This is a genomic window from Kitasatospora sp. NPDC088134, from assembly GCF_044741705.1.
Classification (GTDB): Bacteria; Actinomycetota; Actinomycetes; order Streptomycetales; family Streptomycetaceae; genus Kitasatospora.
Window position 1 is genome coordinate 565,517 of record NZ_JBIUTD010000001.1, and the last position, 83,770, is coordinate 649,286.

58 protein-coding genes and 1 pseudogene (1 of these 59 only partly in view) are annotated in these 83,770 nt (G+C 75.1%); 33 read left to right on the top strand and 26 right to left on the bottom strand.

The window, feature by feature from the left end:
• Positions 1 to 328, bottom strand: the 5' end (the start) of a protein-coding gene (locus tag ACIOHG_RS02390) for an alpha/beta fold hydrolase (RefSeq protein ID WP_400944382.1). 560 nt of this gene lie to the left of the window's left edge; 328 of the gene's 888 nt are visible here — the first part of the coding sequence; it begins with the start codon at positions 326 to 328; the stop codon falls past the left edge of the window.
• Positions 329 to 396: 68 nt separating this feature from the next.
• Between ACIOHG_RS02390 and ACIOHG_RS02395 the strand changes: the two genes are divergently transcribed.
• A complete protein-coding gene (locus tag ACIOHG_RS02395; protein ID WP_400944384.1) occupies positions 397 to 1,032 on the top strand; it encodes a TetR/AcrR family transcriptional regulator in 636 nt (211 codons plus the stop codon).
• A gap of 119 nt (positions 1,033 to 1,151) precedes the next feature.
• The gene (locus ACIOHG_RS02400) at positions 1,152 to 1,646 is read left to right on the top strand and encodes an NUDIX hydrolase (protein WP_400944386.1); all 495 of its coding nucleotides are present in this window, start codon (positions 1,152 to 1,154) and stop codon (positions 1,644 to 1,646) included.
• 486 nt (positions 1,647 to 2,132) lie between these two features.
• On the opposite strand, the gene ACIOHG_RS02405 is transcribed toward ACIOHG_RS02400, so the two are convergent.
• Positions 2,133 to 3,485, bottom strand: coding sequence for a hypothetical protein (locus tag ACIOHG_RS02405; RefSeq protein WP_400944388.1), 1,353 nt, complete (start codon positions 3,483 to 3,485; stop codon positions 2,133 to 2,135).
• 552 nt (positions 3,486 to 4,037) lie between these two features.
• Here ACIOHG_RS02405 and ACIOHG_RS02410 point away from each other — a divergent pair.
• The 11 genes from ACIOHG_RS02410 (at position 4,038) to ACIOHG_RS02460 (ending at position 16,975) form a co-directional block, all read left to right on the top strand.
• On the top strand, positions 4,038 to 5,639 hold the full coding sequence (locus tag ACIOHG_RS02410; protein WP_400944390.1) for an amino acid adenylation domain-containing protein: 1,602 nt from the start codon (positions 4,038 to 4,040) through the stop codon (positions 5,637 to 5,639).
• A gap of 337 nt (positions 5,640 to 5,976) precedes the next feature.
• A complete protein-coding gene (locus ACIOHG_RS02415) occupies positions 5,977 to 6,300 on the top strand; it encodes an acyl carrier protein (RefSeq protein WP_400944392.1) in 324 nt (107 codons plus the stop codon).
• Complete coding sequence (locus ACIOHG_RS02420) at positions 6,297 to 7,700, top strand: flavin monoamine oxidase family protein (protein WP_400944394.1); 1,404 nt, start codon at positions 6,297 to 6,299, stop codon at positions 7,698 to 7,700. Before ACIOHG_RS02415 ends, ACIOHG_RS02420 begins: the two co-directional genes overlap by 4 nt.
• Before the next feature lie 169 nt (positions 7,701 to 7,869).
• Positions 7,870 to 9,570: a class I adenylate-forming enzyme family protein gene (locus ACIOHG_RS02425; RefSeq protein WP_400944396.1), complete on the top strand. Its 1,701-nt coding sequence runs from the start codon at positions 7,870 to 7,872 to the stop codon at positions 9,568 to 9,570.
• Positions 9,570 to 10,997 carry a KamA family radical SAM protein gene (locus ACIOHG_RS02430; RefSeq protein WP_400944398.1) on the top strand — a complete coding sequence of 476 codons (1,428 nt, stop codon included), beginning with the start codon at positions 9,570 to 9,572 and terminating at the stop codon, positions 10,995 to 10,997. The genes ACIOHG_RS02425 and ACIOHG_RS02430 overlap by 1 nt, the downstream gene beginning before the upstream one ends.
• Positions 10,994 to 11,998: a RimK family alpha-L-glutamate ligase gene (locus tag ACIOHG_RS02435; protein ID WP_400944400.1), complete on the top strand. Its 1,005-nt coding sequence runs from the start codon at positions 10,994 to 10,996 to the stop codon at positions 11,996 to 11,998. Before ACIOHG_RS02430 ends, ACIOHG_RS02435 begins: the two co-directional genes overlap by 4 nt.
• The gene (locus ACIOHG_RS02440) at positions 11,995 to 13,206 is read left to right on the top strand and encodes a phenylacetate--CoA ligase family protein (protein WP_400944401.1); all 1,212 of its coding nucleotides are present in this window, start codon (positions 11,995 to 11,997) and stop codon (positions 13,204 to 13,206) included. Before ACIOHG_RS02435 ends, ACIOHG_RS02440 begins: the two co-directional genes overlap by 4 nt.
• The gene (locus ACIOHG_RS02445; protein ID WP_400944403.1) at positions 13,203 to 14,513 is read left to right on the top strand and encodes an MFS transporter; all 1,311 of its coding nucleotides are present in this window, start codon (positions 13,203 to 13,205) and stop codon (positions 14,511 to 14,513) included. Before ACIOHG_RS02440 ends, ACIOHG_RS02445 begins: the two co-directional genes overlap by 4 nt.
• The gene (locus ACIOHG_RS02450; protein WP_400944405.1) at positions 14,510 to 15,367 is read left to right on the top strand and encodes an SDR family NAD(P)-dependent oxidoreductase; all 858 of its coding nucleotides are present in this window, start codon (positions 14,510 to 14,512) and stop codon (positions 15,365 to 15,367) included. The genes ACIOHG_RS02445 and ACIOHG_RS02450 overlap by 4 nt, the downstream gene beginning before the upstream one ends.
• Before the next feature lie 21 nt (positions 15,368 to 15,388).
• On the top strand, positions 15,389 to 16,645 hold the full coding sequence (locus ACIOHG_RS02455) for a phenylacetate--CoA ligase family protein (RefSeq protein WP_400944407.1): 1,257 nt from the start codon (positions 15,389 to 15,391) through the stop codon (positions 16,643 to 16,645).
• Positions 16,646 to 16,690: 45 nt separating this feature from the next.
• Positions 16,691 to 16,975, top strand: coding sequence for a hypothetical protein (locus ACIOHG_RS02460; RefSeq protein WP_400944409.1), 285 nt, complete (start codon positions 16,691 to 16,693; stop codon positions 16,973 to 16,975).
• A gap of 94 nt (positions 16,976 to 17,069) precedes the next feature.
• On the opposite strand, the gene ACIOHG_RS02465 is transcribed toward ACIOHG_RS02460, so the two are convergent.
• From ACIOHG_RS02465 to ACIOHG_RS02510, 10 genes are all read right to left on the bottom strand, one after another.
• Positions 17,070 to 21,098 carry a molybdopterin-dependent oxidoreductase gene (locus ACIOHG_RS02465; protein WP_400944411.1) on the bottom strand — a complete coding sequence of 1,343 codons (4,029 nt, stop codon included), beginning with the start codon at positions 21,096 to 21,098 and terminating at the stop codon, positions 17,070 to 17,072.
• Between the two features lie 191 nt (positions 21,099 to 21,289).
• Positions 21,290 to 21,700 carry a hydroxyphenylacetyl-CoA thioesterase PaaI gene (paaI, locus tag ACIOHG_RS02470; RefSeq protein ID WP_400944413.1) on the bottom strand — a complete coding sequence of 137 codons (411 nt, stop codon included), beginning with the start codon at positions 21,698 to 21,700 and terminating at the stop codon, positions 21,290 to 21,292.
• 98 nt (positions 21,701 to 21,798) lie between these two features.
• Positions 21,799 to 24,633 (bottom strand): BTAD domain-containing putative transcriptional regulator, encoded by a 2,835-nt coding sequence (locus ACIOHG_RS02475; RefSeq protein WP_400944415.1) that lies wholly within the window; start codon positions 24,631 to 24,633, stop codon positions 21,799 to 21,801.
• Positions 24,634 to 24,790: 157 nt separating this feature from the next.
• Positions 24,791 to 38,653, bottom strand: a complete 13,863-nt coding sequence (locus tag ACIOHG_RS02480; RefSeq protein WP_400944417.1) for a toxin glutamine deamidase domain-containing protein — start codon at positions 38,651 to 38,653, stop codon at positions 24,791 to 24,793.
• 4 nt (positions 38,654 to 38,657) lie between these two features.
• On the bottom strand, positions 38,658 to 39,674 hold the full coding sequence (locus ACIOHG_RS02485) for a hypothetical protein (RefSeq protein WP_400944419.1): 1,017 nt from the start codon (positions 39,672 to 39,674) through the stop codon (positions 38,658 to 38,660).
• Positions 39,675 to 39,715: 41 nt separating this feature from the next.
• On the bottom strand, positions 39,716 to 42,013 hold the full coding sequence (locus ACIOHG_RS02490; protein ID WP_400944421.1) for a hypothetical protein: 2,298 nt from the start codon (positions 42,011 to 42,013) through the stop codon (positions 39,716 to 39,718).
• Positions 42,014 to 42,134: 121 nt separating this feature from the next.
• Positions 42,135 to 42,752, bottom strand: coding sequence for a WXG100 family type VII secretion target (locus ACIOHG_RS02495; protein WP_400944423.1), 618 nt, complete (start codon positions 42,750 to 42,752; stop codon positions 42,135 to 42,137).
• A 402-nt stretch (positions 42,753 to 43,154) separates the two neighbouring features.
• Positions 43,155 to 45,299, bottom strand: a complete 2,145-nt coding sequence (locus ACIOHG_RS02500; protein WP_400944425.1) for a hypothetical protein — start codon at positions 45,297 to 45,299, stop codon at positions 43,155 to 43,157.
• A gap of 171 nt (positions 45,300 to 45,470) precedes the next feature.
• The gene (locus ACIOHG_RS02505) at positions 45,471 to 46,055 is read right to left on the bottom strand and encodes a GNAT family N-acetyltransferase (protein WP_400944427.1); all 585 of its coding nucleotides are present in this window, start codon (positions 46,053 to 46,055) and stop codon (positions 45,471 to 45,473) included.
• A gap of 297 nt (positions 46,056 to 46,352) precedes the next feature.
• Positions 46,353 to 47,246, bottom strand: coding sequence for a LysR family transcriptional regulator (locus ACIOHG_RS02510; RefSeq protein WP_400944429.1), 894 nt, complete (start codon positions 47,244 to 47,246; stop codon positions 46,353 to 46,355).
• A 163-nt stretch (positions 47,247 to 47,409) separates the two neighbouring features.
• On the opposite strand from ACIOHG_RS02510, the gene ACIOHG_RS02515 reads away from it, so the two are divergent.
• Entirely contained in the window at positions 47,410 to 48,420 is a 1,011-nt protein-coding gene (locus ACIOHG_RS02515) for an NADP-dependent oxidoreductase (RefSeq protein WP_400944431.1), read from the top strand.
• A gap of 35 nt (positions 48,421 to 48,455) precedes the next feature.
• On the opposite strand, the gene ACIOHG_RS02520 is transcribed toward ACIOHG_RS02515, so the two are convergent.
• The 3 genes from ACIOHG_RS02520 to ACIOHG_RS02530 are packed head-to-tail and all read right to left on the bottom strand — an operon-like array spanning position 48,456 to position 51,865.
• Positions 48,456 to 50,723 (bottom strand): DEAD/DEAH box helicase, encoded by a 2,268-nt coding sequence (locus ACIOHG_RS02520; protein WP_400944433.1) that lies wholly within the window; start codon positions 50,721 to 50,723, stop codon positions 48,456 to 48,458.
• Between the two features lie 50 nt (positions 50,724 to 50,773).
• Positions 50,774 to 51,064 carry a hypothetical protein gene (locus ACIOHG_RS02525; RefSeq protein ID WP_400944435.1) on the bottom strand — a complete coding sequence of 97 codons (291 nt, stop codon included), beginning with the start codon at positions 51,062 to 51,064 and terminating at the stop codon, positions 50,774 to 50,776.
• A 48-nt stretch (positions 51,065 to 51,112) separates the two neighbouring features.
• On the bottom strand, positions 51,113 to 51,865 hold the full coding sequence (locus ACIOHG_RS02530; RefSeq protein WP_400944437.1) for an MBL fold metallo-hydrolase: 753 nt from the start codon (positions 51,863 to 51,865) through the stop codon (positions 51,113 to 51,115).
• Positions 51,866 to 52,015: 150 nt separating this feature from the next.
• Here ACIOHG_RS02530 and ACIOHG_RS02535 point away from each other — a divergent pair, with 150 nt between their 5' ends.
• On the top strand, positions 52,016 to 52,621 hold the full coding sequence (locus ACIOHG_RS02535) for an ABATE domain-containing protein (RefSeq protein ID WP_400944439.1): 606 nt from the start codon (positions 52,016 to 52,018) through the stop codon (positions 52,619 to 52,621).
• Between the two features lie 100 nt (positions 52,622 to 52,721).
• Here the strand turns inward: ACIOHG_RS02535 and ACIOHG_RS02540 are convergent, their stop codons facing one another.
• Positions 52,722 to 54,158 carry a glyceraldehyde-3-phosphate dehydrogenase gene (locus ACIOHG_RS02540; RefSeq protein ID WP_400944441.1) on the bottom strand — a complete coding sequence of 479 codons (1,437 nt, stop codon included), beginning with the start codon at positions 54,156 to 54,158 and terminating at the stop codon, positions 52,722 to 52,724.
• A 360-nt stretch (positions 54,159 to 54,518) separates the two neighbouring features.
• Here ACIOHG_RS02540 and ACIOHG_RS02545 point away from each other — a divergent pair, with 360 nt between their 5' ends.
• The 4 genes from ACIOHG_RS02545 to ACIOHG_RS02560 all read left to right on the top strand — a co-directional run bounded on the left by ACIOHG_RS02545 (position 54,519) and on the right by ACIOHG_RS02560 (position 57,794).
• Positions 54,519 to 55,046: an EF-hand domain-containing protein gene (locus tag ACIOHG_RS02545; RefSeq protein ID WP_400944443.1), complete on the top strand. Its 528-nt coding sequence runs from the start codon at positions 54,519 to 54,521 to the stop codon at positions 55,044 to 55,046.
• A 68-nt stretch (positions 55,047 to 55,114) separates the two neighbouring features.
• Positions 55,115 to 56,224, top strand: a complete 1,110-nt coding sequence (locus ACIOHG_RS02550) for an isocitrate/isopropylmalate family dehydrogenase (protein ID WP_400944445.1) — start codon at positions 55,115 to 55,117, stop codon at positions 56,222 to 56,224.
• A complete protein-coding gene (locus ACIOHG_RS02555) occupies positions 56,221 to 56,826 on the top strand; it encodes a cysteine hydrolase family protein (RefSeq protein WP_400944447.1) in 606 nt (201 codons plus the stop codon). The genes ACIOHG_RS02550 and ACIOHG_RS02555 overlap by 4 nt, the downstream gene beginning before the upstream one ends.
• Positions 56,823 to 57,794: an SAM-dependent methyltransferase gene (locus tag ACIOHG_RS02560; protein ID WP_400944449.1), complete on the top strand. Its 972-nt coding sequence runs from the start codon at positions 56,823 to 56,825 to the stop codon at positions 57,792 to 57,794. The genes ACIOHG_RS02555 and ACIOHG_RS02560 overlap by 4 nt, the downstream gene beginning before the upstream one ends.
• 255 nt (positions 57,795 to 58,049) lie before the next feature.
• Here ACIOHG_RS02560 and ACIOHG_RS02565 read toward each other — a convergent pair whose 3' ends face one another.
• Positions 58,050 to 59,072 (bottom strand): hypothetical protein, encoded by a 1,023-nt coding sequence (locus ACIOHG_RS02565; protein WP_400944451.1) that lies wholly within the window; start codon positions 59,070 to 59,072, stop codon positions 58,050 to 58,052.
• Between the two features lie 60 nt (positions 59,073 to 59,132).
• On the opposite strand from ACIOHG_RS02565, the gene ACIOHG_RS02570 reads away from it, so the two are divergent.
• From ACIOHG_RS02570 to ACIOHG_RS02580, 3 genes are all read left to right on the top strand, one after another.
• Entirely contained in the window at positions 59,133 to 59,738 is a 606-nt protein-coding gene (locus ACIOHG_RS02570; RefSeq protein ID WP_400944453.1) for a TetR/AcrR family transcriptional regulator, read from the top strand.
• A gap of 206 nt (positions 59,739 to 59,944) precedes the next feature.
• Complete coding sequence (locus ACIOHG_RS02575; protein ID WP_400944455.1) at positions 59,945 to 60,874, top strand: LysR family transcriptional regulator; 930 nt, start codon at positions 59,945 to 59,947, stop codon at positions 60,872 to 60,874.
• Between the two features lie 191 nt (positions 60,875 to 61,065).
• Complete coding sequence (locus ACIOHG_RS02580) at positions 61,066 to 63,684, top strand: collagenase (RefSeq protein WP_400944457.1); 2,619 nt, start codon at positions 61,066 to 61,068, stop codon at positions 63,682 to 63,684.
• A gap of 76 nt (positions 63,685 to 63,760) precedes the next feature.
• On the opposite strand, the gene ACIOHG_RS02585 is transcribed toward ACIOHG_RS02580, so the two are convergent.
• From ACIOHG_RS02585 to ACIOHG_RS02595, 3 genes are read right to left on the bottom strand one after another with little or no spacing between them, the layout of a single operon-like run.
• Positions 63,761 to 64,981 carry a hypothetical protein gene (locus ACIOHG_RS02585; protein WP_400944459.1) on the bottom strand — a complete coding sequence of 407 codons (1,221 nt, stop codon included), beginning with the start codon at positions 64,979 to 64,981 and terminating at the stop codon, positions 63,761 to 63,763.
• A 59-nt stretch (positions 64,982 to 65,040) separates the two neighbouring features.
• A complete protein-coding gene (locus ACIOHG_RS02590) occupies positions 65,041 to 66,258 on the bottom strand; it encodes a hypothetical protein (protein WP_400944461.1) in 1,218 nt (405 codons plus the stop codon).
• The gene (locus tag ACIOHG_RS02595; protein ID WP_400944463.1) at positions 66,248 to 66,844 is read right to left on the bottom strand and encodes a GrpB family protein; all 597 of its coding nucleotides are present in this window, start codon (positions 66,842 to 66,844) and stop codon (positions 66,248 to 66,250) included. Before ACIOHG_RS02595 ends, ACIOHG_RS02590 begins: the two co-directional genes overlap by 11 nt.
• An 86-nt stretch (positions 66,845 to 66,930) precedes the next feature.
• Between ACIOHG_RS02595 and ACIOHG_RS02600 the strand changes: the two genes are divergently transcribed.
• From ACIOHG_RS02600 to ACIOHG_RS02615, 4 genes are all read left to right on the top strand, one after another.
• On the top strand, positions 66,931 to 67,593 hold the full coding sequence (locus ACIOHG_RS02600) for a S1 RNA-binding domain-containing protein (protein WP_400944465.1): 663 nt from the start codon (positions 66,931 to 66,933) through the stop codon (positions 67,591 to 67,593).
• A 73-nt stretch (positions 67,594 to 67,666) separates the two neighbouring features.
• Positions 67,667 to 68,830 carry a hypothetical protein gene (locus ACIOHG_RS02605; RefSeq protein ID WP_400944467.1) on the top strand — a complete coding sequence of 388 codons (1,164 nt, stop codon included), beginning with the start codon at positions 67,667 to 67,669 and terminating at the stop codon, positions 68,828 to 68,830.
• A gap of 658 nt (positions 68,831 to 69,488) precedes the next feature.
• The gene (locus ACIOHG_RS02610; protein WP_400944469.1) at positions 69,489 to 70,019 is read left to right on the top strand and encodes an SsgA family sporulation/cell division regulator; all 531 of its coding nucleotides are present in this window, start codon (positions 69,489 to 69,491) and stop codon (positions 70,017 to 70,019) included.
• A 194-nt stretch (positions 70,020 to 70,213) separates the two neighbouring features.
• On the top strand, positions 70,214 to 71,536 hold the full coding sequence (locus ACIOHG_RS02615; protein WP_400944471.1) for a hypothetical protein: 1,323 nt from the start codon (positions 70,214 to 70,216) through the stop codon (positions 71,534 to 71,536).
• Positions 71,537 to 71,776: 240 nt separating this feature from the next.
• Here ACIOHG_RS02615 and ACIOHG_RS02620 read toward each other — a convergent pair whose 3' ends face one another.
• The 3 genes from ACIOHG_RS02620 to ACIOHG_RS02630 all read right to left on the bottom strand — a co-directional run bounded on the left by ACIOHG_RS02620 (position 71,777) and on the right by ACIOHG_RS02630 (position 74,989).
• The gene (locus ACIOHG_RS02620) at positions 71,777 to 72,259 is read right to left on the bottom strand and encodes an acyl-CoA thioesterase (RefSeq protein WP_400704040.1); all 483 of its coding nucleotides are present in this window, start codon (positions 72,257 to 72,259) and stop codon (positions 71,777 to 71,779) included.
• Positions 72,260 to 72,262: 3 nt separating this feature from the next.
• Complete coding sequence (locus tag ACIOHG_RS02625) at positions 72,263 to 72,520, bottom strand: hypothetical protein (RefSeq protein WP_400944473.1); 258 nt, start codon at positions 72,518 to 72,520, stop codon at positions 72,263 to 72,265.
• 180 nt (positions 72,521 to 72,700) lie between these two features.
• Positions 72,701 to 74,989, bottom strand: coding sequence for a hypothetical protein (locus tag ACIOHG_RS02630; protein ID WP_400944475.1), 2,289 nt, complete (start codon positions 74,987 to 74,989; stop codon positions 72,701 to 72,703).
• Between the two features lie 378 nt (positions 74,990 to 75,367).
• Between ACIOHG_RS02630 and ACIOHG_RS02635 the strand changes: the two genes are divergently transcribed.
• Together ACIOHG_RS02635 and ACIOHG_RS02640 are read left to right on the top strand one after the other, a co-directional pair.
• Positions 75,368 to 76,372, top strand: coding sequence for a phosphatidylserine/phosphatidylglycerophosphate/cardiolipin synthase family protein (locus ACIOHG_RS02635; RefSeq protein ID WP_400944477.1), 1,005 nt, complete (start codon positions 75,368 to 75,370; stop codon positions 76,370 to 76,372).
• A 125-nt stretch (positions 76,373 to 76,497) separates the two neighbouring features.
• Positions 76,498 to 77,031: an AAA family ATPase gene (locus tag ACIOHG_RS02640; protein WP_400944479.1), complete on the top strand. Its 534-nt coding sequence runs from the start codon at positions 76,498 to 76,500 to the stop codon at positions 77,029 to 77,031.
• A 21-nt stretch (positions 77,032 to 77,052) separates the two neighbouring features.
• Here ACIOHG_RS02640 and ACIOHG_RS02645 read toward each other — a convergent pair whose 3' ends face one another.
• Positions 77,053 to 77,979: an aminoglycoside phosphotransferase family protein gene (locus ACIOHG_RS02645; protein ID WP_400944481.1), complete on the bottom strand. Its 927-nt coding sequence runs from the start codon at positions 77,977 to 77,979 to the stop codon at positions 77,053 to 77,055.
• Positions 77,980 to 78,295: 316 nt separating this feature from the next.
• On the opposite strand from ACIOHG_RS02645, the gene ACIOHG_RS02650 reads away from it, so the two are divergent.
• From ACIOHG_RS02650 to ACIOHG_RS02665, 4 genes are all read left to right on the top strand, one after another.
• A complete protein-coding gene (locus ACIOHG_RS02650) occupies positions 78,296 to 79,015 on the top strand; it encodes a hypothetical protein (RefSeq protein WP_400944483.1) in 720 nt (239 codons plus the stop codon).
• Positions 79,016 to 79,304: 289 nt separating this feature from the next.
• Positions 79,305 to 80,534: an aromatic acid exporter family protein gene (locus ACIOHG_RS02655; RefSeq protein WP_400944485.1), complete on the top strand. Its 1,230-nt coding sequence runs from the start codon at positions 79,305 to 79,307 to the stop codon at positions 80,532 to 80,534.
• A gap of 169 nt (positions 80,535 to 80,703) precedes the next feature.
• The gene (locus tag ACIOHG_RS02660) at positions 80,704 to 81,354 is read left to right on the top strand and encodes a hypothetical protein (protein WP_400944487.1); all 651 of its coding nucleotides are present in this window, start codon (positions 80,704 to 80,706) and stop codon (positions 81,352 to 81,354) included.
• On the top strand, positions 81,351 to 82,025 hold the full coding sequence (locus tag ACIOHG_RS02665; RefSeq protein ID WP_400944489.1) for a class F sortase: 675 nt from the start codon (positions 81,351 to 81,353) through the stop codon (positions 82,023 to 82,025). The genes ACIOHG_RS02660 and ACIOHG_RS02665 overlap by 4 nt, the downstream gene beginning before the upstream one ends.
• Here the strand turns inward: ACIOHG_RS02665 and ACIOHG_RS02670 are convergent.
• Entirely contained in the window at positions 81,983 to 82,732 is a 750-nt protein-coding gene (locus ACIOHG_RS02670; RefSeq protein ID WP_400944491.1) for a hypothetical protein, read from the bottom strand. The genes ACIOHG_RS02665 and ACIOHG_RS02670 overlap by 43 nt on opposite strands.
• Here ACIOHG_RS02670 and ACIOHG_RS02675 point away from each other — a divergent pair.
• Positions 82,722 to 83,246 carry a hypothetical protein gene (locus ACIOHG_RS02675; RefSeq protein WP_400944493.1) on the top strand — a complete coding sequence of 175 codons (525 nt, stop codon included), beginning with the start codon at positions 82,722 to 82,724 and terminating at the stop codon, positions 83,244 to 83,246. The two genes, ACIOHG_RS02670 and ACIOHG_RS02675, sit on opposite strands and share 11 nt — an antisense overlap.
• Here ACIOHG_RS02675 and ACIOHG_RS02680 read toward each other — a convergent pair.
• A pseudogene (locus ACIOHG_RS02680) lies at positions 83,228 to 83,577 on the bottom strand (ester cyclase). The gene ACIOHG_RS02675 and the pseudogene ACIOHG_RS02680 sit on opposite strands and share 19 nt — an antisense overlap.
• Positions 83,578 to 83,770 lie beyond the last annotated feature (193 nt).

The window sequence follows — 83,770 nt, forward strand, 5'->3', positions numbered from 1 at the left end:
CGGCGGCGTCCGCGCCGTCGGCGATCGGGGCGCTCTGCTCGCTCGCGCCGGGCTCGCCGACCGGGTCGATCGCGAACACCGGGTGGTGCTCGGCGAGTTCGGCCAGTTGGTGGTGCCACATCAGGGCGTTGCCGCCGGAGGCGGCGAGCAGTACGACCGGCCGTCCGGCCCCGGCGCTCGGCTCGGGGCCGGTGCGGTACACCCGGGTGCGGCCGTAGGCGGTGGGCAGGTCGTGGGCGGTGCGCGGGCCGGGCCAGAGGGCGGCCAGGGCGCGGTCGTAGGCGGCGCGGAAACGGTCGGCGGCCCGGGCGTTCCTGAACTCGCTCATTCGCATGGTACATATGTATCACGGCATGATACGGGTGTACCAGGGAAGTTCGCGGGAAGGCCGGACGCATGAGCAGCAAGGTCGAGCACAAGGCCGAACACGAGGAGCGGCGGCGGCAGATCGCCGAGGCGCTGCTGCGGATCGCCGACACCCAGGGCCTGCAGTCCGCCAGCATGCGGGCCGTCGCCGCCGAGGCCGGGGTCTCGCTGCGCCTGGTCCAGTACTACTTCGAGACCAAGGAGGGCCTGCTGCTGGACGCGCTGGCCCGGCTCGGCGAACAGCTCCGGGCCCGGATGGCCGCCTGGATCACCGCGGCCGGCTCCCCGCCCACCCCGCGCGGCCTGGTCACCGCCGTCCTCTCCAGCATCCTGCCGACCGACGCCGAGAGCCGCCGGATCACCCGCACCTACACCGCCTACTACGTCCTGGTGCTGAACGACCCCGAGATCCTCGCCAAGCACGGCACCGGCCAGGCCGAACTGCTGGAGAACTTCCTCGCCGAACAGCTGCGCGCCGCACAGCGGGACGGTCTGATCGCCGCGTCCCGCGACCCCGCGACCACCGCCGCCGGCCTCACCGCCCTGGTCAACGGCCTCGGCCAGAGCGTCCTGGGCGGCCAGCGCGACGGGGCCGCCGCGCTGGCCGTCCTCACCGCCCACCTGGACGAACTCTTCGGCGGACCCCTTTCCGGCAACGGGAGTTGACGGACCGTCCGATCACGGGCGGACGGCCGACGACACCGTGGCCGACGAGCGGCGGACCGGGGCGGAGGGCGTCGGCGTTCCCCTCCCCCGCCACCCGGATCACCCCGTACAGTCGGGGGATGACGCCCGAGAAGAGGCCGACCGCCCGCATCCTGCTGCTCGACGACCAGGACCGCCTGCTCCTGCTCTGCGCCCGCGACCCGCGCACGGGCCGCGAGGGCTCCTGGTGGTTCACCGTCGGCGGCGGCATCGACGAGGGCGAGGACGCCCTGACCGCCGCCGTCCGGGAGTTGTGCGAGGAGACCGGCCTCGACCTGCCCGCCACCCGCCTCGGTCCGGTGGTCTGGACCCGGCGGGCGGTGTTCACCTTCAACGGCCGCCCGTTCGACCAGAGCGAGGAGTACTGGCTGGTCCGGCTGACCGCCGCCGAGACTGCCGCCGTCCGGGTCGACCCCGAGGAAGCCTCCCACGGCCACCGCTGGTGGAGCATCGCCGAGTTGGCCACCACCGAGGAGACCGTCCACCCCCAACGCCTCGCCGAACTCCTCCCCGCCCTCCTCGCCGACGGCCCCGGCCCGACCCCCCTCCACCTCGGCGACCACCACCTCGGCTGACGCCGGGCACCCTCCCGCAGCGCCTTGCACCCCACCTGGCAAGGACGGACGGCCCCGGAGGCGGCCACACCGAGCTCCGCCGCGCCGCCCTCCCGGTCGGATCGGATCCGGCCGGGGTGGAGGACAGTGACGGCGACCGTCCGGTCCCGGACCTCGTACCGGAGGCGGAGGAAGCCGGTCCGAGTCCGGTGGATCCCGCTGGCGCCGATGGTGAGGGCGCCCGCCGGACAGGGGTTCTCGGCGAGCAGGTGCACCGCCCGGGAGGGCCCCGTGGCCGACGGCGCGCTTCCGCTCCAGGGCCAACGCGTCGGGCTCCCCGGCGGAGGCTTCGGCCCAGGAAGCCTCTCCGAGCGCTTGCCGACAGGCGTCGTCGTGCGGAACGCCCCCCGAGAGGGCGACACTGCGCCTCCGTTCGGCGCCGGCCCGTGCCGTGCCAGGGCCTCCGGCTCGGCGCGGGCCCGGCGGCCGAGGGCGACCGGCGTCCGGTCACCCGCCCTGCCCGGCCCTCAAGCCCCCGGAGCCTTCCTGCTGCACAGGTCGCGCGGCGGTGCCCGGTCGGAGAGGTTCCTCCGGATTGCCGACCGGGGTGAGGAGCCGGTGGGTGCCGGGGATGCGGGTGCGGAGGGTGTCGGCGAGGGCGCAGAGGAGGGTGGTGGTGGCGGTGAGGGCGACCAGGGCGCGGAGGAGGCCGGTCTCCGGGTAGGGGTCGGGGGTCAGGTGGAGGGCGTAGCGGGCGGCGAGCAGGCCGACGGTGCCGGCGAGAGCCAACTGGGGGGCGGCGGCGCGGATTCGACGGTCGGCGAGGGCGGCGGCGGTGACCAGGAGGGCGCCGGCCGCCGCGATCTGCGGGTGGGCGAAGCCGAGGCCGTAGCGGACGGCCAGGGCGGGCACCAGGAAGAGGACCAGGATGCGCCGCAGCAGGACGGCGAGGGCGGTGGTGGCGGGGCCCGGGGCGGTCCGGGTGGTGGGGCGGCGGGCGGTGGCGGCGAGCAGGAGCAGGGCGAGGGCCGCCTCGGGCCAACGGGTGGGCAGGTGGGCCGGGTTGTAGAGCAGGGCGGTGTCGTAGACCACCATCACCAGGGTGCCCACGGCCCACAGGGCGGCGGCGAAGCGGAGCAGTCCGAGCGTTCCGGGCCCCGGGTCGGGCTCGGTGGCGGCGGGGCCGGCCGGGGCGCGGCGGGCGGTGGCCAGCAGCAGTGGGGTGGTGCAGGCGGCGGAGAGGGCGCGGATCGTCAGGTCCTGGAGGGTCCAGGGGTTGTGGAAGCGCCATTCGACGGTGCCGAAGACCAGCGTCCAGGAGACGGCCGCGCTCCACAGCAGCGGGGCGGAGCCGATCGCGGTGCGGTAGCGGGCCGGGTCGAGGCGGCGCAGCACCGTCGCGTAGGCGAGCAGGACGAACGGGAGCTCCAGGAAGGCCTGGACGCGCAGCACGGTGGGGGCGAACAGCCGGGGCGCGGGCAGGTGGTCGGCGAGGGCGCGGACGACCGGGTTGCCGGTGGGCTGGTCGAACCAGCCGGGCGGGAGGTAGCGGGTGACGAATCCGGTGTCCCCGCCGTGCACGCGCAGCAGGTAGGCGGCGCAGAGCAGTTGGTTGAGGTAGAGCAGCGCGGTCACGGCGAGGAGCAGGACCTCCGGCGATCGGACCAGCCCCGCGGAGCCCCGACCGCCACGCCTACCGCGCCCGCCGCTGCCCCGGTCGCCGTGCTGGCCGCCGCTCCGGCCACCGCCCCCGTCGGCCGCCGGTTCGGCGGGGGCGCGCAGCAGGTGCGAGGCGATCAGCAGGGCGGTGGCGGCCGAGCCGAGGACGGTGCTGTCGATCAGGAGCGCGGTGATCGTCATTCGGCGAATGTTAGGGGCTCCGGAGCCGCTGTTCGCACACCCGTACGGTGACGCTCAGCGACCGTCCGGGGGCGGACGGGGCCGCGGGGGCGGTCCGGCGCGCCCGAACCCGGGGGGCGTGGGCGGCCGGAAGCGGGGCGGGCAACGGGAAATCGCTTTCCGTTCCCGGAAATCGCGCTCCGGCCGGTGTTTACCGCTCGACCGTTCGGCCACCTACCGCACTTGCTCGACTTGGCGGTTATCCGGTCCCGCAATCCTTCCGGCAAACGAATCGCCCACCCGGGAGCGGGCGTTGATTCGCTGACTGACCGTCACTTGCCGGGCGCCGCAAACCTTAAGGGCTGCACCCCAGCACGACCGGAGGTACCGGCCCGCGACCCGGCACCTTGATCACGGAACGTGATCAAGGTGGAGTGGTTCGCCGTTCACAGTTCAGTTACAGATCCTCTGGAAAGTCGCCCCAACAACCATTGTGGGCCCGCATCCCGACAGGTAGAGTCCGGGTTCGCCGAAGCACGGACGGGCACCTCTGGGCATTTTCTTGGAGCGGGCATGTCAAAGAACGGCGGCGTCAACGGATCGGTCACCGATCTGTTGGACGCGTTCGCGGAAACCGTTCTCCGGTGGCCCGAACGAACCGCGTTGGAGTCACCCGAGCACACTCTCAGCTACCAGCAACTCGCAAGTCACGTACGATGGTTGGCCCACGCACTGGGCGACCGACCGGGTCCGGTGGCGGTCCCGGCGGCCCACTCGCCGGACACCGTCGTCGCCCTGCTGGGCGTCCTCGCGGCGGGTGGCGCGCACGTGCCGCTCGACCCGGGCTTCCCGCTCGACCGGCGACGGCGGATGGCCGACACGGCCGGCTGCCGGACCCTGGTCGGCCGCCGGTCGGCCGGCCATGCCGAGCAGGCCGACCTGCTCGGCCTGCGGTTCGTCGAACTGCCGGACTCCCCCGAGGGGGCGAACGGAACCGACGGACCGGATGAACCCAACGGGCCTACGGAGCAAGGGAGTTGGCTGGACGGGCCGGCGGTCTCGCCGGACGATCCCGCCTACGTCCTGTTCACCTCGGGGTCCACGGGGCAGCCCAAGCCGGTGCTGACGCCGCGTCGGGCGATCTCCGCCTCGGTGGCCTCGCTGCGCGGCCTGTTCGGGGTCGGGCCGGCCGACCGGGTGCTGCAGTTCGCCTCGCTGAACTGGGACACCTGCTTCGAGGAGATCCTGCCGACCCTGACGGCGGGCGCCCGGCTGGTGTTCGACCCGGAGGCGCACTCGGCCTCGTTCCCCCGGCTGCTGCGGATGGTGGAGCGGCGCGGCATCACCGTGCTGGACCTGCCGACCGCGTTCTGGCACGAGCTGGTGCTACACCTGGCCGAGGAGGCCGCCGAGGGCGGGAGCGCCGCGCTGCCGACGGCCCTGCGGCTGGTGGTGATCGGCGGCGAGGCCGCCGCGCCGGCCCGGCTCGCGGACTGGAGCGGGCTGCCGGACGCCGCCCGGGTCCGGCTGCTGAACACCTACGGCTGCACCGAGACCACCCTGATCACCCACGCGGTGGACCTGCTCGGTCCCGACACCCCGGAGCCGGGCCGCCGCTGGGACCCGGCGGAGCGCGCGCCGATCGGCCGCGCCCTGCCACACGTCGAGGAACTGCTCTCCCCCGAGGGCGAGTTGCTGATCGGCGGCCCCGCGCTGGCGACCGGCTACCCGGGGCTGCCGGAGGCCACCGCCGAACGGTTCGCCGTCCGCGACGGGCAGCGCTGGTTCCGCACCGGCGACCGGGCCGCCCGGGGCGCGGACGGGGTGCTGACCCACCAGGGGCGGCTGGACCACGAGGTGAAGATCCGGGGCATCCGGGTCGATCCGGCCGAGGTGGAGGCCGCGATCGACGCCCATCCGCGGGTGGGCGCGGCGGCGGTGGCCGCGACCACGCTGGCCGGGCGGGCCGCCCTGGTCGCCTACGTGGTCCCGCGCACCGGCGGGCCGGACCGGGCGCTGGCCGCCGAAGTCCTGGCGCACCTGCGGGACACCCTGCCCGGCCACCTGGTACCGAGCCGGCTCACCGTCGTCCCGGACCTGGTCCGCACCGTCAGCGGCAAGGTCGACCGGGCCGCCTCGCACCGCCTGCACGGCAGCACCGCCGTCCCGCTCTGACCTCCGCCGTCGCCGAGTCCCGTCCCACGGGCGTGATCTGACGGACCGTCGACTGTCACAGCGGCCGGGCACGATCTGCACCACGCACGACATGCACGCCACACACACACCACGCATCACGCGCACCACGTACGCCAGGCATCACCGCACCACGCGCACCGCACGGCCCCGCGCCCTCCCCTTCCACGGCGCCCGCACCACGCACGACGCACCTCGCACTCGCGTATCTCGCACTCGCGCACCACGCACCGCGTTCACGTCCACGTTCAGCACGCGCACCACGCACCGCTGGCACCGCCGGACCACGCGCACCCCGCACCGGTCGAAGGAGACCCTGATGAGCCTCGACACGCCCACCGCCGTGCCCTCGCCCGCCGCCGACCCGGCGCTGCTCGACTCGCTGACGGCCGTGTTCCGTCGCGTGCTGGAGCTGGACGAGGTCGCCGCGGACGCCAACTTCTTCCTACTGGGCGGGGATTCGCTGATCGCCACCCGGGTGCTCAGCGCGGTGGCCCGCACCCACGGGGTCGAACTGACCTTCGACGACTTCCTGGCCGACCCGACCCCGGGCGGCCTGGCCGCCCGGATCGCCGCCACCACGGCCGACGCCGCCGCCGAAGCCACCGCCGAAGCCACCGCGACCGTCCCGGCCGCCCGGTGAGCGCCGCCGCCCTCGCCCCGACCCCGCAGGAGCCCGAGCGGCCGCAGGACGGGGCGCGCCGCGCACCGCGCACCGCCGTGGTGGTCGGCGCGGGCCCGGCCGGGCTGACCGCGGCCGTCGAACTCGCCGACCGGGGCGTCCGGGTGACGGTGCTGGAGGCCCGGGATCGGGTCGGCGGCCGGACCAGGGGGATCGAGGTCGCGCCGGGCCGCTGGATCGACGCCGGCGCGGCGTACCTGGGCGACCGGCACACCGAGCTGCACGCGCTGCTCGCGGCCTGCGACCTGAAGACGGCGCCGACCACGATGCTCGGCGCCAGCCGGTTCGCGCTGGCGGCGGACGGTTCGCAGGCCACCGCCGACGGCCGGTTCCCGCCGCTGAACGCGGTGGCCCTGGGCGATCTGTTCGAGCTGCTGGACGAACTGGCGTGCTCGGTACGGCCGGAGGCGCCGTGGCTGACGCCGAACGCCGAGGAGCTGGACGCCGCCACGGCCGCGGAGTGGGCGGAGCGGAACCTGTCGCACCCGGACGCCCGGCTGTTCTTCCCGCTGTTCCTGGGCGAGATGATGGCGGCCGACCCGGCGAAGGTGTCGGTCCTGCACATGGCCTTCTACCTGCGCTCCGGCGGCGGCCTGCGGTTCCTGAACGCCTTCGAGGGCGGCGCGCAGCAGGACCGGGTGGCGGGCGGCGCGCACCGGCTGTGCGAGCGGCTGGCCCGCCGGCTGCTGGACGGCGGCGGGGTGCTGCGCACCGGGGAGCCGGTGCTGGCGGTGGAGCAGACCGGTTCGGAGGCCACCGTCCGGACGTCGGGCGGGAGTTACCGGGCGGACGCGGTGGTGGTGGCGGTGCCGCCGCTGCTGGCGGACGCGATCGAGTTCCGGCCGGGGCTGCCAGTGCCGCGGGCCGCGTCGCGGACCGAGCGGGGCTGCGCGGTGAAGCTGAACCTGGTGTTCCCGGAGCCGGTGTGGCGCGAACACGGCCTGTCGGGCTGGTCGGTGAACGCGGCGGGCCCGCTGCTGTCGACGGTGGACGACACCCCGCCGGAGGGGTCGCCGGGCGTGCTGACCGGGTTCGTGACGGGCGCGGAGGCGCACCGCTTCGCTGCCCTGCCGCCCGCCGAGCAGCGTGCGGCGGCGGTCGCGCAGGCCCGGCGGCTGTTCCCGATGCTGCCGGAGCCGATCGGCTTCCACCTCACCGACTGGGTCAACGAGCCGTGGAGCAGGGGCTGTTACGCGGCGCTGTTCGGCCCGGGCGACTGGTCGGCGCTGGGTCCGACGCTGACCGCCCCGCACGGACAGGTGCACTTCGCGGGTACCGAGACCAGTACCGAGTTCTTCGGTCTGCTGGAGGGCGCGATCCGTTCCGGCCGCCGGGCAGCGGCCGCGCTGCTGGCTCCCTGATTCACCGAAACGCACTGCGGCGCAAGGCATTTCACGGCCATTCCGATGCCGCGTCCTATTCGGTACCACGCTATTCGATTCCCCGCCCGCCCGTCGGGCACCCGTTCCCCTTCCGTCGGACGCCCCACGAGGGTTCCTCCGGCGACGAGTCCTGCTTGGGAGACCTGCCATGAGCGACCAGACATCCATCGCCCCGCTGTCCGTCCGGGAGGGGTTCATGACCGACCCGACGCTCGGCGCGGGCAACTTCCTCGACCGGGCGGCCGAGGCGAACCCGAACCGGGCGGTGCCGTACGCGTTCACGCACCGCACCGACCACCGCGGGCAGGTGGTGCTGCACGGGCACAGCCTGCTCGACCTGATCGCGCTGCGCGACCGGTACGCGACCTGGTACCACGCGATGGGGGTGCGGCCGGGCGAGCCGGTGGGCGTGGTGGTCGCCGAGGGCCTGGAGCCGCTGCTGCACTTCTTCGCGCTGACGGCGCTGGGCGCGGTCCCGGCGCTGATCAACGACGCGATGCGGCACGACGTGATGGTGCGCTACCTGAACCACGTGGGCGCGGTCGGGGTGGTCGCGGACGACACCACCCGGCTCGCGTCGGCGTACCGGCAGGACCCGCAGCGCCGGCCGCGGTTCCTGGCGCTGACCGCCGAGGTGCAGGCCTTCGACGCGGACCCGTCGGCGCTGCCGGAGGGCTACCCGTACCGGCACGGGCCGGACGACGTGGTGGCGCTGATCCACTCCTCGGGGACGACCGGGACGCCGAAGTCGACCACGCTGGCCCACCGGCAGTTCTGGGAGGGCAAGCAGCCGCGGATGCTGCGCTTCCCCGCCGAGCCGTACGACCGGCTGATGTCGCTGATGCCGCACACCCACGCGGGCGGGCTGAGCTACTTCCTGACGGCGACGCTGCTGGGCCTGCCGACGGTGGTGATGGCGGACTGGCGCCGGGTCACGGTGGAGCCGGTGATGGAGGCGTTCCAACCGACCATGGTGGCCTCGTTCCCGCGCACCTTCGTGGAGTTGGCGACCGGCGAGCTGCCGGTGCGGGGCGCGGCGAAGGTGCACTCCTGGTTCAACACCGGCGACAGCGCGCACTACGGGCACATCCGGCGCCTGGTCCAACTGGGCGAGCGCCCGGCCGGGTTGATCAAGCCGTGGCTGCTGCCGCAGGAGCAGGAGGCCGAAGCGGCGCTGCCCGGTTCGCAGTTCGTCGACGGCCTGGGCTCCTCCGAGATGGGCATGGCGCTGTTCGGCCAGGTCACCTCGCCGGAGACGGAGCGCAACGACCGCTGCGTGGGCCGGCCGTCCGAGGTGGTGGAGAAGGCGACCGTGCTGGACGAGGACGGGGTGGAGGTCCCGGACGGCACGGTCGGCATGCTGGCGGTGATCGCGCCCTCGATCACCCACGGGTACTGGAACAACGAGCGGTTGACCGCGTCCTTCCGGCTGTCCGGCTACTGGCTGACCGGCGACCTCGCCCACCGGGACGCCGAGGGCCGGTTCTACCACCTGGACCGGACCGTCGACGTGATCGACACCCTGGACGGGCCGGTGTACAGCCTGCCGCTGGAGGAGGTGCTGCTGGCCGACTGCGGCGACGCGGTGCAGGACTGCTCGGTGGTCGGCGTGCCGCACCCGGACGGCGGGCAGCGGCCGGTCGCGGTGGTGCGGCTGCAGGAGGGCGCGGACGCGGAGGGGCTGCTGGAGGCCGCCAACGCCGAGCTGGCGAAGGCCGGGCTGGCGCAGCTGGCGGCGCTCACCGTGGCCCGCGAGCCCGGCGAGTTCCCGCTCGGCCCGACCGGCAAGGTGCTCAAGCGCGAGCTGCGCACCCGGCACGCCGGTCTGCTCGGCGCGGCGGGCTCCTGATGGACGACGGGAGACAGCCGTACCGGTACGTGCGGCGGCCGCTGGTCGAGCCGGACTGGCGGCGGCTGCCGGGCTGGCGGGAGGTGACGGCCGCGCAGTGGCGCGACGCGCAGTGGCAGCGGGCGCACTGCGTGCAGGGCGAGCGGCAGCTGCGGCGGGTGTTCGGCGAGCTGCTGACCGACCGGTTCTACCGTGAACTGGCGGCCGATCAGGCCGAGTTCGCCACCATGTCGGTGCTGGTGCCGCCGCACATGCTGAACACCATGGCGCCGGACGCGGCGCTGGAGCCGGAGGCGTTCACCGAGGCGTTCCTGGCGGACCCGGTGCGCCGGTACATGCTGCCGGTGCGCACCGACCGGCACCCGAAGTGGCCGAGCCATCCGCTGGCGGCCCGGGACTCGCTGCACGAGGCCGACATGTGGGTGGTGGAGGGGCTGACCCACCGCTACCCGACGAAGGTGCTGGCCGAGCTGGTCGCCACCTGCCCGCAGTACTGCGGGCACTGCACCCGGATGGACCTGGTGGGCCGCTCGACCCCGCAGGTGACCAAGGCCCGGCTGGTGCTGCGTCCGGCGGACCGCGAGGAGCAGATGCTCGACTACCTCAAGCGCACCCCGTCGGTGCGGGACGTGGTGGTGTCGGGCGGCGACCTGGCGAACGTGCCGTGGCCGCGCCTGGAGGCGTTCCTGCTGCGGCTGCTGGAGCTGGGCTCGGTGCGCGACATCCGGCTGGCCAGCAAGTCGGTGGTGGGCCTGCCGCAGCACTGGTTGCAGCCGAAGGTGCTGGCCGGGGTGGAGCGGGTGGCCCGGCTGGCGGCCCGCCGCGCGGTCAACCTGGCGGTGCACACCCACGCCAACCACGCGGCCTCGGTGACGCCGCTGGTCGCCGAGGCGGCCCGGGCGCTGCTGGACGCGGGCGTCCGGGACGTCCGCAACCAGGGCGTGCTGATGCGCGGGGTGAATGCCACCCCGCAGGCGCTGCTCGACCTGTGCTTCGCCCTGCAGGGCGAGGCGAACATCCTGCCGTACTACTTCTACCTGTGCGACGTGATCCCGAACGCCGAGCACTGGCGGCTGCCGCTGGCGGACGCCCAGCGCCTGCAGGAGGCGATCCTCGGCTACCTGCCGGGCTACGCCACGCCCCGGATGGTCGCGGACGTGCCGCACGTCGGCAAGCGGTGGGTGCACCAGGCGGTCGGCTACGACCGGGTGCGCGGCATCTCGTACTGGACCAAGAACTACCGCACCGCACTCGAACTGCGCTCCGCCGAACCGGGCGGCGCGGACGGCCAGTTGACGAACCGTCACCCGTACGTGGACCCGGTGGACACGCTGCCGGCCGAGGGCCGCCGGTGGTGGGCCGAACAGGCCGCCCGGGGCGGGGAGTTCGACCTGACCGAGCTGTGGGACAAGGAGGGGAGCGCATGAGCGAGGCAGTTCCGGACGGGCCGCTGCGCCGGATGTGCTGGATCTTCCCGGACCGGGAGTCCACCCGGTCCGGGGCGATGTGGCGGCACTACTTCTGGGACCTGTACGCGGAGACCGCCGCCGAACTGGGCCTGGAGTGGACCCGGCACGCGCCGGAGGCGGTCACCGTGGACGCGGTGGACCCGGCCCGGCCGCGGGTGTACGTGGACGACGAGCCGGTGACGCCCGAGGACACCCTGTTCATCACCGCGCTGTACTCGCTGCCGTACCAGTCGATGGACGTGTTCAACCAGTTGGCGCTGACCACGGTGCTGGAGCAGGCCGGCTTCTACCTGCCGTTCCCGGCGCAGGTGTCGCTGCTCGGCAACGACAAGCTCGCCACCGTGCTGTTCCTGGCGGACTCCCCGGTCCGGCCGATCCCCTCGGTGCGGATCGGCTCCGGCCGGGACGTCTCCAAGCACCAGTACGAGGTGGCGCTCGGCGAGTTGGGCTTCCCGGCGATCGTGAAGCCGTCCGGCTGGTGCGGCGGCGGCGGGATCAACCTGGCCCGCTCGCTGGAGGACGTCCGCGGCCTGGCCAGCCTGGCCCAGGGCGGCGACACCACGCTGATCGCCCAGCCGTACCTGGGCGACGGCACCGTCGACTACCGGGTCTACGTGATCGACGGCAAGCCGTACGCGGTGCTGCGCCGCACCCCGGAGGCCGGGTCGCCGGTCGCCAACGCGAGCCGCGGCGGCTCGATGGACTTCTGCGAGATCCCGGCCGAACTCGCCGACGCCACCGCCTACTTCGCCGAGAAGCTGCCGATCCCGTTCTTCTGCGTGGACTTCCTGCACGACGGCGAGCGGTTCTGGTTCTCCGAGCTGGAGCCGGACGGCGTGATCGCCCCGGACTTCGACGATCCGGACCGGTCCGTCCAGCGGGACGTCACCCGGGCCCGGTTCACCGCCTACCGCGAGGCCCACGCGACCTTCCTCAAGAACGGAGGTGCGGCGCGATGACCTTCTCGCTGACCGACGCCGAAGCCGCCGGCGGCCTGGCCGTCCCCCGCCGGACGCTCGAACTACTGCGCACCGTACCCGGGTTGGGCGAGCGGTACGCGGACGCGGCGGCGCCCGGCACGCTGGTGGAGCTGGCCGCGCTGCCGCCGCTGGCCAAGGACGACCTGAACACGGCGCTGGCCCACCTGGAGCCCGCCGCCGAGCAGGGCGCCACCTGGCTGTTCCAGAGCGGCGGTTCGACCGGCGCGCCGAAGGTCGGCTACGCGCCGACCGGCTTCTACATGGCCAAGGTGTTCGAGCACTGGCAGCCGCTGGACCGGGACGACGTGTTCGTCAACGCCTGGGGCGCGGGCCGGATGTGGGGCGCGCACTTCCTCGCCGCGGGCCTGGCCGACCTGTCCGGCTGCCGGGTGATCGCGCTCGGCTCGGTGACCGCCGAGGAGTACCCGGAGTGGCTGGGCTTCCTGGCCGCCCGGCAGGTCACCGCGATCGGCGGCACCCCGAGCGTGCTGCGGCTGTGGTTCGCGCACGCCCGCGCCGCCGGGATCGAACTCCCGTCGCTGCGCAAGGTGCTGTGGCTGGGCGAGGCCTGGCAGCCGCAGCTGGAGGAGGACCTGGCGGCGGTCGCGCCGAAGGCCCGCCGGCACGGCATGTTCGGCTCCACCGAGACCTGGGTGGTGGGCTCCAACACCCCGGACTGCCCGGCCGACACCTTCCACCCGTTCCCGCACCAGCTGGTGCACGTCGGGGAGGGCGGCCTGCTCGACTTCACCTCGCTCGACCCGGCGATGCTCAACCCGGTGCTGCGCTACCGCACCGGCGACGCGGGCGAGTTGGGCCCCTGCCCGTGCGGGCGCCCCGGCCCCGCGATGCGGGTGCTGGGCCGCCGCGACAACGTGGTGCAGGTCCGCGGCCTGGGCCTGCACGTGGACGAGCTGCTGGAGCGGGTCGAGCGCGAACCCGGCGTCACCCGCGCCCAGGTGCTGATCACCGAACGGGGCGGCCGGGCCCGGCGGGTGGAGGTGCTGGTGCTCGGCGCCCTGTCCGACCCGGAGGCGCTGCGCCGCGAGCTGCTCTCCTCGACCTTCACCCTGAGCACCGGTTTCGTGCACGACCCGGAGAACGTCGTGGTGCGGGTGGTGGACGCGCTGGTCAGCAACGAACGCACCGGCAAGACCGCCGGTTTCGTGGTCCGGGAGGAAGCGTGAAGGCCCGACTGCCCCGCTCGCTCGGCCGGGGCTTCCACGTGTTCTGGTTCGGCCAGTCGGTCTCCACGGTCGGCGACCGGGTCACCGTGTTCGTCGTCCCGACCCTGATGATCTTCGTGCTGCACGCCTCGGCGCTGCAGGTCGGCATCGTCTCGATGGCCCAGTACCTGGGCATCCCGCTGCTCGGGCCGGTCGCCGGCGTGCTGGTCGACCGCTGGGACAAGCGGCGCACCATGCTGGTGTGCGACCTGGTCCGGCTGGCGGCGGTCGCGGCGATCCCGCTCGCGTACTGGCTGGACGTGCTCTCCACGCCGCTGCTGTTCTGCTGCGTGGCCGCGGTCTCCGGCGCGACGATCTTCTTCAACGTGGGCTACCTGGTCGCCGTCCCCGCCGTGGTCGAGGAGGAGCACCTGGTGCGCGCCTACTCGCGGTTGGAGGGCAGCGGCTCGGTCTCCGAGGTCGCCGGGCCGTCGATCGCCGCCGCGCTGTACAGCGCGCTCGGGGTGGCCGCGCTGCTGGTCGACGCGGCCAGCTACGCGGTGTCCGCGGTCTGCTTCGGCTGGATGCGCCCGTGGGGCGAGCGGACCGTCACCGAGGGCTCGGTGTGGCAGCGCCTCACCCTGGGCTTCCGGCTGAACTGGCAGGACCCGGTGCTGCGCCGGATCGTGCTGGCCGCCGTCACGCTGAACTCCGGCGGCCCGGTCTTCGTCACCGTGCTGCCGGTGCTCGCCTACCGGGGCCTGGGCGTCACCGTCGGCGTGTTCGGCGCCGCGATGTCCGCGGGCGCCGTCGGCGCGCTGCTCGGCGCGCTGGTCGCCCCGCGGATCTCCGCGCGCCTCGGCATCGGCCGCACCCTGGCCTGGGCGCTGCTGCTGCACTGCCTGGTCGGCCTGGGCGTGCTGGCCGCGCCCGCGCTGCCCGCCGGTCCGGTGATCGCCGCGACCATGGGCGCGTACGGCTTCTTCATGTCCTGCATCAACGTGTGCTCGGCGCCCGCCCGGCAGTCCCGGATGTCCGCCAGGCACCAGGGCGTGATGCACGCCGCGTTCCGCACCGTCACCTGGGGCGTCATCCCGCTGGCCGCGCTGGTCGGCGGCGTGGCGGTGTCGCTGCTCACCGGCCCGCTCGGCATCCTGGACGCGGCCCGCTGGACCATGGCCGGCGGCACCCTGCTCGCCGCCTGCTCGTTCTTCCCCGCGCTGGCCGTGCAGTCCCGGATGGACGCGGACCCGCCGAAGGCCGCCGACACCGCCACCGCGGACGCTCCCGGAACCGTCGGCGCCGAGCCCGCGGAGGCGACCCCGTGACGGACCTTCCTGTGCCGGAGCGTCGGCCCGTGCTGCTGATCACCGGCTGCTCCTCCGGCATCGGGCTGGCCACCGCGGCGGCCGCCGACGCGGCGGGCTGGTCGGTGCTCGCCACCGTCCGGGACCCGGGGCGCGCCGACGCGCTGCGGGCGGCCGCGCCCGGGGCGCTGGTGCGGCGCCTGGACGTCACCGACGAGGCGTCGATCGCCGCGTGCTTCGCCGACCTGGAGCGGCTGGACGCGGTGGTCAACAACGCCGGGGTGTCGAACTGCGACCCGACGCTGGAGATGTCCGACGCGGCCGCGCTGCGCGCCAACCTGGAGGTCAACTTCTTCGGCACGGTCGCCGTCAGCCGGGCCGCGATGCCGCTGCTGCGCGCCTCCGGGGGCCGGCTGCTGACCATCGGCAGCGTGCACGGCGTCGTCGGCCAGCCCTTCAACGAGGCGTACAGCGCGGCCAAGTTCGCGGTCGAGGGCTTCATGGAGGCGCTCGCCCCGGTCGCCGCCGCGCACGGCGTCCGGGTCTCGGTGCTGGTGCCCGGCTACGTGCCGGACACCGAGTTCGGGGTGTTCCCGGACGTCGACCGCCACACCCTGCAGGCCGCTTCGGGCCCGTACGCGGACACCTTCGCCGCCTACGTGGCCCGGCTGGGCCGGGGCTGGGAGAGCGCCGGGCAGCCCGCCGCCGAGGTCGCCGCCGCCGTGCTGCAGGCGCTCGCGCTGGAGCAGCCGCCGTTCCGCATCCCCGCCAACGCGTGGGCGGCCGCCTACCTCGACGCCAAACTCGCCGACCGCGACGGCAGTTCGGTCCAGCGGCTGGCCCGCGACTGGATCGGCCTGACCCCCGCCACCTGACCTTCTCTAGGAGCAACCCCCTTGCCTGCCAAGCCCCTTCAGGCCCTGGTCGACCTGGCCCGGACCAACTCGCCGTTCTACGCCGAGCTGTACCGCGACGTCCCCGCCACCGTCACCTCGCTCACCCAGCTGCCGGTGATCGAGCAGGCCGCGTTCTGGGCCGCCAACACCTGGCCCGACAACCGGCTGATGACCGGGCCGCTCACCGACGCCGCCGTCTACAAAACCGGCGGCACCACCGGCGCGCCCAAGTTCTCGCCCTGGACCCGCAGCGAGCACTTCGACTCGGTCAGCGCGTTCGGCGCCGGCCTGGTCGACGCCGGGCTGAAGCCCGGCCACAAGGTGGCCAACCTGTTCTGCGCGGGCGAGCTGTACAGCGGCTTCCTCTTCATCGAGAACGCCCTGCACCACGCGCCGGTGGAGAACGTCCGGCTGCCCGTGGCGGCCGCGCCGGACGAGTACGTCGCCGACCTGATCCACTCCTTCGGCGTGGACGTGCTGGCGGGCGAGCCGATGAAGCTGTCCTCCGTCGCCGAGACGCTGCTCAAGCAGGACCGGCCCGCCCCGCAGGTCGAACTGGTCCTGTTCGGCGGCGACATCCTCTTCAACGACCTGCGCCCGCTGCTGCGTTCGGCCTTCCCGAACGCCGTCCTCTCCTCGATCGGCTATGCCTCGGTGGACGCCGGCCTGGTCGCCGGACCGGTCCGGGTCGGGGACGACCTGCGGGTGCACCGGGCGTTCCCGAACCGCACCGTGGTGGAGCTGCTGGACGAGGCCACCGGCGAGCCGATCACCGAACCCGGCGTCCCCGGGCGGGTGTTCGTCACCAACCTGTTCCGCACCCTGGTCCCGATCCTGCGCTACCCCGCGGGCGACCGCGCCGAGTGGACCGACGCCGCCTGCACCACCTTCCGGCTGCTCGGCCGCTCCACCGAGGGCGCCCGGGTCGGCACCGTCGCCATGCCCACCGAGGACGTCCGCGCCGTCCTGCTCGCCCACGACCCCGAGCAGCACATCGCCGGCATGCAACTCGTCCAGCGCCGCTGGGACGGCCGCGACGGCCTGATCATCCGCCTCGGCCACACCGCCCCGCCGCCCGCCGACCTCACCGAGACCCTGCGGCGGGCCGTCCTCGACGCCCGCCCGCTCTACGTCTCCGAGGAGGCCGCCGGCGCCATCCACCCCCTCCGGATCGAGTGGGTCCCCCGCGCCGAGCTCGCCACCAACCCCCGCACCGGCAAGCTCCAGCAGGTCATCGACGAACGCCCGAAGGACTGATCCCGGCCCGGGCGCACATCGGAAGTCCACGGGAGGAGGAAGTCCATGGCAGTTGGCAGGGCCGCCCGCCGGGCGGAGCGCACGGAACGGGTCGGCGCCGCGATGGGGGCCGAACAGTCCTCCGCGGCACTCGACCTGATCGACCTGATGGAGTACGCCTGGCACGACTGCTACCAGGAGATCACCCCGGGCGAACAGGTCGTCGACGACATCCTGACCTGCGCCGAGGGCGACCTCGGACGGATGATCCACTTCGCCCTGCTGGCGGTGGTCGACTCCCGCGACCTCCATCTGGCGGCCCGCCTGGTCGAGGACAGGCGAAAGGGCTGACCGCAGTTCGGGTCTCCGGGACGAACGCCCCGGGCACGGCCGAGGGCCCCGTCGGAGCGTGCTCCGGCGGGGCCCTTCGGGTATCCGGCGGGGGTCAGTAGACGTCGCGGACGTAGCGCCGGTCGGCGGCGAGTTGTTTGACGTAGGCGGCGGCGTCGGCGGGGTCGAGGCCGCCGTGGGTGGTGGCGAGGTCGTGGAGGGTCCGGTCGACATCCTTGGCCATCCGGGCGGCGTCGCCGCAGACGTAGAAGTGGGCGCCGTCCTGGAGCCAGGACCAGAGGCGGTGGCCGTGTTCGCGGATCCGGTCCTGGACGTAGACCTTGGCGCGCCGGTCGCGGGAGAAGGCGGTGTCGAGGCGGGCCAGGGTGCCGTCGGCGAGGTGGGCGGCGAGTTCCTCGCGGTAGTAGAAGTCGGTGGCCTCGTGCTGTTCGCCGAAGAACAGCCAGTTGGGGGCGCGGTGGCCGCGGGCGCGGCGGTCCGCCAGGAAGCCGAGGAAGGGGGCGACGCCGGTGCCAGGACCGACCATGATCATGGGGGTGGCGGGGTCGGCGGGCGGCCGGAAGTGCGGGGAGCGCCGGAGCCGGACCGGGATCTCGGCGCCGAGTGGGGCGTCCGCGAGGTGGGTGGAACAGACGCCGCCGCGCGGCCGGCCCTTGAGGTTGTCCCAGCGGACCACCGCGACGGTGAGCGCGACCAGGTGCGGGTCGGTGAGCGGGCTGGAGCAGATCGAGTACGGGCGGGGCCGGAGCTTGCCGAACACCTCGGCCCACTCCTGGGGTTCGGCCCGGACGCCGTACTCGGCGGCGACGTCGACGGCGCCGCGGCCCCAGCTCCAGCGGGCCAGTGCGTCGGTGTTGTCGGCGCGCAGCAGGGCGCGCAACTCGCGTCCGTCGCGGGTGCGTTCGGCGGTGAAGCGGAGCAGTTCGGGGCCGACCCGGGTGATGTCGAGGTGCCGGGCGAGGGCTTCGCCGAACGGGACCTCGCCGTGGCCGGGGAGGGTGACGGGGGTGTCGGCGGGGGCGCCGGTCAGGGCGAGCCATTCGGCCACCAGCGCCGGGGAGTTGACGGGGTGGACGGCGAGGGCGTCGCCGACGGCGTAGTCGAGCGGGCGGTCCGTCCCCCGGGTGTCGAAGGTGAGGCGGCGGACCTCCTTGGCGGAGCCGGGCGCGGAGAGCAGGCGGTTGCCGACCAGCCGGGCGGGGGCGGCGGGGGCGGCGGCGCGGCGGGCGACCGCGGCGGGGGCGGGCGGGGGTGCGGCGGGCGCGGGGGCCTGCCGGAGGGCGTCGAGGACGCGGTCGAGCCAGCCGTTGGCGGTGGACTCGTCGTCGGGTTCGCAGTCGGCCCGGTCGGTGAGGCGGTGGGCGCCGAGTTCGGCGAGCCGGGTGTCGAGGCGGCGGCCGTGGCCGCAGAAGTCCCGGTAGTGGGAGTCGCCGAAGGCGAGGACGGCGTAGCGGCGGCCGTCGAGGCGGGCGGGGTGCTCGGCGTTGAGGGCGGCCCAGAAGCCGGCGCCGTTGTCGGGGGCGTCGCCGTCGCCGTAGGTGGAGGTGATGAGCAGCAGGTCGGCGTCGGCGGGGAGGGTGGCGGGGTCGGTGTCGTCCATGGCGTGCAGGGCGGCGGGGTGGCCGCCGGCGGTGAGGCGGGCGGCGGCGGTGGCGGCGAACTCCTCGGCGGTGCCGGTCTGCGAGGCCCACAGCACGATGAGCCGGCGGGTCGTTGTGGTGGGGGCGGGTTCGGCAGTGCGGGAGTAGAGGCCGGCCAGGGCGCCGTTGACCCACTGGGCGTGGGCGGGGTCGAACGGGGCGTCGGCGGGGAGCACCGGCACGCCGGGCCGACCGGTCGGCAGGGCGGCCAGGAAGCCCGCCAGGTACCGGCGTTCGGCTTCGGCGAGGACGGGGGGCGCGGCGGTGTCGAGCCCGAAGACGGCGCCCGGCGCGGCAGGGGTGGCAGTGCGGGTCGGGACCTTGGTCAACGCGACCGCGCAGTACTTGAGTTCGGGCTGGAAGGAGAGCGGGTCGACGGCGTCGGAGGTGACGGCGTTGACGGACAGGTACGCGCCGAACAGGTCGTTCCAGTGGAATGGGGCGAAGCAACTCCCTTGCCGCACCCGGTCGGTGACCTTGGCGGGCAGGACGGCCCGGCCGCGCCGGGAGGACACCTCGACGGCGTCGCCCTCGGCGAGGCCGAGCGCGGCGGCGTCCTCGGGGTGGATCTCGACGAACGGCGACGGGTTCAGCCTGGCGAGCTTGGCGACCTTGGCGGTCTTGGTGAGGGTGTGCCAGTGGTGCGGGAGGCGGCCGGTGTTGAGGACGAACGGGTAGTCGTCGTCGGGGAGTTCGGCCGGGTCGAGGTGCGGGCGGGGGTGGAAGACGGCCCGGCCGCTGGGGGTGGGGAAGCGCGGGGTGCCGTCGGGGAGCAGGTAGCGGATCGGGTTGCGGTCGGGTCCGTCGGGGGCGGCGGGCCACTGGACGGGGGTGTCGCGCAGCCGGGGGTAGGAGGCGCCGCGCAGGTCCCAGCCGGTGGCGGGGTTGTAGGCCTGCTTGAGCTCCTCGAAGACCTGCTCGGCGTCGGTGTACGCGAAGCCCTCCGCGTAGCCCATGGCGCGGGCCATCTCGGCGATGATCCGCCAGTCCGGCAGGGCCTCGCCGGGCGGGTCGACGGCGGGGCGGGCCAGGGTGAGGTTGCGCTCGCTGTTGATCAGGACGCCCTCGGTCTCGGTCCACAGCGCGGCGGGGAGGACGACGTCGGCGTGGGCGTTGGTCTCGGTGTCGGCGAACACGTCCTGGGTGACGACGAGTTCGGCGCGTTCCAGGCCCTCGATGACGGTGCGCCGGTTGCCGACCGAGGCGACCGGGTTGGTGCAGATGATCCAGCAGGCCCTGATCTCGCCGTCGGCCATCTTCCGGAACAGCTCGACGGTGCCCCGGCCGACGCCGTCGGCGCGCAGCGTGCCGGGCGGCAGCCGCCACAGCCGCTCGGCGAACTCCCGGTCGGCGTCGACCAGGACGGAGCGCTGGCCGGGCAGGCCGGGGCCCATGTAGCCCATCTCGCGGCCGCCCATCGCGTTGGGCTGGCCGGTGAGCGAGAACGGGCCGCTGCCGGGGCGGCAGATGGTGCCGGTGGCGAGGTGCAGGTTGACCAGGGCGTTGGTGTTCCAGGTGCCGTGCGTGGACTGGTTCAGGCCCATCGTCCACAGGCTGGTGAACTCCCCCGCCTCGCCGATGAGTTCGGCGGCCCGGCGGATGTCCTGCTCGGCCAGGCCGGTGATTGCGGCGACCTTGGCCGGCGGGTAGTCGGCGAGGAAGTCCGGCATCGCCGCCCAGCCCTCGGTGTGCCGTTCGATGAAGGCCTCATCGAGCTGCCCGTTCGCGTGCAGCAGGTGCAGCAGGCCGTTCAGCAGCGCCAGGTCGGTGCCGGGCCGCAGTTGCAGGAACAGGTCGGCCTTGGCGGCGGTGGCGGTGCGGCGCGGGTCGACCACGATCAGCTTGGCGCCGGCCTCGACCCGGTCCATCATCCGCAGGAACAGGATCGGGTGGCAGTCGGCCGCGTTGGAGCCGATCACCAGGAACACGTCGGCGAGATCGAGGTCCCGGTAGGAGCCGGGCGGGCCGTCCGCGCCCAGCGACAGCTTGTAGCCGGTGCCCGCACTGGCCATGCACAGGCGGGAGTTGGACTCGATCCGGTTGGTCCGCAGGTAGCCCTTGGCGAGCTTGTTGGCCAGGTACTGGGCCTCCAGGCTCAGCTGCCCGGACACGTACAGCGCGACCGCGTCCGGCCCGTGCTCGTCGACGATCGCGCGCAGCCGGCGGCCGGTGGCGGCGATCGCCTCGGCGACCGGCACCGGCACCGGGTCCTGGCCGCGCGCGGGGCGCACCAGGGCGGTCTCCAGCCGGCCGGGGGCGGCCAGCAGGTCGGCGGTGGTGGCGCCCTTGGTGCAGAGCCGACCGCCGTTGGCGGGGTGCGCGGGGTCGCCGGAGGCGCGCCGCACGGTGCGGCGGCCGTCCGGGCCGGTCCCGATGTCCAGGAGCAGGCCGCAGCCCACCCCGCAGTACGAGCAGACCGACCTGACCTGTTCGGTCCCCGGTCGCTGCGGCGTCGCCGCGTCCTGCGCCAGCTGTCCGGCCACGGGGCACCCTTCCGTTCGACCTGCGCCTTGCCTGCCGGTGACTGTAGGAAGGGGTCGTTTCGCGGCCGTCTCGCGGCGGGGCGGTCGGCGGTTACGCCGACCGCACAGCGCGGCGGGGCCGCCCGTGAGGGCCCGCCGCCCCCGCCGCGCCGAGGCCCGGTCGGAGTGCGCCGCGCCGGGCCCGGCCGGGCTCAGCCGGAGTGCGGCACGCCCGCGACCTGCACGCTCTGCCCGCGGAACTCGGCGACCACGGCACCCGCGGCCGTCCGGACGGTGACGTCGTAGACGCCCTGCCGGCCCGCCCTGGTGCGCTCGGTGGCCTCGGCGACCAGCTCGTCGCCGATCTGCGCGGGCGCCAGGAAGGTGATCTGCGCGCCCTGGGCCAGCGCCACCGGCCCGTAGCTGTTGCAGGCGTAGGAGAAGGCGGCGTCGGCGAGCAGGAACACGTACCCGCCGTGGCCGATGCCGTGCGCGTTGGCCATCTCCTCGGTGACCTTCATCCGGGCGACCGCCCGCCCCGACGCCACCTCGTCGAGCGTGATCCCCGCCTGCCGACAGGCCCGGTCGCGTTCGAACAGTGCGTCGATCCTGCTGCTTCCCATGGCTGTTCCCCCCTGAGCTGCCCGTTTCCGAGGCGTCAGCATTAGATCGACGCCGCGCGCCCGCTGTCAATGACGCGGCGGCCGTCGACCGCCGATGTTCACCGGGCTTCCAACTCCTCGGCCCGGCGGCGGTGCGCGACCGCCTCCCCGGCCCACCCGGCGGCGTCCTCGGCCCGGGCCAGCGCGTGCAGCACCTCGGCGGTGGCCTCGTCGTGGCCGACCTGCTCGGCCTCGGCGAGCGCGGCGCGCAGCCGGTCGCGGGCCTCGCCGTGGCGCTCCAGCGCGGACAGCGCCTCGCCGCAGGCGGTGTGCAGCAGCACCCGGCGGGCGTTCGGCCCCTCCTCGGCGCCCAGCTCCAGGCCCTGCAGGGCGTGGTCGACGGCCTGCCGGGGGCGGCCGGTGTCCAGGTGGTGCCGGGCCAGGTGGTACAGCGCCAGCCCCACGGTGTGCGGGTGGCCGGCCGCCGAGGCGATCTCCAGCGCCTGGGCCAGGCCCGCGCCCGCCGCCGGGTGGTCGCCGAGCTCGCTCTGCACGGCCGCCAGGTTGATCAGCGCGATGGCCCGGCCCACCTGGTTGCCGGCCCGGGCGGCCAGCTCGGCGGCCGGGGCCAGGCAGGCCAGCGCCTCCGGCAGCCGCCGGTTGGAGACCAGCACCCAGCCGAGCAGCGCCCGGACCTGGCTCTCGCCGTCCTGCTCGCCACTCTCCAGGGTGGCGTCCAGGGCGAGTTGCAGCTGCGGCACCCAGCCGTCCCGGACCCGGCGCAGGATCAGCGGCCACTGGCTCAGCACCAGCCGCCAGGCCCGCTCCGGCGGGGCCGTCAGGATCACCTCGGCGAGCGTCTCGCGGTGCGCGCCCAGCCAGTCCAGCGCCTGCTCGACGGTGTCGAACTCCGGTACGGCGCGCGGCGGGTGGCTGCCCGGCGGGGGTTCGCAGCAGGGCCGACTGCCCGGTTCGGCGCTCCGCGTGGCGGCCAGGCCCGCGTACAGGTACTGGTCGGCCAGCCGGTCCCGGGCGGTGCGCCGGGTGGCGCGGTCGTTCTCGGCGGCGAGCCCGCGGGCGTACAGCCAGACCAGGTCGTGCATGCCGTAGTGCTCGGCGTCCGTGCCGGTGAGCAGGTGGGTGGCCGCCAGGTGCTCCAACGCCTCGGCGGCGACCGGCAGTTCGAGGTCGGCGAGGGCCGCGGCGGCGTAGGCGTCGAGCAGCGGGCCCGGGTGCAGGCCGAGCGCGGTGAACAGCCGGGCGGCGACCGGCGGCAGCTGCTCGCGGGAGACCCGCAGCGCGCTGGCCACGCTGATCTCCTCGGCCGCGAGGTACGCCAGCCGGCGCTGCTCGTGGCGCAGCCGCTCGGCGGTCGCGGCCAGCGCGCGGCCCGGGTCGGCGGCCGCCTTGGCGGCGGCGATCCGCAGCGCCAGCGGCAGGCCGTCGCAGAGTTCGGCGAGTTCGCGGGCGGCGTCCGGTTCGGCGGCGACCCGGGCCGGGCCCAGCACCCGGGCCAGCAGCGCCGTCGACTGCTCCGGGTCCAGCACGGACAGCGGGACGGGGCGGGCCAGTTCGGCGGCGACCAGGCCGAGCATCCGGCTCCGGCTGGTCACCAGGGCGGCGGCCTCGGCGCCGGCCGGCAGCAGCGGCCGGACCTGCTCCGACTCGCGGGCGTTGTCGATCACCACCAGCAGCCGCCGCCCGTCGGTGACCCGCCGGTACAGGGCGCTGCGGGCGGGACCGGTGGCGGGCAGCTCGTCCCGGTCGACGCCCAGCGCGGCCAGGAACTCGCCCAGCACCTCGCCGACTTCGCGGTCCGGCCGGTCGCTGAACCCGCCCAGGTCGGCGAAGAGCACGCCGTCGGGCCAGCGGGCGGCGTGCCGGTGCGCCCAGTCCAGGGCCAGCGCGGTCTTGCCGACCCCGGCCGGGCCGGTCACCAGGGCGATCGCGCCGTCCGGGCCGGGGCGCAGGGCGTCGTCGAGCGCGGCCAGCTCGGCCGCCCGCCCGTAGAACCCGCGCGGGGCGCGCGGCAGCAGGTCGACGGCGGGCGGCGGCGACACGGCGGGCGCGGCCGGGGCGACGGGTGCGGTCGGGGCGACGGGTGCGGTCGATGCCGCGGGTCCGGTCGGTGCCGCGGGTGCGGTCGGCGAGACGGCGGCGGGGGGCGACTCGGGGGCCGCCGCGGGCGCGGGCTCCGGGGACGGGGCCGGGGCGCCCTCGCCGCGCAGGATGCGCTCGTAGGCGGCGTTCAGCGCCCGGCCGGGGTCGACGCCGAGGCGGTCCGCCAGCGACTCCCGGGTGCGGTGGTACCAGTCCAGCGCCTCGGACTGCCGGCCGGCCCGGAACAGCGCCAGCATCAGCGCCGACACCAGCGACTCCCGCAGCGGGTGCGCGACCGTCTCGGCCCGCAGCAGCTCGGCCGCCCGGGCGGGCTCGCCGAGCCGCGAACGGTGCTCGGCCAGCGCCTCCACGGCCGCCAGCCGGTTCTCCTCCAGGGTCTGCCGCCACGCCTCCAGCGGCACGCTCGACACCGTCCCGGTCAGCGCCGGGCCGCGCCACAGCGCCAGCGCCCGCTCCAGGGCGTCCACCACCGCGACGGACCGCTCGGCCGACCGGGCCGCCGCCACCAGCAGGTCGAACTGCTCGACGTCGAGCATCCCCTCGGGCAGGTGCAGGGTGTACGCGTCCCCGGCCGTGGCCAGCTGCACGCCGGACCGGTCGGCGCCCTGCTCGGCGAACAGCGCGCGCAGCCGCGAGACGTGGCTCTGCACCACGGTGCGGGCGTTGGCGGGCGGCTCGGCCACCCAGAGCGCCTCGGTGAGCTGCGCGACGGGCACGGCCCGGTTCCGGCGCAGCAGCAGCAGCGCGAGCAGGCTGCGCCGCTTCTCGGGGCCGAGCGGCAGCTCGCCGTCGGCCCCGTCGACCGCGACCGCACCGAGCAGACGGAACCTCACCGTGTCTCCCCCACCGTTGTGCCCTGTTCGTTGAGGGAGGCTACCTGATCGTTATCCGGTGCATGCCGACCGCCCCGGGCGGTGCTCACCGCCCGGGGCGGTCGGTGGTCACCACCCGGCGCGGGCGGCCGGGAACCGGGGCGCCGGGGGCGGGGCGTCAGGCCGCTCCTTCCGGGGCGCCGCCGGACCGGCCGGCGACGAAGGCGGCCAGGGCGCTCGCCCGGACGGCCGAGGGGTCGGGCTTCGGGGCCGGGGCCTCCGCCTCCGGGGTCGCCGGGGTCGCCGGGGGTTCCGGGGTCGGGGACGGGGGCTGACGGAGCGTCAACTCCCGTTCGCCGCCCGGGCGGGCGGTGACCCGGTAGTCCCAGTCGTCGGGGCCGGCCAGGCGGACGGTGACCTCCTGGGGGCGGTTGCCGCCGCCCAGGTAGACCTCGCCCTCGATCCGGCGGATCTGCTCGGCCGGGTCGGTGCCGTCGAGGTCGAAGGAGCGGATCACCGGCAGGCCGGGGCCCTCGCCGGCCACCGTGAGGTGCAGTTGGCCGGAGGTGGGGAGGCCGCCCTGGAGCAGCGGGCCGACGGCGTCCGCGGCGGTGGCCATCGCGGCGGTGACCAGTTCGCTCGCGGGCCCCCGGTCGGTCCAGGCCGCCCGGTGCACCTGCCGGGTCTCGTGCGCGGGCCAGCCCTCCTTCGCCCCGGCGGCCAGGTCGTCCAGGGTGACCGGGCCCTGTCCGGCGCGCTGCCCGAGGAAGTCGAGCACCTTGCGGGCGTCCGCGGCGTTCACCGGGGTGCCCCCGGGGGTGTCGAGCAGCTTGCCGAGCAGGGCGTTGGCCTTCTCGGAGCTGCCGCCGGAGAGCTCGACCAGCCGGTGGGTGGCCTCGATCCGGGCCCGGCCGGCCTCCGTCCCGGCGGTGAACTCCCGCTCATAGACGGCCTGTCCGAGCCGGACGGTGCCGCTCAGCTGCTCGCGCTCGGCGGGCGTCCGGGCGGTGTGGTCGTACGGCGTGCTGTCGCCGTCCAGCACCCGGTGCACGTCGTCGAGCAGCCGGGCGCCCTCGCCGAAGCGCAGTTCGCCGGAGCGCCGCTCGCCGCTGAAGGCGAGGTAGTGGTCGCCGGGGACCTTCGAGCCGGTGGTCTCGGCGAGCGGGATGTCGACGGTGAAGGGGACGATGCCCTTCTCCTTGACCGGGGTGCGGTCGTTGTCGAACAGCGTCACCTCGACCTCGGCGGCGCCGTGGTAACGGGCCATCGGGACGGCGAACTTGCCGTTCGAGATGACCTGTCCGGCGTCGGCATGGCCGCCGCCCTCGCGCCAGATCCGCTGCGCGCCGCCGGTGAGCGCCGGGTTGTTGCTGACGTCGCCGGTGATCCGCGCGCCGACCTGGCCCTGCGCGCCCGCGTTGTTCGAGGACAGGTCGGCGTGCGCGGTGCCGGAGCTGCTGGCGTTGGCGGGGCTGAACTCGACGGCCTTGTCGTCGGTCCGGTGCTCCAGCTCGACCACCTTCACCCCGACCTCGACGCCCTTGCCGCCGCCCAGGCCGATCCGCTTGGTCGGCACGGTCGCCGCCACCTCGGCGCCCTGGCTGGCGGTGCCGAACAGCGCGGAGAGGTGGCTGTGCGTGGTGACGGTGCCGACGACCGGCGCCATCTTCGCCCAGTCGGACTTGCCGAAGTACTGCTCGCCGCGCAGCCGGACCAGGTCCTGCACGCCGCCGACGTCGCCGAGGAAGCGCAGCACGTCGGTGTCGCGCAGGCCGCTCTCCCAGACCCGCTCGGGCGGGACGGGGACGCTGACCGGCTCCGGGGACTTCGCCGGGACGGTCCGCGGCGGGGCCGCGTCGCCGGGCTCGGTGCGGACCGGCTCGGTCCGCACCGGCACCGTCTCGCCGGTCTCCACGATGGTCTCGAAGCCGACGGCCGCGGTGCGGCGCTGCGCCACCGAGGCGCCGACCCAGGGCCGCCGCTCGATGGTGAACTGCAGCTCCGCCTCGCCCCGGTAGGCGCTGCCGGGCAGCTTGGCCTTGGTCGCGGCGCCCGCCGAGGTGCTGGTGCTGCGGACGTCGGCGTGGTCGTGCCCGTGGCCGCCGGTGCCGGTCAGCCCGGCCGTCACCGACACGGGCGTGCCCGCGATCGGCGCGGCGCCGGTGACGCCCAGCAGGCCCTGGTGCGAGGTGCCGGTGCCGTCGGCCTGCTGGAAGGTCCGCTGGACGTCGTTGCCGGTGTTGAACTCGGTGGTGCCGGAGTCGCCGAGGTGCTCCATCCGGTCGCGCAGCACCGCGCCGACCCGGACGGTGGTCCGGCCGTGCCGGACCACGATCTCGTCGCCCGCCGTCATGCCCTTCAGCCGGGACTGCAGCCGGTCCGGGGTCAGCTCGGCGTCCAGCTTCTCCCGGATGCCCGACCAGTCGCTGCCGAACGGGTTGCGCTCCAACTTCGGTCCGCCGGAGGGCTGTTCGGACTTCTTCCCGCCCGACTTGGGCTTCCAGCCGGACTCGACCTGGGCGAGCAGCGACTCGCCGAGGGTCTGCCGGGGCCCGTCCGCCGCCCCGCCCTTGCCGGGCAGCGCGTGCACGTCGGTGACGATCGCCGAGGAGTCCAGCCGACGTCCGTCGACGAAGCCCTTGGGCTGCTTCCCGGTGGTCCGCTCGACCGGCCCGGCGGTCGGCTCGGCGTCGCGCATCGGCACCGCGACCCGGGCCACCGCCTCCACCGGCTGCGCGAACGAACCGTCCGCCACGCCCAGCCGCTTGAACTTCACCGACACGTCGTAGGCCGCGTCCACGTCGAAGAACACGGCGGGCTCGACGTGCTTGCCGCGGTTCGAGGTGGAGCCGATCGTCTCCACGTTCTGCCCGTAGCTGCGGTCCATCCGGTGGGTGTAGCCGCCCGAGACGGCCAGCACCGGCGTGCGGGCGTTGAACCGGCCGCCGCCGTCCAGCCGGTCCCGGCGGTCCCGGACGCCGCCCTGGCCGCTGGAGGTGCGGGTGCCGGACTCGAACTCGTACTTGTCGGCCTTCGAGTGGTAAGTCGCCTCCCCCACCCGGGCGGTGACCGTCACCTCGGCCTTCCAGGTCGCGCCCGAGATCGTCTCGGTGACCTTCCCGCCGCGGGTGAGCTGCGACAGCTGGGTCTTCATCGCGATCCGGTCGAAGGCCCCGTCGATCTTCTGCTGCATCTCGTCCGACGGCTTGCCGTACTTCTTCTCGATCGCGTCCGACACCACGGTGCGGACCCGGTCGCCGCCGCCCAGGCTGTGCACCACGTACGAGGCGTTCAGCTCGTGCTGCTCGCGCATCCGGCGCGGCGCCAGGTGCGGGACCGCCGGGCGCTCGGCCTCGGTGCCCTTGCGCCCCTCGGGCACCGACTCCTGCCGGGTCAGCTCGATCCCGTCCCGGCCCTCGCCGGCCGAGCGGTCGGCGCTCTCCCCGGACGGGCGCGGCGACCCGGCCGGCGACTCGACCGGTGACTCGGTCGGCGGCTTGAACGCGACCGTGCCGTCCTCGCTGCGCGGCGCCTGCACCTTGACGGTGTCCCGGGCGTCCAGGCCGACCTCGATCCGGACCGGCGCGGTCGCGTCCGGACGCGCCGGCGCCGCCTCGCCGGGCCGCCCGAAGTGCAGGTCCACGGCCAGCTCCGCGCCGTAGATCACCTGCGGCGCACTGTACTTGCCGTTGGCGTACACCCGGTCGGCCTGTCGGCCCTGGCCGCCCGCCCGCTCGCGCCGCTGCCCGGACCCGGTGGCCAGCAGGTCGCCGCCGGGCGCGCCCTTGGTGACCGCACCGCCCAACTGGCCGTTCCCGGCCACGGTGCGGGACAGCAGCGAGCGGTCCACCGTGAACGCACTGGTCTCGTTCAGGGTGTTCAGCTCGGCCTTGCCGTCCTCCCGACGGTACGTCATCTCCTGCACCCGGGCGGTGGCCCGCACCACCAGGTTCTCGTGCCCCGGCACCTTGATCTCCAGGGCCTCGCCCCGGGTCATCCCGGTCAGCCGCGCCGCCAGGTTCGGCTGGCTGAACCCGCGCAGCACCTGCTCGCGCACCGCGTCCCAGTCGTCCCCGAACTTCGCCCGCCCCTGCTGGTCCACGGCCTCGCGCAGCGCCTTCGTGGACTCCAGGTCGCGCACCACGACGGTCTCGCCGAGGCCGCCGCGGTCGTTGCCGCCGTGCCACACCGACTCCGGGGGGCTGGTGACCTCGTGCGTCTGCGGCTCCTGCGGCGTCTTCCCGGTCTCGGGTTCCGCCTTGGAGCTCTCGGACTCCTGCTTGGCAGTCTCGGGCTCCGCCTTGACGGTCTCGGACCCGGTCTTGGGCGCCGGGGCGGTGGTGTCGGCGCGGTCGACCAGCAGGCGGACGTCCGCCTCGCCCGCCGGGTGGGTGTCGGCCTTGCCGTTGAAGGACATCTCGAAGTGCACCGGGCCGCCGTAGAGCACGCCCGGCACCTTGGACTTGCTGGTCAGCTGGGAGACCCGGCTGTCGCCGCTGATCTCGATCCGGTCCCGGCCGAGCCGTCCCGCGCCACCCGTGTTGATCAGGGCGCTGCCCGGCTTGAGCGCGTTCGCCAGGCCGAACTGGCCCGCGTTGCCCCGGCTCTGCGCCGAGCTGCGGACCTGCTGGACGGAGGTGCCGATGTTGAACTCGGTCTCCTTGGTGGTGCCGCTCTGCTTCAACTCGCCGACCCGGGCCTTGATGTCGAGCGTGCCGAGGCTCTTGCCGCGTCGGTCGGTGAGCGTGACGGAGACCGGCTCGCCGGCCGTCATCGACTTCAGGTCCCGCTGCAGGCGGCCGAAGTCGACCTCGGCGAGGACCTTCTCGCGCAGCGCCGGCCAGTTCGAGCCGAACTCCTGCTTCGCCGCCGCCTCGACGTGGTCGAGCAGCGCCTCCACCGGCCGGTGGTCGTCCGCCGCACCGCGCGGGGCCAGGTCCAGCACGATCTCCTGGCCGCCGACTCGGCCGTCCAACAGCCGCTGCGGGGGCGTCCGTTGCTCGCCCGGCCCGGTCGTCGCCTCCGACCGCTTCGGGACGGCCACGGTCAGGCCGAGGTCCACCTCCTCGGTCCGGGCGCTGCCGGTGCGCACCGGCTCGCCGTCGTGCCGGAGGTCGCCGAAGTCCAGCTCCAGCCGCATCGTCGACTCGAACACGTCGGCGGGCTCGGAGGTCTTCGACCGGGCCACCATGCCGCCCAGGTCGAGGCTGACCTCGCCCTGCCCCCGGTCGTGGAAGTACCCCACCAGTTCGGCCGGTTCGGTGACGCCCGCCGTCTGCCGGGCCTGCACACCGATGTTGTACTGCCACTGCGAGTCCCGGGTGTTGCCGATCGCCACCGTCCGGTCCGCGCCGTTCTCGAACTCGATCTTGTCGGTCCGCAGGTGCTTCGACCCGATGACCTCGCCGCGCATCGTGACGCTGCCGCTCCAGTCCCCGTGCTCGAACGTGGCCTTCCAGGTCTCGCCCCGCGAGAGCGCGCCCAGCATCGGGCGCAGCGTGGCGGGCCCGAAGTGCGCGTCCGCGAAGGCCCGCGCCGCGGCCCGGTCCCCCGGGACGGCGTTCGTCAGCACGTCGATGACCCGCTGCCGGACCGCCACCTCGTTCGCCGTCAGGCCCACCAGCAGGTCCGTCCCCGCGATCGGCCGCGGGCCGGACGCGGGCTTCTGCTCCGGCTTCTGCTCCGGCTCCTGCTTGGCGCCCGCCGCCTCGGACTTGACGCCCTCGGCCTCCGGCGGAGTGGCGGGCTTCTGCCCGGGCGCGGTCTCGGGCTTGGTCTCGGCGGCCTTCGTCTCGTCCTTGCTCTCGGGCTTTGTTTCGGGCTTTGTTTCGGGCTTCGTTTCGGGCTTGGTCTCGGCCTTCGTCTCGTCCTTGGTCTCCGGCGCGGGCTTCTGCTCGGCCTTGGGCGCCGGCTTCTGCTCGGCCTTCACCTCCGGCTGCTGGTGCGTCGGCGCCGGGGCGGTGCCCTCGTGGGTCGCGGGCGGGGGCGGGACGGAGCCGTCGTAGTGGTCGCCCTCGTGGTAGACGGTGACCTGACGGCCGTCCTCCGGGCCGAAGACCGCGCGCGGGATGCCGTCGTGGCCGAGCACCCGCAGGCGCAGACCGAGCGCGTGGGCCGCGGCGGCCGGGAGCATCTCGCCCTCGGTGGTCCGCCAACGCCCTTCCCAGTTGCGGACGGTGTCCATCAGGGCGGCCCGCTCACGGGCGGAGGGCGGCGGGGCGTTGTCGGTCAGGTGCTGGGTGACGATGTTGCGGAGCTGCGCGGGCGGGAGCTGCGCGAACGCACCGCGCGCGTCCGGGGGCAGGTGGCCGAGCAGTTCCTCGGCGCTGAGGTTGCCCCGCAGGATGCGGTTGTTGCGGTAGTTGGCGACCACCTCGGACGGCCACGCCTCCGGCGGCAGATCACGGAAGTGCGACTCGACGGCGGACTGCAACCGCTGGGCCGGCGCGCCCCCGCCGTGCGACCCGGCCAGGCCGGGAGCACTGACATCGAGCGAGTGGAGCAGGCACAGCCCGTCGCCGGTCACCTTGACCAGCGGCCCGGGCGGCGGGAAATCCCTTACGGCCTGCGAGAGATCGGGCTTCGGAACGACCGCCTCCGGCTGCGGCTCCACGTGCGAGGAGGACGTCTTCGACTCCGCGTGGGAAGGCTGCGCCTCCACATGCGAGGAAGACGCCTTCGACTCCGCGTGCGAGGGCTGCGGCTCCACATACGAGGAAGACGCCTTCGACTCGACATGCGAGGGCTGCGCCTCCACATGCGAAGAAGGCGACTTCGACTCGACGTGGGAAGGCTGCGGCTCCACATGCGAAGAGGACGGCTTCGCCTCGACATGCGAGGGCTGCGCCTCCACATGCGAGGAAGACGCCTTCGACTCGACATGGGAAGGCTGCGGCTCCACATGCGAAGAGGACGGCTTCGACTCGACATGCGAGGGCTGCGCCTCCACATGCGAAACAGACGGTTGCGGCTCCACGTGGGAAGGCTGCGCCTCCACGTGCGACGGCTGCGCCTCGACATGCGCGGGGGACGACTCCGGAGCATGGGTCACCGGAGCATGGGTCTCCGGGGCGTGGGTGCCCAGTTCGGGTGGGGCGGAGGAGGCGCGGGGGCGGTTGCCGAAGCCGTCGATGTCCATCGGCTCGGCGGTGTCGTCCTTGGGGGTGTGCCCGGGGCCGGCGGTGAAGGTGGAGTAGTGCTCCATGAACGCCGGGTCGTGCGCGCCGGAGATGTTGTTCTCGTGCGGGTCGGCGACGGAGGCCCAGACGGTCCAGTCGTTGCCGAAGTGTTCGGGCATGGTGCCGTTGGCGGGGCTGACCTTGCGGTCCGTCAGGTCGGCCCAGCGGAGCGTGCCGTCGCGGTCGTGGACCAGGGCGACGGCGTGGCCGTCGCCGTGCGCGCCGGTGCCGAGGACGGTGGCGAAGGTACCGGGGCCGCCGTCCTTCACCTTGTCCATCAACTTCTGTACGGCGTCCGGGCCTTCGCCGAACCGGGCGGGGCCGTCGTGGCGCTTCCAGAGGGTGTTGCCGGGGATCGGTTCGACGTTGCCGTGCACGGTCTGGCCGGAGACCCGGGGGCGGCCGAAGTGGGTGTCGCGGTACGCCTCGACGTTCTCCAGGCAGGCGTTCAGGTCGTCGCCGCGCTGGAAGTTCTCGCCGGGACGGACCGGGGCCTCGTGCGGATTGACCTTCTGGAGCAGCGAGTTGCTCATCGGCGGATGGATCTTGGGCTCGCCGCCGAGGTAGTCGACCAGCTTGCCGGTCAGCTCGTGCTCGGGGCCGATCCGCCGGTAGCCGCGGTCCTGCATCACGGCGTCGCTGTTCTCGTACGCGGGGGTGCGCTGCCGCTTCGCCGCGGGCGCGTCCTCGTCGCGGACCCGCTGCTGCTCGGCCTCGTCCTCCTCGCGGCCGCGCTTGCGCTGGTTGGGCGCGGGGGCGTCCGCGTCCCGCATCACGGTGTCCTCGTCGTCCTCCCGGCCGCGCTTGCGGCCGGTGGGGGCCGGCGGCTCCGCGCGCACAGGAGTGGGCGCGGGGGTGGGCTCGTCGTCCTCGCGGCCGCGCTTGCGGCTGTTGCCGGTCGGCGCGTCCTCCCGCATGACGGTGTCGCCGTCCCGGTCGGTGACGTGTTCGGTCGGCGGAGTGTGCGGCTGCCCGCTCCCGGACGCGTGAGCGGTGGCGGTGCCGAACCCGTGGCCCCCGGTGCCCGGCGTGCCGGTGTGCGGCTGGGCGGGGGCGTTCAGGTCGAGGTCGTCCATCCGGCGGCGGACGTTGCGGATCGGGACGTCGGTGCTGCTGTCGCTGTCGGAGTCGTCCTGTTCGCGGGGCCGCTTCAGCTCGGGGCGTCCGGCGCCGGCCGTCCCGTCGTGCATCTGCACGTCGTGGTCGGCGGTGCGGTCGGTGGTGTGGCCGGTGCCGGGCTGGCTGGCGTCGTCCATCACGGTGTCGGTGTCCCGGGCGGGCGCGGGGGCCTGGACCCGGTCGGGCTGGTAGTGGCCCTCCGCGCCGAGGCGGTTCAGCTGGTCGTCCGTCAGCTTGCTGCCGTCGGCGCGGTTGGCGAAGTCGCCGGAGGAGCTGACCGGCACCCGGTCGGCGTGCGGGGCGGGGAGGCCCAGCTCGTCGACGATGATCCGGGAGCTGGCGCTGAGCTTGTCGTCGGCGCGCAGCTGTTCCAGGTCGCCCTGGGTCTTGGGGGTCATCACGTCGCGCAGCTCGGGCGGCACCAGGCCGTTCGCCTCCAGGCTGCGGACGGCCTGGAGCAGGTCGGCGGTGTGCGGGGAGTACAGCACCTCGGCCGGGAGCTGGTCGTGGGCGACGGCGGTGAGCAGGTCGGGGTCACGGACCAGGTGCGGGTCCAGGAAGTTCTGGATCCACTTGTTGACCATCTCGTCGCCGAAGCGCAGGTTGGAGCCGCTGTTGGAGAGGCCGGCGGTGATCTCCTCGACCAGCGCGGGCACGTCCTCAACCTTGGCGGTCAGCGCCTGGTCGAACTTGGCGGCGGGGTGGTTCACGCCCGCCGCGCCGTCGCGGGCGTACGCGCCGCCGTGCTGCTGGCCGACGAACTCGAGGTCGACGGTGCCCCAGGCGACCCGGGCGGCGGCGGTCTTCTCGGCGGCCTTGGGCTTGGCGATGCCGGCGAGTTCGTCCTTGTTGACGGCTTCGACCCGCTGCTGGATGTCCTGGTAGACGGTCAGGTCGTGGTCGGCGTTGACCACGTTGGCCCGGGCGGTCGCCAGCTTGTCGTGGGCCTTGTCGGCGGCCTCGTTGGCGCTCTTCAGCGCGGCGGCGTCCTTCTTCGCCTCCTCCTTCTTGGCCTTGTCGGCCTTGTCCGCGTCGGAGGCGGCGGCGGAGGCGTCGGCCTTCTGCTGGGCGGCGGCGAGGTCGGCGTCGGCCTGCTGCGCGGCCTGCTCGGCGGCGGTCCGCTTGTCCTTGCTGGCCGTCAGCGCCTTCTCGGCCCGGTCGACGTCCTTGCCGGCCTGGTTCACCGGGCGCTTGGTGCCGTCCTTGACCGGGTCGGCCATCGACTTGATCCGCTGCTCGATCTCGCGCTTGCGCACGTCCGGGCGCTCGTCGCGGAGCTGCTTCTCCATCGCGGCGAGCCGGTCCGGGGTGACCTGCTCGGGGTGCTGCCGCAGGTCGGTGGCGAGGTCGCGGAGCGCCTTCGGGTCGCCGCCGTTCTTGTCGTAGCGGGCGGCCAGGTCGTCGAGCCGGCCGGCCAGCTTCTCCCGGCCGGCCGGGGTGTGGGTGCCCCCGCCGCCCTTGGCGGCGGTGTCCAGCGCGGCGGCGGTGTCGTCCAGCAGGCGCGGGCCGGTGACGCCGTTGACCAGGGCCAGGTCCTCGACCGCCTGCTGCTTGACCTTCTGCTCGACCTTCGCCATCTCGGCGTGCACGTCGGCGAGTTGGGACTGGGTGGGGTGGTCGGGGTGCAGTGCGTCGACCTTCGCGGCGAGCGCGTCCAGCTCCTTGCGGACGGGGACGTCCAGGCCGTTGCGGCCGAGTTCGCGCTCCAGGTTCGCCCGGGCCTCGTCGGCGGTACGGCGGTCGGCGACGCCGCTGGGGTCGAACGCCCCGGGCAGCCGGTCGTTGCCGTAGGTGGTCCGCAGGTCGACGTTGTCCGGGGTCATCGCCAGGTCGCGGCGGGCCAGCGCCGCCTCCTCCGGGCCGCCCGCCTGCAGCCGGTCCTCGGCCTTGCGCCCGAATCCGTCGTAGATCCGGTGCCGGTCGGGGGCCATCACCGAGACGAAGTCGCCGAACGCCTCGGAGGCGGCCCGGTGGCTCTCGCCGTCCATCGCCCGCGCCTTGAACACGGCCGCCGTCACGTACTTGTGCACCATGTAGTCGGCGATGACGTGGTTGCGGTTGATCTTGGCGTCGGCGAGCTTGACCTCGTGGTTGGTCATCCGGACCACGGTCTTCTCGGCGTGCGGCTCCTGGCCCATCACGCCGTGCTCGGAGTAGCCGAACGCCTTGCGGTAGTCGTCCTCGAACTTCTTCCAGGCCTCCTTGCCGACCGGCTCGGGCACGCCCTTGTGCCCGCCGGAGCCCGCGGTCGGGGCGGGGGCCGGCTGCTTGACCGCAGCCTCGGCCCTGGCGAGGTCCTGCTCGCGCTGCTCGCGGTCGGCCTTCAGCTCGTCGCGGCGGGCCTCCAGGTCCCGGATCCGGTCCTTGTGCACGCTGGAGACGTTCTTGCCCGCGTCCGTCTTGTTCTGCTCGGCCTGGTCCAGGAGATCCTGGTTGCGGGCCTCCTCGGCCTTGATCCGCTCGATGGTGCCGGGCAGCACCCGGGTCTCGGCCTCCTGCCGGGCCCGGGTCTGGGCGGCGGTCGGCTTCTCCTGCTGCGCGTGCTCGAAGATCGCCATCCGGTCGCGCTGCTCCTGCAGCCGCTCCCGGGACGCGGTCAACTGCTCGCGCTCGGAGCGGAGTTCGGCCTGCCGCTCCGGGGTGTGCTGGTTGTTGCCCAACTCCCGGTCCACCGCGGCGATCCGGTCGTCGACCCGCTCGATCGCCTTGGGCAGTTCGTCCCCGTTGCGCGAGAGCACGTCGACGTGCTGGCGCTTCTGGTTGCGGTACTGGGCGAGGATCGCGGCGGTGTCGCCGTCCTCCAGTGCGGCCCGGTCGTAGCCCTCCAGGTTCTCCCGGACCTGCTTGAACTCCTGCGAGCCGCCGAGGAAGTGCTCGATGGTGTCGAAGGTCTTCTTGCCGTCGATCTTGTGCTCGTAGCCGCCGCCCGCCTTGGCCGGGGCCGAACTGCCGGAAGCAGCGTGCTGGTTGGCGTGCGAGCTGGACGCGGACGTGGACGGCTGGGGGTTGGTGGTGCCGAAGCCGCGGCGCGGGGCGGTGGTGCCGAAACCGCGCTGCGCCGGGGGCGGAGTGGCGGTACCGGTGTCGCGGCCCGCGCCCGGGCGGATGGTGCCGCCCGCCGGGGCCGCGCCGTCGCCCGGCCGGACCGGGCCGGTCCGCGGCGTGTCCCGCACCTGGTGCGGGACGTTCGGGCCTGCGGACGAACGGCCGCCGCCACCGTGCCCGACCGCGCCGCCACCGCCCACCGGACCGGGCGTGAAGCCGCCCGCCATCGGGTTCTGCACCGGCGCCGCGGACGGCGCCCCGTCCACCAGCCCGTCCGGGACCAGCTGCGGCGGCACCCCCTCCGGCGCGCTGCGCACCGGGGCGGGCCCGGCCGAGAGGCGGGTCCCGCCGTCCAGGTGGGTACCGCCACCGGCGGCGGCCCCGGCCAGCTGCCCGGCACTGCCGAACACCCCCGAGAGGTTCGGCGTCGCTCCCCGGGACGGCTGCGCCGCCGTGTCCGGCGTCGGCGAACTCTCGTGCGCGTTACCGGTGTTGACGGGCTGCGCCGACTGGTGCACCGCCTCGGTGCGCGGCGCGGACGCCGTACCGTCGTGGGCCGGCGGCGCGGACTGGTGGGCCGGGGCGGACGAAGTCTCGTGCCCGGCGGGCGAGTTGTGCGCGGCAGCGGCGGGCTGCTCACCGCGCGGAGCCGGGGGCTGCTCGTGCACCGGGGCAGTGACCGGCTCGGTGCGCGGGACCGGGGACTCGTGCACCTGTGCGGCAGGCTGCTCGGAGCGCGACGCGACCGGGGTGCTGTCATGCGGCTGCAACGGCTCATGACGCGGCGCCGGGCTCTCGTGGACCTGCCCGGCAGGCTGCTCGCTGCGCGGGGCCGGGGGCTGCTCGTGCACCGGGGCAGTGACCGGCTCGGTGCGCGGCGCCGGGCTCTCGTGCACCTGCCCGGCAGGCTGCTCGTGCACCGGGGCAGTGACCGGCTCGGTGCGCGGCGCCGGGCTCTCGTGCACCTGCCCGGCAGGCTGCTCGTGCACCGGGGCCGTGACCGGTTCGGTGCGCGGCGTGGTGGTGTCGTGGGCGAGGGGGGCCTGCTCGTGGCGCCCGGCCTGCTCGTGCACCGGGGCGGCGGGCTGCTCACCGCGCGGGGTGGTGGGCTGTTCGGAGCGCGGCGCGGTCGAGGTCTCGTGCGTGACCGGCGCGGGTTCCTGACGCGGCGCCGGGCTCTCGTGCACCGGCGCGGCGGGCTGTTCGGAACGCGGAGCCGTGGGCTGCTCGGATCGCGGCGTCGACTCGTGCACCGGCGCCGCAGGCTGTTCGGAGCGCGGCGCGGCCGGGCTCTCGTGGGTCGGCGCCGGGACGGGCGGCTGCTCGGTGCGCGGGGCGGCCGAGGTCTCCGTGCGGCCCGCCTCCTGGCGTGGCGGCGCGGACTCGTGGGTCGGCGCGGGCGCGGACGTCTCGTGCGTGGTCGGGGCGCTGTGCCCGCCTCCGCCCCCGGCCCCGGACGACGTGCCCTCGGCGCGCGGCGAACCGCCGCCGAACGGGGTGAGACCGTTCGGCCTCGCGCCGCCGGAGCCGCCCGAACCGGTGGTACCGGCGGTGCCCGGGTCGTGCGAGCTGTCGCCCGTCCCGAGGCCGCGGCTGCTCGAACCCGAGCTGCCGCCCGATCCCGATCCGGAACCCGAGCCGGAACCCGAACTCGCCGAGCCGCTGTCGCCCGAGGGGCCGTGGTAGGAACCGGCGCCGGAGGCCGCGGAGGTGTCCGGCTTGTTGAAGGTGGGCGTGCTGCCGCCGTGTTCGCCGGCGGTGCCGCCGGCCGGGATGTCGAGCTTGGGGGGTTCGGCGGCCTTGGGGGTGTTGAAGTGGCCCTTGGCGGCGGAGGCGCCGGCGTGCAGGCCCGCGCCCGCGCCGCCGGAGAGGCCGGAGCCGAGCAGGGAGCCGCTGTCGACCTTGCCGGTGGTGATCAGCTGGGTGGAGACGTCCGCGCCGACGCCGACGGCCGCACCGGAGGCCATCTTGCCCGCGGTGGTGTTGAGCGCGTTCTCGGCGCCGAGCTTCTTGCCGCCCGCACCGATGCCCTTGCCGAGCAGGTGGGCGGAGGCACCGCCGACCGCACCGCCGAGGACGTTCTGGCCGAGCTCCTTGCCGTCGATGCTCTTGCGGTGGCCCTCGGCCACCTCGATGCCCTGGGCCAGCAGGTTGATCGCGCCCATCTGGACGGCCTGCTTGGCCGCCATCATGAGCGTCTCCTTGAGCAGGGTCTTCAGCAGCTGCGAGACCACGACCCGGCTGGCGGCGATCATCACCGGGACCTCGAGCAGCGAGGCGCCCGCGGTGAACGGGGCCTCGGCCTCGGCGGTCGCCAACTCGAATGCCAGGATGCCGAGTTGCGCGATGATCTGGATCTTCGCGGTCTCGGCGGAGTTGGCGACCTGCTCCAGCATGTCGCCCATGCCGTTGAGCGCGTTCACCGCGCCGGGGAGGTAGCCGGGGTCCTGTTCGGTGCCCTTGCCGACCGAGTACTTCTCCCAGTACTTGCCCAACGCCTCGGCCGCGACGCCCTGTTGACCCTCCAGGGCGCTTTTGATCGCGTTGTCGGCGCCCTGCGCGGCGTCCTTCAGGCCCTCCGCCGTCTTCCGGCAGTGGTCGGCCATGTCGCGCAGCTGGTCCTCGTCCGCCTCGGGCCACCGGGTGCCGGCGAGCAGGAGGAGGACCCACTGGAGCGGCTCCGGGAGTTCGACAGCCATGGGGTCAGTGCCTTCCGCTCTGGGTGATCCGCGGGGTCATCGGGACGTGCACGGGGGTGCTGGACATCGCGGGCGAGGCGGGCATCGCCACCGCGTCCGTCTCGATGCTGCCGAGTTCGGCGACGACCCCGCTGTCGGCGTTCTCGTAGCCGGCGGCCATCGCCTTCAGGCCGTCGGCGATGCCCTTGAGGGCGTCCGGGAGTCCCTTGAGGACGTCCAGGGTGTCCTTGCTGTACTTCAGGTAGCCCTTCTCGCCCTCGGCGAACTTCTTGCCCGACTCGTCGTTGCCCCAGGGGTTCTGGGCCTCCATCGCGGGCAGGAAGGCGCTCAGCGAGCGGTACAGGTTGGCGACCTGCTCGGAGGCGGCGAGCATCGGCGAGACCGCGGCCTGGTACTGCGCGGGGTCGACCTGGAAGCCCTTCCCGGCGTTGCCGGCGGCGTCGTCGGCGCGCCGCTTGGTCGCCGCGGTCCGGGCGGTGGGCTGCGCGGCGTCCCGCCGGGTGGCCTCGGTCCGCTGGAGCGGCCGGGCGAGGTCCCGGGCCTGCGTCGCCTGCAACGGCTCGGCGAGATCCCGGGCCCGCGTCGCCTGCAGAGGCTCGGCGAGATCCCGGGTCCGCATCGCCTGCAACGGCTCGGTGGGGCTGGTCGGTTCGGCCGCCCGGTCGCGTTCGAAGGAGCGCAGCGGCGCGCTCTCCACCGGCGTGGCGCGCTCGAAGGGCTGCAGCGGCGTCGTCTCCACCGGCCGGGCCCGCTCGAAGGGCTGCAGCGGCACGCTCTCCTGGGTCGGCGTCAACCGCTGCATGGGCTGCAGCAGTTCGCCCTCCTGGGTGGGCAGCAGCCGGTGCGCGGCCTCCAGCGGGGCGTCGGCCTCCCTGGCCTGCACCCGCTGCATCGGCTCCAGCGGGACGCTCTCCTGCTGGACGGTGCCGACCCGGAAGTGCGCGGGGGCCAGTGGCTCCTCCGGCAACTCCCGGTCGAACTGGGCGGGTTCGGTGTACCAGGCCTGCTCGTCGTTGCTCATGGTGGTCCTTCGTCAGTACGGCGGTCGACGGGCGGGCGCGGTCACTCGGCGGGCGTGGCGGCCAATCGGGACAGGGCGGCGCGCAGGAACGGGCTGGGCACCTGGTACCCGCCCTCCTCGCGGAGCGGGGCGCGCTGCGGCGCGGCGGCCGCGTCCCCGGCGGCGGCCGAAGCCGCCCCCGAAGCGGTGGCACCGGCCGTGGCACCGGCCGTGGCGTCGGGCGCGTCCGGGTGGCCGCGGCGGGCGGCGGCGCTGCGCGAGCGCTCCAGGTAGGCGTCGTCGGCGCTCTCCGCCGTTGCGGCGGCAGCCTCCTGACGGGTCGTCAGGTCGACGGCGGGGGCGGTCGTCGGGTCCGGCGCGGGGGCGCCGTCGGGGGCCGCGTCACCGGTGGTCGCACCGCCGGTGGTCGCACCGCCGCCGAGCAGGACGCCGGCCAGCTGGCTGAGCGCCTCCTGCTCGCTGGCGGGCCCGGCGGGGGCGGTGGGCGCCGGGGCGGGCTCGGGGAGGGTGAAGGTGCCGTCGGCGCGGGCCTCGTCCAGCCAGCGACGGCGGGCGCGCTGCCAGTGGCGGTCGCGCGGGTCGACCTCGCCGGCCTGGCCGAGGATGCCGGCGTCGCCCAGCAGTTCCTCGTCCTCCTCGCCCTCCTCGCCGAACCGGGTGGGGCTGAGGAAGCGGTTGCCGGCCCGGCCTTCCTTGCCGCCGCGACCGCCGCCGTGGGCGCCGCCCATGCCGGGGCCGTGGCCGCCGGCCGCGCCGGGGGTGCCGGCCGCACCGGACGTGCCGCCGCGGCCGGAGGTGCCGCCGGCGCCGAGGACGCCCGCCCCGGCCCGGCCGACCGCCGAACCGGCCCCGGACATGCCGTTCGCGGAGGCCCCGCCGAGGCCGCCGCCGGCCCGGGAGGCCAGCGAGCTGCCCGCAGCGAGGCCGCTGCCGCCCGCACCGCCGCGCAGCCCGGCGCCGCCCATCGCACCGCCGCGCAGCCCGGCGCCGCCCATCGCGCCGCCGCCGAGGCCCGACCGGCCCGAGCCGCCGGGGCCGCCGAGGCCGAACGGGCTGCTGCCGGTGCCGCCGAACGGGCTGAGGCCGCCGCGCCCGGTGAGGCCGCCGGTACCGGGGCGGCCGGTGCTGCCGCCCGGGCCGCCGAGGTTGCCGATGTTGGCCAGCGGGTTGCCGAGGTTGAACGGGGCGGAGCCGCCGGGGCCGCCGAGGGTGCCGGTGCCGCCCATGCCGGGGCCGGGGCTGAGGTTGAACGGGGTGGAGCCGCCCCCGCCGGGCCCGCCGGTGCCGAGGCCGCCAAGGTCGCCGAGTCCGGCCAGGTTCAGCGGGTTCCCACCGGAGTTGAAGCTCGGCGGGGTGAACGACGGCACGCCGCCGCCCGCGCCGCCACCACCGCCGAAGCTCGGCATGGTGGGGGCGGGCATGCTGAACGGCGCCAGGCCGCTGCCACCGCCCGCGCCGCCGCCGGGAGTTCCGCCGGTCCCGCCGAACGCGCCCGACCCCCCGGGCCCGGTGGGCATGGTGAACGGGGCGGGCGCGGCGCCGCTCCCGCCGGGGCCGCCGTGGGCGCCGCCGAACGCGCTCGAACCGTCCGGCGGGGTGGGCAGGTTGAAGGGGGTCGGGGTGCCGGCGCCGCCGGGGCCGGACATGCCGCCGGGGCCACCGGTGACGGTCCCGTCGGGGGCGAGCATCCCGTTCGGGAGGGTGCGGGTGCGGTCGGTGGCGCCCATCGTGCTGCCCGTCCCGCCGCTGCCGCCCGAACCCCCGGCTCCGCCCGAGCCGTTGAGGGCGCAGGTCTGGCCCATGCCGGTCATGCTGCTGATGTGGTCGGCGCTCTGCCGGAGCATGCCGTCGACGCCGTTGCCGACCTGGCCGATGTACTGGTGGTAGACCTCGGCGGCCTGCTTGATGCCCTCGGACTGCGCGATGTCGTCGTGCTTGCCCGCCGGATTCTGCTCCATGTACTCCTTGGCGTACTGGAGTTCGCGGACCATCTCGTTCTTCGTGCCGGTGACGGCCTGCGAGGCTCCGTGCAGCGAGTTGGCGACGGTGTAGCCGGACTGCAGGGTGGTGGCGACGTGCGAGCCGTCGCCGCCCGCGAACTTCTCCAGGTACTGCTGGAAGCTCTCGGCGGCGGGGCCGGACATGCTGCCCATCGCGCGCTGGGCGGCGTCGGCGATCCCCCGGACGTGGGTGTCGGCGATCTGGTTCCACTTGTCCCAGGCCGCGCCCAGTTCGGCGAGCAGGTCCTCGTCGCCGTCGGGGAAGGCGATGTCCGCGCCGTGCTCGTTGCTCTGGACGGTCTTCAGTACCTCGGCGAGGTCGGCGGGCAGCTCGATCATGGCGGGAGGCTCTCCGGGAGGGCGATCGGGTACGGAGCGAGGGCCGGCGGGCGCCGGTGCGGGCCGCGAACGGCTACGGGAAGGAAGGGTTCGACGGTCCGTCGGATGCTGGGACGGACGGTCAGACCATGCGGGGGCCGGCGCCGCCGTGGTCGAGCCGCTCGATCAGCGGGTTGCCGTGGTTGTAGTCGAGGTCGGGCGCGTCCGGGTCGTGGTAGCCGCCGCCGGGGTTCGTGGTGCCGATCGTCACGACCGGGGCGGGCGGCGGCACCGGCGGGTCGTCCCCGGTGACGACCGGTCCGAGCGGCGCGTCCGGCCGGGTGAGCGGGGTGGCCGGGACGGATTCGACGGTGCCGATCCGCAGGCCGGCCAGGTTCGGGTCGGCGGGCATCGCACCGGTGTCGGTGATCCGGCCGATCTCGGTGGCGCGCGCCTCGTCGTTGGAACGGTGGCTGTCGGCCATGGTCTTGAGGTTCTGACCCATCGCGGTCGCGTTCTGCATCAGGGTGCGGATGCCCGCGAGCACCTGCTCCTGGTGCTGGGCCAGCCCGCCGACCGAGGAGCCCCCGCCCTGCAGGGACTTGCCCAGCAGGTCCGTCCCGTAGACGGAGGCCTGCACCTGCTTGATCTTTGCCTCCAGTTGGTTCGCCGGGCCCTCCAGCTCCTCCAACAGGTCCATGATCAGCTTCGCTGCCGCGTCGACCTCGTCGAGGTCGATCCACACCGAGTCGCCCGCCACCCCGCACGCCCTCCCGCACTCTGCGCCACCCCGGACCGGCCCGCTTCCGCGCAGGGCTGGCCCGACCCGCCCGTTCGCCGCCGCCGCACGGACCAGGTCACTGCCACTCTACGTCGGGGTGACCGCGCACGGCCAAGCCCGGGTGGCCGTCCTGACACCTCGTCACTCTGCGAACGAGCTTCGCAGACATGCGGAAACCGGCAAGGGCCCGCAAGGTATGCAGTTGGTAAATTCACGGTGTGAATTACGGGATGGGTTTCCGGAGGCCCGCCCCGTGCGGCCGTGACCGACCCGGTCGAATGGTGAAGATCCGGTGAATCCCCCACTCGGCCGGGTCGTTCGCGGCCCCGACGTGACCCTGGTCACCCGCGCGCCGATCCCCCGCCGGGGCGGGCCCGGCCGTCAGAGCGTGACGGCCCCCGCCGGGGTGACGATCCGCAGGCCCGCCGCGTCGAGCTCGATGGCGAGCGGGGTGCCGTCCAGCGCGGCCTCGTTGAGCAGGGTGGCGCTGCCCAGGTGCCAGAGCCGCAGCGTGCCGTCCGCGTCGCCCGCAGCGAGCAGCGCCTCGCCGTCGAACTCCCGGCCCACCACGGCCCGGACGGCCGCGCCGCCGCCGGTCAGCTCGGCGGTGCGGCCGCCGCTCTGGACGTCCCAGACCAGCACGGTGCCGTCGGCGGCGCCGGCGATCACCACGGGGCGGCCGCCGATCTCGGCGAAGGCCAGCACCTCGGCGGGGCCCGACAGGCCGGTGCAGACCGGTCCGGCCGCGCCGCTGCCCGCGTGCCACAGCCGCACCGCCAGGTCCTCGCCGGCGGTGGCCAGCACCGGCTGACCGCCGGCCGAGGTGGCGGCGAGCGCGGTGAACGGGCCCTGCCCGGTGCGGAACCGGCGGCTGTCCGCGCCGTCGGCCGCACCCCGGACGGCGATCACGCCGTCCCGTCCGGCGGAGACCAGCAGCGGCTGCTCGCCGGTGGTGAAGGCCAGCCCGGTGACCGCCCCGGCGTGCGGGACGGGCAGCGGGAGCGCGCCGCCGTCCGCGAGCCGGTGGCTGCGCACCGCGCCGGTGGAGGTGCCGCTGACCAGCAGCGGGCCGCCGGGGCCCGCCGAGGTCAGGTCGAGGGTGTGCACGGGGCCGCCCTCGGCGGGCAGATCGAGCAGCTGACGGCCGGTCGGCAGCTCCCAGACCGCGAGCGCGCCGTCACCGAAGCCCGCCGCCAGCACCGGGGTGCCGTCGGACTCCCCGGCGGCCAGCGCGGTGAGCGGGGTGCCGGGGCGCCCGGCGGGGACGCCCTCGGTGCGGGGCCGCCCGGTGGCGGTCTCCCAGGCGGTGATCCGGCCGGTCTCGTCCCCGGTGTACAGCAGGTCGCCGACGGCGGCCAGGCCGGTCAGCCACTCGCCGGCCGGCCAGCCGGTCAGCGGGCGGCCGTCGTAGACGTCCCAGGTGCGCAGGGTGCCGTCGAGCGCGGCGGAGGCCAGCACCGGGCGGTCGTCCAGGGTGGTGAAGGCCAGGCCGGTCACCGTGCCGGTGTGGCCGTCGAGTTCGGCGACGCTCTGGCCGGTGGCGAGGTCCCACAGCCGGACCCGGCGGTCCTGCCCGGCGGAGGCCAGCACGGCCTGGTTGTCGACGGTGAGCACGGCCAGCGCCAGCACCTCGCCGCGGTGGCCGACCAGCAGGTGCATCAGCTCGCCGGTGCCCGCGTCCCAGACCCGGACGGTGCCGTCGGGCGCGGCGGCGGCCAGCAGGTCGAGGCCGCCGCAGCGCGCGGCGCGCAGCGCGGTGGCGCCGTGGCCGCCGGTGGGCAGGGTGCCGAGCACCCGGCCGTCGTCGGCCCGGACGGCCCGCAGGTCGCCGGACTGGCCGGCCGAGAACGCCACCGGGATGTCCCGGCAGACCAGCGCGGCGACGGCCTGCGCGCCCTCGCCGCCGGTGGTGCCGTGCAGCACCTCGCCGCTGGTGGCGTCCCAGACCTGGACGGCGCCGTCGGTGCCGCCGACCGCGAACAGCGAGCGCCCGGCGGCCTCGCCGAGCGCGACGGCGGTGGGCGCCAGCCCGGCATCGGCGCCGGAGCCGCCGAGCGGGGCGGCGTCGTCCAGCGCGGTCAGGCCGAACGCGCCGTCCGGCTCGACCAGCGCGTAGGCGGGCCGGCCGCCGACGGTGCCGACCACGGCCGCGGTGCGGGCGGCGCCGACCGCCGGGTCGGCCAGGGCGAGCGCGGCGGGCAGCGCGGCCGCGGCGGCCGGGTCGCCGAGCGCCAGCTCCAGCAGCGTGCCGAGGGCGGCGGCGGACGGCGGCACGGGCGCCCCGGTGCCGTCGGCCCACTGCCGGTCGGGCTGCCCGGGCTGGCCCTGGACGGTCAGCCGCCGCCCGGTGGCCGGGGTGTCGGCGGGCGCGGGCGCGGGGCCGAGGCCGCCGAGCACCCGGCGGATCAGCGCGGGGTCGATCCGGCCGGTGCGCTCCCGGCCGTCCCGGGTGGCGCGGAACCCGCCGTCGGCGGTGATCAGCAGCTCACCGCGGGCTCCGTCGTCCAGTCGTACGCTTCCTGACATGTCGTCACTCCTGCTTCGGGTGCGGGGAGGGGTGGGAGCCTCGGGGGTTCGGCGGGGTCGCTCGCCGAGGTCCGCGAGGTCTTCGGGCTCTTCGGGGTCTTTCGGGCTCTTCGGGCTCTTCGGGCTCTTCGGGAAGGGCCTGCTCGGGCCTTCGGGTCTTCGGGACGGTCGTCAGCAGAGGTCTTCGGGCACGAGGGTGGCGTACACGGCGTCGTGCAGCCGGTGGGTGCGGGAGCTGCGGAAGGCGCCCGGGCGGTAGCCGGCCCGGCGGAAGCCGATCGCGGCGCCGGTGAGCTGGCTGGGCATGTTGTCGGCGGCGGCGTAGGCGTCGATCCGGCCGAGGCCGAGCCGTTCGAAGCCGAACCGGCAGACCAGGCGGAGCGCGGCCTTGGCGGTGCGCAGCCGGCGGTGCTCGGGCAGCAGCCAGACCGCGACCTCGGCGCTCTCCCCCTCGGGGTCGATGTTCACCAGCTCCGCCCAGCCGATGAGCTCCCCGTCCCCCGGACCCGCTTCCGGGTCGGCCACGGCTTCGACGGCCTTGACGGTTTCGACGGCCTCGACGGTGAAGTAGGCGGCGCGGCCGGTCCGCCAGAGCAGCGGGGGGACTTCGGCCAGCCAGCGTTCGGCGGCGGCGGTGTCCCGGTGCGGGACGACGGCCTGCAGGAACTCCCGCACCAGCGGGTCGTGGGTGCCGCGGTGCACCAGGGCGGCGTCCGAGGGGCGGGGTCTGCGCAGGAGCAGCCCGTCGGCCGTCATCGGTCCGTCATGAACTCCGGCGAGTGCCCTCACCGTTCCCCCTGTCGCCCTTCCGGGCCGCTCGGCAGCCTCCCGGCGTACCCTCCCCCGGGTGTCGACCGCCCGTCAAGTCAACCCCTTGCGTTCGGAGTCCGTGCACGTCAGCGGGACGTTAGTGGAACGTGAGCGCCGCCTCGCACACTGATTGCGGGGTTCGTCACTCCTTGTCCCGCCGCCCACCCTGCCCACTTGATCTCTCCCGGGCCGGGCGCCCCCGCTACGGGCGGCGGGACTCAATCCCCTTTCTTCGGCCTCCCGTCACCGCCCGTCCACCGCGATCGCTCCCTCGGGCAGCGGGACGGCGCGCAGCGTGCGGATCAGCGCGCGGACGGCGGCGGTCCTGGCCAGTTCGGGCGTGGTGACGTAGCCGACCTGCCGCGACGGTCGGTCCGGTCCGAGGTCGCTGACGGCGAGTCCGTCCGGCAGCCGGTCCAGGCTGAGCCGGGGCATGATCGCCATGCCGAGGCCGCGGGCGGCCATCGAGAGCACCACGGTGTCGTCGGAGACGTTGATGGTCGCGGGCGGGATCCAGTCCTGGCGGCGCCACCAGTCGGCGGTGTAGGAGCCGCAGTTCTCGTCCCAGTCGACCAGCGGCAGGCCGCGCGGGTCCGGGTGCCCCTGCTGGTGGGCGAGGGCGTACTCCTCGCGGTACAGCGGGGCGGCGACCAGGCCGGGCGGGACGGGGCCCAGGGTGGCCAGCGCGAGGTCGGCCCGGCCGTCCGCGACCTCCCCGGCGGTGCCCCGCCCGAGGTCCCGGACCACCCGCACCTGCGGCTCCAACTCGGGGTGCTCCGCGGCGAGTCGGGCCAGGACGGCGGGCAGCACCTGGACGGCGGCGCTGCGGAAGGCGACGATCCGCAGCGGCCCGCTCGGCCGCTCCGCGGCCTGCGGCCGGGCCTCGGCGGGCAGCGCGGCCAGCAGCCGCAGGATCCGCCGGGCGTGCCCGGCCACCCGCTCCCCCGCCGCGGTCGGCACCGCCCCGCGCCGGCCCCGCTCGAACAGCACCGCGCCGAGCTTGCGCTCGCAGCCGCGCACCGCGTGCGAGACCGCCGACTGGGTCAGCCCGAGCCGCCCGGCCGCCGCCGTGAACCCGCCGCTGTCCGCGACCGCCACCAGGATCCGCAGCTCCTGCGGGAGGAGTTCGTCCGCCATCGGACCGGCCTAAGCCCTGCCATGAACAGCACTCATGGAACGGGGGCTGCCATCGATGCCGGGGGCTGCCGGGCCGCGGCGCCGCTCCGTAGCGTTTCCCCACGTCAGCCCCCTCTTCCTCCCCGTCGAACCTGTCGAACCTGTCGAAACGGAGTGCTCCGCCATGTCCCGCACCGCCACCCGGTCCGCCCGCGCCGTCCACCAGATCGCCCGGCCGGACGGGCTGCCCACCGCCGAGCTGTTCGCCTTCGTCGAGGACGAGCTGCCGCCGCTGACCGAGGGCGCGGCACTGGTCGAGAACGCCTTCCTGTCCGTGGACCCGTACATGCTCGGGATGATGGCGGGCGACGCGGACGGCTACGCGTTGCACGCCCCGCTGGAGGGGCGGGCGGTGGGGCGGGTGGTGGAGTCGCGCAGTGCGGTGCTGCCGGTCGGGACGCCGGTGATCCACCGCCGGGGGTGGCGCACCCACGCGGTGGTGACGCCGGAGCAGGTGCGGGTGCTGCCGGAGCTGGCGGGGGTGCCGCTGAGCGCGCACCTGAGCGTCCTCGGCGGCACCGGCCTGTCCGCGTACGTCGGCCTGACCCGGATCGCGGCGCTGAAGCCCGGCGAGGACCTGTTCGTCTCGGCGGCGGCCGGCGGCGTCGGCACCGCGGCCGGCCAGCTGGCCCGGCTGCTCGGCGCCCGCCGGGTGGTCGGCTCGGCCGGCAGCCCCGCCAAGACCGCTTTCCTGACCGGGGAGTTGGGCTTCGACGCGGCCTTCGACTACCACGACGGGCCGGTGGCCGGGCTGCTCGCGCAGGCCGCACCGGAGGGCATCGACGTGTACCTGGACAACGTCGGCGGCGAGCACCTGGCGGCGGCGATCGGCGCGATGCGCGACTTCGGCCGGATCGCCTGGTGCGGCGCGATCGCCCAGTACGCGGCCGCGACGCCGCCCGCCGCCCCGCACAACCTGTTCGAGCTGGTCGGCCGCAGCATCCGGCTGGAGGGCTTCCTGGTCCGCCACCACCTGGACGCCCAGCAGGAGTTGTACGGCCTGCTGGCCCCGGAGCTGCGCGCCGGCCGGGTGCTCGCCCCCGAGACGGTGCTGGACGGCTTCGACCGGACGGTGGACGCCTTCCTCGGGGTGCTGGCCGGCGCCAACACCGGCAAGATGCTGGTCCGCCTGTGAGCAGCAACAGTTGACGGCCGGTCAGGAACCGAGGGTCACCCGGCCGCCAGCCGGAGCTGCTCCTCGGCCACGATCCGGGCGGCCAGGGCCCGGTCGGAGCCGTCCACCGCCGCCGGCGTGCTCTCCGCGAGTTCGCTGCGCCGGGCGTAGCCGTCGAACAACTCGGCCTTGCGGCGCAGCAGTTCGACCAGGCCGCGGTCGACGCTGTCGGTGCCGAGCAGCCGGTGCACCCGGACCTTGCGGAGCTGGCCCATCCGCTGGGCGCGGGCCACCGCCTGGTCCTCCAGGGTCGGTTTGAGCTGCGGTTCGCACAGCAGCACCACGTTGGCGGCCTGCAGGTTGAGGCCGGTGCCGCCGGACTGGATCTGGCAGAGCAGCACGGCGTGCCCGGCGGTGGCGGTGAACTCGTCGACCAGCCGCTGCCGTTCCTCGATCTCCAGCCCGCCCTCGACCGTCCCGGTGACGGCCGGGCCGAGCGCCCCGGCGACGGCGGCCAGCACCTCGCGGAAGTACGAGAAGACCACCACCTTGTGCCCGCTCTCGGCGGCCTCGCCGACCAGTTCGCGCAGGCGGCGCAGCTTGGCGGAGTGCGCCGGGTCGACCCAGGCGGCGCGGCGCATCGCCATGAAGTTGCCCTCGGCGACGGCCGCGGCGTAGGCGGCGCGGTCCGGGCCGGAGAGCTCGGTCCACTCGTCCACCCGCACCACGTCCGGGAGTTCGGTCAGCACGTCCTGCTGGTTGCGGCGCAGGTAGCCGGGGGCGACCGCGCGGCGGAACGCGCGCGGGCCCAACGCACCGAGGGCGGTGGGGAGTTCGGCGAGCAGGTCGGGCTGGAGGTGGCCGATCAGGGTGCGGAACTCCTCGACCCGGTTCTCCATCGGGGTGCCGGTGAGGAACAGCGCGTACGGGGTGCGGGCGGCGAAGGCGGCCACCAGGCGGGTGCGCAGCGCGGCCGGGTTCTTGACGAAGTGCGCCTCGTCGACGACCAGGGCGGCGACGGGCTGTTCGGGCAGCGTCCGCAGCGACTCGTAGGTGGCGACCAGCACCCCGCCCTCGGCCTCCCAGCGCTCGCGGGCGGCCTCCCGGCCGGGCCCGTGGTAGCGGTGCGCGGCCAGCGTGGTGCGGGCGGCGGTCTCGCGCTGCCAGTTGACCAGCACGGAGGCGGGGCAGACCACCAGGAAGCGGGCCTCCCCGTTCTCGGCGGGCGGCGCGCCGTCCGGGCCCTCTGCTCCCCCGGCGTCGGCCCCCGCGGCGGTCTGCTCGGCCAGGTGGGCGAGGACGGCGAGGGCCTGGACGGTCTTGCCGAGGCCCATCTCGTCGCCGAGCACGACCCGGCGGCGGGCGAGGGCGAAGCGGGCGCCGAAGGCCTGGTAGCCGCGGAGCGAGACGGTGCAGCGGCGCTCGTCCAGCAGCTGGGCGCGGACCGCCTCGGCGAGCGGGTCGGGGAGGTGGCCCTCGGCGGCGGGGCGGCCGCCGCGGGTGGTGGGGCCGGTGAGGCGGCCCTCCTCGGCGAGCAGGGCGAGTTCGGCGTAGAAGTCGGCGGGGGCGTGCTCGAACGCCACCCAGGTCTCGACCCGGTCGGCGGCGGGCCGCAGCAGGTCGGCGCCGGCCTGGGCGATCCGCAGCGGCAGCCCGTCCGCTGTCGCGGCCTCGACCCGCTCGGCCACCGACTCGACCGCGGCGGCGGCGAGGGCGCGGCGCTCGGCGCCGGCCAGCAGGCCGCGCAGCCGGCTCCGGGCGGGGCGGGCGGCGGCCAGCGGCTCGGCGAGGCGGTCGGCGAACGCGGCGGCCTCGGCGGCCGTCCGGCGGGCGGCGGGCCCGGCCTGCACCAGGCGGTGGACGGCCGCGAGCAGCGCGGTGGCGTCCTCGTCAGGGTGCGCGGGGTCGAGCCGGACGGCGGTGCCCTCCTCGACGGCCGCAGCGATGCCCGCGGCGGCGGCCAGCAGGTGGGTGGCGGCGGGGGCGGTGACACCGGGGACGCGGAGCAGGTCCTGCCGGGTGCGCTCGTGCACGTCGGCGACCGTCCGGTACCCGGCGGCGGTGAGGGCGCCGAGCTGCAGGCGGCCCTCGGTGACGTCCTTGAGCCGCTCGACCGGGATCGCCGCGAGCTCGGCCCGCACCAGGCGCCCGAAGACGGCCCGGTGCGCGACCGCGACCTGCTCGACGGCGGCCCCGTGGTCGGTGAGCAGCGCCCGGGCCGCCCCGACCATCCCCTCGGCCCGGCCGAGCACCTCCCGGACCTGCCGCACGCTGCGCCCCACCGGCCCGCACCTCCCGCCACCGTTCGTCCGTACGGGCCCCATCGTCGCACCCGGCACTGTCGCCCCCGCCGGCCCGGGGCAGGAGGGGCCGTTCAGTCCCGGCCGGCCCCGGGTGCGCCGGGCGCCGGGGGGACGAACCGGCTCAGGCGGTAGGTGGTGGGGTGGACCGAGCCCCCGCAGAAGGCGTCCATCCGCAGCTCGTGCTCGGGGCCGTGGCGGTTCTCCGCCTGCAGCCGCCGCACGAAGTCCGCCCACTCCCGGTAGTCCCGGGTCTCGAACAGCACCTCCCACGTCCCCGCGGCGTGCCACTCGTGCACGGACCGGTACTCCCCGATCGGGCGGCGCGCCTGTTCCTCCGCCCGCCGCTTGCGCTGTCCTGGCATCCGGCCACCGTGGCAGGGCGCCGCACCTCCGGGCAACGGAGTATCCGCTCAGGCGAGTTCGAGGCGGTCGGCGAGGCCGGCGGCGGTGAAGGCGGCGAGCAGGGGTTCGCGGCCCTCGGTGAAGTGGGCCCAGCTGTCGAAGTGGACGGGGACGACCCGGCGGGCGCCGAGCAGGGCGGCGGCCTCGGCGGCGCGGGCGCTGTCCAGGGTGAGCAGGGCGTTGTCGAAGATGCCGGTGCGGGCGGCGCCGGCGAACAGGACGGCGGTGTCGACGGGGCCGAAGCGTTCGGCGATCCGCTCGACCACGGCGAGCGAGGCGTTGTCGCCGCTGACGTAGACCACCGGCAGGCCCTCGCCGGTGAGGACGAAGCCGATCACCTCGCCGACGACCGGCTCGCTCCCGTCCGGCCCGTGCTGCGCGGGCACCGCGGTGACCGTCACCGCGCCGCCGCCGGGGCGGTCCAGTTCGACGCTCTGCCAGGGGGCGAGGCCGCGGGCGGTGCCGCCGAGGCGTTCGGCGCCGCCCCGGGTGGTGAGGGTGAGCGGGACGTCGGCGAGCAGGGCCCGGCCGCTGCGGTCGAGGTTGTCGGGGTGCTCGTCGTGCGAGAGCAGGACGGCGTCGACCGGGCCGAGCGCGGCGGGGTCGACCGTGCCGGGGAGGGTCTTGGTGAGGAACCGGCCGCCGCCGCGCGGGTAGTCGCCGGGGGCGTCGAAGGTGGGGTCGGTGAGCAGGCGCAGGCCGCCGTACTCGATCAGGGCGGTGGGGCCTCCGAAGACCTGCACGGTGGGGACAGCGGACATGGCGCACCTCGCGATTCGACATTCCCTCACGGGAAAACTTCGGCTTCTCCGTGAGAGGAACCTAGCGATCCCTCACGGGCGAGCGCAAGCTTTTCCGTGAGATCCGCGCGCGACTTCTCACGCCCAACCCCGCCCTTTAGCATGAGAGGCATGAGCCAGCGCGACACCGCCCCCGCCCCCGCCGTACCCGCCCCCGCCCCGGGCGCCGACCGGTACCCGGCCCTGGACTTCGCCAACTCGCTGCTCACCCTGCCCACCGGGCCGCACGACCTGCTGGCGGCCCCCGCCCCGGCCACCGCCTGGCTGGTCGAGCACCGGCTCGCGCCGGTCGACGGGCGCCTCCACCAGGTCTGCACCGACCGGCTGCAGGGGCTGCGGACGGAGGTCCGCGCACTGCTGGCCGCCCGCGTCGACGGCACCCCGCCCCCCGCCGAGGCGCTGGCCGCCGTCAACGCGGCGCTGACCGCCGCCCCGTCCGCGCCGCTGCTGCACTGGGACGCCGAGCGGGGCCTGCACCGGACCCTGCCGCACCCCGCCGACCGGATCGCCGACCGGGCGATGGCCCTGCTGGCCGCCGACACCGCTGACCTGCTCACCGGCCCGGACGCCGACCGGCTGGCCCGCTGCGGCGGCGCGCCGTGCTCGCGCTTCTACGTCCGCACCCACGCCGCCCGGCACTGGTGCTCGACCCGCTGCGGCGACCGGGTCCGGGCCGCCCGCGCCTACGCCAGGAAGCGGGCCGCCGAAGCCTCTTGACGGCCGGTCGGGACCCCCCGGGCCCCCCGGAACTCCCCGGAAAACGCGGAACCCCGCCCGGCCCGAGGGCCGAACGGGGTTCCGGAGCGGTGCGGACGCGTCAGTGCGCGGTGACCGGGAAGGTCGGGTACTCGACGCCGGAGACGTGCTGGACCACCCGCACGACCTGGCAGGAGTAGCCGAACTCGTTGTCGTACCACAGGTAGAGGATCGCGTTGTCGCCCTCGACCTTGGTGGCGCCCGCGTCGACGATCGAGGCGTGGCGGGAGCCGATGAAGTCGCTGGAGACCGCGTCGGGCGAGTCGATGAAGTCGATCTGCCGCTTCAGCGGGGAGGTCAGCGAGACGTCCCGCAGGTGCTCCAGCACGTCCTCGCGGGTGGTCTCGCGGGCCAGCTGGAGGTTCAGGATGGCGATCGAGACGTCCGGCACGGGAACGCGGATCGAGCTGCCGGTGATCTTCGCCTGCAGGTCCGGGAGGGCCTTGGCGACGGCCGAGGCGGCACCGGTCTCGGTGATCACCATGTTCAGCGGCGCGGACCGGCCGCGGCGGTCGGCCTTGTGGTAGTTGTCCAGCAGGTTCTGGTCGTTGGTGAACGAGTGGACGGTCTCCACGTGGCCGCGCAGCACCCCGTACTCGTCGTTCATCGCCTTCAGCGGCGGCACGATCGCGTTGGTGGTGCAGGACGCGCAGGAGATGATCTGCTCGTCCGGCTTGATGGTGTCGTGGTTGACGCCGTGCACGATGTTCGGGACGTCGCCCTTGCCCGGGGCGGTCAGCACGACCTTGGCGATGCCGGGGCGCAGGTGCTTGGACAGGCCCTCGCGGTCGCGCCAGCGGCCGGTGTTGTCGATCAGGATCGCGTCCTCGATCCCGTACGCGGTGTAGTCCACCTCGCTCGGGTCGTTCGAGTAGATCACCTGGATCGCATTGCCGTTGGCGACGATCAGGTTGTTCGTCTCGTCCACCGTGATCGTGCCCTGGAACTGGCCGTGGATGGAGTCCCGGCGCAGCAGCGAGGCGCGCTTGACCAGGTCGTCGCCGCCGCCGTTGCGCACCACGATGGCGCGCAGCCGCAGGCCGCCGGCCTTCTCGACCAGCAGGCGGGCCAGCAGGCGGCCGATCCGGCCGAAGCCGTAGAGGACCACGTCGCGCGGGGCCTGGCGGTCGAGCTTGTTGGCGCCGGTCGCACCCGACACCGCCCCGGCGGTGAACTCCGCCACCGACAGGCCGCGGTCGTCGGCGCGGTACGCGGCGGCGAGCAGACCCAGGTCGATCTGGGAGGGGCCGAGGTCGAGCGAGGCGAGGGCCTGCAGGAACGGGAAGGTCTCGGTGATCGAGAGTTCCTCACCGGCGATCTGGCGGGCGAAGCGGTGGGTCTTCAGGATGCTGACCACCGACTTGTTCACCAGCGAGCGGCTGTGCAGCAGGACGGTGACGTCCCGTTCGCGGTGGAGCCGACCGATGAGGGGGATCATCGACTCCGCGAGCTCCTCGCGGTTCTTCCAGTCAGTGAACACGTCGTCGTTGACAGTCACGATTCAACTTTCGAGGGTAGGCCGAGCTAGGCGCCCCCATGCTAGCCAGCACCGCCCGCCCGACCGGGGGCCGGTCCGCCCGCTGACCAGCGGCGGTTCCCGGGGTGTGCGTGACGGCGGCCACATGCCGCCCGCCCCCGGACGGCTACCGCGCAGCTCCCGGCCGGAACTGACGCACCGTCAGTCCTCCGCGCCCCGCTCACGGGGCGTGACCAACATCACCCGCGTCACTTCCGTCACTCCCCCGGGTGACGGACCGTCAGTTCCGCCCCGGCCCGCCTCGCCCGCCGAGCAGAGTAGGAGGCCCGGCCGAGGCCCGGCCGCCCCGGCCGGTCCCGCCGCGACGAAGGGACCCCCGCCATGACCGAGCAGGCACACCGCCGAGCCGCGCTGGTCTTCACCCTGTTCGACGCCAACGGCAACGGAGTGCTGGACGCCCAGGACTTCGAGCTGATGACGGAGCGCGTGCTCGCGGTCGCCGACGACTCGGCACCGGCGCACCGACAGGCCCTCGCCGACAGCCTGGACCGCTACTGGCAGCAGCTCACCACCCTGGACACCGACGGCAACGGGGTGGTCGACGCCGAGGAGTTCCGCGGCTTCGTGCTGGACCCCGACCGCTTCGGCCCCACCGCCGCCGTCTTCGCCGACGCCCTCGCCGCGCTCGGCGACCCGGACGGCGACGGCCTGATCGAGCGGCCGCGCTTCCTCGCCCTGATGACCGCGATCGGCTTCGAGCAGCCCAACACCGAGGCCCTGTTCGACGCCATCGGCCCGGACCCGGCCGACCGGATCGCCGTCACCGACTGGGCCCGCGAGATCCGGCACTTCTACGCCCCCGACCGGCCCGACGCGCTCGGCAACCACCTGGTCGTCCAGCCCTCCTGACCCGGCCCGGTCCAGCCCCTCCCAGCCCCGCCTTGCCCCGCCCCACCCGCCGTCTCCGAGGAGTCCGCATGACCGCAGCACGCATCGCCCTGGCCGTCGGCCGCGGCACCGGCCCCGAGCTCGCCCCGGTGTTCGAACGGGTGCTGGACCGGATCGTCCGGCTGCACGGCCGCCGGGTCGAGCTGGTGCGCTCGCCGCGGCTCTACCACTCGTACGTGTCGCTGCGGGCCGAGGCGGCCGGCACCGCGGAGGTCGCCGCGCTCACCGAGCAGGACGCCGCGCACTACGAGGCGTTCTGCCGGGAGCAGGCCGCGGCCGGCGTCCGGGCGGTGTTCCGGACCGCGATCAACGCCCAGTCGCTGTACCTGGTCCGACAGCGGCTGGCCGCCGTCAAGGTCGAGCCGCTGACCGCCGACGGGGCCCGGCTGCTGCTGGTCCGCGACCAGGCCCAGGGCTTCTACACCGGCGAGAACGCGCACACCCCCGGCCGGGTGGTGCGCACCCTGGAGTTCGACCGCGCCACCACCGGCCGGGTGGTCCGGTACGCCGTCGAGCGGGCCCGCGCGCGCTGGCCGGAGGGCCCGGCCCGGGTGCTGATGGCCTACAAGCACCACCTGCTGGACGGCGCGTTGGACGACTGGGCTGCCGAGCTGTCCGCCGAACTCGGCCTGGACATCGGCCTGTTCCAACCCGACACGGTCAACCGCAACCTGCTCGCGCACGGCGTCGCGGACCGCACCCTGCTGATCGCCGGCAACGAGTGGGCCGACATCATGCACGTCGTCCTGCTCGACCGGTACGGCTCCGAGCGGCAGGAGAACCGCTGCACCGAGAACGTCCACCTGCACCCCGACGCCGCCGGGCTGACCGAGTACCAGACCGTCCACGGCTCCGCCGACGACCTGGCCGGGCTCGACCTGGTCAACCCCGTCGCCACCATCCGGGCCGCCGCCCGGATCGCCGAGCGGCACGTCGACTGCCCCGGCGCCGAGGCCGCGGTGGAACGGGCGCTGGCCGCCGCGCAGGCCCGCGGCACCCGCACCCCCGACCTCGGCGGCAGCACCGGGACGACCGAGACCGCGGACGCCGTGCTGGCCCGGCTCGGCTCCCCCGGGCGGGTGCCCACGCCCGTTCCCGTTCCCGCGGACGGGACCGGCGCGCGGGCGGCGGCCCGATGAGCACGGCCCTGGTGGTGGTCGACCTGCAGAACGACTTCTGCGTCGGGGACGTCGCCACCGCCCGCTTCCCCGGCGAACCCGCGCTGCTCGCGCTGGCCGCCGCGAACTGCGCCCGCGCGGTCGAGTCGGCCCGGGCCTCCGGCGTCGAGGTGCTGTTCGTCCGCTTCCTCGGCGACCCCGCCCACCAGGGGCCCGCCTGGCGGTGGCGGGACGCCGCGCTCGGCAAGCGGCCCAAGTGCCTGGAGGGCAGCTGGGGCGCCGAGTTCCACGCCGCCCTGCCCCGGCCGGACGAGGCCGTGTTCACCAAACGGGCCTGCTTCGACGCCTTCCAGGACCCGGACTTCGAACCCCACCTGCGCCGCCGCGGCATCGACCACCTGGTCCTGGCCGGCCTGTTCACCGACGTCTGCGTCGACTCCACCGCCCGCACCGCCTTCCAACGCGGCCTGCACCTGACCGTCCTGCGCGACTGCACCACCGCCCTGCACCTCGCCGACGCCGACATCCTCCGCTTCATGGCCCGGCTCTACGGCGCCCGGATCACCGATCTCACCGACCGGCCCTTCGCCCCGCCCCTGCTCTCCCCGGCGGGTCTGCGATGACCGCCCCGAACGCGACGGCGGCCGAGGCCGGGACGGGGGTGGGCGCTGACGTCCCGGCGGGTCACCGGCCCCGCCGACCGGCCGGTGCCCGTCCCGGCGGGGCGGCGGCGAGCGCCGGGACGGGGGCAGGGGTCGATGCCGGGGTCGGGCGCACCGCGCTGCTGGTCGCGCACGCCCGGGCGCTGGAGTCGCGGCGGGCCCGGCCGCTGGCCGTCGACCCGTTCGCCGAGCACTTCGTCCGGGCCGCGCCGGGCTGTGCCGACTGGCCCCGCGACCCCGCCGAGGTCGCTCCCGGCGACCCGGTCTGGGACCGGTTGGCGGGCTACTTCGCCCTGCGCACCCGGGTGTTGGACGCGCACCTGCTCGCCGCGACGCGAGCCGGCACCCGGCAGGTGGTGCTGCTCGGCGCTGGGCTCGACTCCCGCGCGCACCGGCTGCCCTGGCCGACCGGCACCACCGTCTGGGAGGTCGACCGGCCCGAGGTGCTGCGCTTCAAGCAGGACGTCCTGGACGGGCTGGCCGCGACCCCGCGGGCCGACCGCCGCCCCGTCCCCGCCGATCTGCGCGCCGACTGGACCGCCCCGCTCACCGCCGCCGGCCTCGACCCGGCCCGCCCCGTGGCCTGGCTCGCCGAGGGCCTCTTCCTCTACCTCCCGGCCGCCGCCGAACTCCGCCTCGCCACCGCCCTGAACGCCCTCAGCGCCCCCGGCAGCACCCTCGCCTACGAGATCAAGACCGCCACCGAGTCCCCCACCGTCCGCTCCTCCCCCGTGTACGCCGCCACCCGGGCCCGCCTCGGCATCGACCTGCTGGCCCTCTTCGCCCCCGGCCCCCGCCCCGACACCGCCGCCGCCCTCACCTCCCTCGGCTGGACCAGCACCACCCGCACCCCCTACGACCACGCCTTCCGCCCCGCACCCCACGACCCCTTCGCCGCCAACCGCTGGATCACCTGCGCCAAACACTGACCCGCCCGACCCCGCAACCGCGCAGAGCGCGGGCACCCGCCGTGAAGAACCCGCGTGTCCCCCACCGCGCGGAGCGCGCAGCGGCCCGGTGGAAGGCGGAGCGACCCCGGTCGGCCGGGCGCGAGGAACGGTCGCAGGGAAGGGCGCGAGCAACCGTCGCCCCCTCCCTGCCCACAACCGCGCGGAGCGCGCATCCGCCTGCGGGGCGGGGTCGCTCGCTTCCCTCCTCCTGATCCGCCTGGCCGGCAGGGCAGTTCACTCCCGTCGGGCGCGCAGGGCCGGGCCGAGTTCGGCGATCAGGTCGCGGTAGGCGGCGAAGGCCGGTTTCGGGGTGTGGTCGTCGTGGAGCAGGCCGAAGTGGTGGAACGGGCCGGGGCCGGAGCTGTCGGCGTCGCGGAGGGCGAAGAGGCTGTAGCCGTCGATGTTCAACTCCACTGCCTGATAGGCGACTTCGCGGATCACGGTGGTCAGGGCCCGGGCCTGTTCGGGTTCCGGGCGGCCGGGGCCGGTGGGCCAGCCGTTCTCGCAGATCCGGACCGGGAGCGTCGCGGGGAGGCCGGCCGCCGGGAGGTCGGTGTGCCGGAAGCGGTGCAGGGCCCAGGCGACCGCGGTGGCGAGCTGCCCGGGCGGGACGGGGCGGAAGACGTCGGGGAAGAAGTCCAGGCCGACGTAGTCGAGCGCGGTGCGGAACTCCGGCGGGGCGAGTTCGCCGAGCGCGGGCCAGAAGTCCGCGGCGGGGTCGAGGGTCGGCACGGCGTTGAACCCGACATCGGCGGTCAGGCCGAGGGCCCGGATCTCGGCCTTCGCGGCCAGCACGCCCTCGATCAGCGCGGCGCGGACACCGGGGATGCTGCCGTCGAGGACCGGCAGGTCGGCGTTGGGCTCCTCGCAGATCTGCACCGAGCCGAGCCGGGGCCCGAGTTCGCGGATCTGGCCGCGTACGTACGCCGCCCAGCCGGCCGGGTCGCCGGTGGGTTCGCGGAACTGGAGCACCAGGTCGAGCTTGCGGCCGGGGCGGTCGAGCAGGTCGGCCCAGTGTTCGGGGGTCTGTCCGGGCGGGGTGACGGTGCGGGCGAAGGAGCGGTAGATCCGGACCAGGAACTCCGGTTCGGCGCCCTGGAGTTCGTCGAGCGCCGCAGCCAGCGCGGCCGGGTCGTCGGGCCGGACGGGGTGGACGATCCCGGTCTCGTCGCCGAGCAGGGCACCGGGGTAGATCCCGAACCTGAACGCGTGCCGTCCCCCGTCGTACACCTCGCGCGCCTCACGCATCCCGCGCATCCGCAGCCCTCCGAAAATCTTGGTGTCACCCCAATTTTTCAGTGACCCTATCATTGACCCATGGCACCCCCGGGACTTCGTGAGACCAAGAAGCGGCAGACCCGCCGCACCATCGCCGACGCCGCGCTGCCGCTGTTCCTGGAGCACGGCTTCGACCGGGTGACGGTCGCCGAGGTGGCCCGGCACGCGGGCGTCTCCACCAATACGGTCTTCAACTACTTCCCGGCCAAGGAGGACCTGTTCTTCGACCGGCAGGCCGAGGTCGAGCAGCACCTGGCCGCCCTGGTCGCCGCCCTGCCGCCCGGGCGCTGCCCGGTGGCCGCCGTCCGGGACGACCTGCGGGGCGCGCTGGAGCGGATCGACCCGGCGTACGGCCTCGGGGCGGACTCGGCGCTGTTCTTCCGCACCGTCGAGGCCAGCGCCGCGCTGCGGGCCCGCGAGCGCGAGATCGGCGAGCGCGCCGAGGCCGCGCTGGCCGCCGCCCTGCCCCCGGCCCCCGGCGCGCCGCTGCTGGCCGGCGCCCTGGCGGGCGTCCACCGGGCCACCCTGCGCGAACTGCGCCGCCGGGTGCTGGCCGCCGAGCCGCCGCGCACCGTCGCCACCGACCTGGCCGCCGCCGCCGGCGCCGCCTTCGACCTGCTCTGCCGCTGCCCCGAGCACCCCTGACGGGTTCGCCCCGAGGAGGTACGACCGGCCCGAACGGGACAGTTCGGCGGAACGGATCGGCGCCATTGCGCCGCGGCGGGACTTGACGCGGCCCGGCGGGACGGCGAAGGTGAGCGCACCATCTGACATGTTGCGTGTGAAATACCACAGGTTGCCTGACGCCACCGCCGAGGCGGGGCCGCCCGCACGCGAGGGGAGGCCGGGGCATGGACCTGGAACTGCGGCACCTGCGGGTGCTGTGCGCGATCGCCGACACCGGCAGCGTGGGCCGGGCGGCGGCCGCGATCGGTGCGTCCCAGCCCGCCACCAGCACCCAACTACGGCGCATCGAACGGCACCTGGGCGCGGTGGTGTTCGAGCGGACGGCGGCCGGGGTGGTGCCCACCACCTTCGGCGCCGAGGTGCTGGCCGCCGCCCGCGAGGTGCTGTCCCGGGTGGACCGGCTGGGCCGGGCCGGGGGCCCGGACGGCGAGCGCCCGCAGCGCGAACTGCGGCTGGTCACCGACTGCCCGGCCCTGCTGCCGGGCGCGCTGGCCCGGGCCCGGCAGCTGCGCCCGGAGCTGCGCTGGACGGTGGCCGCCTGCCGCGAGGAACCGTTCGACCTGGCCCTGCTGCTCGACCACCCGGCCGTCGGGCCGAGACCCCCGCAGGCGCTGGCGGGGCGGGCGGTCGCCACCGAGCCGGCGTTCGTCGCCCTCCCGGCCGGGCACCCGCTGCGCCACCACGCCGAACCGGCACTGGCCGACCTGGCGGCCGAGACCTGGCTGCTGCCGTCCGCGGACGGGGCGGGCTGGCCCGCGCTGTTCCGGGCGGCCTGCGAGGCGGCCGCGCTGACCCCGGCCGGGGTGCGCGAACTGCCGTACGGGCGGCGGGAGGTGCTGGACCTGGTGGCGGCGGGGCTGGGTGCGGCACTCGTCCCGGCGAGCACGCCGCCGACGCCGGGGGTGATGCTGAAGCCCCTGCTGGGGGCGCCGGTCTGGCTGCGCTACCTGATGCTGTGGCGGCCCGCGGTGCTCGGTCCGGGCCTGGTGGACACCCTGTTCGGGGCGGCGGTCGCCGCCTACCGGGAGCTCGCCGCCGAGGCCCCCCACCTGCACAGCTGGGCCAGCCGGACGTTCCGCCCGCCCCGGGTCTGACCCCCGGACCCGAGGGGCCGGACTGGGGGTCGGACCCGGGTCCGGGCCAAGGCATTCCCGTCGGTGTTATGCCGCCCCGATGAAATGTCATATGACCTGTGACATTGTTCTGACCCTGTCGACAGTGCCAGGATGCAGACGCGTCAACTCCCCCCATCTGATGCTCAGTGAGCTCCCCCACAGGAGAAGAAGTGCGCCTGCGCATACCCCTTCCCGTGCTGACGGCCGGTCTGCTGGCCGGCTGCGCCACGGCGGCCACCCTGCTGCCGGCCCCGGCCTTCGCGGCCACCGGCGGACGGTCCGAGGCCGCCGCGGCGGCCACCGCGTCCGGCGGGCAGCACGCCGCCGCTCCCGGCGGGGCGGTGCCCAAGCCGCTCGGCCCGATCGTCGAGGCGGCGCCCGACACCCACACCGCGGTGGCCGCCCCGCTGCCGCCCGCGCTGCTCGGCCAGGTCCAGATGGGCCAGCCCGCCGGCACCGCCGTCCAGACCACCCCCCGCCCGGCCGCCAGGCAGGGCCTGACCGCCAAGAGCGCCAAGGCGGCTCCCTCCTCCGGCCCCGCGGCCGCGGCGGCCGCGCAGAGCTGCACCTACGGCGACTTCGGCAGCCGCAGCGGCGCGAGCCTGGTCGACTTCGTCGAGGCGTCCAGCACCACCTGCATCGGCACCCTGTACAACGTGACCGGCACCGACGCCGGCGCGATCTTCAAGCAGGCCAACATGCTCACCGTCGCGGGCGCCTTCAAGACGCTGGCGGCGAGCTACGACGGCACCAACAACTCCGGCATCCTGCAACTGGTGCAGTTCCTGCGGGCCGGCTACTACGTGCAGTCCTACAACGCGGGCGCGGTCGGCAGCTACGACGCCTCGCTGACCACCGCCACCAAGGCCGGCCTCGACGCGTACTTCGCCGGCACCCGGTGGAAGGACGTCACCGACGCGAACGGCGTGGTGCTGTACGACGTGCTGGTGCTGACCGACAGCGCCAACGTCCAGGCGAGCTACCTGAACACCTACAAGCAGGTGCTGGGCTCGTACAACAACGGCTACAACGCCACGCCGAAGATGGTCAACGCCGTCAACGCGGTGCTGTTCGCCCCGCTGTGGCGCGGCAACTGGAACCCGGACTTCGTCAACGCGGTCGCCGCCGACAGCAGCGTGGTCACCGCGGTCGGCACCTTCGCGCTGAACCACCGCGACCTGCTGGGCACCGCGAACGCCTTCCTGGACGTCAACGCGGGCAACGACCTGTCCCGGATGGCCGGCGCCTCCACCGCCGCCGAAACCGCCGCCAAGCCGCTGATCAAGCAGATCCTGGACACCACCCAGATCCTCGGCGACACCGGCCCGCTGTACGTCCACACCGCCTACCAGGCCAACCAGTTCGACGCCGGCCAGTGCTCGTACTACGGCATCTGCGACCTGCCGACCAAGCTCGCCGACACGGTGCTGCCGAACGTCCTGGTCTGCGACAACCGCACCCTGCGCGCCCAGGCGCTGACGGTGGCCCAGCTCCAGCCGGTGTGCGAGCACCTGCGCGGCGAGGACACCTACTTCCACACCATGGTCAAGGACAGCGGGCCGGTCCCGAACCAGTACGGCAAGACCGTCACCATGCCGGTGTTCGCCAGCGCCGCGGACTACAAGAACTACTCCTGGGCGATCTACAACAACTCCACCGACAACGGCGGCCAGACCGTCATGGACGTCACCGACCCGAACAACAAGCCGGTCTGCGTGATGTACCAGAAGTCGTGGAACGACGACTTCCCGGGCAACATCTGGAACCTCACCCACGAGTACACGCACTACCTCGACAACATCTACGACATGAAGGGCAACTTCACCACCGAGACCTCCGTCCCGGACATCTGGTGGATCGAGGGCGTCGCCGAGTACGAGTCGTACTCCTACCGCGGGGTGACCGACACCCAGGCGATGACCGAGGCCGGCAAGCACACCTACAAGCTCAGCACCATCTTCCAGAACACGTACGGCAATTCGGACTCCACCCGGGTCTACCCGTGGGGCTACCTGGCCGTCCGCTACATGTTCGAGAAGCACCCGGCCGACGTGTACAACATGCTCAACCACTTCCGGGCCGGCGACTACCAGGGCGGCTACGCGGTCTACAACGGCCTCGGCACCTCCTACGACGCCGACTTCGACGCCTGGCTGACCCGGTGCAACGCCGGCGCCTGCTTCGCCACCGGCCCGACCGCGCTCTTCGACCAGGCCGTGAACGGCCCGACCGTCACCCTGACCGACCGCTCCGTGGTCACCAACTCCCCCGCGCAGCTCACCGCCTGGCACTGGACCTTCGGTGACGGCACCTCCTCCGACGAGCGCAACCCCTCGCACAGCTACGCCGCCGCCGGCACCTACACCGTCGCGCTGACCGTCACCGACTCGACCGGCCGCTCCACCGCGACCCCGTCCTCGGTCACCGTCACGGTCGGCACCGGGACCGGCACCACCCTGCCGACCTGCACCGACCAGCGCACCGACGCGATGGGCCAGAACTGCCGGCGCACCGGCCGCGCCCGGACCGCCGGCAACACCGACTACCTGTACGTCTACCTGCCCGCCGGCACCACCACCCTGAAGATCTCCACCAGCGGCGGCACCGGCACCGCGTACCTGTACTACAACGACAGCACCTGGGCCTCGCAGAGCGCCTTCACCGCCTCCTCGACCCTCTCCGGCACCTCCCAGACCATCACGGTCACCAACCCGACCGCCGGCTACCGCTACCTGAGCCTCTACGCGGTCACCGACTTCTCCGGCGTCACCGTCTCCACCCAGTTCTGACCCGCTGACCCCCACCCCGGGCAGCCGCGGCCCCCCGCCGCGGCTGCCCGTCGGCGTCCCCGCCCTCACCCCACCCTCACCCCGCCCGCCGCGCGGCCGCCGCCCGGACTTCGGGCGGCTCCACCGGGCTGTCGCGCAACTCGGCGGCACGGGAGAGCAGTTCGGGGCCGTCCGGGGCGTGTTCCAGCGCGAACCGGCGGACGTTCGACTCGCAGTCCCACAGGGCCTCGTGCAGCAGCGGGGCGGTGGAGGCCGGGGCGATGGCGGTCAACGCCCGCAGGTAGGACAGGCGTTCGTAGGAGTGCGGGGTCTCGGACCAGAACAGGTGCAGCAGCGGGGCGGCCTCCCCGGCGGCCGGGCCGAAACGGGACAGGCCGTCGGCCAGCCAGTCCAGGGCACACCACCGGCGGTCGGCCCAGCTGCGGGCCAAGTCGGCGAGCAGCAACGGGAGATCGGCGGCGGTGCCGTGCCCGGCCAGCACGCCGAGGCCGAGGCCCGCCAGCCAGGGTGCGCCGGACGCCACCCACTCCCGGGCCGGGGCGAGCGCGAGCGGGCCGAGCCGTTCGAGCGCGCGGCCGAGGTGCGGCAGCGGGAAGGAGTCCGGGGAGCCCGGGTAGCAGGTCCACAACTGCGGTACCAGGGGCAGCAGTTCAGGCGCACCCGGCCCGTCGCCGAGGGAGCGCAGGGCGGCCGCCCGGTCGCGGCGCGGGGCGTCGGGGTCGGCCAGTACGGCGAGTAGCGCGGCGGGTTCGGCGGGCGCCCGCGCGGGACGGGGCGGGGGCGGGGCGGCCGGAACCGCCAGGCCCCAGTGCGGCCAGCAGGCGGAGTCGGGGTGCTCGGGTTCGGCGCCCGCCAGCAGCCGCAGCGCGTCCGCCCGGAGATCGTCCCACCACGGGGTCGGCCACTCGTCGGCCACGGTGTCCAGCACGCCCTGCCACCACTCGCCGCCGCGACGGACGTAGCGGCGCAGCGCCGCCCGGGCCTCGGTCGAGCCGGTCCGGGCGAGGACGGCCAGCAGTCCGTGGGAGCGCCAGTTGTCCTGGTCGGTGCCGTCGAGCAGGGTGACCGGGAGGTCGATCGGCAGCGCCAACTCCCGGACCAGGTGGGCGAGGTAGTGGTGCCGCTGGTCAACCTGCCAGTCCCAGCGGGTGTCCGTCCGCAGGCAGTCCAGCACCGCCGCGCGGGCCGCCGCCGGCTCCCCCCGGGCCCGCAGTGCGCCCAGCCCCCGGCCGCGTTCGATCAGGCCGGCCGGGCTGTCGGCCGGGGCGTACCGGTATCCGTCCTCGTGGGCCGTCACGGGCCACGACGATGCCCGATCGGCCCGTCCGCCGCGACCGGGTTTCCGCGCCCTTGCCCTCAGCGCCGGGCGGCGGCCGCCCGGACCTCGGGGTGTTCCACCGGGCTGTCGCGCAACTCGGCTGCCCTGGCGCTTAGTTCCGGGGCGTCCGGGGCGCATTCCAGGGCGTGCAGGCGGGCTCGGCGTTCGCAGTCCCAGAGCGATTCGGTCAGCAGCGGGGCGGCGGTCGCGGGGGCGACGGCGGTCAACGCCCGCAGATAGGACGGGCGTTCGAGCGAGTGCGGGGTCTCGGACCAGAACAGCTGCAGCAGCGGGGCGGCCTCCGCAGCGGCCGGGCCGAGCCGGGCCAGGCCGTCGGCCAGCCGGTCCGGGACGTCCCAGCGGCGGGCGGTCCAGCGGCGGTCCAACTCGGCGAGCAGCAGCGGGAGATCGGCGGCGGTGCCGAGGTCCGCCAGGACGTCGAGGCCGAAGGCCGCCAGCCAGGGTTCGCCGGACGCCGCCCACTCGCGGGCCGGGGCGAGGGCGAGCGGGCCGAGCCGTTTCACCTCACCGTCGAGGTACGGCAGCGCCCGCAGCTCCGTTCCGCCCCGCTCGACGCTCGACAACTGCGGCACCAGCGGCAGGAGTTCCGGCACGGGCGGCCCGCCGGCCAGTGCGCGCACCAGGATCATCCGGCCGATGTCCGAAGTCTTCGGGTCGGTGATCTCGGCGAGCAGCAGGGCGGCGTCGGGGGGCGAGTACGGTCCGGGCTCCCGGCGCACCACGGGGGCGGCCGTCCCCCAGTGCGCCCAGCAGGCGGAGCCGGGGTGCTCGGGTTCGGCACCTGCGAGCAGCCGCAGCGCGTCCGCCCGGAGGCCGTCCCACCACGGGACCGGCCACTCGCCGGCCACGGTGTCCAGCACGTCCTGCCACCAGTGGTGGCCGCTGCGCACGTAGCGCAGCAGCGCCGCCCGGGCCTCGGCCGAGCCGGTCCGGGCGAGGACGGCCAGCAGGCCGTGGGAACGCCAGTTGTCCTGCTGCCCGGCGTCGAGCAGGGCGATCGGGAGGTCGATCGGCAGCGCCAACTCCCGCACCAGGTCGGCGAGGTAGTGGTGCCGGGAGCCGGGCCTGCGGTGCCAGCGGGTGTCCGTCCGCAGACAGTTCAGCACCGCGTCGCGGGCCTCCGCCCGTTCCTCCCGGGCCCGCAGGGCGCCGAGGCCGCGCCCGCGCTCGATCAGGCCGGGCAGGCTGTCGGCCGGGGCGTACCGGTACCCGGCGGCGTCGTCCTCAACGGGCATGCGGCGCCCAGCCGGTGGCGGCGGCCCAGGGTTCGGCGACGGCGATCACCAGGTCGACCACCGGGTCCTTGACGTCCGCGTAGCCGTCGAGGTCCGGCACGGCGTCCGCCAGCAGCGACTTGAACCGGGCGTAGGCGGGCACCGCCTCCGGATGGTGGCGGAACCAGTCCCGGAACAGCAGCGCGAGCCGGGTGTTGGGCCCGCCCGCCACCCGCACGTGCAGATTGCAGTCCGGCCCGGCCGGGTGCCCGCGCCGCCGCCAGAAACGCTTCGCCCACCGCTCGGGATCGTCGTCCACCCCGGCCGGAACGTGGTCGTACCGGTACGGAAGCCCGTCGAACCCGAGCTCCGCGAGCGGCCCCGCGAACCGCCGCTCGGCCTCGGCGAGATCCGCGACGGCGACCTGCAGATCGAGCACCGGCTTGGCCGCCATCCCGGGAATCGCGGTACTCCCGATGTGGTCGACGAACAACGCCGACTCCCCGAACACACCGACCAGTTCGCCCACCACCCCCGCGCCGAGCCGAACCCACCCGGGATCGGACGGCAGAACCAGGACGGGGCCGGAGGACGGGGCAGCGGTCATTCCCGCGAGTCTAGTGCCGCAGTGCGGGGAGGCGCAGCGGCAGTGCCGGCCGAGGAATTCGCCGGCCCTCGTGAAAGGCTGTCGGGATGGACGAAGCGTCGGACGGTCGGGCCGGGCGGAACCCGGTGCCGGCGATCCGCACCGGTGACCTCCGCAGCGGGGCGGCGGTGCCGCCGGATTCGCCTTCCGCCGTCGGGAATCCGGAACTCCGGGCGTTCCTGGAACGGCTCCGCCACGGTGAGGTGCTCTCCGGCACGATCGCGGCGATCGAGTCGTTCGGCGTGTTCGTGGCGCTGGACGACGGCCCCGGGCATCCGCTCTTTCCCGGCGTCGGATTCATCACGCTCCCCGAACTCTCCTGGCGGCGTTTCGAAGCGGCTTCGGACGTCGTGCGGGTCGGGGAGCGCGTCTCCTGCGAGTTCCTCCAGTACGACACCTGGAACGAGGAAGCCCGGCTGTCCCTGCGGGCGCTGCAGCCGGATCCCTTCCGGGTCTTCGCCGACGGCCTCGCGGTGGGTCGGACGCTGCGCGGAGCGGTCACCCGGCTGGTTCCGTTCGGCGCTTTTGTCGAAGTGGCCGACGGGGTCCAAGGGTTGGTCCCTCTCGACGAGCTCGCCCCGCCGCCCGTGCGGACGCCGGGGGACGTGGTCCGGGTGGGCGAGGAAGTCCCGGTCGTCGTCCTCGGCCTCGACCTGGAACGGCGGCGGCTGACGCTCTCCCGGCGGCGGGTTCCCGCTCCGACCCCGTGAACCCTCCCGGCCGGGGCGGCAGCGACCCGCGATCGGGTACGCGGAGGGTCCGGGGTGGGAGATCATTCTCCGCATGACCTCCGTTCTGGTGTTCGGACTCGCCCTGCTGATGGCCCTGTTGACACAGTGGCAGCAGTGGAGTGCCCGGCGCCGGGCGGAGCTCGGGCGGGCGACGGCGCCCGGGGCGTTCGATCCGGAGGCGTACGGGTTGGTGCGGTCCGCGGAGCTCGATCCGGGGCGGGCCGGGCCGCCGATGCGGCTGTTGCGGCGCAAGGAGTTGGAGGCGCTGGCGGACTCCTGCCTGGCGGGCGGTTGGCGGGCCGCGGCGGCGTACGTGACGGCGGCCGGGCGGGACTGGGACGAGCGCTGGTCCCGGCTCGACCTGCTGACCCGGGTGGCCGCCGAGCGCGACGAGTGGCTGACCCGGTGGCGGGCGTCCGGGGTGGAAGGGGCGGCCGCGGCGACGGTGCAGGCCCGGCTGCTGGTGCAGCGGGCCTGGGAGGCGCGCGGCGGCGGGCGGGACGCCGAGGTCCCGCCGGACCGGTGGACCGCGTTCCGGGCCCAGCTGTCGGCCGCCCGCGAGATCGCCCAGCAGGCCGCCGAACTCGATCCGGAGGATCCCGGCCCGTGGGTGGTGCTGGTGACGGCGGCCCGCGGCGCCCGGCTGTCGCGGCGCCGGTTCCGCGCGCTGTGGGGCGAGGTGACGGCGCGGGCCCCGCACCACGCGGCCGGGCACGGGCAGGCGCTGCGCCACCTGAGCGCCGAGTGGCACGGCAGCGACCGCCGGATGCTGCGCTTCGCCGAGCGCGCGGTGCGCACCGCCCCCGCCGGCTCGCCGCTGCCCGGCCTGTACCTGCAGGCGCTGTACCTGCTGGAGCGGCGGCACGGCCCGGCCGGGCTGCCGGGCGTCCGGCGGCGCCGGGCCCTGCTGCCGAAGGTGGCCGCGGCCCTCGCGGACCTCCCCCCGGCGGACGACCGGCTCCCGCTGCTGCGCCACCTGCTGGCGCACTTCGCGCTGCTCAGCGGCCGCCCCGACCTGGCGCTGGAGCAGTTCCGCCTGATCGGCCCGTGGTGCGGCGCCCACCCCTGGACCTCGATGCGCGACCCGGTCCGCGCCTTCGACCGGGCCCGGGCCCTGGCCGTCTCGCTCACGGTCCGGACGCACGGACACCCGGGCGCCCGGACGCCGCAACGGGTGACGGACACCGGAACGGGTGACGCGCGACGGAGCGGGTGACGTGCCACGGGGGTGACGTCCAGCAGCGGCGACGGGTGACGAACCGACGGCCGGTCCCGCCCCGGCACCCCGTCGGCAGCGGCCCGGTGACGGCCCGTCGGCGGCCCCGCCGGGGGTGCGCGGGGAGGCGTTCGCGGCGCGATCGCGCCCGTCCGGCGCGGCGGACGGACGAGTGCCGTGACCGCCCCTGGGTTCGGTCGTTATGACCGAACGTGAGTGCCGACCCCTGGGCCCCAACGGGCGTCCGTGACGAAACGATTCAGCAGGCTCCCATTTACGCCAAATTGGTGACGCTGTGGCACCAGTCGGGCCGCACCGTGCCCGGACGCCGGGACCACGAGTGGTCCCGGCTGGCCACCCCGCCCCGGTTCGCCGCCCGCCCGGCGCCGGACCCGTTCTCCCCGCTCCCGCCGCCCGACCCCGAACGCACCCCCGGGCCCGGCCCCGAACCCGAACGCCCGCGGGTCCAGGACCGGCCCCAGGACCCGACCCCGGCTCCCGCACCGGTCCCGGCTCCCGCACCGGCCCCTGCGCCCGCACCCGCCATGCCCGCCGCACCCGCCACACCGGCGTCCGCGCCCATGCCGGGACCCGTGCCCGGGTCCGGGTCCGCATCCGCCCGCCCCATCCCGTCCGTCGTACGCCCGAGGGAGGCCCGGTGACCCACCAGAACACCCCGCACACCTGGTTGCAGCGCGCCGAGGAGCCCGACTGCGTCCTGCTGCTGGACGTCACCGTCGCCCCGTGCCCGGGGCTGCGGGTCTCGGTACCGGCCCGGCTGCGCTACCACCGGGCCGACCCGTTCGCCGTGCACCTGGACTGCCACGCCGACCTGGAGGAGCCGATCACCTGGCTGTTCGCCCGGGACCTGCTCGCCGAGGGGATGGACGGCTGGGCGGGGGTCGGCGACGTGACGATCCGCCGGTCGAGCGCGGACCCGGAGCTGCTGGCGATCGCGCTCAGCACGCCCGGGCAGACCGCCGTCCTGCACACCCCGGCCGCGCCGGTGCGCGACTTCCTGCGGCTGAGCCACCGGGTGGTGCCGCCGGGCACCGAGCACCACTTCCTGGACACCGAGACGCTGCTGCGCCGCCTGCTGGGCGACGCCCCGGCCGGGCACGAGCGGGACGACTGGTCGGGCCGGCTGGACCGGAAGGAACGGAAGGAGCGCAAGGGCCGGAAAGAATAGGACCGAAGAATAGGACCGGCATTCCTGCCGATCATCGTATTCCCGGCGGAGTGGAATGGTCGGCCCCTTTTCCCGCCGCCCGGCCCGCGCCGGGCGGCGTTCGCGTCAATCGGTTTTCACCGTCGGCCCCGGATGATTATTCTGGGGCCGAAACACTTCGGAGGTCCGTGCGAGGAGTTGCTGAGGAGTTGCCGATGCCGCACGTCCGTGGGCCCAACGTCGCGCTGCGCGCCTGCATGGCGGACGCCGGGTGGAACGGTCCCGCCCTGGCCTCGGCCCTGCAGAAGGTCGCCCGGGAGAGCGGTTTCAGCGTGGGCTACGACCGGACGACGGTGGCGCACTGGCTGTCCGGCACCCAGCCCCGGCCGCCGGGCCCGCAGCTGCTGGAGGAGGCGTTCGCCCGGCGGCTGGGCCGCCCGGTATCCCGGAGCGAGCTCGGCCTGCTGCCGGTGGATCCCGGGCCGCCGGAGGAGCCCGCGCCGGAGTCGGCGGACGCCTTGGCGGAGCTGGGCCGGCTGCACGCCCGGCCGGGTCCGCCCCGGCCGGAGGAGGAGGGCTGCCGGCCCCCGCTGTTCCGCATCCGGGTGCTGCCCGCGCCGCGCCCGCCGGTCCCGGGCCCGGCGCTGCCCCGGCCCGCCGCCCCGCACGCGCGGACGGCAGCGGCGGGCGGCCAGCGGGTCGGCGCGCGACAGGTGGAGGCGGTGCGGGAGACCACGGCCTTCGGGGCCCGGCACTACGACGGGTACGGCGGGGCGGTCGCCCGCAGCCTGCTGCTGGGCTACCTGCGCGACCAGGTGCTGCCCTGGCTGAAGTCCTCGGCGAGCGGGCCCCGGCACGACGAACTGCTGTCTGCGGCGGCCCAGTTGGTCCGCCTGGTGGGGCGCACGTACACCGACGACAACCGGCACGGCGAGGCGCAGCGGCACTACCGCTTCGCCTACCGGCTGGCCGCCGAGGCGCAGGACGGGCCGGGCCAGGCGATGGCGCTGCGCGACCAGTCCACCCAGGCGGGGGCGCTCGGCCACCAGGCGTACGCGGCCCGGCTGGCGGACGCCGCGGCGGCGCACCTGCCGGCCGACGCGGCGCCGGGGGTGCGGGCGTTCGTGCAGGCCCAGCAGGCGGTGGCGGCGGCCCGGCTGCGGCAGGCCGCGGCGGCGCTGCGGCACCTGGAGGGCGCGCAGCACTGGGCGGGGCGGGCGGCGGCGGACGGCGGCCCGCAGCAGTACCCGGAGCCGGCGCTGCTGTACCAGGCGGCCCAGGTGCACCGCTCGCTGCGGTCCACCGAGCTGTCGCTGTCGTACCTGCGGGCCTCGCTGCGGGCCCGGCCGCCGGAGGAGCACCGGACGATCGGGGTGTCGCTGCTGCAGCTGGCGCACCTGGAGCTGGACGCGGGCAACATCCACCAGGCGCGGCGCGCGTACGCGAGCTTCCGCGAGCGGCAGGACGCGCTGCGCTCGCCGGCGACGGCGCTTCGGCTGTCCCGGCTGGAGGGCCGGTTCGCCCGGCTGGGCGGGTAGCGCGGGGTCGGGTGGGTCGGGCGGCGCGGGGCCGGCCCGGCGGCAAGCGGGTGGTGGCCCGGCGAGGGTGCTTGGCCGCACTCGGCGGCGGGTGGTCAATGGTCGTATGAACGATCCGTCGTACTACGCGCTGGTGGCCATGTCGTCCTCGGAGCGGCCGGACGGGGCCGGCCCGGGCCCGGGAGGGGTGCCCGGCGGGCCGGCCGGCGGCGTCGCGGCGGGAGGGGGCGTCCCGGACGGTCAGGAGGCCCGTTCGCCGAGGACGGGCACCCGGGAGCGGGTGGTCGAGCGGACGGGCACCCGGCCGACGGGGGCGACGGGGCCGGTGGGACGGACCCGGTAGCGGTTGAGGTGCCGGCGTTCGAGCTCGCGCAGGGGGCGGCTGCGCCTGGTCCGGGCGTCGGTCGCCACCGTGACGGTGCGGGCCTGGAACACCATCTGGCCGCGGCGGCGAGCCTCGCAGGTGGTGCTGATGGAGGCGCGGCCGAGGCGTTCCACCCAGATCTGCACGGGCAGCGGGGTGGGGCAGTGGTAGAGCGGCGAGCGGTAGTCGATCTCATGACGGGCGATCATGAAACCGTCCTCGAACAGCTCCTGGCCGTCGGTGTCGTCGTAGAGCAGGCAGTAGACGGCCTCCTGGACGTACTGCAGGACCTTGAGGTTGTTGACGTGGCCGAAGGCGTCCATGTCGCCCCAGCGGGTCCGGCACAGGTAGGTGTACAACGGTCAGCCGTCCATTCGGTGCTCGAAGCGGAAGCCGAGGGAGCGGCGCAGGTAGCCGTAGGCGTACGGCGAGCGGCGCAGGTCGGCGTCGCCGCCCTGTTCGTAGACCTCGCTGGCGGTGTCCAGGACGGCCCGGCCGAGGACCTTCTCGGCGCGGCGGCAGAGTCGTTCGAGTTCGGTCAGTCGCTGGGAGGCGGGCAGCCCGGCGAGGGCGGCGCACTCCTTCTCCACCTGGTCGACCGCGCCACGGTATTCAGGCATCGGTTCCTCATTTCCGGTCGGATGGGGATTCCCGGGGGATTCATCTGTTACGGGGAAGGAGCGGCGGCCGCGTTGACGCCGACTGCCTTCGGATGGTCAAACTCGATCACCCGGCGACTGGAAATGGTGAATACCGAAGTCTTTTGTTGAAGATATTGAAGATCTGCGGCGGTTTCAACGTCAGCCGGTCAGGGCGACCGCCAGCACCGCCTCCGGCAGCGCCACCGCCACCAGGCCCTCGGGGGTGACGGCCAGCGAGCGGACCGGGCCGCCGAGCCGCAGGTCCGCGCCGCGGTGCCGCTCGCCCCAGCGGCGCAGCCGCAGCAGGCCGTCGGACCAGGCCGCGGCGAGCAGCAGGCCCTCGGGGGTGCTGCCGAGGGCGACGGCGGTGACGGGGTACGGGCGCCGGTCGACGGGGGCGGACAGCGGGGGGCGGCCGGGCATCCAGGTCCACACCCGGCCGTCCTCGCCGCCGCTGGCCACCAGCGTGCCGCCGTCCGCCGCGGCCGCGCCGACGGCGGTGACGGGGCCCTCGTGCAGCGGGGCGTCCGGGCGGTGGGCGGCGCCGGTGGCGAGCACCGTGCAGTGGGTGAGGCCGTCGGCGCGGCCGGTGACCAGCACGTCCTGGTGGGCGGCGACGGCGGTGCAGCCCGCCAGGAGCGCCGGCACCTCGGGCGGGAGGTCGGCCGGGCCGCCCGCCGCGACCGGGCGCAGCTCGCCGGAGGCGTTCAGCAGGACGGCGCCGCCGGACGGGACGGCCGCCAGCGCGCGCGGGTGACGCTCCGCCAGCGGGACGGCGGGGAGCACCGGCCCGGTGGCGGCGGGGCGGCCGGTGGCGGGGTCGACCAGGTGCAACCGGGTGCCGTCGGCGAGCAGCAGGCGGCCGGCCGACGGGCCGGTGCCGGGGGCGACGGCGCACGGGCCGGGCGCCGGGTGGCTCCAGACGGTGTGCCAGCGGGCCTCGGCGAGGGCGGCGCAGTGCGCGGCGGCGGTCTCGTCGCGGCCGGTCAGGTGGGCGTGCAGGACGGCGGCGCGGTCGACGGGGCGGGCCAGCGCGGACCGGTCGGGGGCGGCCAGCCGCCAGGCCGTGGCGAGCGCGGTGGGCGGGACGCCGGCCTCCTCGGCGCGCCGGAACGCGGCGGTGACGGTGGCGGGTTCGGCGTGCAGCAGCAGGTCGATCTCGTCCAGCAGCGGGCTGGCGGGGTCGGCGGCGGAGGCGTGCCGCAGCAGCAGGGCGAGGCGTTCGGGGTCGCTGGCGGCGAGGTCGGGGCCGCCGTCGGGGCGGACCGGGATGCCCCCGGCCACCTCCCACACCATCGCGGGGTGGTCGACGGGCAGGCTCCCGGCAGCGACCCGGTGGGCGAGTTCGGCGGGGCGCAGCCGCCAGCGGTCGGCGATCGGCGGCGGGGGCAGCAGGGCGGCCGCGGCGTGCACGACGGCCTCGCCGCCGGCACCGGGGAGGGTGGCCCAGAGTTCGGTGCTGAGCGGGCCGTCGGCGCCGGCCAGCGCGGTGAGGGCGCCGCGTTCGGCCCCGGGCAGGGCCTGCCACCAAATGTCGGCGAGGGCGGCGGCGCGGTCGGCGGGCGGCAGCGCCGGGTCGGGCTCGGCGCCGGGGGTGCGGGCCGCGAGCTGGGCGAGCGCGGGGCTGGGGTGGGTGGCGTCGGGGTCGACGGGGTGGCCGGGCAGGCGGGCGCACCAGGCGGCGTACTGGGCCGGGTCGGTCCACTGCGGGTGGTCGAGGTCGAGGACGGCGCCGGTGGGGGCGGCGGCGGTGAGCAGCTCGGCGGCGGGGCCGTCGGCGGCCTCGACGACCAGCAGCAGCCAGGGCACCGACAGCAGCGGGACGAGCAGGTCGCGGGCCAGCTGCTCGGGGGCGTCGGGGAGGCGGGGGCCGCCGGCCCGGTCGAGGTCGGTGACCACGACGGTGCGCGGGGTGCCGTCCTGGAGCGCTTCGAGCAGGTCGGCGGGGTCGCCGGCGGTGAGGCCGAGCAGGTCGGCGAGGCGCGCGGTGGCGGAACTGACCGTCAGGCCCTCGGCGTCCAGCAGGGCGTGGACCCGGCGGCCGGGGCGCGGGTGGTCGGGCGGGCAGGCGGCGGCCAGCCAGGTCAGCAGGTGGGTGCGGCCGCTGCCGGAGGAGCCGGAGAGCCGGCACAGCCGGGGCGCCCGGGCGTCCTCCAGCCAGGCCAGCAGGGCGCGGCCGGCCGGGCGGCGGCCGGCGTCCAGCGGCGGCAGGCCGGGGGCCGGGGCGTCGGCGGGGACGGGGTCGGGCAGCGGGCGGCCGTGGCGCGGGTTGGGCCGGTACGGGGTGTCCGGGCCGGGCGGGCGGCTGCCGCGCACGGCGTGCACGGGGTGGCGTCCGGCCGGGTCGAGGCCGTCGTCGAGCAGGTAGTGCCAACCGCCCGCCCCCGGGCCGGTGGTGGCGGTCGTGCCGTCCGCGAGGTGGGCGCCGGTGCCCTGGCCGCTGTCCACTGCTGTGCTGTCCTTCGTGCTCGTCCCCGTGCGCCGGTCCCCGTGGCGGGTGCGAACGACGCGGGTGCGGGCGCCCCGGGTGCGAACGACCGCTCCCCCGGGCCGTCGCCTCCCCCGTCTCCGGCGGCGTCAGCCTACTGGAGGGTGATCGGCGGACGACCAGGGGCGCTGCGGGCCGGCCGGGGCGGGGGGACCGGCGGGCGGGCACGAGGTCCGCGCAGACGGTTCATGTCCGCGTCATCCGCCCGGCGCACTCCCGTGGGGCGGCGCCCCGACACTCCTCCCGCAGCACCGACAGACCGCTCCTCGCCAGGTCAATTCCCGGCAAAAATACGGGAGTTGGCATCGCCGCCCGCTGTCACCGCAGGGAGAATCCCGATGCCCGGCCGCCGTTCGCGTCGCCCCGCCGTCCTGTTCGCCGCCCTCGCCACCGCCGCCGCCACCGCGCTCACCGCGCTGTGCGGGCCCGCCGCGCAGGCCGCGAACGGGTACGCGCTGCTGACCTTCCCCGACCAGGACCACAGCGCCGTCTACGCGTTCATCTCCTCCGCCACCTCCTCGGTGGACGTCACCATGTACGAGCTGCGCGACACCGCGGCCGTCAGCGCGCTGGTGAACCGGCAGAAGGCGGGCGTGAAGGTCCGGGTGGTCCTGGACGGCGCGCACACCTCGGTCAACTCCTCGGCGTACAACGCCCTGAAGGCGGCCGGCGCGGGCGTGGTGTACTCCTCCTCCGCCTACGTCTACACCCACCAGAAGACGATCACCGTGGACGCGGCCCGCTCGCTGGTGATGACCGGCAACCTGGACGCCGGCTACTACGCCAACGACCGCGACTTCGGGGTCTTCGACACCGACCCGGCGGACGTGGCCGCGATCGAGCGGGTCTTCGCCGCCGACTACGCGCGGACCGCCGTCACCCCGACCGACGGCGACCACCTGGTCTGGTCGCCCACCGACTCGCAGACCCGCCTGCTGGCACTCATCAACGGCGCCCGGCACTCCCTGGACGTCGAGCAGTTGGAGTTCGGCGACACCGCCCTGGTGAACGCCGTCGCGGCGGCCGCCGGGCGCGGCGTGGCCGTCCGGGTGGTCGGCATGAACCCGTCCTCGTACGGCAGCCAGTTCGACCAGGTGCTGGCCGCCGGCGGCCGCGTGGTGACCTACGACGGCGTCAACGGCCTGTACGTGCACGCCAAGACCGTCACCGCCGACTACGGCACCGCGGGCGCCCGGGTGTTCGCCGGGTCGGAGAACTTCTCCGACAACTCGCTGAACCACAACCGCGAACTCGGCCTGATCGTCGACGACCCCGACGTCCTGAACGGCGTCGAGAGCGCCTTCGCCGCCGACTTCGCGGGCGGCACCCCCTACACCGGCTGACGCCCCACCGCCCCCGGCCCCACCGCCCCAGGCCCACCGCTCCCGGCCCCGGTTCCGCGGAACCGGGGCCCCGGCCCGCCGCGTGCTCCCCTCCGGAACGGAACCGGACGGAGGGAGGGGCGAGGATGATCGTCTGGGTGAACGGTGCGTTCGGCAGCGGGAAGTCCACGCTGGTCGAGGAGTTGCGGGGCCGGCTGCCCGAGGCGCTGGTGTTCGACCCGGAGACGGTCGGCTACCTGCTGCGCGAGGTGGTGCCGGTGCCGACGGGGGACTTCCAGGACCTGCCGCTGTGGCGCTCCCAGGTGGTGTCGCTCGCCACCGGCCTGCTCACCGAGTACCGGCGGCCCCTGCTGGTCCCGATGACCCTGGTCCACCCCGGTTACCGGGCGGAGGTCTTCGGCGGCCTCGCCGCGGCCGGCGCCGACCTGCGGCACTTCTTCCTCGACCTGCCCGAACCGGTCCTGCGCGCCCGGATCGACGGCCGCAGCTTCTTCCCGGACGACCCGGCCCGCGACGAGAAGGTCCGCAGCTGGTGCCGGGACCGGATCGCCGCGAGCGCGGCCGCCGCCGAGTCCCTCCCGGCCGGAACGGTCCGCCTCGACGCCGAACTGACGGTCGACGAGCTGGCGGACCGGGTGGTGGCGGCCCTCGCGGCGTGAGCCGAGGGGGCCGAGGGGGCGTCAGTCGGCGCGGTGGCGGCCGGTGCGGTTCGGGCGGCCGGCCGGGTGGGCGGCGGTGCGGGTCAGGGCGAGCCGACCGCGCTGCTGGAGGTCCTCGCGGCCCTCGCGCAGGCCGGTGCGGAGGTAGGAGGCGCCGAGCCGGACGGTCAGCAGCACCAGCAGCCGCTCCTCCACTCCGTCGAGCGGGCGGCCGTAGCCGGTGAAGAAGGCGTCGCGCAGGTCGGGGCGGGTGGGCCAGAGCGCCCCGAACAGCCACACGAACTCCTCCACGACCACGCCGTAGCGGGCCTGTTCGAAGTCGATCAGGCCGTGCCGGCCGCCGACGGTGTCGACGAGCCAGTTGCGGGTCGCGTAGTCGCCGTGCAGGAAGCGCAGCGGCAGCCGGTCGGTCAGGCCGGGGATCTCGGCGGCCGCGTCGGCGACAAGGGCGAGCACCTCGCCCGGCACCTGCCCCGCGAGGGCGGTGCGGCACTCGTCCGCCTCCCGGGCGCGGGCCTCCATCGCCTCGCGCACCGCCTGCCGGTCGGCGGCGATCCCGGTGCCGGAGTGGTCGTGCCAGCGCCGCAGCAGCCGTCCGGCGTCCTCGTGCAGCCGCACTTCCGCGCCCCGTTCCAGTGGCAGATCGCGCACGACGCGGCCGGGCAGCGCCGAGGTGAGCAGCGCGCGCAGCAGCGGATCGGCGGCCAGCAGCCGCGGCGACTGCCCCTGCGTCAGGACGCGGGCGGCGTAAGCGTATCCGGCCGTCTCGCGGTCGTACGCCCGTTCGTCCGGGCTGATCTTGAGGTACGCGGCGGTGCCGTCGGGGCCGTCAAGACGCCACACCCGGGAGGTGGCCCGCGGCCAGGAGCAGTCCGCGACCCCGACCGGGCCGGGCAGGCGTTCCGCGGCCCAGGCCAGCAGCGCGGGCGGCAGCGGGGAGCGGCTCATCTGATCGGGTCTCCGGACGGGACGGGACGCGGTGCGCACGGTTGCCCTCGCAGGCCGGGGCGTCGAGTCGCGCGGCCCGGAGGCGTGTCGGTCCGGCGGCGTGAGCGGCCGGGAGTCCGATGTTCGGGGACCGGGCGGGTGCCGTCCAAGCGGGCCGCTTCCGGGCGCGTCCGGGGCGAACGGGGCGATTTCGAGCCTCCGGCCGGGGCCCGTCCTGCAAGAATCACGCGCGGTTGCGACAGCTCTCCGGCGAGCACGGCTCCCGCCACTCGGCCCGCCTCCGTCCCTGACAGTGGCCGGCGGCACGATGGGCGGCGTGACGTACAGCGCAGACACGCACCCCGGCCGGATCCCCGGCTACGAAGGCGGCCCTCTGGCCCACCTTCCCGAACTGTTGGACGAGCCCCTGTTCTGGCTGGGCCACCTCAGCTCGTGCGCGCAGAGCGAGGAGACCGAGGAGCTCCTGTTCGGTGCGGACCACGAAGCCGCCGAGGACTTCCACGGCCGAATCCTCGGGCGCACGGACTGGCCCGCCTTCACCGTCCCGGTCAGGGCAGGCCGCATGCACGTCGTCCACCGCACCCTTGAGGAGGACACGGGCACCGACTACCTCCTGCACCGCCCCGGCTGGGACCGGGCCGCACTGCTCGCCCAGGACGACGGCCACTTCATGGGTCCCGGACTGTCCTGGTCCGAGCTGACAGCAGCTGCCGACAACGGTGCGGCCGGCGGCTCCACCACCGACCCGCACAGTCGCCTCCTGCTCCTGCTGCCCGCCTTCGCGGACGCGGCCGCACCCGGTACGGCCGCTGCCCGCCTCGCAGCGGCGCTGCGCGCGCGAACCGCGGTGGAGGACCCCGAGCGACTCGCGGCGGCCCTGCTGGCGGATCAAGGCCCCTGCGGCCCGACACGGTGGACCGCCACCGGTGACGGTCGACTGATCAACGACGGCGACTACTCGTTCCGCAACCCCGCGAACGCCTTCGCCCTGTCGGCGGACCGCCTGTCCGAGGTCACTGCGGCGCTGGCCCCTTGACCCGGGCCGCCCGGGCCGCCCGGGACGATCCTGCTGCGGCCGGGGCGGGGTTTCGGGCGGCCGGCCAAGAGGTGGGTGCGGCCAGGTCGGCGCGCCGCGCGGCGACAGGAACGGCCGCGCCGGCCCGACCCGCCCCACACCCCTCGGCCCGCAGCGCTTCGTGCCCTTCGGTTCCGGGACCGGCCTCCCCTCCCCCGGCCCTGCCGACCGCCCCGGTGGGCACACCGTTCGGCGCAACGCCGCGGGTCGGCGGCGGTGTGAGCGGCTCCGACGTGGAAAGAAGGGCCGCATGCGCTTTGTTCCGGATGCGGTGGCGGCGGCGGTGCGCCGCGGTGCCAGGGACCCGTTCACCGTGCAGACGGTGCGGGCCACGGTCGCGGCGACCCTCGCGTACGTGGTGGCGACCTGGCTGAGCAGCGAGCCGGTGCCGCTGACCGCCCCGCTGACCGCGCTGCTGGTCGTGCAGGTGACGGTGTACTCGACGCTCACCACCAGCGTCCGGCGGGTCAACTCGGTGGTGGTCGGCGTGCTGATCGCGATCGGCTTCTCCACCGTGGTCGGCCTGTCCTGGTGGAGCCTCGGGCTGATCATCCTGGCCTCGCTGGTGATCGGGCGGTTCGTCCGGGTCGACGAGTTCGTCCAGGAGGTGGCGATCAGCGCGATGCTGATCCTCGGCGTCTCCCAGGTCACCTCGCAGGCCTGGGACCGGGTCCTGGAGACCCTGATCGGCGCCGCCGTCGGCCTGCTGTTCAACCTGGTGTTCGCCGCCCCGGTCTGGGTCGACACCGCCGGCGAGTCGATCGAGGACCTGGCCCGCCGGGCCCGGCAGCTGCTGCTCGACCTCGCCGAACAGGTCGACCGCCCCGTCCCCGTCGAACGGGCCGCCGAACGCCTGCACGAGGCCCGGCGACTCGACCAGGCGATCGCCCAGGTCGACGCGGCGCTGCGGCAGGCCGAGGACAGCCTGCGGCTCAACCCGCGGATCAGCGAGGGCCTGCTGTCCCGGCTGGTGCTGCGCACCGGCCTGGACACCCTGGAGATCTGCGTGGTGGTGATCCGGGTCATCGCCCGCTCGTTCACCGACCTCGCCAAGCGCCGCGCCCCCGGCGAGCACCTGTTCACCGGGGACGTCGCGGTCGCCCTGGAGGAACTGCTCGGCCACGTCGGCAGTGCGCTGGTCAGCTTCGCGGTGCTGGTCACCACCCAGGTCAGCCGCAACGCCGAGGAGGCCGAGCAGCGGCTCGCCGCCGAGCTCGCCGCCGCCTGGTCCTGCCGCGAGAACGTCGCCCAACTGCTGCTGCACCGGGTCCAGCAGCACCCCGAGGCCTGGCAGCTGCACGGCGCGCTGCTCGCCGAGGTCGACCGCATCCTCGACGAACTCGACCTGGAGCACCGCGGCCGCCGCCTGATGGAGGAGCTGGACCGGGCCGCGGTGGCCGGCCGCGACCGCTTCACCCGCTTCTCGAAGCTGCGCCGGCTGGCCCGCGGCGAGCGCCTGCGGCCGCGCCGCAGGCGGTGACCGGCCGACCGTTGGGCCGTAAGGGGGAAACGTTTTATCAGCCCGGAGTGTTGTGATAGGCCGTCAGGAGGACCCGAGGACCCTCTGTGGGGTGGTCGGCGCGGTGCCGGCCGACTACCCGCCCCCCTTCCGGAGTGCCCATGCCCCCCACCGTCTCCGCTCGGCCACCGTGCTGACCGGTGTCGTCCTGCCGCTGGCCTTCCTGACCGGTGCGGCGCACGCCGCGCCCGGCGACAACGGCGACGTGAAGATCCACAGGACCGGTACCTCGACCGAGGACCAGAACGACGAACCGAAGGTCTGCAGCTTCTACCTCGACGCCTTCAACTTCGACACCGTGCAGAAGGTCACCTGGCACATCGACCAGCAGCCGCCGACCGGCAACACCCCCAACGTGCGGTCCGGGGAGATCACGCTGAGCGGCGGTCACGGCTACACCCCCACGGTGACGCCCCAACTGCCCGACGGCCACTACGAGCTGTTCTGGAACTTCGAGGGCGAGCACGGCGCCGCCAAGCACAAGGTGTTCATGGCCGACTGCCCCACGCCCAGCGGCTCGCCGTCCCCCGTGGGCGGCGGCAACCCCGGTAGCTCCCCGTCGCCGTCCGCCTCGGCCTCGCCGTCCGGTGGGAGCAGCAACGGGCCCGGCGGTTCGGCCACCCCCTCCGTGCCGGGGCGGACGCCGCAGGGCGGGGTCGCGGCGGGCGCGGGCGGTGCCTCGCACGGCACCAACCCGGCCGAGGTGGCCGTCGGCGGTGCGCTGATCGCCGGGGTCGCCTGGCTGCTGGTGCGCCGGACCCGCAACCGTTCGCGGCGTTGACCTTCCCCGCACGCCGTAGGCGCTCCCGCGGCGCCGGCCCGCTCCGGGCCGGCGCCGCTGCCGTCGCGCTGCTGTGCGGGGCGTGGCTGGTCCACGACGGGCTGACGACCGCCCAGCCCCCCTCCCCGCCACCGCCGTCCGCGACCTACGCCCCGCCCACCGCCGCTCCGACCGGGGCCGCCGCGCCGACCGCCCCGTCCGCCGCCCCCGCCGCCCCCGCGCTCGCCCCGTCCGAACCGCGCCGGCTGCGCATCCCGTCGATCGCCGTCGACGCCTCCTTCGTGCCGCTCGGCCTGGACGAGCACGGCGCCCTCGGCACCCCGCCGATCGGCCGCCCCGACCTGGTCGGCTGGTACCGGGACGCCCCCACCCCCGGCGCGGACGGCACCGCCGTGGTCGTCGGCCACGTCGACGACCGGCACGGCCCCGGCGTCCTCTACCGGCTCGGCCTGCTGCGCCCCGGCCTGACCATCACCGTCACCCGGCAGGACCGCCGCACCGCGACCTTCACCGTCGACGCCGTCCGCTCCTACCCCAAGTCCGCCTTCCCCGCCGAGGTGTACGCCCCCACCGGGCGCGCCGAACTCCGGGTCATCACCTGCGGCGGCCACTACGACCGGCGCACCGGCTACGACTCCAACACCGTCGTGTACGCGCACCTGACGGCCTGACGGGCCGTCCGGGCGTTCAAGGCTCGGACACCGGGTCGGGGAGTTCGCAGCAGAGCTGGTCGGCGGCGAAGGCGGTGAGCAGGCGCAGGGCGTGCTCGACCGGGACGGCGGAGTTGTGGCCGACCAGGTGCAGCCCGGGGCCGTCCTCTCGGCGTGAGGGTGCTGACTCGGTTCTCGTCCTCGCGGCGGGCCTTGCGCTGAGCCGGGACTGCGGGGAGGCCGTGGCTGCCGTCGAGCGGCCGGCAGCGGGCGAGGAACTGGCGGTGCAGGGAGGGGACAGCGGTCACGCGCAGGGTGAAGCCCTGGCCCCGCCGCACGGTCACACCCTGGTCGAGCGCGGCCCGCTCGACGGGGTCCAGCTCGGCGGAGCGGAGGAATTCGGCGACCTGGCCCGGCATGTCGAGGGTGACCGGCAGCTCCGGCGCCGGACCCTCTTCGGCCGCGGAGACATGCTCCGGCAGGAGGCCGGCAACGGCCGTGCGGATCGCGCCGCGGCTCACGCCGTGGTCGCGGGCGAGGGCGGCGATCGAGCGGCCCTCCACGTACGCGGTGCGTACGTCGTCGGTCTTCGCGGCCGTCACCGCGGGGCGGCGTCCGCCCTTGTCGCCCTTGGCCTCGGCGGCGCGCAGTCCGTCGTAGGTCAGCTCACGCTGGAGGTCGCGTTGGAGTTCGCCGGCGGCGGCGAGGGTCTGCACCATGAACTTCACGGGGGACAGCAGCTCGCCGGTACGCGGGTGGCGGGCGGGTGAGGTCCATGGCGGGGAACGCGCCGTCGTGGATGCGCAGGGCGAGCCGGTCGCGGTGGAGGACTTCGAGGACGTCGAGGATGTCGAGGATGTGCTGGTTGCCGCGCACGAGGCGGAACATCTCGGAGATGTGCACCGTGTCGCCCGGCCGCGCGCAGGTGAGCAGTTCGCCGAACTTGGGCCGATGGAGCGGGTGGAGGCGGCTGAATGTCCCCGGGTCTTCCTCGAAGAGGACCGGGTCCTCGATATCGGCCTCGGCGAGGACGAGGTCCTGGCGGCCGGTGGACTACTGGTCGGTCGACACCCGCTTGTAGACGAGATTGGCCACGCTGTTTCCCCGCTTCTGCCGCCGCATCGGACTTTGGGTGTCATCTATCCCTGTCGTCTACCCCTGTCGTCATCCGCCATCGGATCTCATGGGATCGGAGCCGCCGTCGGGCCCCAGAACCACCGGGTTCAGTCGAGGAAGCGGTAGACCTCCACACTGCGGTAGCCGACCCGCTGGCCGGTGGCCTCGATCTGCTGGAACGCGCCCCGGTGTGTTGCCTCGAAGTGGACCAGAACGGTCACCTTGTCGTCGACGCCGAAGATGTCTGGACGTTGATCGTGAGGTCGGGGAACGCCTCCTTCATCCCACGGGCGCCGTGGAGCCGGATCTCACGTCCGGCGAGGGGTTCCGGGGCGCCGGGAACGTTGGCGATGAAGTCGTCCGTGAGCATTCCGGCGGCGGTGTCCAACTCGCCGTTCTCCAGAGCCTGGTACGCGGCGCGCATGCGAGCGATGTTGTTCTCGGGCGTGGTGGTCATCTCGGCTTCCTTTCGCAGCTACCGCTCCGACGGTTCGGTGGGGATGTCGGGCCGTGCTCTTCAGGGAAAACCCTGGCGTGGGGGGGGGGGGGGGGGGGGGTGGGGGGGGCCCCCGCCCCGGGGGGGGTATGCTCTGCACCGAAAAGCCGGGGGACCCGCCCCCCAGGCGGGGACCCCCCGGCCGGCGGCGGCA

Bases quoted from the DNA above. Each gene is read 5' to 3' on its own strand.
- ACIOHG_RS02430 (WP_400944398.1), top strand. From the start codon at position 9,570: ATGGACGACGGGAGACAGCCGTACCGGTACGTGCGGCGGCCGCTGGTC.
- ACIOHG_RS02395 (WP_400944384.1), top strand. From the start codon at position 397: ATGAGCAGCAAGGTCGAGCACAAGGCCGAACACGAGGAGCGGCGGCGG.
- ACIOHG_RS02530 (WP_400944437.1), bottom strand. From the start codon at position 51,865: ATGTCCGCTGTCCCCACCGTGCAGGTCTTCGGAGGCCCCACCGCCCTG.
- ACIOHG_RS02535 (WP_400944439.1), top strand. From the start codon at position 52,016: ATGAGCCAGCGCGACACCGCCCCCGCCCCCGCCGTACCCGCCCCCGCC.
- ACIOHG_RS02400 (WP_400944386.1), top strand. From the start codon at position 1,152: ATGACGCCCGAGAAGAGGCCGACCGCCCGCATCCTGCTGCTCGACGAC.
- ACIOHG_RS02595 (WP_400944463.1), bottom strand. From the start codon at position 66,844: ATGACCGCTGCCCCGTCCTCCGGCCCCGTCCTGGTTCTGCCGTCCGAT.
- ACIOHG_RS02460 (WP_400944409.1), top strand. From the start codon at position 16,691: ATGGCAGTTGGCAGGGCCGCCCGCCGGGCGGAGCGCACGGAACGGGTC.
- ACIOHG_RS02550 (WP_400944445.1), top strand. From the start codon at position 55,115: ATGACCGCAGCACGCATCGCCCTGGCCGTCGGCCGCGGCACCGGCCCC.
- ACIOHG_RS02605 (WP_400944467.1), top strand. From the start codon at position 67,667: ATGACCTCCGTTCTGGTGTTCGGACTCGCCCTGCTGATGGCCCTGTTG.
- ACIOHG_RS02655 (WP_400944485.1), top strand. From the start codon at position 79,305: ATGCGCTTTGTTCCGGATGCGGTGGCGGCGGCGGTGCGCCGCGGTGCC.
- ACIOHG_RS02440 (WP_400944401.1), top strand. From the start codon at position 11,995: ATGACCTTCTCGCTGACCGACGCCGAAGCCGCCGGCGGCCTGGCCGTC.
- ACIOHG_RS02640 (WP_400944479.1), top strand. From the start codon at position 76,498: ATGATCGTCTGGGTGAACGGTGCGTTCGGCAGCGGGAAGTCCACGCTG.
- ACIOHG_RS02410 (WP_400944390.1), top strand. From the start codon at position 4,038: ATGTCAAAGAACGGCGGCGTCAACGGATCGGTCACCGATCTGTTGGAC.
- ACIOHG_RS02415 (WP_400944392.1), top strand. From the start codon at position 5,977: ATGAGCCTCGACACGCCCACCGCCGTGCCCTCGCCCGCCGCCGACCCG.
- ACIOHG_RS02425 (WP_400944396.1), top strand. From the start codon at position 7,870: ATGAGCGACCAGACATCCATCGCCCCGCTGTCCGTCCGGGAGGGGTTC.
- ACIOHG_RS02545 (WP_400944443.1), top strand. From the start codon at position 54,519: ATGACCGAGCAGGCACACCGCCGAGCCGCGCTGGTCTTCACCCTGTTC.
- ACIOHG_RS02515 (WP_400944431.1), top strand. From the start codon at position 47,410: ATGTCCCGCACCGCCACCCGGTCCGCCCGCGCCGTCCACCAGATCGCC.
- ACIOHG_RS02480 (WP_400944417.1), bottom strand. From the start codon at position 38,653: ATGGCTGTCGAACTCCCGGAGCCGCTCCAGTGGGTCCTCCTCCTGCTC.
- ACIOHG_RS02575 (WP_400944455.1), top strand. From the start codon at position 59,945: ATGGACCTGGAACTGCGGCACCTGCGGGTGCTGTGCGCGATCGCCGAC.
- ACIOHG_RS02555 (WP_400944447.1), top strand. From the start codon at position 56,221: ATGAGCACGGCCCTGGTGGTGGTCGACCTGCAGAACGACTTCTGCGTC.
- ACIOHG_RS02490 (WP_400944421.1), bottom strand. From the start codon at position 42,013: ATGATCGAGCTGCCCGCCGACCTCGCCGAGGTACTGAAGACCGTCCAG.
- ACIOHG_RS02505 (WP_400944427.1), bottom strand. From the start codon at position 46,055: ATGACGGCCGACGGGCTGCTCCTGCGCAGACCCCGCCCCTCGGACGCC.
- ACIOHG_RS02645 (WP_400944481.1), bottom strand. From the start codon at position 77,979: ATGAGCCGCTCCCCGCTGCCGCCCGCGCTGCTGGCCTGGGCCGCGGAA.
- ACIOHG_RS02560 (WP_400944449.1), top strand. From the start codon at position 56,823: ATGACCGCCCCGAACGCGACGGCGGCCGAGGCCGGGACGGGGGTGGGC.
- ACIOHG_RS02525 (WP_400944435.1), bottom strand. From the start codon at position 51,064: ATGCCAGGACAGCGCAAGCGGCGGGCGGAGGAACAGGCGCGCCGCCCG.
- paaI (WP_400944413.1), bottom strand. From the start codon at position 21,700: ATGGGAAGCAGCAGGATCGACGCACTGTTCGAACGCGACCGGGCCTGT.
- ACIOHG_RS02590 (WP_400944461.1), bottom strand. From the start codon at position 66,258: ATGCCCGTTGAGGACGACGCCGCCGGGTACCGGTACGCCCCGGCCGAC.
- ACIOHG_RS02675 (WP_400944493.1), top strand. From the start codon at position 82,722: ATGAACTTCACGGGGGACAGCAGCTCGCCGGTACGCGGGTGGCGGGCG.
- ACIOHG_RS02500 (WP_400944425.1), bottom strand. From the start codon at position 45,299: ATGTCAGGAAGCGTACGACTGGACGACGGAGCCCGCGGTGAGCTGCTG.
- ACIOHG_RS02435 (WP_400944400.1), top strand. From the start codon at position 10,994: ATGAGCGAGGCAGTTCCGGACGGGCCGCTGCGCCGGATGTGCTGGATC.
- ACIOHG_RS02405 (WP_400944388.1), bottom strand. From the start codon at position 3,485: ATGACGATCACCGCGCTCCTGATCGACAGCACCGTCCTCGGCTCGGCC.
- ACIOHG_RS02570 (WP_400944453.1), top strand. From the start codon at position 59,133: ATGGCACCCCCGGGACTTCGTGAGACCAAGAAGCGGCAGACCCGCCGC.
- ACIOHG_RS02485 (WP_400944419.1), bottom strand. From the start codon at position 39,674: ATGAGCAACGACGAGCAGGCCTGGTACACCGAACCCGCCCAGTTCGAC.
- ACIOHG_RS02635 (WP_400944477.1), top strand. From the start codon at position 75,368: ATGCCCGGCCGCCGTTCGCGTCGCCCCGCCGTCCTGTTCGCCGCCCTC.
- ACIOHG_RS02510 (WP_400944429.1), bottom strand. From the start codon at position 47,246: ATGGCGGACGAACTCCTCCCGCAGGAGCTGCGGATCCTGGTGGCGGTC.
- ACIOHG_RS02565 (WP_400944451.1), bottom strand. From the start codon at position 59,072: ATGCGCGGGATGCGTGAGGCGCGCGAGGTGTACGACGGGGGACGGCAC.
- ACIOHG_RS02520 (WP_400944433.1), bottom strand. From the start codon at position 50,723: ATGGGGCCCGTACGGACGAACGGTGGCGGGAGGTGCGGGCCGGTGGGG.
- ACIOHG_RS02615 (WP_400944471.1), top strand. From the start codon at position 70,214: ATGCCGCACGTCCGTGGGCCCAACGTCGCGCTGCGCGCCTGCATGGCG.
- ACIOHG_RS02625 (WP_400944473.1), bottom strand. From the start codon at position 72,520: ATGCCTGAATACCGTGGCGCGGTCGACCAGGTGGAGAAGGAGTGCGCC.
- ACIOHG_RS02600 (WP_400944465.1), top strand. From the start codon at position 66,931: ATGGACGAAGCGTCGGACGGTCGGGCCGGGCGGAACCCGGTGCCGGCG.